Genomic DNA, 113,774 nt, shown 5'->3' with positions numbered 1-113,774 from the left:
TAAAGGGTCCGGAAGAACGGCAGGGTGCGGTGCACCATCGGACCGATGAGCAGCGCCTCGGCGACGGTGCCGATGCCGACCATCCCGCCGAGGAGCCAGCCGACTGCCAGCACGGTGATCTCGACGCCCGCACGGCAGAGCCAGACCGGGGCGCCGGTGCGCTCGTGCAGGCCGGTCATCAGGCCGTCGCGCGGACCCGGGCCGAGGCCGGGAGCGATGTAGATCCCGGTCGCCGCGGCCAGCAGGAGCAGGCCGCCGGCGAAGAGCGCGACCTGTGCCACCAGGTCCGACGGCTGCGGGAGCAGCCAGAGGCCGATCTCCGCGGAGGTGCCGACGAGCAGGACGTTCAGCACGGTGCCGACGCCGGGCCGCTGTCGCAGCGGGATCCAGAGCAGCAGGACGACGAGCCCGATCAGGTTGGTCATCATCCCGAAGGAGATCCCGGTGATCTCGACGAGTCCCGATGCCAGCGTGTTCCAGGGCGCCAGGCCCAGCGAGCCCTGCACGAGCATGGCGAGTGCGATGCCGTAGAGGAAGAGTCCAGTTATCAACCAGGAGAGCGACTTCACAGAGAGATCCTTCACGATTGCAAAGCCAATCACGGGTCCAATCGAAGGTAAAGAAGCCAATCGCGGTAAGGTGGCCTCATGCCTCGCGGAAGAATCGGTGCCACCGCGCTCGCTGGCCTGCTCGGTCAGTGGCAAGGGGAAGGCCCGGCGTACGAGAACCTCGCCGAACGGATCCAGCTGCTGCTGATCGACGGACGGCTCTCCGCCGACGTACGTCTCCCCTCCGAGCGCGAGCTCTCCGAGCGGCTGATGCTGAGCCGCACCACGATCACGGCCGCCTACCGGCGCCTGCGGGAGCACGGCTACGCGCTGAGCGTCCAGGGATCGGGTACGACGACGAAGCTGCCACCCACCGCGCCCGACTCGTTCACCGAGGGCGGCGAGATCGACCTGGTCAGGGCCACCCTGCCGGCCACCCGGCGGCTCCCGGAGGCCGCGGTCGAGGCGACCCGCCGGCTGGCCGACCACATGACCGGCCCCGGCTACACGCTGTGGGGCATCGAGGAGCTTCGCGCGGAGATCGCGGCGCGCTACACCGATCGCGGGCTGCCGACCGATCCCGACCAGATCATGGTGACCACCGGTGGCCAGAGCGCGATCGCCCTGCTCGCCCGCACCGTGATCAGCCGCGGCGACCGGGCCTACGCGGAGAGCCCGTCCTACCCCAACGCGTACGACGCCCTGAGCCTCGCCGGAGCCCGGATCATCACGAGTCCAGTGACCACCGACGCCGGCTGGGACATGCCCGCGATGGAGGCGGCCATCGCCCGGACCACCCCCGTGATGGCGTACGTCATGCCCGACTTCCACAACCCGACGTCTCGCTCGATGTCGACCGAGGACCGGCTCCGCCTGCTGTACGCCGCGGCGAAGGTCGACACCCTCCTCGTGGCCGACGACACCACCGCCGAGCTGAACATCGACCGCCCCCACACGTTCCCGCCGCTGGCCGCGATGGCCGGCGAGCACCAGGCCCGCGTCGTCCACATCGGCTCGGCGAGCAAGATGCTGTGGGGCGGGCTACGGGTCGGCTGGATCCGCGCCGACCCGGTGCTGCTGACCCAGATCGCCAGCGGACGCTCCGCCACCGACCTCGGCACCCCGATCTGGGAGCAGCTGGTCACCACCATCCTGTTCCGGCATCTGCCCGAGATCCTCGAGGAGCGCGCCGCGCAGCTCGCCGCCGGCCGTGCCGCGCTCTACCACGCGATGCGCGAGCACCTTCCCGACTGGGAGCTGCCGCCGCGTATCGACGGCGGCCTCTCCGCCTGGGTCGGCCTGCCCGCGCCGGTCAGCTCCCAGCTCACCCTCGCCGCCCGTCCCCATGGACTGCTCGTCACCGCCGGGCCGCGGTTCGGCGTCGATGGCGCCTACGAGCGTCACCTGCGGCTGGCGATCACGCCCCGCCCCGAGCTCGTCCGGCGCGGGGTCGAGATCCTCGCCGAGGTCTGGCCGCGTGCCGCCTCCACACCCGCCCTGGCCCTCACCACGACCGAGGCCGTCGTCTGACCGGACTTCAACCCCGCGCGAGGGCTTCCAAGGCCCACAGCCCGAGCCCGTCGAAGCGTGCCGTCTCGTAGCTGGGTACGTCCCCGCTGGTCGCCTCCAGGAGCCGGCGAGTGGTGATGTGCGAGGCCCCTCGGGCAAGGCTCGCGTTCGCGATGTCGGCAGCGGTCACGGTTCGCGACGGGATCTCGCGACGTTCCCGCGCCCGTCGCCGCTCGTAGTCGAGCTCGTCGACGGTAGTGATGCCGCGGATGATCGTCTCGGCGCTCCCCAGGGATCGGGTGTTGATCAGCGCCTCTGCGAGCGGGAAGTCGTAGGTCACGACGGCATCGAGGCGCCACACGGTCGCGCTCGCCTCGCTCACCGGGACGGGGGTCTGTCCTCGTCTCATCTCCACAGCGCCCCGAAGGCCGCGCGCGGCTGCCGCGGCCAGCGTCGTCGCCTCGGTGGGATGCCAGCCGAGCGAGTCGCCGACCCGGTCCACATCCGCGGTCCCCAGCGTTCCCACCTGGGTCCCACCGAGCCCGCCGAGGATGGCGATCACCTGCTCGGCGGGGAGCTCCCCGTCCACGCCGGGGCCGACGACGGCGAGCCGCACCGGCAGGCCGCTGCGCAACGCCGCAGCAAGCGTGAGCGAATCGGCCAACGGGCTCAGCAGGCCGGGCTCGTCTCCCCGGGCGACCACGTCGCCACCGACGTCGACGACCGTGAGCGAATCGGCGCCGAGCGCCCGAGCGAGATGCTGGAGCTGCTCGGCGAGTCCGACCGCACCGTCCGCGAGGTCGTGCAGGAAGAGGCGCGCGTCGACGTCGCCGGCAAGCCGCGGCAGCACGGACCGGCCCGGAGGAAGAGTGTCCGTCGTGGTCGATATCTCCGCCCGGACGCCATCGACCAGGCGGAGCCCGATGAAGTCGCCACGCGAGCGAGGGCCAGGCACCGGGTCGATGCGGAGCCGTTCCCAGGCGCAGGTCGACACGAACACATCGCCGTCGTCCATCTCGGGCTCGAGGACCCGGCGCGCCAGGAGCACGCCGAGCGCATCACCCCCACCACCGGCCGCGACGAAGAGAGTGCTCACGCAGACGATTCTGACCGCTGGGCATCCGGCGCGCCACAGGTCGGCCGCATCGCCTGGCAAGAAGTTCGCGGGAACTCGTTGTGACGCGCGCCACGTTGGGTCACGATGTGCAGCATGCAAGGACTGATCCAGGACGCACCGCTGACCATCGACACGATCATCCGGCGCGCCGAGCGCGTCTTCCCGACGCGGGAGATCGTCACCAAGACCGCCACAGGTCTGGAGCGCAACACGTTCAAGGACCTGGCCGTGGAGGTACGCAAGCAGGCCACCGTCCTCGACCGGCTCGGCATCTCCGAAGACGGCCGGGTGGCGAGCTTCGCGTGGAACACCCTGCGCCACCTCGCGCTCTACTACTCCGTCCCCTGCACCGGCCGGGTGCTGCACACCGGCAACATCCGCTACTTCCCCGAGCAGCTCGTCTACACCTTCAACCACGCCGAGGACGAGGCCGTCTTCGTTGACCGGTCGCTGCTCGGTCTGCTGGCTCCGCTTCTCCCCCAGCTGACCACGCTCAAGCACGTCGTCGTGATGGATGACGGGGCGCCGACCCCGCTCCCCGACGACCCGCGGGTCGTCTCCTACGAGGAACTGATGGCCGACGCCGAGGAGGCGGTGATCGAGGGCCGGGTCACCGACGAGCGCACCGCTGCCGGGATCTGCTACACCTCCGGCACCACCGGCAACCCGAAGGGCGTCGTCTACACCCATCGCTCGCAGTACCTGCACGCCCTGGCCTCTCTGGCCGGCACCCTCTTCGGCACCAACGACCGCGACCGCGTGCTTCCGGTGGTGCCCTTCTTCCACGCCAACGGCTGGGGCTTCGCCCACTCCTCCCTGCTGGCCGGCGCCAACCTGATCCTGCCCGGTCCCGACCTCTCGCCCGCCGGCATCATCAAGCTCCTCGAGGCCGAGAAGGTGACGATCGCGGCCGGCGTACCGACGATCTGGATGGGCATGGTCCCGCTGCTCAAGGACGCGGACCTCTCTTCGCTGCGGGTGGTCATCTGCGGCGGGTCCGCGGTGCCGAAGTCGCTCTCCGAGGCCTGGCGCGAAGCGATCGGCCTGCCGATCACCCAGGCCTGGGGCATGACCGAGATGTCCCCGCTCGGCAGCGTGTACAACGAGCGCGCCGAGATCACGGACCTCTCCGAGGAGGAGAAGGCCGACTACCGTACGTCCCCTGGCATCCCGGCTGTCGGCGTCGAGCTCCGCATCGTGGAGCCCGGGACCACCGACGAGCTCCCCTGGGACGGCGAGACGACCGGCGAGCTCGAGTGCCGCGGCCCGTGGATCGCGTCGGGCTACTACAAGGTCGACGCACCGACGTCGTTCTCGCCCGACGGCTGGCTGCGCACCGGTGACATCGCCGCGATCGACCCGCTGGGCTACGTACGCATCGTCGACCGCACCAAGGACCTGGTGAAGTCGGGTGGCGAGTGGATCTCGACCGTCGCGATCGAGAACCTCATCATGGGCCACCCGAGCATCGCCGAGGCGGCGGTCGTGGCGGTGGCGCATCCGAAGTGGGGCGAGCGGCCGCTGGCGTTCGCGGTGGTCAAGGAGGGCGAGTCGGTGACCAAGGAGGAGCTGCTCGGCTACCTCGCCGACAACCTGGGCAAGTGGCAGGTGCCCGATGACGTGGTCTTCATCGACGAGGTGCCCAAGACCTCGGTCGGGAAGTTCTCCAAGAAGACCCTGCGCGAGGAGTACGCCGACTACCAGCTGCCCACCGCGTAGCCGGAGCAGTCAGCCCAGCTGCGCGAGGATCGAGGCGGACTCGACCCTCGCGCAGCGGGCGTCCTCGTCCTTGCCGAGGGCGGCGCGGGCGTCGGCCAGGTGGCCGAGGGCGTCGGCCAAGCCCGGCAGGTCACCGGCGGCACGGAGCTTGGTCACGGCCTCCTCGAAGTGGCCGGCCGCCTCGTCGACGGAGCCGAGCTGCTGGTGGATCCAGCCGATGGTGGCGATGACGTTGCCCTCGCTGCGGTAGCCGGGCGCCACCCGGCGCAGCTCCGCGAGCGCCGCCTCGCAGTGACGGAGCCCGGCCTCGTACGCACCGTCGAGGGCCTCGTAGAGCCCCAGCCGCCCGGTCGTCCAGGCCGCCCGGATCGGGTCGCCCGCGCGAGCGAAGACCTCCGCCGACCGAGCCGCGTACGCAGCAGCCCCGGCATGATCGCCAGAAGCAGTGGCCACGGTGGCCAGCCGGTGCAGGGTCTTTCCCTCGCCCACCAGGTCGGCGGACTCCATCGCCAGATCGAGGGCCCGGCCGAGGTGGTCGAGGGCGTCCTTGACGCGCCCCAGCCGCCCGCAGGCCGCCCCGGCGGCGCGGTGCATGACGCCGAGCCCGGCGGGGTCGCCGCCCTGCGAGACGCTGCGGCGCACGCCCGGGAGCGCGGCCTCGGCCAGCGCGGCCAGCTCGATCCAGCGTCCCTGGAGGTCGAGCAGACGCTCGAGGGCACCGACGAGCAGCACGATCCGGTCGGGTGCGATTCCCCGGGCGACGGCGACGTCGATCACTCGGGAGATCACCGGCAGCTGGGTGCCGATCCAGGCCAGCGCCTCGACGCTGTCGCCGACGACATCGGGGCTTACCCCGTCGCGCATCGGCTCCAGCGCATCGAGGTGGCGCTGGTGCGGGTCGTAGGCGCTGTGCACCGCCCGAGCGCTGAAGACGTAGTGGTCGATCATCCGCAGCTCGGCCGCCTCGCGGACCTCAGCGGGCTCGCCTGTGGCGAGGTCGGCGGCGTACTCCCGGAGCAGGTCGTGCAGCACGAACCGTCCGGGCGCCACCTCGGTCAGCAGGTTGGCTTCGGTGAGCTCGTCGAGCAGGCGGCGGGCTCGCACGCGGGAGATCCCGGCCAGGCTGGCCGCGGCCAGGACGGTGAGCGTCGGCCCGGGATGCAGGCCGATCAGCCGGAACAGCCGGGCCGCGGCATCGGACAGGTGCTGGACCGACCACGAGAAGGTCGCCCGGAGGTCGCCACGCCCGCCGCCGAACCCGTCCAGGCGGGACTCGCCGAGCTCCTCGGCCAGGTCGGCAAGGGCGTACGCCGGCCGGATCGCCGCCCGGGCGGCCACGACCGAGAGCGTCAGCGGCAACGAGGCGCACAGCTCGATGATCCGCTCCACGGCCTCGGGCTCGGCCAGGAGACGGTCCTCACCCAGTCGCCCGGCCAGCAACTCATAGGCCTCGGCGTCGTTGAGCAGGCCCAGCTCCATCGGACTCGCACCGGCCTCCGCGACCAGGCCGGAGAGCCTGTTTCGGCTGGTCACCAGGGTCACACACCCCGGGCTGCCGGGGATCAGACTGCGTACCTGCTCGCTGTCGCGGGCGTTGTCGAGCACGAGCAGCACCCGCTTGCCGGCGAGCTTGCTGCGCAGCAGCCCCGCCCGGCCGTCGATGTCCTGGGGCTGGCGGGATCGCTCGACCCCGAACGCCTCGAGCAACACCCCGAGCGCGTCCAACGGGTCGAGCGCGTCGCACGGGTCGAAGCCGCGCAGGTTCACGAACACCTGGCCGTCCGGGAAGCTGGGAGCGGTCCGGTGCGCCCAGTAGAGCGCCAGCGTCGTCTTGCCGATCCCCGCCGTGCCCGCGATCGCCGAGATCACCACGGCCCGTCCGCTCTCGTCGACGCTGGCCGTCGCCACCAGCTCGTCGAGCATCGTCAGATGGTCCTCGCGACCGGCGAAGGCGGCGACGACCGGCGGCAGCTGGCGCGGCACGATCTCCTCGTACGTCCGTGCCGGCGCGGGCTCGGGATCGTCTCCCTCGATGATCCGCAGCTGCAGGTCGCGTACGTCCTTGGACGGTTCGACCCCGAGCTCGTCGCGGAGGACGCGGAAGAGACGCTGGTAGGCGTCCAGGGCCTCCGCCGTGCGGCCGGAATGCCACAGCGCCGTCATCAGCAACAGCCACAGGCCCTCCCGGAGGGGGTTGGCCCGGACGACCGGTCCCAGGTCGGCCACGACCGCGGCCTGCCGACCGAGCGCCAGGTCAGCGGCGGCCCGGGACTCGACGGCGACGAGCCGCAGCTCCTCGAGCCGAGCTGCCTCGGTCGCGATCATCGGCGACTCACCGACCGCGCCGTACGCACCCCCGGTCCACAGCCCCAGGGCAGCGTCCAAGAGCATGCTGGCCCGCTCGTGGTCTCCGGTCTCGGCCGAGGCACGGCCCTGCTCGACCAGGTCCTCGAAGCGGGCCTGGTCGAGGTCCGCACCGACCAGCGCGTAGCCGTTCGCCCGGCTCTGCAGACGGCGGCGATCCTCGCCGAGCGCCCGGCGCAGGTCACGGACGCGCTGGTGAAGCAGGTTCACCCCCGTTGCCGGGGGTGAACCTCTCCACAGCTCGTCGACCAGGAGGTCCGAGGAGACCGGCGCTCCGCGCGCGGCCGCCAGCAGGGCAAGCAGAGTCCGCCGCGTACGCGACAGATTCTGCACCGTGCCGTCGTCACACACCAGCTCGACGGCACCTAGGACCCGGACCCGCACCAAACCTCCTGTTGACCACGCAGCATTACGTCCGAGAAGACACATCGTCTCATCACCACAGAGATGGTGACGCGTAATGCCGCCAGAAGGTTGCTTGAGGTTGGTGCTGAATCCAGATTTAGGGGTTCTGGTTTACGGAACCCGCCACAGGCCGCTCTCGCCGCCCTTGTCGATCTGGAACCCGACCTGCTTGATGTTCACCCCGACCGGTACGACGAACGGCACCAGGGCCGTCCGCTGGTCACGCGGCTGCAGACCGAACGGGTTCGGGAACACCTCGCCGCCGTCGACCCTCACCGTGCTGGGCAGGCTCTTGTACTTCTTGCCCGAGGCATCGATGACCGTCGTGCCGGTGGCCGGGGTGTCGTTGAAGACCCTCGACCCGGCGTTGACGACCTGGATCTCGACGGCCATCACCCGCGACCCCGGCGGGGTCTCGGTGCCGTCCGTGAAGGACGTCTCGAAGACGTCCTGCACGATCACCCTCAACAGGATTCCGGGTGCTTCGCCCTTGATGGTTCCCTCAGTCGTCAACCCGAGCTGCTGGTTCTGCTCGATCCTCTCGGTGCTGTCGACGGTGATCACCTTCTTCTCCATCGCGGGGTTCTCGCCATGGTTGTTGCTGTAGAACCCGTAGTCGATGGAACTGTCCGAACCGCAGCCAACCCCGGCCGCCGCGACGGCTCCCCCGAGGATCAGCATGGCCACACGACGCACACGCACTCCTTATGAAATTTGTTGCACTGGAAAGGAAATTGTTCCCCCTGATTTACCATGGCAACATGCCGGAGTCCAAGCATTCGGCCTAGGGTCTAAGGTCCCAATCCTGGCTGCAACTCTTCGCAGTCATCTCCACATCACGAGGTAGCAGACGAGCACCGGAATCACGGGCGCCACGAGAAACCAGGGCGTGACCAGCGGAAGCTTGTTGATCAGGCGTACGTCGGCCACTGCCCCCGCTCCCAGCGGCACCGAGATCATGAAAAGGCCCTAGCGCGCGCCACCTTCGTCGGCGCCGGTCGCGCCGAACGCGGCCTCGCCAGTGAGTGCAGCATCACGCTCGATATGCACGAGCGGACCCTACTCCGTCGTCATGGCCGGACGCTCGACGAGGGCGGCCAGCTTGGCCGGAGCCTGGATGCAGTAGGAGTCGGTCAGGAGCTCGGCGACCTCGTCCCAGTCGGTGTCGTCGTCGAGGATCATCCCGACCACGTTGCCGCCCCAGCCGGCCTTGAAATACGGGTGGCCGAGGTGCTCGAAGGCCACCACCTCGTCGGGCTCGCCCCGGAACATAATCCGGAAGAGCTGGTCCTCGCCGCCGAAGACGTGCGCGATCGTCGCCTGGCCGACCCGCCAGCGCACCCCCACCCAGGCGTCGTCCTCCAGGCATTTCGGGAACGCGCCGAGGATCCCCCTCAGCCGCACCACCATCGCCTCGGGGACCTCAGGACGCTCAGCCATGCATCCGATCCTGCCAGGCACCACCGACACCGTTAATTGCTATACATGTTTATGATCAACATGTACCGTTTCTGCTATGAAGAAGCAGACGATCGGATACGTCGTGTGGCGCCTCGCCATGCGTCTACGAGTGTCGATGGACAGAGCGCTCGCGCCCCTGGGGCTCACCCACGCGCAGTACTCGCTCATCGCCTCCCTCCACGGCCTCCACGCCTCGGAGGCCCCGACCCAGAAGCAGCTGGCCGACCTCACCGGCCTCGAGCCGATGTACGTCTCCAAGCTCGCCCGCCAGCTCGAGACCAGGGGCTGGATCGAACGCGTCCGCGACACCAGGGACACCCGAGCCGTACGCCTCGTCATCACGCCCGAGGGCACCGAGGTGACCCGCGAGGCGATCGCGGTGACCGGTCGACTGCTCGACCAGCTCACCGCACCGCTCGGCGGCCGCAACAGCCGCCGTGCCGCCGAGGCGCAAGCAGCGCTCGAGGCGATGCTCGCCGCCCCCATCGACACCGACCCCACACCTGGAGACTGATCATGACCGTTGCCACTCCTCCCCTCACCGGCGCCAACCTGGGCGTCGCCTACTTCGCCGTGCGCAAGAACCTTCTCAACGTGCTCGACGACTACGACCTGACCTTCGAGCAGTCGCTCCTGCTCAACTATCTGCGCCAGGGCGATGCCACGCGTGCCGATCTGGTCGCGTCGACTGCCGACAACATCAAGGTCTCCCCGGCCGAGGTCGAGTCGCATCTCGACGCCGCGATCGCCCGCGGCCTGATCGCCGACGGCCTCACCCTGACCGAGGAGGGTGACCGTCTCCAGCAGCAGATCACCGAGCGCACCCAGCCGCTGACCAGGACGTTCTTCGCCGACATCCCGGCCGAGGACCTGGCCGTGACCGCGCGGGTCCTGGCCACCCTCACCGAACGGGCCAACGCCGCTCTGGCCACCTCCTAGTATCGGGGCCATGGCACAGGAGAAGTACGACGTAGTGGTAGCCGGCGGCGGACACAACGGCCTCACCGCCGCGGCCTATCTCAGCCGTGAGGGCCTCTCGGTCCTGGTGCTCGAGCGGCTCGACCACGTCGGGGGTGCGGCGATCTCGGCGCAGGCGTTCGACGGCTTCCCGACCCGGCTCTCGCGCTACTCCTACCTGGTCTCGCTGCTTCCCGAGCAGATTCGCACCGACCTCGGGCTCGACATCGAGCTCGCGTCACGGCAGACCGCGTCGTACTCCCCCTACCTCGACGGCTCGCGGGCCACCGGCCTCCTCGTGGAGACGCCCGAGGGCGAGGCCACCGCGGCGAGCTTCCGCGCGGTGACCGGGTCGGACGAGGAGTACGCCGCGTGGCAGTCGTTCTACGACGAGGTCTCCGACCTCGCCCGCGTCGTCGCGCCCACCCTCACCTCCCCGCTTCCCACGGGTGCCGCGATCCGCTCGGAGGTGGGTGTGCCGATCTGGCGCGACATCGTCGAGCGGCCGCTCGGAGAGGCGATCGAGCGCCGCTTCGCCAACGACCTGGTCCGCGGCGTGGTCGCCACCGACGCCCTGATCGGCACCTTCGCCGGCCTGGGCGAGGCGAGCCTGATCCAGAACCGCTGCTTCCTCTACCACCTGATCGGCAACGGGACCGGCGAGTGGCGGGTCCCGATCGGCGGCATGGGCGCGGTCACCGGGGCGATCGCCAAGGCGGCGTACGCAGGCGGGGCGCAGGTCCTCACCGGCGCGACCGTCACCTCGATCCGCGGCGGTGCCGTCGGCGAGGGCGCCGAGGTCACCTGGACCGACGCCTCCGGATCCCACACGGTGGCGGCCGACTACGTGCTCTCCGGCCTGGCTCCGTACGTCCTCGACGGCCTCCTCGGCCGCACCCCTGCCCCGTCGGCCAAGCCGGTGGGTGCCCAGCTCAAGATCAACATGCTCCTCGAGCGCCTCCCCCGGCTGCGTTCCGGCGAGGACCCGAAGGCCGCCTTCGCCGGCACTCTCCACCTCGGCGAGTCCTACTCCGAGCTCGAGAAGGCGTACGTCGAGGCTGCCGCCGGCTCAGTGCCGACCGAGATACCCGGCGAGGTCTACTGCCACTCGCTGACCGACCCCTCCATCCTCGGCGACGTACCGCCCGGCACCCAGACCCTCACCTACTTCGGCCTGCACGCCCCCGCGACCCTCTTCGAGGACCCGGCCACGCGTGAGGAGCGCAAGGCCCAGGCGGTCGAGCGCGCCATCGCCTCCCTCGACCGCCACCTGCTCGACCCGATCTCCTCCGTCGTCGCGCGGACCGTGGATGGCGAGCCGTGCATCGAGGCCAAGATCCCCCAGGAGATCGAGGCAGACCTGGCCATGCCGGGCGGCCACATCTTCCACGGCGACCTCGCCTGGCCCTGGGCCCCCGACTCCGACGACCTCTCCACTCCCGCCGCCCGCTGGGGCGTTGCCACAGACGTCGGCAGCATCCTGCTCTGCGGCTCCGGCGCCCGCCGCGGCGGCGCCGTCTCCGGCCTCGGCGGCCACAACGCCGCCCAAGCCGTCCTGGAGCTCCGCTGACCACGCCGTTGATCCGGCGCAGCCTCGATTTGGGGCGAATCCGAGCCCGCTGCTAATGTTCTTCTCGTCGCCGAGCGCGCAAGCAGCTCGAAGGACATGCGCCATTAGCTCAATTGGTAGAGCAGCTGACTCTTAATCAGCGGGTTGTAGGTTCAAGTCCTACATGGCGTACATCTAAACCGGCCCTCACCTGCACGTTCAGGTGAGGGCCGGTTCTTTTTCTACCCAGCCCGGACACACAATTGGGCACACAAAGCACGGCTGGCCGCCTTCTGGTCGGGATTGTCGCGCGGCTTGCGGAACGACTCGCGGCAGCCGGCTACATGAGCCGACTGCTTGACTCGAACGTACGTTCGATACGATGAGGTGTGTCGGCCAACCCTCCCAAGAACGACGCCTGGCCCGAGCCCAGGCACTGGCTGCACGTCTGGGTGCATCGCCAACGCAGGAACTACCCGCCGCCCATGCCTGGCCTCGTGCTCAAGTGGGAGCTGCACAAGGGCAGGTGGCGCGCCTGGGTGATCTGGGTCGACACCACGTACGCCGCCCCGGAGATCCGGCATGCCTGGCTGCCTGTGAGGGAGATTCGCCCAGCGAAGAGCGACATCAACGTATGGAACGACCGGAGGCGGTAGACCAGGCGTTCCACACAGGTGCGGGCAGATTCCCGCCATGGCGGGAATCTGCAGGGATCTGCGGCCAGATATGGCCGCACTTCCCCACCATGGCGGGAAACTGCCCGCCGGCGCGTCGCAGCCGAGTCTCACAGGGCGCCGACGGCGCGGAGGACGAACTCCTCGATCCGGTCAGCGGGGAGGTTGCGGGTGCCGAGGACGGCGTGGACGAGGGCGAGGGTGGCGTCGACGTCGGTGACGGCGAAGACGCCTTGCTCGGCGCCCTGCTCGAGGATCTCGGCGAGGACCTGCTCGACGGCGACGACGTGCTCGCGGATCTCCTGGCGGGCCTCTTCGGGGAGCCCGCCGTAGACCTGGGGGCCGAAGCCCATGTGGAACTTCTCGCCGAGGGTGAGGTGGTTGCGTACGTAGATCCGCAGCCGTTCGGTCGGCTGCTCGCTCGCGGCGAGCTGGGCCTGGAGGGAGGTGACGTACTCCGAGGTCTCGTGGGTCGCGAACGCGACCATCACCGCGTCGCGGTCCTTGAAGTGGTGGTAGATCGCGGTGCGTCCGATCTCGGCGCGCTGCGCCAGCTTCGACATGCTGACCGCGTCGTAGCTGCCCTCAGCCATCAGCTCCGCGAACGCCGCGAAGATCCGTTCGCGCACCAGTCTGCGGTGCTCGGGAACGTTCTCGGCGGCGATACGGGGCACGAGAGCGAACCTTAGTTCACCTGCGATAAGCGTCGAGGCGGCCGCCGAGCTCCTCGAAGAGAGCCTGGTTGAGGCCGAAGGCGACCTGGACCTCCTCGACGATGCGGATCTTCTCCGCGGGGTCGAGCGGCAGGGCGTCGAGGCGGGCACGGTAGCCGTCCTTGTAGGGCTTCGGCTTGGGGATCTCGGCGAACTCGTAGAACGCCACCCCCTCGCCGTCGAGCTCGAAGAACCGGTCGAGCAGCCGGCCGATCGCCTGGCCACCGGAGAGATCACCCAGGTAGCGGGTGTAGTGGTGGGCGGCGTAGAGACCGCCCCAGGCGCGGGTGGCCTCGATCCGAGCGACGTACGCATCGGCGGCATCCGACTCCACGGCGTCGCCGTCGACACCGGGCGCCCACACAGCCAGGTCGGCATCAATCGCGGCCAGGCGCTCCAGGGCGACGTCATGGACGGCTTCGGCGACAGCATCCGTGGCGGCCAGGTCGCGGCCGACCGTCTCGAGCGCGACGTAGACCTTGCGCAGGCGCAGCAGATAGTCGGCGTACCCCTGCTCGTTGACCCGGCCGGCCAGCAGCTCCTCCATGAAGGAGGAGCTCTCGGCTGCGGTGTGCTGGGTCCGGGACCCCTCGCGCATCAGCGCGGAGAGTGGAGCGTCGTGCATCTCGTCGGCGAGGAGGGCGGACATGTGTGCTCCAGTCAGGGGTCGGGCGGCAGCGATCGGCTGTCCGGCAAAGATACTGACACACTGTCAGAAAGTCGGCAAGGCTATAGTTAGGTCACCCTAACAAAACCACCCGAAGGCGGTGAGCAATCGCGCAACGGACCGGATGTGGAGATGGATACATAACATTGTTCACGAGTCCGGGAGCGCAACGTGTAGACCACAACTTGCCCAGGCATCTCAGACGTCCGAGTTTCGATCGCGACGTAGATCCACAAGGGGTCCGATCAGGTGCTCGAGGACGAGGTGTTGCCGCGAAAGTTACGGCCGATTTCGCGGGTCATCCGGGCCCTGCGTACGCCTATGCACCCGCGATCCGACGTGGCTAGACTCCCCGCTTCGTCACGGCGAGTCACAGCAACCGGGGGGCTGCAGAGGCTGACTTCTACTCGTCGTGCCCTGTCATCGACAGTTATCAACACCATTGGAGAAGTCACTTGCGCTCCCCACTCTCGGTCCGCGGAGCCGCCCTTGCTGCGGCGACCGCGATGATCGGTCTTTCCGTGACCGCGGCCCCGGCGACTGCGGCGGAGAAGCCCCAGGCCAAGGCCTCGTCGGTCGCTCTGACCGTCAACGTGTCTGACAAGGTCAAGGTCGACACCGGTCGCTACACCGCCACCTACAACGGCAAGAAGACCGTCAACTCCGGCACCAACAAGCCGGCCCTCCCGATCCTCAAGGGCGACCAGCAGCTGCTCTCGGTCGGCGTCTTCGCCCAGGATGCGGCCGCCGCCCTCCAGAACGGCACCGCCTACTCCGGCGCCTGCTCGGCCCTGGCCGGCAAGGGCGCGACCCTGGTCGCCATCGGCGACGGCTCCAGCTGCGTCAAGCCGGGCGAGGCCGTCACCGTGAACCTCGCCGAGCTCAACCTCGAGAAGCTGGGCGCCACCACCGACTACGTGCTCAACGACCAGAGCAAGTCGGTCCACGTCAAGCTCGGCCCGGTCAACGACCTGGTCCAGACCGTCGTCTCCGGCGTGCTCACCAAGGTCGGCGGTCTCTCGGTCGGTGTCGACCTCGACGCCGCGGAGAGCACCTGCATGGCGCAGGGCTCCGACTTCAAGGGCAAGACCCAGCTCAAGAACGCCGCCGTCACCGTCAACGTCCCCGGCAAGGGCGACATCAAGGTCGCCGACCTGCCGACCAACCCGAAGAAGAACACGACGGTCGTCCCCGACCTCTCCCCGGTGACCGACGCCGTCCTCGGCCGCGTCGACACGCTGCTCCAGTCGGGCCTGAAGAGCAAGATCGCGCCGGGCGTCCTGGACGTCTCGATCCGCGTCGACCTGATCGAGCACATCAAGGAGCAGCTCGCCGTGCTGCTCAAGGGCCTCGAGACCGACCTGGTCAAGCTCACCCTGAACAAGCAGGACAAGACCGCCAAGTCGCTCGAGGTGTCCGCCCTGGACATCAACGTCCTCGACGCCGTGAAGAAGGTCGGCGCCCCGACCGCTGCCAAGGTCGCCATCGGCACCAGCACCTGCGGCACCAACGGCCTCACCTCCTCCGAGGAGAAGGCTGCGGCCAGCGGTGACAAGAAGAACGTCGACGTCGTCGTCTCCGGCGACAAGTCCGACCCGGACACGAGCGTCCAGGTGAAGCCGGACAACGCCCCGGCCAACGCCGAGCTCAACCTGCTCTCGTCCCCGGCCGCCAAGGGCGGGTTCGCCGCCGGCGCGCTCGTGCTGCTCGTCGCCGCTGCTGCCGCCACCCGGTGGTTCCTGCTGCGCCGCTCGCACGCCTGATCCGCTGATCAGGAATCCCTTGTAGGACCGTTGTAGAACCTGCAACACCCGCATCCCGGGCCAAGGCTCCAGCCTCGGCCCGGGATGCGCTCGTTTTGTCGGAAGATGGCAGTTTCTGGGCGGCGCGCCTGCGTGCCGTCTGCCGTGGGATCCGACAAAGTTGGGCCGCCCCCGATGCTCCCCAGAGCTCTTCCCCCATCTCTCTGGAGTCACCCCATGCTGCGCCCGTTGGCGACCCTGCTCGCCGTCGTACTCCTCTGCTCCGGCTGCGCCGAGGTCTCCCAGCCCGACACCGCCGTCCAAGCCGGATACGGCGCCGACAGCGGCGAGGAGGTCAGCCTTCCGCTGAACGAGGCCATCGCGAAGCTCCCCGTCGCCAAGGAGGTCACCTCCGGCTACGAGCGCGAGAAGTTCAACCACTGGGTCGACGCCGACGGCGACTGCCAGGACGCCCGTACCGAGGTGCTCCTCGAGGAGTCGAAGAAGAAGGCGCGCGGCAGGTGCGACGTCACCAGGGGCGCATGGCTCTCCACGTACGACGGGGTCACCGTCAAGCGCCCGGGCGGCCTCGACATCGACCACATGGTCGCGCTCAAGGAGGGCTGGGAGTCCGGCGCCAACGCGTGGACGGACGAGCAGCGGGAGGCGTACGCGAACGACCTCGGTGACCCGCGCGCCCTCATCGCGGTCACCGCCGCGACAAACCGCAGCAAGGGCGACCAGGACCCGGCCGACTGGATGCCCGACGCCACGAGCTACCACTGCACGTACGTCGCCGACTGGGTCGCCGTGAAGATCCGCTGGAGCCTCTTCGCCGACCGAGCGGAGAAGGCCGCGCTCGAGGACATCGCCGTCGGATGCGACAACCCCGAGATCACCGTGCGGCTGGCCCAGGCCGGTCCAGCCCCAGACGACCCGGACCAGAGCGACGCTCCCGAGGGCGGCTCGGGGGACGACCCCCGCTTCGACACCTGCGCCAAGGCGACCGCGAAGGGCTACGGGCCGTACCGGAAGGGCCGCGACGCCGAGTACGCCTGGTACCGCGACGGCGACAAGGACGGCACGGTCTGCGACAGCTGATCGACGCCAGGATTCCGCAGGTCAGAAGCGATACCCCAGCCCGTAACGTACGGGGTTCCTCCTCCGTTGAGTGTGACGAACGTCAAAGGGAGGGAAGTTCACGTGCGCACAACACTCATCGCGCGGGGAGCCGCGGTGGCGGCCGCGGCCGCCATGGTTGCCTTGTCAGCCGCACCTGCGAGCGCCGCCACGGTGTCGCAGGCGTCCGCCACCGCGCTGAGCCTCGAGCTCGCCGGCACCGGGGCCACCGACTCAGGCACCTATGCCGTCACCAACGACGGCTCGACCGAGTCGGCCGAAGGCACCAACGAGCCGATCATCACCGCGCTCGGCGGCCAGGACGCGATCCACGCCGGCACGCTGGCCCAGGACGCCGTGGCCAAGAGCAACGCCACCTCGGCGGCCTGCTCGGGTCTCGCCGGCGACGGCGCGACCCTGGTCGCGGCCGGATCCGGCGACTGCCTCAGCGGAGGCAACAACATCAAGCTCGACGCGGCCAGCCTCGACTTCAGCGAACTGCAGGTGATCCAGTCCGACCTGTTCCAGGGCATGGATGCCGAGGTCCAGAAAGCGCTGAAGCCGTTCCAGACCCAGATCACCGGCGCACTCGACCAGCTCCTCGCCCCCGTGGTCGACGGATTGGACGGCGCAGGTCTCTACGTGGACCTCGGCGCCGTACAGAGCCACTGCACTGCCAACGACGACACCGCGCGAGGCGACAGCACCATCGCCAGCTCGTCCGTCTACGTGGTCCTGCCCGGCGGCAAACGGGAGACCGTCGTCGAGCTGCCGGTCGACCCCGCAGTGAACCAGAAGGTCGTCACCGACCTCTCCGGCGTGGTCGACGTCGTCATCAAGGGCCTGCGCACCCAGCTGGCCAACGGCCTCGGCGGTGCGCTCCAGCCGATCGATCCCGTCGTCGTCGAGCTGCAGAAGCAGGTGCTCAACACGCTGCTGACCTCGATCGAGGGCCAGCTCGCGCCGTTGGAGGACAACCTCCTCGACATCACCCTGAACGCCCAGGAGACCTCTCCTGGCGCGATCACCGTGACCGCACTCGACGCGAAGATCCTGCCCGCGGCCGAGCCGTTCGTCGGTGGCCCGCTGACTCACCTGACCATCGGCACCAGCAGCTGTGGCCCGAACAGCCCGGCCCCGAAGACGGTCGTCAACAACCCGCCCAAGGCAGCCGACCCGCCGGCTTCGGTCCCGACCGTGGTGACCGCCGGCATGGAGAGCTACGACGACGGCAGCGCCGGACGCATCGCCCTCGTCACCCTGCTGCTCCTCGCGGCCGCGGGCGCCGGCGTGGCGACGTACGTCCGCATGTTGCGGCGTGGCTGACACCTCTGCTGACTCGCCGCCGCGGCTTGCCGCGGCGGCGGGCGGCCTCTGGACCGCGCTGGTCGTGCTCGCTGTCGCGATGGTGCTGGCCGGGATGTTGTGGCCCAGCGGCAGCGCCGCGGTGGAGGTGCCGCCCGGCGCCCCGCAGCGCCTCGAGCTGCCCGGGCTGAACACGAAGGCGAGGGTCGTCCCGATCCGCCTCGAGGGCGAGGTGCTCGACCCGCCGCGCAACCCGCGCGAGATCGGCTGGTGGGTCGGCAGCGCCAAGCCGGGCTCGGCGCAGGGTCAGACCGTCGTCACCGGCCACACCGTGCACACCGGTGGCGGCAGCCTCAACAAGCTCGACCACATCGAGAAGGGGCAGGAGGTCGACATCGTCACCAAGGACGGGACCTTCCAGCACCAGGTCGACTCCGTCGAGGTTCTCAGCCGCAAGGAGCTGGCCGAGCAGGCTCAGCGGCTCTTCGGGCAGGACCACGGCGACGGCCGGCTGGTGATCATCACCTGCACCGACTGGAACGGCTCGAGCTACGACAGCAACGTCGTCGTGCTGGCGCACCGGTTCAACGCGCTGCCCAAGGCTCAGAAGACGAGCTAGAGGTAGAGGCCCGTCGAGTCGTCGGCGATCCGCTCGGCCGCGACCGCATGCACGTCGCGCTCACGCATCAGGATGTAGACCTCTCCGGCGACCTCGACCTCCGGCTTGTCGTCGGCGTCGAAGAGCACCCGGTCACCGATCTCGACGGCTCGCGCGTGCGGGCCGACCGCGACCACCCGTGACCAGGTGAGCCGCCGGGCCGCGCCCATGGCGGCCGTCGCCGGGATGACGATGCCGCCCGAGGAACGACGCTCACCGGCGTCGGACCCGACCTCGACCAGCACCCGGTCGTGGAGCATCTTGATGGGGGTCTTGTCGGTCACGTCCGTGTTGCCTTGCCGGTGGGGAGTGGTCAGTTGGCCTTGGTGATCTTACGCAGCGTCGCCATGAGCACGACGGTGCCCACCACCCCGCCGACGGTCTTCGCGATGTTGCCCATCTTCGGCTCGCCGGAGACCGGGTCGACGTAGACCGCCTTGAAGGCCGCCACCTGGCGCTGCACGATCGTCTTCGGCCTGCCCCGATAGATCAGCTCGTCGATGGTGCCTGCGAGCCGCTCGCGGATCTCTTCGATCTCGGACTCGAGCGAGGAAGTCTGGTCCTTGGACATGCGCAGACCTTAGCAACCGGCGTACGTCCACTGCGTGCTCCACCGCTGCGGTTCGTCTGGGAATGTTCGCTAGGTTGGCTCCATGACGCGTCTCGAGCCGGGCGATGTGGCCCCCGACTTCACTCTTCCCGACGACACCGGTGCGGAGGTCTCGCTCAGCAGCCTCCGCGGCCGCAAGGTGATCGTCTACTTCTACCCCGCCGCGATGACCCCCGGCTGCACCAAGCAGGCCTGCGACTTCACCGACTCGATCGACTCGCTGAAGGCCGCCGGCTACGAGGTCATCGGCGTATCCAAGGACAAGCCCGCCAAGCTCGCGAAGTTCCGCGAGCGTGACGGGCTCACCATCACCCTGGCCTCCGACGAGGACCTCTCGGTGCACAAGGCGTACGACGCCTACGGCGAGAAGAAGCTCTACGGCAAGGTCGTCGAGGGCGTCATCCGCTCGACGTTCGTGGTCGACGAGGAGGGCAAGATCGAGGTCGCGCAGTACAACGTCAAGGCGACCGGTCACGTCGCCAAGCTCCGCCGCGACCTCGGCCTCGCCTCGTAGGTCTTACTGCTGGTCGTCGGGCTTCTTGAAGTCGGGCGGAGGAGGTACGTCCTCTCCCGGGATCTCCTTGGGCGGCTCGACGACCACGGGGCCGGTGTCTGCGCTCCACTTGGCACCGGTCTCCATCAGCCACTCGCCCGCCTGGGCGGCGACGTCGGTGGCGGCCGCGCCGACCTGGAGCAGACCCGACAGGGCCTGGTTGCGCGGCGTGTCCGCGTCAGGTGCGGACGCCATCTCGGCCCTCTTGGCCTCGATCTGAGCCTTGAACTCGCCAGCCTTCTCGACGGTCTTCTCGCCGCCGGTGACAAGGTGAGGTGCTGACTTCACCTTGGCGTCCGCAACAGCAGGCTTGGCGCCTTCGACGCCCTTGTGGACGCCATTCTGGACGCCATCGCGCCAGTTGGACGCGTTGTCCTTGAACGACATGACTTCATCCCTCTTCCTGGATGGGGTGTTGTTCTTCCATCCTTGAGGGTCAAGGGTCTGTTGTCCATCAGGATCGACCCTGGGACTCCCCGGGTCGGACCCGGACTCTGTGTGCCGAAGGCGGGACTTGAACCCGCACGCCCTGGAGCACAGGAACCTAAATCCTGCGTGTCTGCCAATTCCACCACTTCGGCCGAGCGGCGATCAGTCTAGAGACTGATCGCCGTTCGTGGTTAGCCGCCGGTCAGGCGACGTTGTACTTGTCGCCCTCGGCCTTCTCGGGCAGCGCCCAGAAGACGATCAGCGCGATCCAGCCGATGCACGGGAGGAGCCAGAGCAGCTGCCACCAGCCGGAGCGGCCGGTGTCGTGCAGACGTCGGGCGCCGACCGCGAGGGACGGGACCAGGATGGCGAGCGCGAAGATGCCGCCGATGATGGAACCGGCGGTCGAGTCGGCGCCGAGGAGCAGGTTGATCGCCATGTTGACGACCACAGCGGCACCCCAGGGCCACCAGAACTCGGACCGGCTGGCGCGGCCCTCGAAGGAGGCGTACTTCTTGAAGAAGCGCACGATGGCGTCGCGGGGCGACGCGCCGCGGAGCGGCTGGCTCAGCGTAACTTCGCCCACGGGGCCAGCACCGTACGGCTGCTGGGGCGGGGGCGGCGGGTAATCCGTCACTTCGGATTTCTCCTCGTTGAGATGGGTTGGATGTGCGAAACCTAGTCGGGACGGACTCCGGGGTAAAGCACCACTGCCCCTAGGGTTGAGCCATGACCACGCTGGTCCTTGCCTCCAAGTCCCCCGCCCGGCTGCAGACGCTGCGCAGCGCAGGTGTCGAACCTGTGGTGATCGTCTCCGGTGTCGACGAGAGCAAGCTCGATGGACTACCGCCGACAGAGCTGGCGCTCGGGCTCGCAGAGCTCAAGCGCGACGCCGTCGCCGGCCGTCCCGAGGTGCCCGAGGGGGCGCTCGTACTGGGCTGCGACAGCGTCCTCGAGCTGGACGGGAAGCCCCTGGGGAAGCCGCACGATCCGGAGGAGGCGACCCAGCGCTGGCGGGAGATGCGGGGGCGCAGCGGCGTACTCGTCTCCGGGCATGCGCTGGTCGACACCGCGACCGGTCAGCAGGTGTCACAGACCGCTGTCACGACGGTGCACTTCGCCGATGTGAGCGACGAGGAGATCGCTGCGTACGTCGCCACCGGTGAGCCGCTGCACGTCGCCGGTGCGTTCACGATCGACGGGCTCGGCGGGGCGTTCGTGACCGGGATCGAGGGCGACCACCACAACGTGGTCGGATTGAGCCTGCCGCTGCTACGCGACCTGCTCAGCCGGCTCGGTCACGCGTGGCCGGCTCTGTGGAACCGCTGACCGGCTCGCGGCGCTCCGGCCGCATCAGGATCGTCTTGTCGTCGGTGAAGCCGAGCGCAGCGGCCTCCTCCTCGACGCTGCCGTAGACCTGCGTGTAGCGGATCGGGCGGCCGAAGACGAACTTCCGGAAGAGGAAGAACCGGGCGATCTGGCCCAGCAGCACGCCGACCACGTTGGCCGAGACGTTGTCGGCGATCGCGCTGTCCCAGCCGATCACGCTGCGGGTGACGTACAGGCACGCCACCGGCAGCAGCATCGTGACCGCGTTGATCACGACGTAGGCCGTGAACCCGCCGTCGGCATGCTCGGAGACACGGTGACGGAACGTCCAACGACGGCTCAGGTCGTAGCTGATCAGCATGCCGACGGTGTTGGCGATGATGTAGGCCGGGATCGGCTGACCGTTCATCGGCCCGGCGCCCATGAAGAAGCCGTGGACCAGTCCGTTGAACAGCACGAAAGCGACTGCTGTCGCGATTCCGCCGACCATCATGAAGCGGACCGCCTCTCCGAAGAGGCGGGTGCGACGCAGCCGTCCTAGCAGCTGTCCCCCGAACACCATGTGGCCACAGTAAACGGTCAATGGTGAGATGGCTCTTGATTACTTCGCGGGTTTCGTTCAGCGTGCCGTAAGATTCGCGCCTACTCGACGGGGAGGCCGAGACCTCTGGCGAGCAGCATGCGCTGCACCTCGGAGGTGCCCTCGCCGATCTCCAGGATCTTCGCGTCGCGGTAGAACCGAGCCACCGGATACTCCTCCATGAATCCGTAGCCGCCGAAGACCTGGGTGGCGATGCGGGTCGCGGTGACGGCCGACTCGGTGGCGTACAGCTTGGCGGCGGCAGCCGCCTGCTTGAACTCCTTCATCGTCACGGCGCCCGAGTCGAGCCCGGACTTCATCGCCGCGGCCTCGTACGTCAGCAGGCGCGAGGCCCGGAGCATGACCTCGAGGTCGGCGATCTGGAAGGCGACGCCCTGCTTGCGGCCGATCGGGCCACCGAAGGTCTGCCGCTCCCCCGCGTACTCGAGCGCCATGTCGAGGCAGGCCTGGATGCAGCCGACGGCGAGCGCGGCGATCGCGACGCGGCCGTCGTCGAGGGTGGCCAGGAACTGGGCGTAGCCGCGGCCGCGCTCACCGAGGAGGTGGTCGGCCGGAACCCGGGCGCCGTCGAAGGAGAGCGGGTGGGTGTCGGAGGCGTGCCAGCCGAGCTTGTCGTACGCCTTCTCGGCGGTGAACCCGGGCGTGCCCGAGGGGATCATGATGGTGCTGATCTCGGGCTTGCCGTTGTCGCGGGTCCCGGTGCGGGCGGTGACGGTGACGACCGAGGTGATCGAGGAGCCGGAGTTGGTGATGAACTGCTTGGCGCCGTCGACGACCCACTCCTCGCCGTCGAGGACGGCCTTGGTGGCGGTCGCGCCGGCGTCGGAGCCGGCACCCGGCTCGGTCAGCCCGAACCCGGCCAGCTTCTTGCCCGCGACGAGGTCGGGGAGCCAGCGCTCCTTCTGCTCGTCGGTGCCGTAGGTGAGGATCGGGTTGATGCCCAGACCGACGGCGGCCTCGAGCGTGATCCCGATCGACTGGTCGACGCGGCCGAGCTCCTCGATCGCGACGCAGAGCGCGACGAGGTCACCCTCGCCCCCGCCGTACGCCTCGGGGGCGGTCAGGCCGAACAGGCCCAGCTCACCCATCTTGTGGACCACGTCGACGGGGAAGTGATGGTCGCGGTCCCACTGCGAGGCATGGGGCGCGATCTCCTTCTGGGCGAAGTCACGGACGACAGCACGCAACTCTTCGTGCTCGGGCTGGAGAAAGGAGGTCACGCGCCCCAGGTTAGCGCTTATTAACCTGGGGCGCGAGACCCGCATCACATCTGGGTCAGATCGGGCTCAGCGGAACGTGCCCGTCGAGACCGTCCCAGCGATCCTCCGCTGGAAGATCAGGTAGACGACCAGCACCGGAAGCACAGTCAGCACCACCCCGGCGAAGAGCGCACCGAAGTCGACGTTGTAACCCGCCTGGGAGGAGAACGACGCCATGCCCTGGGTGAGCACGTAGTTGTCCCGGTCGGTGTTGAGCGCCACCGGGAGCAGGAACTGGTTCCACAGCCCGAGGAAGTTGAAGATCGCCACCCCGGCCATCCCGGGTGCGGCCATCGGCAGCATGATCTGGAAGAACGTGCGCCACTCGCCCGCACCGTCCATCATCGCGGCCTCGTAGACGTCGTCGGGCAGCGTCTTGAAGAAGGCGTAGAGGAAGAAGACGGTGAACGGCAGCGCGTAGGCGACGTACGTCAGGGTCAGCCCGGGCAGCGTGTTGAGCAGTCCGATGCCCTGGAGCACGAAGAACAGCGGCACGATGACCAGGAAGACCGGGAAGGTCAGCCCAGCCAGCATCGAGTAGTAGATGACCCTGCGGCCGAAGAACTCGAACCGCGCCAGCACATAGGCGCACATCGCCCCCAGCAGCATCACCAGCACCAGAGCGGTGCCGACGACGATGACGGTGTTGAAGAAGTACGTCCCGATGCCGGCCTTGGTCCAGGCGCTGGCGTAGTTGTCGAAGTTCCATTCCGCGGGCAGGGAGAACGGCGAGGACAGGATCTCCTTCGACGTCTTGAACGAGGAGAGCACCACCCAGCAGAAGGGCACGATGACGATGACCGACCAGATGATCAGCATCGTGTGCGAGGTGCCCGCGACCAGTGCGTCGCCGGGCGTACGTCGCCCGCCTTCGGATCGGGTAGCGACAGGCTTGTCCAGAGTGACGGCGCTCATCAGCGTACGTCTCCCTTCTTGTCCCGTCCGCCAGCGAAGTGGAAGACGACGAAGACCAGGGCGGCGAAGAGCAGCGTGACCAGGGCGAGCACCACGCCCATCGAGGTGGCGTAGCCGAACTGGCTCTTCTTGAAGGCGGTGTTCATCAGGTGCTGGCTCATCGTCAGCGTGCTGTTGGCAGGGCCGCCGCCAGGGGCGAGCGCCGCCATGAAGACGTACGCATCGAGGGTGAGGATCCCCAGATAGATGTAGGCCGTCTGCACGTTGTCACGGATCGAGGGGAGCGTGATCGAGATGGCGGTGCGGAAGCGGCCGGCACCGTCGATGCGGGCCGCCTCGTAGATCTCCGCGGGTACGCCCTTGATGGCGGCCACGAAGAGCACGGTGTAGAAGCCGATGCTGGCCCAGATGATCACGAACATCGAAGCAGGCATCGCCGCACGCACCTCCCCGAGCCAGGCGTAGTCCTGGAACCCGTCGAGGCCGATGCCGGTGAGCACGCCGTTGAGCAGTCCGGCGGCCGGGTCGTAGACCTGAGCCCAGAGGAGACCGATGACGACGGCCGGGACGGCGTACGGGAAGAACGAGACGACCCGGTAGAAGCCGGACCCGTTCAAACCGCGGACCTGACCGGTGCTGGGACCGGCGGTGGTCACGACCACCGCGATCGCCAGCGCCGCGACCAGAGTCACGAACGGCACCACGATCGTGAGCAGTACGTTGTTGCGCAGCGCCTTGAGGAAGGTCTCGTCGTCGAGCAGCTTGGCGTAGTTGTCCAGGCCGACGAAGTTCATGACCGGAGAGAAGCCGGTCCAGTCGGTGAGCGAGTAGAAGAGGGCCTGCCCGATCGGGACCACGACGAAGATGACGAAGACCGCGACCGGTAGGCCGAGGAAGACCGTCATGAACAGTGCCCGGTCGAGGGTGAGCTTGCGGCGGCGCCGGCCGGGGGCGGCCCCCCAAGGATTCTCCTCGGAGGGGCCGCCGACCGTCTGGGCCATCGTGGTTGATGGGTCCGGCATGGTGTCAGGAAACCTTGAGCTTCTCGATCGATGAGTCGTCGGCAACCTTGTCGAAGATGCCCTGGACTGCGGTGGTCAGGCCCTTGACGTCGAGGTCACCGGAGAGGAACGAGTTCCACACGACGAGCTCGTCGGCGTTGGTGCCGTAGTAGTCGTAGAACTGGAAGTTGAAGGTGTTCTCACCAGCGGCGTCGAGCATCGCGCTCTGCGACTTCAGCGCCGCGGAGCCGAACCCGTCGGCGGGGATGGTGTCCTTGACGATGGTCGGCGCGAGCTTCGTCTTGGCGAAGTTGGTCGCGGCCTCCTTCGACAGCATGGCGCGGAGGATCTCCTTGCCGCCGGCCGGGTTCTTCGCCTTGCTCGGCACGATGAACGCCTCACCGGCCGCGGCACGAACTGCCTCGTACGGCAGCGACGGACTGTCGCTGAGGACGAACTCCGGGATGCCGGTCATCTCGAAGCCTTCCTTGGTGGCGTCCTTCATCTCGTTCTCGATCCAGCCACCGCTCGGGTAGAGGAGCGCCTGCTGGTCGTTGGACCACTTGGCCTGCGCGGCGGTGAACTGGGTGCCGGCACCGCCGGGGACGAACATGTCCTGGCTCACCATCTCGCCGAGCTTCTCCAGGATGCCCTGGATGACCGGGTGGGACCAGGCGCCCTTCTCGAGGTTCTCCAGCGCGAGGCGTACCTCGTCGCCGCCCTCCTTGGCCGCCGAGTCGATCACCAGGGTGCGGTAGTAGGTCGCCGCCTCCTTGCCCCAGACCCAGAGGTACTTCTTCTTGGCCTTGGCCTTGGCACCGAGGTCGAGCGCCTCGTCCCAGGTCTTCGGCGCGGTCCAGCCGTTCTCCTGGAAGAGCGAGTTGGAGTACCACACGCCGTAGAGGGTCATGACGTAGTTGATCGCCACGAACCGGTCGCTGTAGGTGCCGGGGTTCTTCACGTTCGGGTAGAGGGTCTCCTCGATCTTGACACCCTCGTAGCTCTCGGCCTCGAAGACGTCGTCGAGCTCCTCGAGCTGGGCGGCGATCGAGCTGAAGCCGATCAGGTCCGCACCCGAGTTGTCGATGAGGTCCGGGGGCGTTCCGCCGACGAAGCGCGGCTGCAGCTCCGTGGCGATCTTGGTGGTCGCGCTGACCTTGAGGTCGGCGTCCGCGAACTCCTTGGCGACCACACCTGCGGCGAACTCGACGTAGTCGTAGCCGTAGCCACCGTCGAAGATCACCGCGTCGACGGTGCCGTCCTCGGGCATACCGAACGGGTTGGACGCGGACTTGGTGCCACCGCCGGAGTTGTCGGAGTCGCTACCGGGCGCGCCACACGCGGCGAGCGCTCCAGAGAACGACACGAGCGCCGCGCCGGCGAGGGTGCCGCGCAGAAGAGTCCGGCGATCGAGCCGGTGAAGCTGCTGGGACATCGTGCTGCCTTCTTTCGGGTGGATTCCTCGTTACTTCTTCTTTTACGGGTGTTTCAGGCCATGCTTCCGATGCGTTCGCCGTAGCGAGCCTTCAACGCATCGTTGTGCTCATCGCCACCCGGGATGTTGGCGGAGAGGTAGAGGGGCGGGGTCTCGCCTGTCTCCTCGATCCTCGCGGCGGTGGCGAGGGTCAGGAGCTGGGCGATGTAGGCCGCCGTGATGGAGGAGACGGCACCGGCCATGACGCCGGAACCCTCAGGGGCGTCGGCGCCGGAGGCGCTAACGGGCACCGTGGCGTCGCCGAACGGAGCCAGGTTGTCGATCACCACGTCGGCGATCTCGGCCAGGCGCTTGCCGCTGGGGTGCTTGGGGGTGACCGCGTTGGTGTGCTCGAGGCTGGTCACCGCGATCACCGTGTGGCCCTCCTCCTTCGCGCGCAGCGCGATGCCGACGATGGAGCCGTTGACACCGGAGTTGGACGCGATCAGGAAGACGTCCTCGGGGTGGAACTCGTGGAGCTCCCAGAGCTCGTTGGCGATGTTGGTGTCACGTTCGAGGAGACCGCCCTCGAGGTCGCTCGCCGGCCGGTCACCTTTGAGGACCGTGTCGCGCAGAGCGATGGCGTGGGTGGGGATCAGACCACCGGCCCGCCCGGCGATCTCCATCGCGAACGCCTGCGAGTGGCCGGTGCCGAACGCCTGCAGCACACCGCCGTTGCGGATGCTGCCGACCATCGCCTCGACCGCCTCGTCGAGGCCACCGGATTGCGCCATCGACTGCAGCTCGGACAGGCGTGTGCGAACCTGCTCATCGAAGGCTCCGAACACGTCTCTGGTCAATTAGTCCACCCACCTAGCAAACTCCGGCCGCGACCGTATGTCGAGGCCTGCGCTCGAAAACTATTTGGAGAGAGTACGCCTGGCAATGGTTTTCTGTTACGAAACGGTGTCAATGAATGACAACTATCTGGGACTCGACGCGGGAGGCACCAGCACTCGCGCCGTCGTCGTCTCCTCCGACGGACATTGCGGGGGCATCGGAAAGGCCGGCAGCGGCAACCCGACCTCCGCCGGAATCGACGCTGCCACGACGGCGATCAGGGACGCGGTCACCCAGGCCGTGACCTCCGCAAATGCCGGTCGGCTCGCCGGCGCGGCCCTCGCGGTGGCAGGGGCGGGCGGCGCCGGCCACCGCGCCGCGATCGTCGCTGCTCTCTCCGACCTGGTGGCGGTCGAGCCGGTCTTCGACTTCGATGTGCTGGCTGCGTACTTCTCGGGGACGGCGGCGCCAGACGGCTATGTGCTGCTCTCTGGCACGGGGGCGTCGGCGGTGCGGGTCGAGGACGGACGGCTCGCCGGGATCTCGGACGGACTGGGCTGGCTGCTCGGGGACGTCGGCTCGGGCTTCTGGCTGGGCAGGGAGGTCGTACGTGCCGGGCTGGCGCCCTTGGACGGGCGCGGCGCAGCGACGCTGCTGACCGGGCTGCTGCTGGACCGACTCGGCATCACCCGGGACGAACGGCCACAAGGAGGACGGACCGGGACGCTCGTCGCGGCGACGGCGGCGCTCTACGCGATGCCGCCGCTCCGGCTGGCCGACTTCGCCTCGCTCGTCTTCACCGCGGCGGGTGCCGGCGACGAGGTCGCCGCGGGCATCCTCGACCAGGCGGCTGCGGGACTGAGGGAGACGCTGGCGGCGGTGCGTACGCCTGATGTCGAGGGACCGTTGGTCGCGGCCGGGAGCGTCCTGGCCCGGCAGCCCGAGTTCGCCGCCCGGGTCGCTCCCGGGGCTGTCGTCGCCACCGACGGCCTGGCCGGAGCGGCCGTGCTGGCTCTGCGGCATGCGGGCGTGCTCGTCGACGACGCCGTGTACCGCCGAGTAACCTCTTCGCTCGCTCAGCTCACCGAGGTGTGACAATCGTTACGACGGGCGGCCGGATTCTGGGCGAGATGGCCTCCCCTAGCATGTCCATGCATTCACGATGGAGGAGTTCTCGTTGAGCAAGCCACTGACAAAGGTCCTGATCGCCAACCGTGGTGAGATCGCTGTTCGAGTGATCCGTGCGTGCAAGGACGCCGGGATCGGCTCGGTCGCGATCTATGCGGACCCCGACCGTGACGCGCTGTTCGTGCGGCTGGCTGATGAGTCCTACTCGTTGGGTGGCGCGACCCCGGCGGAGTCGTACCTCTCCATCGAGAAGATCCTCGAGGTCGCCGCGAAGTCGGGGGCGGACTCGGTCCACCCCGGCTACGGGTTCCTGGCCGAGAACGCCGACTTCGCCACCGCGGTGATCGAGGCCGGGCTGACCTGGATCGGACCCTCGCCCGAGGCGATCGACGCACTCGGGGACAAGGCCAAGGCCAAGCAGATCGCGTTGAAGGCCGGTGCGCCGTTGGCGCCGGGTCTCAAGGACCCGGTCAAGGACGCCACCGAGATCGTCTCCTTCGCCCAGGAGTACGGCCTGCCGGTCGCGATCAAGGCCGTCTTCGGTGGCGGCGGCCGCGGCCTGAAGGTGGCCCGGACCCTGGAGGAGATCCCCGACCTCTACGAATCCGCCGTGCGTGAGGCCGTGGGTGCGTTCGGTCGGGGTGAGTGTCTGGTGGAGAAGTTCCTCGACAAGCCCCGCCACGTCGAGACCCAGTGCCTGGCCGACACCCACGGCAACGTCGTGGTCGTCTCCACCCGTGACTGCTCGCTGCAGCGCCGCCACCAGAAACTGGTCGAGGAAGCCCCCGCACCGTTCCTGTCCGAGGAGCAGAACAAACGCCTCTATGAGTCCTCCAAGGCCATCCTGCGTGAGGCCGGCTACGTCGGCGCCGGGACCTGTGAGTTCCTGGTCGCCGCCGATGGCACCATCTCCTTCCTCGAGGTCAACACCCGCCTCCAGGTCGAACACTGCGTCTCTGAGGAAGTCACCGGCATCGACCTGGTCCGGGAGATGTTCCGCATCGCCGCCGGCGAAGAGCTCGGCTATGACGACCCCGAGGTCCGCGGCCACTCCATCGAGTTCCGCATCAACGCCGAAGACGGCGGCAACAACTTCATGCCAGCCCCCGGCACCCTCACCCAATGGGCACCCCCGGCCGGGCCGGGTGTGCGTCTGGACGGGGGCTATGAGAAGGGCGAGACCATCCCCGGCGCCTTCGACTCGTTGATCGCCAAGCTGATCGTCTCCGGCCGCGACCGCACCCAGGCCCTCGAACGCTCACGGCGTGCGCTGGAGGAGTTCCAGGTCGACGGGATGCCGACCGTGATCCCGTTCCACCAGGCCGTGGTCACCGACCCCGCCTACACCGCTGAGAACGGGTCCTTCGAGGTCTACACCACCTGGATCGAGACCGACTTCGACAACCAGATCACCCCCTACACCGGCACCCACGGTGAACCCGCCGAGGACGGCGAGCGCCAGACCGTGGTCGTCGAGGTCGGCGGCAAACGCCTCTCGGTCACGCTGCCCGCCGGACTCGGCGGCCTCGCGGCCGGCGGCGGCACCGCGGCGAAGAAGCCCAAGCGGTCGGCGAAGAAGGCCGGCGCAGCCGCCTCCGGTGACTCGGTCACCTCCCCGATGCAGGGCACCATCGTCAAGATCGCCGTCGAAGAAGGCCAAGAAGTCACCGAAGGCGACGTCGTGGTCGTCATCGAGGCCATGAAGATGGAACAACCCCTCAAGGCCCACAAGACCGGCACCATCACCGGCCTCAACGCCACCGTCGGCGAGACCGTCGCCAACGGCGCCGTCATCGCCGAGATCAAGTAGCTGGTCGAGGGCTGGTTCCTTCATCAAGGTATGCAGCCGAAGGCGCACATCCCCAGCGGAGTTCCGCTGGGGATGTGTGCCTTTTCCTGCGCACCCTTCGACAGGCTCAGGACATCGCCTTGACGGAGGATCACAACCCGAGCTCGTCGGCCAGCGTGGCCAGGTGGAGCTCGAAAAGGGCGGCGGGGTCGCCGAAGCTGTCGGGGCCGAACTGGCCGAAGACCTCGAAGCTGACCCGACCGAAGAGGCTCGTCCAGACGAGTACGCCGCGGGTGAGGCAGGCGTCGGGCAGGTCGAGCCCGAGCTGGTCACGGATGCCCTGGAGGCCCGTTGCGAGAGCGGGTGAGATCTCCCCCGGCACCTCGGGCACGCTCAGCCGACCGGCCGCCATGGCGCCGGCGGCCAGTCGCAGCATCGCGGTCGGGACGCGGGTGCCGGGCACACTGGTCCGCTCGTCCGGCGCGGCGTAGCCGGGGACGGGCGACCCGAAGAGCAGAGCGTACGTCGCCGGCTCGGCGAGCGCCCAGGTCCTGACCGCGCGCCCGAGCGCCTGGAACTGGGCTCGGTAGTCGTCCGAGGGGGCCGAGGCGACGGCAGCGTCGGCGGCGTCGCCCAGCTCGTCGTACCCGGAGACGAGGAGCAGGGTCAGCAGCTCGTCGCGGTTCTTCACGTAGCGGTAGACCGCCGAGGAGACCACTCCGAGATCGCGGGCGACCGCGCGCAGCGAGAGCGCGGCGGCACCGTGGATCGCCAGGTGCTCGCGGCCGATCCGGACGATCTCGTCCATGGTCTGCGCCCGCGCCCGTTCGCGTGGGGTGCCGTCTCGTGAGGTGGCTGTCATGACGCCATCGTGACCCGACCCAGAGAGCGCTGTCAACAAAAGTGAGCACTGCTCTTGCTTTTGCCGAAGTCTCGCGTCAGACTCATTCCGAGAGCACTGCTCTCGAAACCTCACACTCAGGAGACAGCCATGAACAGCACCCACCTCGTCATCGGCGCCGGCCCCGTCGGCGCGACCATCGCCCAGCAGCTCGCCGCCCGCGGGGATCGCGTACGCCTCCTCACCCGCTCCGGCAGCGGCCCGGTGCACGCGAGCATCGAGCGGCTCCGCGGCGACGCAACGGATCTCGACACCGTCACCCAGGCGGCCGCCGGCGTGAGCGCCGTCCTCCACTGCATGCACGGCAGCGCCTACGCCGCCAACACCTGGCGCGCCGAGCTCCCGCGGGCAGAGAAGGTCGTGCTCGAGGCCGCCGGACGGGCCGGTGCCGTGGTCGTCTTCCCGGAGAGCCTCTACGCCTACGGCCACGTCACCGGGCCGATGACCGAGCAGACGCCGCGCAACGCCGACTTCGGCAAGCCCGCCGTGCGGGTCGAGCTGCTCCGTGCCCGCGACGCCTCGCCGACCCCGACGGTCAGCGTCGCGGCCTCGGACTTCTACGGTCCGCTGGTGCGCAACGCCCACGCCGGTGAGCGCATGGTGCCGACGGTCCTCGCCGGCCGAACCATGCGGGTCCTCGGCGACCCGGACGCACCGCACTCCTGGACGTACGTCCCCGACCTCGGTGCCGCGATGATCAAGGCCGCCGACGAGGAGAGCCTGTGGGACTCCTTCCTGCACGCGCCCACCGCGCCCGCCATCTCCCAGCGGGAACTCGTCCAGCTCTATGCCGACGTGGCCGGGGTCCCCGCACCTCGGGTCGGCCGCATCCCCACCTGGACGATGAAGGCGATCGGCACGGTGCACGCCGGCACCCTGGAGCTGGCCGAGATGGTCTACCAGTTCGACAAGCCGTTCGTGCTGGACTCCTCGGCCAGCGAGTCACTGCTCGGCCTGGCCCCCACCCCGCTCGAGACCGGGGCGAAGGCGACGGTGGACTGGTGGCGTACGCAGGCCTGAGCGCGGGAAGGCTGGGGCTACCGGGCGCTCCAGCCGCCGTCGATGGCCCACGAGGCGCCGGAGACCATCGAGGCGTCCGGGCCGGTGAGCCAGCCGACCAGGGAGCCGACCTCGTCCGGCTCGACCAGCCGCTTCACCGCCACGTCCTGCAGGAGCACCTGCTCGACGACCTCGGAGGCCAGGACACCGTGCACCGCGGCCTGGTCGGCGATCTGCTTCTCCACCAGCGGCGTACGCACATAGCCCGGGTTGATGCAGACGCTGGTCACCCCGTGCGGGCCGCCCTCGAGGGCAGTGACCTTCGAGAGTCCCTCCAGACCGTGCTTGGCCGAGACGTAGGCGCTCTTGAAGGGGGAGGCGACCAGGCCGTGCACGGAGGAGATGTTGATGATGCGGCCCCAGCGGTTGGCGTACATGTGCGGCAAGGCGGCCCTGACCAGCAGGAACGGAGCGACGAGCATGATCGAGTGGATCCTGCGGAAGTCGTCGGGGTCGAACTTCTCGATCGGGCTGACCCGCTGGATGCCGGCGTTGTTGACCAGGATGTCGACCTCCAGGGTGAGGTCGTCCAGCTCCTCGGTGGCGGTCAGGTCCACCACCCACACCTCGCCGCCGATCTCCTCGGCGAGGGCATGGGCGGCGTCGCCGGCCACGTCGGCGACGACGACCCTCGCGCCACGGGCGGCGAGCTCGCGTGCCACCGCCGCGCCGATCCCCGAGGCGCCGCCGGTGACCAGGGCGCGGCGGCCCCGCAGCGTACGTCCGGAATCGGCCGCCGCAGCCGGGGCCGTCGTCGCTGACGTCACGCCGGGCTCACCTCACGCTCGGTACGTTCGGCGTCAGCGCGGTCCAGGGCCCGCAGCGAGGCGCCCCGGGTCTCCTTGAGGGTGAGGACGACCAGGCCGGTGATGATGCCGGCCACGGCGAGGTAGATCGCGGTGTTGGTCCAGGTGCCGGTGTCCTTGAGCCAGGCGATGGCCAGCAGCGGCGCGAGCGAGCCGGCGAAGATCGAGGTGACCTGGTAGGAGATCGAGATGCCGGAGTAGCGCATCCGGGTCGGGAACATCTCGGCCATGATCGCGGGCTGCGTGGAGTACATCAGCGCGTGGATGGCCAGACCGGCGATCAGCGCCGCCACGATCGCAAAGTTGTTCTTGGTGTCGAGCATCGGGAACGCCCAGAAGCCCCAGGTCGCGCCGAGCACAGCACCCACGAGGTAGACCGGCTTGCGGCCCACGCCGTCGGCGATCCGGCCGACGGCGAGGATGAAGAAGAAGTGGCAGGCGTGCGCGACCGCGATCAGGCCGAGCAGCGCACCCTGGTCCATCTTCTGGTCCTCGACCAGGTAGACGATCGAGAAGGAGACCACCAGGTAGTACATGATGTTCTCCGCGAACCGCAGGCCCATGCCCTTGAGCACGCCCAGCGGGTAGCGGCGGAGCACCTCGAAGACGCCGTAACCGGCCGATGCGGACTCGGACTGCTCCGCCTTCGCCTCCTCGAAGATGGGCGAGTCGGTCACCGAGCGGCGGATGAAGTAGCCGACGACGACCACCACGGCCGAGAGCCAGAACGCGACCCGCCAGCCCCACGCCAGGAAGGCGGCGTCGGAGAGCGTGATGGTCATCAGGGTGAGCACCAGCGTGGCGAGCAGGTTGCCCACCGGCACCGCGGCCTGCGGCCAGGCGGCCCAGGTCGCCCGCCTGTCGTCGGGGGCGTGCTCGGCGACCAGCAGGACGGCGCCGCCCCACTCACCGCCCAGGGCGAGCCCCTGTACGAACCGCAGCACCACCAGCGCGATCGGCGCGGCGAGGCCGATCTGGTTGTACGTCGGCAGGCAGCCCATCAGCACGGTGGCGACACCGATCAGCATGATGGTCAGCTGCAGCGTGTACTTACGGCCGAGGCGGTCGCCGATGTGGCCGAAGACGACGCCGCCCAGCGGGCGGGCGACGAACCCGATGGCGTACGTCACGAAGGCGGCGATGATCGCGTCGTAGGCGTTGCCGGTGGCCGGCATGATCACCTTGGCGAAGACCAGCGCCGAGGCGGTGGCGTAGAGGAAGAAGTCGTACCACTCCACGACCGTGCCGGCCATGGAGGCCGCCACGGTCCTGCGGAGCAGGCTCTGCTCGTCGACTGGGGGGTCGTTGGGGGCGGCGGTGGCGCCCGGCTGTGTCGTGGACATGGCTCGGAGTGTGACAGCGATCATAATGTGCTTGCAACGCGCATGTTGGCACACGGTGTGAACGCAAATGCACATTCGTCGATAGGCTGGACCGATGGCCACCTCCCCCTCGACGCCGCCCTCCGCCGACCAGCTGCTGGTGCTGCTGGAGGTGGCGCGCAGCGGCCGCTTCACCACCGCGGCCCGCTCGCTGGGCCTGACGCACACGACGGTCAGCCGCAACATCTCCGCCCTCGAGCGCGCCCTCGGCGGCCGGGTCCTGGTGCGCGGCTCCGACGGCTGGGCGCTGACCGCTCTCGGTGAGCGCGCGGCGCGGGCCGCCGAGGGAGTCGCCGAGTCGCTGGCCCGGCTGGCTGCCGACGAGCCGGCCGACCCGGTGGCCGGCGTGGTCCGGATGTCGACGACCGACGGGTTCGCCGCGTACATCGCCTCGCCGGCGGTGGCGGTGCTGCGGCAGGACCATCCCGAGCTCTCGGTCGAGATCGTCACCGTGACCCGGCAGGCGGCCCAGCACCGCTCCGGCGTCGACATCGAGGTGGTGGTCGGCGAGCCGGCGGTGAACCGCGGCCGGGCGATGCACCTGGGCGAGTACGAGCTCGGCCTCTACGCCTCCCCCGGCTATCTGGAGCGCCACGGCGCTCCCGGCACGATCGAGGAGGCCGTACGCCACCGCCTGGTCTACTTCGTCGACTCGATGCTCCAGGTCGACGACCTCGACATCCCCCGGCGGCTGCTGCCCGGCATCCGCGACGCGGTCACCTCCACGAACGTGTTCGTGCACGTCGAGGCGACCCGGGCAGGCGCCGGTCTGGGCCTGCTGCCCTGCTTCATGGCCGACCGGCACCCCGACCTGGTCCGGATGCTCCACGAGGACATCCACCAGCGGCTGCCCTACTGGGCGGTCGTGCATCCCGAGTCCTGGCGTAGGCCGGCCGTGGCCGCCGTCGTGGGCGGTCTGCGGAAGCAGATGGACGAGCAGCGAGGTGCCCTGATCGGCCGATGACGCCCGCGGATCGACCATCAGCGACAATTCACGGGTGCCACATTCGACTCGGGCAGCCGCTACGCGCCTGGTGGCATTCTTCGTGGCCGGGATGCGACTGGCGACCCTCGCACAGATGGCGCCGTCGCTGCTGACGGCGATGCCCGCGCTCTCCCGCGTCGACCACCCCTGGCTGACGGGGGCGAGCTGGATCCTGGCCACCGTCATGCTCGTCGCGATCGCTGCGATCACCCTGGTCACCCGGCGGCCGCCGGGAGTGACGTACGCCGTGCTCGACGTCGCCGTGGCCGTGGCGCTGCTGATCGTGGGGCTGTGGACGGTGCCGGTGGAGCTGCGTACGGGCACCTGGGTGGGGTTCCAGCTCGGCTATGCGCTGTGCGTGTCCTGCGGGCTCTCGGCCGTACGCTCGCGGTGGCTGTGGATGTTCCTGCTCGGCTCGCTGGCGGTCGCCGAGGCGGTCTACATCGCGCCGACCGTGGACGGCTGGGCCGACCTCACCGGTGCGCTGAGCACCTGCCTGACGCTGCTGGTGCTCGGGCCGCTGGCCTGGTTCGGCTGTCAGACGATCGTGCGGATCGGGACGGAGGCCGATGAGGCCCGGCGCTATGCCGCCGAGGCCGCCAAGGCCGAGGAGGAGCGTCGTGCCCGGCTCGCGATCCACAACGGCACCGCGATGATGCGGCTGCTCGTGGAGACCGACACCGCCGACGGCAACGGCGCGCTGCGGTCGCAGGCCGAGGTCGAGCTCAACCGGATGCGCGCCTATCTGAGCGGTCAGACCCCGCCTCCGGTGAGCGAGGCGACCAACCTGGCCGCGGTGGTCACCGCCGTCGGCGCGGAGTTCGACGACCTCCCGATCACGGTGGTCGCCGACCTCGCCCAGGACGTCGCGCTCCCGCGCGCGCTCGCCGACGACCTGGCCGCCGCAATGCGCAGCCTGCTCCTCAACGTACGTCAGCACGCGCGGGCGGGGCGGGTCGTCCTGCACGCCGCCGAGGACGAGGACGGCATCGGCTGGGAGGTCACCCTGCACGACGACGGCATCGGCTTCGACACCTCCGCGACCGACTACGGGGTCGGGCTGCGGGAGGTGGTCGTCGCGCAGCTCGCGCGCTCCGGCGTCGACGTCCAGATCAACAGCATCCGCGACCTCGGCACCACTGTCACGCTCGCGCAGACGACCGTCGCGGAGGTCTCGTGATGTCTGACGTGACCCCCGGACCGCGCTTCAGCCACGTGGACGACGCGACGGCGATGCGCGCCTCACTGAGTCTGCTCCTGCCCGATCTGAACTTCGTGTCCAGTCACGAGAACGTCGAGGACCTGCTCACCGCGCGGCCGGAGGCCGACGTGGTGATCCTCGACCTCCACCTCGCCAACACCGGCCAGCCCGACGCCTCACAGGGCACCACGGCCATCCGGCGCATCGTCGAGGCCGGCTACCGGGTCTGCGTCTACTCCCAGGAGGAGCGCCGGTTCGTGCTCGCGGCCTGCCTCGCCGCCGGGGCGACCGGCGTGGTCTCGAAGGCGGCCTCGCTGGCCGAAGCGGAGGCGGCGTTCCGCGCGGTGGCCGCCGATGAGCCGGTGATCCCCCCGGGTATCACCGGACTCATCGAGGTCCTCGTGCGCCGCCGCAGCATCACCGTGCTCACCCCGCGCCAGCGCGAGGTCCTCGCCCATCGCGCCCGCGGGCTGACGTACGCCGAGATGAGCCGGTCGATGTATCTGTCCGAGTCGACCTTGCGCGGCTACTGGATGGAGCTGGCCCAGCTGGTCTCGGAGTATCTGCGCGAGACCTCGCCCGGCGACATCGAGCACGCCCTCGGGCTGCGCCCGGGGGACCTGCTCGACCTCTGGCCAGGGTGAGCGCTAGCTGCTGATCCCGCTCCACTTCCACGAACCGTCGGTGCCGACCCGGGTGGAGGCGGAGAACGTCGTGCTGTGCCCGATCCCGCTGCTCTGGCGGATGCGCACGGCCTTGCCGGTCGTGGGGTTGATCAGCACGATGTCCTTGGCCGCGACCGCACCGTCGGCGTCGTAGCAGTTGTGCACCGACATGTACCGCCATCCGGTGCCGAGGCTGCGGACGACATACTTCTTCGCCTCCGCCGGGCGGTCGGGACGTACGACGATCTGCTCGAGCTTGTTGGTGCTCGGGTTGATCGAGTAGAGCAGGTTGTACATCACCCCGTTGTGGCTCGTCCACACGCCTGCGACGGTCGTCGTGCTCGGCAGGGTGACCGGCAGGTTCGTGACCGTGCCGAGGCGGGTGCCCGCGCTGGAGTACGAGAGCGCCGTCTGCTGCACGACGCCGGACGTCGTGACGCTGTAGACCGCCGTCGTCGGGCCGTTCACGACCTTCTTGGGGTTCCAGCCGGTCACCGCGGTGCCGTTGGAGCGGTAGAGCTGCGCGGCCTTTGTCTCGGACAGCACGGACTGCCCGTTGGTCCCGCCGATGGTCACGGTGCGGCCGGTGCCGTCGGTGCCGGGCACGATGTAGCTGGTCTTCCAGGTGGTCTCGTCACCGGCTCCGCCGATCTCGATCCACGCCCGCGGCGACCAGGTGACGGTGCCGGCGCTGCGGTAGTTGCTGGTCACCGTGCTGTTCTTGATGCCGCGCTTGCGGATGTAGCCACCGGCCTTGCCGTTGATCGAGCCGGAGCAGTTCACCGTGCCGGCCGCGGCGGCGGGCGAGCTCGCCGCTCCGAGCGCGGTGAGCGATCCGGCCAGCAGGGCCGTGCCAGCGATGGCGACCAGAGCTGAACGACGCTGTCGAGTCTTGATCTTCATGCCGCCGAGGGTATGGCCCGCGACCCGTTCAGCGGTCCCAACGAATCCGCACAGTTAGCGACTTCTTGACGTCCACTAACTGGGCGAAATCGTCCCATAACCTGGACGACGCACTTCGGATGGGTAGCGTGGCCGCCATGTTCACGAAGGTGTTGGTTGCCAACCGCGGCGAGATCGCGATCCGAGCTTTCCGCGCAGGCTTTGAACTCGGGGCCAAGACGGTCGCCGTCTTTCCCTACGAGGACCGGGGCTCAGAGCACCGGCTGAAGGCCGACGAGGCCTACCAGATCGGAGAGCTCGGTCACCCGATCCGGGCCTATCTCGATCCAGACGCGATCGTCGAGGTCGCCAAGCAGAGCGGCGCGGACGCCATCTACCCCGGCTACGGGTTCCTCTCCGAGAACCCGGCGCTGGCCGAGGCCTGCGCCCGGGCGGGGATCACGTTCATCGGACCGTCGGCGGAGGTCCTCACGCTCACCGGCAACAAGGCCACCGCGATCGCGGCGGCCAAGGCTGCCGGCGTACCGACCCTGCAGTCGGTCGAGCCGTCCACCGACGTCGACGCGCTCGTCTCCGCCGCTTCGGCCCTTCCCTACCCGCTGTTCGTGAAGGCGGTCGCGGGTGGCGGTGGTCGCGGGATGCGACGGGTCGACTCCCCCGACAAGCTGCGCGAGGCGGTCGAGACCTGCATGCGCGAGGGCGAGGCGGCCTTCGGTGACCCGACCGTCTTCATCGAGCAGGCCGTGGTCGAGCCGCGTCACATCGAGGTGCAGATCCTCGCCGACAGCACCGGTGAGGTGATCCACCTCTTCGAGCGTGACTGCTCGGTGCAGCGCCGCCACCAGAAGGTCGTCGAGATCGCCCCCGCCCCCAATCTCGACCCTGAGCTGCGGGAACGCATGTGCGCGGACGCGGTGCGGTTCGCCAAGGAGATCGGCTACTCCTGCGCCGGCACCGTCGAGTTCCTGCTCGACCCCGCGGGCAACTACGTCTTCATCGAGATGAACCCGCGCATCCAGGTCGAGCACACCGTGACCGAGGAGGTCACCGACGTCGACCTGGTGCGTTCGCAGATGCGGATCGCGTCCGGCGAGACGCTGGCCGACCTCGGGCTCACCCAGGACTCGGTGCAGCTGCGCGGCGCCGCGATGCAGTGCCGGATCACCACCGAGGACCCCGCCAACAACTTCCGGCCCGACACGGGCATGATCACCACCTACCGCTCCCCCGGCGGTGCCGGGATCCGGGTCGACGGCGGCACGACGTACGCCGGAGCCGAGGTCTCGCCCCACTTCGACTCGATGCTCGCCAAGCTCACCTGTCGCGGGCGCACCTTCGAGGACGCCGTCACCCGGGCCCGGCGGGCCGTGGCGGAGTTCCGCATCCGCGGCGTGGCGACGAACATCCCGTTCCTGCAGGCGCTGCTCGACGACCCCGACTTCATCTCGGGCTCGATCACGACCTCGTTCATCGAGACCCACCCGCAGCTGCTGACCGCGCGGGCCTCCGGTGACCGCGGCACCAAGCTGCTCACCTACCTGGCCGACGTGACCGTCAACCAGCCGCACGGCGCTGCGCCGGTCTCGCTGCACCCGGTCGAGAAGCTGCCGAAGCTCGACCTGTCGGTGGCTCCGCCAGCGGGCTCGCGCGATCTGCTTCGCGAGCTCGGGCCGGAGGGCTTCGCCGCCGCGCTGCGCTCCCAGGAGTCGGTCGCGGTCACCGACACCACCTTCCGCGACGCCCACCAGTCGCTGCTGGCGACCCGGGTCCGCACCACCGACCTGCTCGGCGTGGCCGGCCATGTCGCCCGGCTGACGCCGCAGCTGTGGTCGATGGAGGCATGGGGTGGCGCGACGTACGACGTGGCTCTCCGCTTCCTCTCCGAGGACCCGTGGGAGCGGCTGGCGCACCTGCGTGAGGCGATCCCGAACATCAACCTGCAGATGCTCCTGCGCGGTCGCAACACGGTGGGCTACACGCCCTACCCGACCGAGGTCACCGACGCGTTCGTCTCGGAGGCCGCCGAGACCGGGATCGACGTGTTCCGGATCTTCGACGCGCTCAACGACGTGTCCCAGATGAGGCCCGCGATCGACGCGGTGCGGGCGACCGGGACGTCCGTCGCCGAGGTGGCGCTCTGCTACACCGGCGACCTCTCCTCGCCCGACGAGAAGCTCTACACGCTCGACTACTACCTGCGGCTGGCCGAGGAGATCGTCTCGGCTGGGGCACACGTACTGGCGATCAAGGACATGGCCGGGCTGCTGCGGGCGCCCGCCGCGCGCACCCTGGTGACCGCGCTCCGGGAGCGGTTCGACCTGCCGGTCCACCTGCACACCCACGACACCGCCGGTGGCCAGCTGGCCACGCTGACGGCCGCGATCGAGGCCGGTGTCGACGCCGTCGACGCCGCGACCGCGTCGATGGCCGGCACCACCTCCCAGCCGCCGCTCTCCTCGCTGGTGGCGGCGACCGACCACACCTCGCGTGCCACTGGCCTGTCGTTGGCGGCGGTCAACTCGCTCGAGCCCTACTGGGAGGCCGTACGCCGCGTCTACGCGCCGTTCGAGTCCGGACTGCCCGCGCCGACCGGCCGGGTCTACCGCCACGAGATCCCGGGCGGCCAGCTCTCCAACCTGCGCCAGCAGGCGATCGCGCTCGGACTGGGCGAGAAGTTCGAGCAGATCGAGGACATGTACGCCGCGGCCAACCAGATCCTCGGCCGCGTCCCCAAGGTCACGCCATCGTCCAAGGTCATCGGCGACCTGGCTCTGTCGTTGGTCGCGGCCGGTGCCGACCCGGCCGCGTTCGAGGCCGACCCGGCTGCGTACGACATCCCGGGCTCGGTCATCGGGTTCCTCAACGGGGAGCTCGGTGACCCGCCGGGCGGCTGGCCCGAGCCGTTCCGCAGCAAGGCGACCGCGGGACGCACCTGGAAGGCGGCGTCGCCGACGCTGTCGGCCGAGGACGCCGCCGGGCTCGCCTCCGACCGCCGTGGGACGCTCAACCGGCTGCTCTTCCCCGGACCGACGAAGGACTTCGCCGAGGCCCGCTCGAAGTGGGGCGACGTATCGGTGATCTCGACGCTCGACTACCTCTACGGTCTACGCGAGGGCGAGGAACACATCGTCGAGCTCTCCGAGGGCAAGACGGTCATCTTCGGGCTCACCGCCGTCTCCGAGCCCGACGAGCGCGGCATCCGCACCGTCATGGCGACGATCAACGGCCACCTGCGCCCGATCGGGGTACGTGACCGCTCCGTCGCCGCCGAGGTCGCCGCCGCCGAGAAGGCCGACCCCGCCGTTCCCGGCCAGGTCGCCGCGCCGTTCCAGGGCGTCGTCACCATCTCGGTCGCGGCCGGTGAGTCGGTCAAGGCCGGCGACACCGTCGCCACCATCGAGGCCATGAAGATGGAGGCCGCCATCACCGCCCCCGTCGACGGCACCGTCTCCCGCCTCGCCTTCTCCGCCACCCAGGCCGTCGACGGCGGCGACCTGGTGCTCGTCCTCGACTGAGCCGAGACGTCAGCCGCGTCGGCCGAGATGGCACCTAAGTGCCATCTCGGCCGATGCGCGCGCCTTCTCGGCAGGTCAGACCGCTGCGTACGCCTCGACCCAGTCCTCCGCACGCAGGTCCCGCGGCAGCACCGGGGCCTGAGATCGTCGGCGTCGCCGGGCGATCCGGCCGGCGAGCGCCGCGGGGACGCCGTTACGGCGCAGGATCTCGGCGGCCCCACGGCCTCGGCTGCTGAAGACCGTGGCCACCCACGACTGGAAGTCGCGGAGCTCCGACTCGGGCAGCAGCGGCTCACGACGACGGTCGATGAGCAGCAGCCCGCCGTCGACGTTCGGCCGCGGCCGGAAGGCGGTCGACGGGACGCGGCGGTCAAGGGTGAAGGTGAACCACGGCCACCACTGCGCGGTCAGCTGGGTCGTGCCGCCGACGCCCGCGCGCTTGCGGGCGACCTCCCACTGGGTGAGAAGCACGGCATGGCGCCACGTCGTCGAGGCGAGCAGGTGGCGCAGGATCGGCGTGGTCAGGTGGAACGGGACGTTGGAGACGACGACCGCGTCCTGCGGTGGCGCGTGACGCAGGATGTCGCCCTCGGCGATGCACACGTGAGGTCCGGTCCGTCGGCGCAGCTCGGCGGCTCGGCGGGAGTCGATCTCGACCCCCTCCAGCGGACGGTCCAGCTCGGCCAGCGCCAGGGTGACGGCACCGTTGCCGGTGCCCCACTCCACCAGCGGACCCTGCCGCTGCGAGACGAGATGGACGATGCGGTCGAGTACCGACCTGTCGGTGAGAAAGTTCTGGCCGAGCTCGTGCCGGCCAGGGCGTACGTCGGGCATGGATGCTCCTCGAGACAGAAGGAGCCGGGCGGCATGCGGGTAGCACTCGGAGCCGCCCGGCAGGGTTGCCAGGTGGCGGCGCGAATGCGACGAGTGCTTCGGTGGGATCCGCGCCGTCAGCGGCGGCGGATCCGAACGATCATCGTCATGCAGCAGTTACCCATGGCGCTCACGCTAGCGAAGCCGTGGCGCTGCTCGCACACCGTTTTCGAGTGCCATCTCGGCCGACGCAAGTGACGTCTCGGCCGACGTACGCGACTACTCGACGTGGTGGAGGCGGCGGGCGACCTCGGCGGTGGAGCCGGAGATCGAGGGGTAGACGGTGAAGGTGTTGGCGATCTGGTCGACGGTGAGGCCGGTGGAGACGGCGAGCGCGATCGGGTGGATGAGCTCCGACGCGCGCGGGCCGACCACGACGCCGCCGATGACGACGCCGGTGCCGGGGCGGGAGATGAGCTTGACGAAGCCGTCGGCGATGCCTTGCATCTTGGCCCGCGGGTTGCCCTTGAGGTCGAGGCGCAGGGTGTCGGCGACGACCTCGCCCGAGTCGACCTGCGCCTGCGAGTAGCCGACCGTGGCGATCTCCGGCGAGGTGAAGACGTTGGCCGCGACCTCCTTGAGGTCCATCGGGATGACCGCGTCGCCGAGGAAGTGGCGCATCGCGATCCGCCCGGCCATGGCGGCCGTCGAGGCGAGCATGAAGCCACCGGTGCAGTCGCCGGCTGCGTACACGCCGTAGGCGGAGGTACGCGACACCTTGTCGGTGCGGATGAACCCGCCCTTGTCGAGCTCGATGCCGGCCTCCTCGAGGCCGAGGCCCTCGGTGTTGGGGATCGAGCCGAGCGCGAGGACGCAGTGGCTGCCGGTGACCTCGCGGCCGTCGGTCAGCTTGACGGTGACGACGTCGCCGGAGCGGGTCACCGACTCCATCCGCGACTTGCTGAGGATGTTCATCCCCTGCCGCTCGAGTACGTCCTGGAGGACCGTCGCCGCATCGGCGTCCTCGCCAGGGAGAACACGGTCGCGCGAGGAGACCAGGGTGACCTGGGAGCCTAGGTTGAGGTAGGCGTTGGCGAACTCCACACCCGTGACACCCGAGCCCACGACGATCATGTGCGAGGGCAGGTCGTCGAGGTCGTAGACCTGCTCCCAGGTCAGGATCCGCTCGCCGTCGGGCTGGGCAGTGGGCAGCACCCGCGGCCGGGCACCGGTGGCGATCAGGACCGCGTCGTTCTCGATCGCCTCCTCGGTGCCGTCCTGGGCCCGGGTCGCGATCACCTGACGCTTGTCGGCGTCGATGCGCCCGGTGCCCTTGACGATGCGGATCCCGCGGCGGGTCAGCCGGTTCTCGATGTCGCTCGACTGCGCGAGCGCGAGCGACTTGACGCGCTTGTTGACCAGCTCGAGGTCGGCGTAGAGCTCGGTGGCGGGGTCGCCGTGGTGGTCGCGGAAGTTGATGCCCAGGTCGCGGGCGAGCGTCATGTCCGACATCAGCTCGGAGGTGGCGATCAGGGTCTTGCTCGGCACGCAGTCGGTGAGCACCGCGCTGCCGCCGAGGCCGTCACGGTCGACGACCGTGACCTCCGCCCCGAGCTGCTGCGCGACCAGCGCCGCCTCGTATCCGCCTGGACCCCCACCAATGATCGTCACCCGCGCCATGGGCCGCATTCTTCCACGCGCCCCGGAGCGGCAGACTCAGCCCATCGTCTTCTGACCGTCGATGGTCTCCCGGATGATGTCGGCGTGGCCGGCGTGCTGGGCGGTCTCGGCCAGGATGTGGGCGAGGGCGCGGCGGTTGGACCAACGCGCGCCGGCCTCGAACCACGGGGCCTCGGGAAGGGCGTGGTCCGCGTCGAGGTCGACGGTCCGGATCAGCTCGTCGGTGGCGGCGGCCACGTCCTCGTACGCCTTGAGCACGCCCTCCAGCGTCTCGTGCTCGGCGAGCACGAAGTCGGCGGCGAACTCGGCGTACTTCTCCGGGGTGAGCTCCTGCGCCACGGCGCCACGGACGATGAAGTCGGCCCAGCCCCGCTCGCCGGCCGTCACGTGCTTGACCAGACCGCCGAGGCTGAGCACGGAGGCGGTCGGGGTGAGCCTGGCCTGCTCGTCGGTCAGGTTGCGGACGGCGTAGCGCAGGAAGCCGCGGTGCTTGGCCAGGGTCTCGAGCAGGTCGGTGCGCTCACGGGACAGGGTGGCGGTGGCGCTGGTCTTCATGGCGCTGGCGGCGGTTGCGGTCATGACATGGACTCCTTGGTGGTGTTTCCCTCTGACACCGACAACGCTATGAGCCGTTCAGGTCAGTTTCTGTCCGCATTGGACCGGGGGCTGGAAAAGACTCGCCGGCGATTACCCTGCTGGGATGACCAGCCCTGCCAACCCGACCCGGAGCGACGCGGTCCGCAACCGTGACCTCCTGGTCACCGCCGCCCGCGAGGTGCTCGCCGAGCAGGGTCTGGACGCGCCGATGTCGGCGGTCGCCAAGCGCGCCGGCGTCGGCCAGGGCACCCTCTACCGGCACTTCCCCGACCGGCTCACCCTGGCCACCGCGGTGCTGGAGGAGAACGTACGCGACATCGAGCAGGTCGCCGCCCGCCCCGATGCGACGCTGGCCGATGTGCTCGGCGTCGTCACCTGGCAGATGATCCACTCGACCGCGTTCGTCGGCATCATCCGGCTCAGCGACGAGGAGAGCTCCCGCTTCCTGGCCGATCGGGTACGCACCGCCATCGACGGGCTCCCCCGGGAGACCTACGACACCGACGACCTCATGCTCGCCGTCGCGATGGTCTCCGGCGGGGTGCACGGGCCGACCCCGGAGACGCGCGAGACCGCCGCCCGCCGGGCGTGGGGCCTGCTCGGGATCGAGATCGGTCCGGTCACGCCGGGCGTCTGAGGTCCCGGGCTCTAGGCGGCCGACCAGCCGCCGTCGGAGGCGACCACGGCTCCGTTGATGTTCACCGAGTCGCGCGAGAGCAGGAACGTGATCGACGCGGCGAGCTCGTCGGCGGTGGCGATCCCCGGGATCGCGACGCGCATCCCGGCCGTCCGGGACGAGCCGTAGGGCGCGCCCTCGGGTACGTGGATCCCGGTCGCGACCGCACCGGGAGCGAGCGCGTTGATGCGTACGCCGGTCCCCGCGTACTGGAACGCCGCCGACTTCGTCAGACCGACGAGGGCGTGCTTCGAGGTCGTGTACGCAGCACCGGCGGCCGAGCCGCGGAGCCCGGCCTCGGAGACGACGTTGACGATCCTGCCCTCACCCGCGGCGAGCATCCCGGGCAGCACCGCGCGCATCAGCCGCATCGGCCCGTCGACGTTGACCGACATGCAGCGGGCCCAGATCGTGTCGTCGATCTCGTGCGGGGCGGCGTCGTCGTCCATCACACCGGCGACGTTGGCCAGCGCGTCGATGCGCTCGCCGGCGGCGGCCACGACGGCGGCTGCGGTCTCCGGCGCGGTGATGTCCGCGGCCAGCGCGAGGAACCTCTCGCCCAGCTCGCTCGCGGTCGTGGACAGCTTCTCGGCCGAGACGTCGATGCCAACCACCCGTCCGCCCTCGCCGACGATGCGGGCCGCGACGGCCTTCCCGATCCCGCCCGCGGCCCCGGTCACCACCACGGTCTGGCCGGCGAACCGGCCGCCGGTGAGCACCTCGGTCCAGGGCTGGGGCGAGCCGATCTCGATGCCCAGGTCGGCCGCGGGCTCGGCGGGCGCGCTCGCCGGAGCGGCGTCGACGGTCGGCACGCCGTCGGGGATCACGCCGGTCTCGGCGACACCGACCAGCAGCCCGACGACCTCGGCCGGGAACCTGCCGCCGGACATCTCGACGAGCTTGTCCAGCGGCAGCCCGAGCGCGGGCGCGAGCGCCTCCTCGGTGCCGCCGCCGGCCGCGATGATGCCGCGCAGGACCTTGCCTGCCACCGGATGGGCCAGGAAGCTGCGTACGGGCGAGGAGGGGGTGAGGGTCGACATGGCGGCGGCCTTTCGTCGGAGGCGATCCGGACACGCTTGTCCGTTTCGGCTATCGTAACCGCGAATGCCGCTCGGGGCACTTCGCGACCCTCGTCGGCGCACCGGGCAGACCCCACCCCACGAGAGGAGCCGCGCCATGACCCTGCCGCGCTGCGAGAACCCGGTCACCCCCGAGCGCGCTGCCCAGATCAAGGCAACGCAGATCAGGGAGCGCTACACCGCCGAGCGCGAGCGCCGCGTGCGTCCCGACGGATCCGCGCAGTATCGGCCCACCGAGGCCGAGTTCGGCTACTTCGCCGAGGACCCCTACACCGAGCGCGCCGAGCGCGAGCCGGTCCGCGACGTCGTCGACGTGGCGGTCGTCGGCGGTGGCTTCGGCGGCATCCTCGCAGGCGCGCGGCTGCGCCAGCAGGACATCGGGTCGGTGCGCATCGTCGAGAAGGGCGGCGACTTCGGCGGCACCTGGTACTGGAACCGCTACCCCGGCATCCACTGCGACATCGACGCGGCGGTCTACCTGCCGCTGCTCGAGGAGACCGGCTACATCCCACGCTGGAAGTACGCCCCGGGCGAGGAGATCCGGCAGCACGCCGTACGCATCGCCGAGAAGTTCGACCTCTACGAGAACGCGCTCTTCTCGACCGCCGTGACCTCGCTGACCTGGGACGACGCCGACCAGCGCTGGCTGGTGACCACCGACCGCGGCGACGAGTTCCGGGCGACGTACGTCATCACCGCGACCGGCACCCTGACCGAGCCGAAGCTGCCCGGCATCCCCGGGATCGAGTCGTTCGCGGGGCACACCTTCCACACCTCGCGCTGGGACTACGGCTACACCGGCGGCACCGCCGAGGGCGGCATGACCGGCCTGGCCGGCCGGAAAGTCGGCATCGTCGGCACCGGCGCGACCGGCATCCAGGCGGTGCCGATGCTCGCCGAGGACGCCGAGCACCTCTACGTCTTCCAGCGCACCCCCTCCACCGTCGGCGTACGCGGCCAGCGCCCGCTCACCGCCGCCGACCTCGGCGCGGACCGCCCCGGCTGGGCCACCGAGCGCCGCGAGAACTTCCTGCGGCTCGTCTCCGGCGAGGCCGTCCCGGGCGTCGACGAGGACCTCGTGGACGACGCCTGGACCGAGTCGGCGGCGCTGCTCGAGAAGCTGCTGCCGAGTTTCCGCCGCGACGGGGCCGGCCAGGGCAACGAGGAGTTCGAGGCCGCGTACGAGGCCCTCGACCACGCCACCATGGAGCGGATCCGCGCCCGGGTCACCGAGATCGTCGAGGACCCGGCGACCGCGTCGGCGCTTCAGCCCTGGTATCGCTACGCCTGCAAGCGGCCGACGTTCTCCGACAGGTATCTGCCCGCGTTCAACCGCGACAACGTCACCCTCGTCGACACCGCCGACTCCCACGGCATCGAGCGGATGACCGAGCGTGGTGTGGTCGTGGACGGCGTCGAGTACGAGGTCGACGCGCTGGTCTTCGCGACCGGGTTCTCCGTCGGTGTCTCGGGGATCACCTCGGGGAGGCTGCCGGTGACGGGTCGCGACGGCCTACAGCTCCTCCATGCCTGGGCGCAGGAGGGCCCGCGGTCGCTGCACGGCTTCGCGTCCAGCGGGTTCCCCAACCTGCTCAAGATGGGCTCGCTCCACAACGCCAGCAGCGTGAACTTCAGCCACATCCTCGACGAGCAGGCCGTCCACGCCGCCGCGCTGGTGGTCGCCGCCGAGACCCGCGGCGCTCTCGTCGAGCCGTCCCGCGAGGCCGAGGACGCCTGGGCGCGCCGGATCGCCGAAGGTGCGCCTCGGCATGCCTGGTTCCACGCCGAGTGCACGCCGGGCTACTACAACGCCGAGGGCGCCGGCCGGCCCGACGTCCCCACCGGCTACCCAGGCTCCGCCGTCGCCTTCCACGAGGAGCTCCGCGCCTGGCGCGAGACCTCCATCGACGAAGCGCTCACCGTGCCCCGGACGTGAAGAGGCCCGGGGATGCGATACGTACGCGTCCCCGGGCCTCTCTCAGCCGGTCAGAGGTTGATCATGTGACCCGCGATGCCCTCGATGGCTTCCTTCATCGCCTCCGACAGCGTCGGGTGGGCGAAGACGTTGCGGGCGACCTCGTCGGCGGTCAGGTCCCACTGCTGGGCGAGCGTCAGCGCGGGCAGCAGCTCGGTGACCTCGGGGCCGATCATGTGGGCGCCGAGGATCTCGTTGTGCTCGGCGTCGGCGACGATCTTCACGAAGCCGACGCCCTCGGCCATGCCGCGGGCCTTGCCGTTGGCGGAGAACGGGAAGGACGAGGTCTTGACGTCGTAGCCCTTCTCCTTGGCCTGCGCCTCGGAGTAGCCGAACGAGGCGATCTGCGGCTGGCAGAACGTCGCGCGCGGGATCATGTCGAAGTTGATCTCCATGGTCTCGGCGTCGGCGATGGTCTCGGCGGCGACGACACCCATCGCCTCAGCGGTGTGGGCGAGCATCAGCTTGCCGGTGCAGTCACCGATGGCGTAGATGCCCTCGACGTTGGTGCGGCCACGGGCGTCGACTGCGATCGCGCCCCGGTCGGTGAGCTCGACGCCGGCGTTCTCGAGGCCGAAGCCCTCGACCCGCGGCGCGAACCCGAAGGCGGCCAAGAACTTGTCGGCCTCGAGGACCTGCTCCTCGCCGCCGGCAGCCGGAGCCACCCTGACCTTCACGCCCGAGCCGGTGTCCTCGGCGCCCTTGACGGCGGTCGAGAGCAGCACGTTGACGCCGAGCTTCTTGTACTGGCGCAGCAGCTCCTTGGACACGTCGGCGTCCTCGGTCGGCACCATCCGGTCGAGGAACTCCACGATCGTGACGTCCACGCCGAAGTTCTTCAGCACGTAGGCGAACTCGACGCCGATCGCGCCCGAGCCGCCGATGATGATCGAGCTCGGCAGCTGCTCGGTGAGGATCTGCTCCTCGTACGTCACGATGTTCTGCCCGTTGGGCACGACACCCGGGACCGAGCGGACGGTCGCGCCGGTGCCGATGATCAGGTTGTCGAAGGTGTAGTCGGTCGAGGCGCCGTCCTTGCCCTTGACGGCGATCGACTTCGGCCCGGAGATGGTGCCCCAGCCGTCGATCTCGGTGATCTTGTTCTTCTTCATCAGGTAGTGCACGCCCTTGGCGCTCGCGTCCGCGACGCCGCGGCTGCGCTTCCAGGTCGCGCCGAAGTCCATGGTCGCGTCACCCGAGATCCCGAAGGTCTTCTTCTCGTGGGTGATGATGTGCGCGATCTCTGCGTTGCGCAGCAACGCCTTGGACGGGATGCACCCGACGTTGAGGCAGACACCGCCCCAGTACTTGTCTTCGACGACGGCGACGGACTTGCCGAGCTGAGCGGCACGGATGGCGGCGACGTAGCCACCGGGGCCAGCGCCGAGGACGAGAACATCAAAGTGGGTCACGTACCCAAGGGTAGACCGCCAATAACAGATAGATCCCAAGCGGGTGAGGACTGGGCGGTAACCTCGTGACCCGTGACTCTCTATGCGGCCTATGGCGTCAATCTCGACCCGGCGCGGATGAGTGAGCGGTGCCCGCATTCGCCGTTGCGTACGACCGGGTGGCTGGGCGGTTGGCGACTCACCTTCGGGGGCGAGGACAACGTGCTCGGCGACGGACCGACGGCCACGATCGTCCAGGACCCGTTCGAGCAGGTCTTCGTCGCGGTCTACGACGTCGTGGACCAGGACATGGAAGCCCTGGAGAAGTGGGAGCTGGCCGACATCGGCCTCTACTTCAAGACCAAGGTGCGGATCTCCGCGCTCGCCGAGGACCTGCTCTGCGAGACCTATGTCCTGGACACGTACGAAGGTGGCATCCCGGACGCCCGCCACCTGGGCGCGCTGGCCGATGCCGCCGAGGCGGCCGGGGCACCGGCCGACTACGTGCACGCGCTGCGTACGCGGCCGTGCCGGTCCAACGACTGAGCCGGTCCGGGCAGGTCTAAACTCAGCGAGTGACCACGCCTTACGAACTCGCCAAGGAAGCCGCCTCCGCGCTCGCGGAGAAGACCGGCATCGAGAAGCACGACATCGCGCTGGTGCTGGGCTCGGGCTGGCTGCCCGCCGCCGACGCGCTCGGCGAGGACTACACCGAGATCGCCACCACAGACCTGCCGGGCTTCAGCGCCGCCGCGGTCCAGGGCCACAGCGGCAAGATCCGCTCGATCCGCTCGGCGAGCGGTCGCAACCTGCTGGTCTTCCTCAGCCGCACCCACTACTACGAGGGCAAGGGCGTCGGCGCGGTCGTGCACCCCGTACGCACCGCCGCGGCCGCAGGCTGCTCGACGATGGTGCTCACCAACGGCTGCGGCGGACTCAACCCGTCCTGGTCTCCCGGCACCCCGGTGCTGATCAAGGACCACATCAACCTCACCGCCACCTCTCCGCTGGTCGGCGCCAACTTCGTCGATCTCACCGACCTCTACTCCTCGCGCCTGCGAGGGCTGGCGAAGCAGGTCGACTCCTCGCTCGACGAGGGTGTGTACGTCCAATTCCCCGGGCCCCACTACGAGACCCCGGCCGAGGTGAAGATGGCCGGCATCATCGGTGGTGACCTCGTCGGCATGTCGACCACCCTCGAGGCGATCGCGGCCCGCGAGGCGGGGATGGAGATCCTCGGGATCTCGCTGGTCACCAACCTGGCTGCCGGCATCTCCGACCAGCCGCTCGATCACGCCGAGGTCCTCGAGGCCGGCCGCAGCGCCGCGACTCGGATGGGCGCGCTTCTGGGCGATCTGTTGCCCAAGATCTGAGTGGTCCGCGGGGTTGGGCTGGGCCGCCGACCCTTTCTTCGAGGGTCTTCTCGACCTGCCCCGGAGTAAAGGACGGCCTGCGGCCGCCGGGTGTGGCCACGGCACACTCACCCACGGCAGGTGACCGCTCCACACCTACAGCAGACATGGGGTCTCCGCGTGAAAGAAAAGTTTCTTTCACCCCACCAACCCCACCCCGGTCGAGGCAGCATCTTGAGACGAACGAATTTTCGTTCGCCCAAGATCCCGACCCCCGTCCTTTACTCCGGGATCCGTTGAGAACACCCTCCCCGAAAGGGTCGGCGGCAAACCCCAACCACAAAACACAGAAGCCCTTCGGTCTTCCGGCACGAGATGACCTAGGGTCAGATCCATGGTCCCCACAGATCAATCTGCGCTCGTCGTCCAAGCCCGGGAATGGCTTGCCGATGACCCAGACGCACAGACCCGAGCAGAGCTCGAGAGCCTCCTGACCTCCACCGCCCCGGGGGCCGCGGCCGAGCTGGCCGACAGGTTCTCGGGCATGCTGCAGTTCGGCACCGCCGGGCTGCGGGGCGCGCTCGGGGCCGGGCCCAACCGGATGAACCGGGTGGTCGTGATCAAGGCCGCCGCGGGGCTGGCCCGCTACCTGCTCGCGACCGGCGCGCAGGGGCCGGTGGTGATCGGCTACGACGCCCGGCACAACTCCGACGTCTTCGCCCAGGACACTGCCGAGGTGATGACCGGAGCGGGCCTCCCGGCGCTGGTGATGCCGCGCTCGCTGCCGACGCCGGTGCTGGCGTACGCCGTCAAGGCACTGGGTGCAAGCGCGGGGGTGATGGTGACGGCCAGTCACAACCCGCCGCAGGACAACGGCTACAAGGTCTACCTCGGTGATGGTTCGCAGATCGTGCCGCCGGCCGACATCGAGATCGCGAAGCGGATCGCGGCGGTCGACAAGGTGAGCTCGGTCCCGCAGGGCCCGGCCGGCCAGGTGATCAGCGAGGACCTGGTCGACAGCTATCTCGACACGGTCGTCGGGCTCCTTGCCGAGGGCGGCCCGCGTGACCTCAATACGGTCTACACGCCGCTGCACGGTGTCGGCGGCGACCTGGTGAACCTGGCGATGAAGTTCGCCGGCTTCCCCGAGCCGTTGGTGGTCAAGGAGCAGGAGCGGCCCGACCCCGACTTCCCGACCGTCGCCTTCCCCAACCCCGAGGAGCCCGGGGCGATGGACCGGGCGATGGCGCTGGCGAGCAAGAAGGGCGTCGACCTGGTCATCGCAAACGACCCCGACGCCGACCGCTGCGCCGCAGCCATCCCCGTCGGCAAGAAGTGGCGGATGCTGACCGGTGACGAGGTCGGCGCGCTGCTGGCGACCCACCTGATCCGCAAGGGCGTGACCGGGACGTACGCAGCCTCGATCGTCTCCTCCTCGCTGCTCGGCAAGCTCGCCGCAGCCGCGGGGCAGGCCTATGCCGAGACGCTCACCGGCTTCAAGTGGATCTCGCGCGCGCCCGGGCTCGCGTTCGGTTACGAGGAGGCGCTGGGCTACTGCGTCGACCCCGAGCACGTACGCGACAAGGACGGCATCTCGGCGCTGCTGCTCCTGTGCGAGCTGGCGGCGTCGCTGAAGGCGGAGGGTCGCGACCTGGCCGACCTGCTCGACGAACTGGCGGTCGAGCACGGCCTGCACGCCACCACCCAGCTCTCCGTACGGCTCGAGGACCCGGCCCAGATCGCGGGCGCGATGCAGCGCCTCCGCGACCGGCCGGTGACCGCCCTGGCCGGAGCCGCCGTGCAGCAGCTCGACGACCTCACCACCGGGGTCGGCGGCCTGCCGCCGACCGACGGGATCCGCTACCAGCTGGCCGGCGGGTCACGAGTGATCGTGCGGCCCAGCGGCACCGAGCCCAAGATCAAGTGCTACCTCGAGGTCGTCGAGCCGGTCGACTCACCGGAGGCGCTGGCACAGGCCCGTACGGACGCCGAGATCGCCCTCGGGGCGCTCAAGGTCGACATCCGCGCCGCCCTCGGCGTCTAGAGGGCTAGACCACGAGCAGGACCACGAAGACGACGGCCGCGACGCCGGTGGCGGCGATCAGCGGCCAGTCCCAGCTGCGGCGTACGTCCTCGGCGAGGGCGAACTGCTCGTCGGAGTCGCGCTTGATCCGGCGCCGGTCGCGGGCGTCCTGGGCCAGCCCGTTGAGCCGGTCCTCGATGAAGTCGGCGTGGTTGCTCAGCGGGTTGTGGTCGCGCTTGACGCCCTTGATCGCCTCCCGCATCGGACGCCCGACGGCACCGCTGACGTAGGTGCGTCCGCCGGCGTAGGCGCCGAGGGTGCGGCCGACCGAGACGCTCTCCAGGGCGGCGATCGGGAAGCGCACCGTCGAGTAGAGGTGGTGGAGCACGAAGTCGCCCTCGCTGACCCCGACCCTGGTGCGGACGAACGCGGCGTACGCGACCAGCGCGAACAGCAGCCCGCCGGCCGTCGTCTCGGGGTGCCAGCCGGTGACGGCGTCGATCACGATGACCGCGACCGCGGCTCCTGCCGCGAGGAGTCCCCAGGTGGTGCTGCTGGAGTTGCGGAACCACTCCTCGGGCTGATCTTCATTCACGGCGCAAACCTTAGCCTTCGCGGGGTAGATGCATATGCTGAGCCCGTGCCTACCCCCGCAGACATCGCGAAGCTGATCGACCACACCCTCCTCAAGCCCGAGGCGACCCACGCCGACGTAGAGGCGCTGATCGCGGAGGCCGCCGAGCTCGGCACCTACTCGGTGTGCGTCTCGCCTTCGATGCTCCCGCTCACGGTGCCGGACGGTCTGAAGGTGGCCGTCGTCTGCGGCTTCCCGAGCGGCAAGCACCTCTCCTCGATCAAGGCCGCCGAGGCCAGTGCCGCGGTCGACGCCGGCGCGGACGAGGTCGACATGGTCATCGACGTCGGCGCCGCGAAGGAGAAGCGGTACCCCGACGTGGAGGCCGACATCGCCGCCGTCCGTGCGGCCGTTCCCGCCCCCACCGTGCTGAAGGTGATCATCGAGTCCGCGGCGCTCGATGACGACGAGATCGTCGGCGTGTGCCAGGCGGCCGTCCGCGCCGGCGCGGACTTCGTGAAGACCTCCACCGGCTTCCACCCCGCCGGCGGCGCCAGCGTCCACGCCGTGGAGCTGATGCGCCAGACCGTCGGCCCCGACCTCGGCGTCAAGGCCTCGGGCGGCGTACGGACCATGGAGCAGGCCGAGCAGATGATCGCCGCGGGAGCGACCAGGCTCGGGGTCTCGGGCTCGCGCGCGCTGCTGTCGGGGTCGGCCCCCGGCGCCGGCTACTGACTTCGGCCCGGCACAGGCGAGAATGCTCCGGTGCGCGCTCAGGTCATCGTCCTCGCCGGCCCCTCGGGCGCCGGCAAGTCCCGCCTGGCCGAGCGGCTCGGCCTGCCGGTCCTGAGGCTGGACGACTTCTACAAGGACGGCTCCGACCCCTCGCTCCCCCGGATCACCGAGGGTCCCAACGCAGGCCTGGTCGACTGGGACCACCCCGACTCCTGGCTCCCCGCTGACGCGGTGAAGACGATCGCGGCCCTCTGCGAGGCGGGCGCTGCCGACGTACCCGTCTACGACATCGCCCACGACGGCCGCACCGGCTGGCAGTCGCTGACCCTCGGGGACGAGCCGTACTTCGTCGCCGAGGGGATCTTCGCCCAGGACATCGTCGCCGAGTGCCGCGACGCGGGGCTGCTGGCCGCCGCGTACTGCGTCACCCAGTCACCGACGGTGACCTTCTGGCGTCGGCTCACCCGCGATCTCCGCGAGCGTCGCAAACCACCGTTCGTGCTGGTCAAGCGGGGTCTGGCGCTGATGCGCGCGCAGCCGCAGGTCGTCGCGAACGCGGTCGACAAGGGCTGCACCGCCGTCTACCCGAAGCACGGCTACGTCGCCATCGAACGACTCACAGGGCCGCGTACGCGTCCTTGATCTCGTGGATCAGGTCGACCCGCTCGTCGTAGGGGATGAACGCGGACTTCATCGCGTTGGTCGTCAATCGTTGGAGCTCGGGCAGTCCCCAGCCGAAGGCCTCCACGATGCCGGCCATCTCCGCCGACATCGAGGTGCGTGACATCAGCCGGTTGTCGGTGTTGATGGTGACCCGGAACCCGAGGTCGTAGAGCAGCCCGATCGGGTGCTCGGCGATCGACTTCGCCGCCCCGGTCTGCACGTTGGAGCGCGGGCAGAGCTCGAGCGGGATCCGCCGGTCCCGGACGTACGCGGCGAGCCGGCCGAGTCGCGGTGCCTCGCCCTCCTCGAGGGTGATGTCGTCGACGATGCGTACGCCGTGACCGAGCCGGTCGCAGCCGCAGGGGTGCACCGCCTCCCAGATCGAGGGCAGCCCGAAACCTTCGCCGGCGTGGATCGTGAAGCGCATGTTGTCGGCGGCGAGCTGCTCGAACGCCGCCAGGAACCGGCTCGGCGGGAAGCCCTTCTCCGGCCCGGCGATGTCGAAGCCGGCGACCCCGCGGTCCCGCCAGGTCACCGCGAGCTCGGCGATCTCGGCGGCGCGGGCGGCCTGCCGCATGGCGGTGAGCAGCTGGCGTACGACGATCTTCCGACCGGTGGTCGCGACGGCAGCCATGCCCTCGTCGAACCCGGTCTGGACGGCCGCGACGACCTCGTCCAGCTCGAGACCGTTGGCCAGATGGAGCTCCGGCGCCCAGCGGACCTCGGCGTAGACGACGCCGTCCTCGGCCAGGTCCTCGACGCACTCCCGAGCCACCCGCGTCAGCGCGGGCAGCGTCTGCATGACCGCCAGCGTGTGCGCGAAGGTGTCGAGGTAGCGCTCCAGCGACCCCGAGTCCGCGCTGGTCACGAACCACTCCTCCAGCGCGACCGGATCGTCCTGGGTCCCCTCCGGCAGCCGGTGACCCACCTGAGCGGCGAGCTCGACGAGGGTCGAGGGACGTACGCCACCGTCGAGGTGGTCGTGGAGCAGCACCTTCGGGGCGGCCTTGATCTGCATGTCGGACGGTTCCATGGGCCCATCATTCCGTATGCCGCTAGATTCCGGGGGTGCGCACTTTCACCACTCTCCAAGAAGTCTCCGACGCCGCAGGCACCGAGATCGGCACCGGCGAATGGCTCCAGGTCGACCAGGACCGCGTCAACGCCTTCGCTGACGCCACCGGCGACCACCAGTGGATCCACGTCGACGAGGAGCGGGCCAAGGAGGGTCCCTTCGGGGGCACCATCGCCCACGGCTACCTGACGCTATCGCTGATCCCCTACCTCGGCGTCAGCGTCTACTCGCTGGAGACCCCCGGCGCGAAGCTCAACTACGGCCTCAACAAGGTCCGGTTCCCCATGCCGGTCCTGGTCGGCTCCCGCATTCGCCCGATCATCACCTTCGGCGAGGTCACCGAGCTCCCCACCGGCCTCCAGCTCGTGGTGAAGACGACGATCGAGATCGAGGGCTCCGCCAAGCCCGCATGCGTCGCGGAGTCGGTCGTCCTGCTCCTGGCTGACTGAGGCCGGATCGGCCGAGCGCGACGGCCGCGGACCGGCACCGAAGGCATCGGTGCAGAGCTGCACCAGATGCCGTACGCCGGGCAGCCCGAGCGCCCAGCCGGCCATCGCCCAGCGGAGGTCGATGTGGTTCAGGGCCCGCGCCACCGCGGCGACGCCGCTGACCCTGACGCCCGCAGACTCGTAGGTCACCCGGTAGAGCACCTCCGGGTGCTCGGCGGCCGGCCTGATCGCGAGCCCGCGCGGCTCGTGTCGTAGGAACCAGCGGCCGACCTCCGAGCAGATCCCGCAGTCGGTAGCCACCCACAGGCTCGCGCTGTCGATCACCGCCGGGCGCCATCGGGGAACCCACGACGGCACCTCGGTCCGGTAGGCCACCCAGCGGTCCCCGAAGGCCGTCCGCAGCTGGGCGCCCTCGTGCCAGGCGGCCAGCCCGACCGAGTACGCCGCGGCCGCGACGGCCGCGACCAGCAGCCACGCGTCGCCGAACGTGAGCGCCAGGGCGACGAAGACCAGCACCATGCTGATCTGCATCGGATTGCGGACGTAGGCGTACGGGCCGGAGGTGACGAGCCGGCTCGGCGGATCGTAGGGCAACGGGGTGCCCCGGCCGACGATCGCCAGCTCGCGCATCGCGGCGACGCTCGGCAGCGCACAGACCACGGCGACCTGGACGCCCGCCGAGGTGATCACGTCCGGCCAGCGCGGCTCCGGCGCGAGCACGGCAAGCGGCCCTCCGACGATGAGGCCACCGGCGCAGAGCGCCTGCGCCCAGCCGCGGGCGACGACATGGCGGTCGAGCAGCGTCCAACGGGCCAGGAACATGGCCGGGACCAGCACAAATGCGACCGCGACCAGCTCGCCGACGAGCCAGGTCTCGCCGAGGCGTACGGCCGGAAGGGCCAGCGGCATCGCGCCCAGGTCGACCCAGACCAGCCCCGCCGCGATCCCGACGGCCGGCCATCCCGATCGCAGCAACAACGCTGGCAGCGCGCCCCACAGCAAGGCCCACGCCAGCCACAGGTCGACCGCGATGCCCTGCCACACGGCGCCGTCGACGTCGTAGGCCCACCATCCCAGCCGCTGGGCGACCAGGTTCACCGGGAGCAGCACGAGCAGCGACCAGGCGGAGGCGACGATCATCGCCGCCAGCTCGCGCTGGTTCGGCGGGCGCCGGACGCACAAGATGGCGACCGCGACGACCGGCAGCGCGAGCCCCAGGCTGCGTACGACGGCGGGGTCGGTACTCATCGCCGCACTCAGCTGCCGGCCGCGGCGGCGGCGAACGTGTCGGCGAGGTAGCCGGCCGCAAGACCGGTGGTGTGCTGCTGGAGCGGTCCGAAGTACCACGACGGGTCGTAGGTGCGTGCCCAGTCGAGGGTCCAGGTCGTCTCGGTCCGGTCGCCGACCCGGTGCCATACGACGGTCGCCGACTGCAGCTCCATCCACCGCGACAGCGTGCTGTCGGCGGTGACCTCGAAGACGACGCGCCCGGCGTCGGTGTCGATGTCGGACTCCGCGACGCGCAGCGTCATCGACCGCGGCGTCGGCTCCGCGCCGAGACCGAGCGACTTCCGGTCGTTGAACCTGACCAGCCGCCGATCGCCGACCTCGAGCCCGGATCCGGTCGCCGAGACCGGATGCGGGAACGGCACGGTCTTCAGCAGGACGGCGTCGAAGGGGCCGTACGCCGGCGGCGCGGCGAGCGCCGCTGCGTACGCCTCCGGCGACGCGTCGACCATGACCGTCGCGGAGGCGGCCGACTCGCGCGGCAGGTAGCTCACCCCGGCGACGCCCTCGATGAGGGCCGCCGCGAGCAATGGGACGGCGACCAGCGCATGGTGATGCTTCCATGCCGGCCTGGTCAGCGCGGACACAATCCAGGCGATCAGGGCGGCCACGCCGTAGATAAGCGGAGCGGCCATGATCAGGCAGACGACTCCCTCGTCCAGGAGCGGCCCGGCGAGGGCGAGCCCGATCGTGGTGACGGCGAGCGTGAGTCCGACGGCGCTCCGCGGCCGGGCGGTGAGCACCACGGTCACCGCGATCAGCGCCGGGATGCCGACGTAGAACATCGCGGTCTGCTCCAGGCCTCCGCTCGCGAGGGCCTTGGCGAACAGCATCGCTCCGAAGACGGCGAGCAGGAGGGCGGCGAGGACCAGGCGCTCGCGGCTCGGTCTCTTCTCCGCACGGGGATCGTCAGTCATGGTCCGGCTCCTTGATCGCTAGGTTTAATCACCTGATTAAAGCGTACGATAAGCACATGCCGCCACGGAAGCGAACAGCCGGGACCGAGAAAACCAGCGAGGAGACCCGCCGACGCCTGCTCGACGCCGCCGACGAGGTGCTGCGCGAGAAGGGCTACGCCGGCGCCTCGGCGCGCAACATCGCCACCGCCGCCGGGGTCACCTCGGCGCTGGTCTTCTACCACTTCGGCGGCGTCGACCAGCTCCTGCTGGCGGCGATGGACCGTGACACCGCCACGCGGATGGAGGCGCACCGCGCGACGATGGCGGAGGTGCGTACGGTCGAGGAGTTCACCGCCGCCGCGGTCACGATCTACCGCACCGACCTGGAGCGCGGGTCACTGGCGAAGTTCAGCGAGATGATCGCCGCCGCGGTCACCAACGAGGACCTCCGCAAGGAGATCACCGAGCGCGCCGAGCCGTGGCTCGACTTCGTCGCCGAGCACTGGGACCGCGTCACCCGCGGCACGCCGCTGGGCAAGCTGCTGCCCGCGCGCGACGTGGCCAACGCGGCGATCACCTTCTACCTCGGCGTCAACCTGTTCTCCGTGATCGACCCCGACCGCCGGCGCACCGAGGACGTCTTCGCCCTCGCCCAGCGGCTGGCGCCACGGGCGAAGCTGCTCACCATGAAGCTCCCCGGCCGCAGGTAGACCTCAGGAGTAGTCGGCCCACAGACGCTGGGTCGTGCTGTCGACGGTCATCTCGCCGCCGTAGGGCACGATCCACTGCGGCCGGGTGTGCCCGAACGGTGGGCCGACGACGACCACCGCGTCGGGGTTGTAGCGGGCGACGGTCTCGATCGCCGCGTCGCGCTGTTCGGCGCGCTTGGCGGCACGCTCCTCGGCGCTTGGCCGGCGTTCGAAGTCGGAGGTCGGCGGCCGGGCGACGATCACCGCGTCGATCGCCTCGAGCAGCCCGCGCTCACCCAGCGAGCGCGCGATCCAGCCGAACTCCTGCGCCGGGATGAGCTCCTCGGAGGTCTCCAGGAGGAGTACGCCGCCTTCCAGCACCCCCGGGTCGGCCGGGAAGCGTCCGGCGGTCAGTGCCCACTGGAGGATCTCGATGCAGCCGCCCCAGGTGCGTCCGGTGACCTCGCGGGCCGGGCCGGCCCAGGTCCACGGCTCGGTCGCGTCACGCTCGCCGTACTCGGTCAGCGCGCGTGGGTCGTTCCAGTCGCGGCCGATGTCCTCGGACTCCCCCGGCTCGGTGATCTCGAGGGTCTCGCCGGTGAGGAGCGCAGCCTTGAGCGAGGCCTCGTGAACGGGGTCGAGCGCTGGTCCCGGCCCCAGGTGGACCTGCGTCGAACCGCCGTGGAACGCGGCGACGCCGTTGGTCCACAGCCAGTTGAGGAGATTGGTGTTGTCGCTGTAGCCGAGGAACGGCTTCGGGTCGGCCCGCACCAGGTCGGCATCGAGGTGAGAGATCACGGTGATCTGGTCCTCGCCCCCGATGGTCGCCAGCACCGCCCGGATCTCCGGATCGCAGAAGGCGGCGTTCAGGTCGGCCGCCCGCTCCTGCGGCGTCGCACCGACCTTCCGCGTCGTCGGATACTCCACCGGCACCAGCCCGGTCACCTCGGTCAACCGCGTCAGCGCCTGCTCGTGGATCGCGGGTGCCACCCCGGGTGCGGCGAACGAGGGTGACAGCACGGCGACCTTGTCGCCCGGAACGGCCTTGGGTGGCTTGACGATCTTCATGGATGAAGTCTGGCCTCCGGCAGTGGCCCGAAGCGACCGGTTATCTCTGTCCCTCGGCTCGAGACCAGCGGTGAATCAGCCGATGCGGTCGAGGATCAGCGGCGTCGGCTCGTACGCAGCCCCGTCCTCGATCTCGTAGCCACCCTCCAGCGCGGCCAGCGCACGATCGAAGCGCTCAGGGGTGTCGGTGTGGAGGGTGAACATCGGCGTACCAGCAGCGACGGAGTCGCCCGGGCGAGCGTGCCAGGTGACCCCGGCCCCGGCCTGGACGGCGTCCTCCTTCCGCTCCCGCCCGGCGCCGAGGCGCCAGGCAGCGAGCCCGACGGCCATCGCGTCGAGCCGGGTGAGGACACCGGACGTCGGCGCGGTGACCACGTGGGTCTCGCGGGCGACCGGCAGCGGCGCCGACGGATCGCCGCCCTGGGCCGAGATCATCGCCCGCCAGGCGTCCATGGCCTTGCCGGAGGCGAGTACGTCGGCGGGGTCCGGGCCGGACACACCCGCAGCGGCCAGCATCTCCCGGGCCAACGCGACGGTGAGCTCGACGACGTCGGCGGGTCCGCCGCCGGCCAGGACCTCGACGGACTCGGTGACCTCGATCGCGTTGCCGGCGGTCAGGCCGAGCGGGGTGGCCATGTCGGTCACGAGCGCGACCGTGTTGACGCCCGCGTCGGTGCCGAGATCGACCATGGTGCGCGCCAGCTCCTGCGCGGAGGCGAGCGTCTTCATGAACGCCCCGGCGCCGACCTTGACGTCGAGGACCAGCGCCCCGGTGCCCTCGGCGATCTTCTTGGACATGATCGAGGAGGCGATCAGCGGGATCGACTCGACGGTGCCAGTGACGTCGCGCAGCGCGTACAGCTTGCGATCGGCCGGGGCCAGCCCCTCACCTGCCGCGCAGATCACCGCGCCGACCGACCCGAGCTGAGCCAGCATCTCCTCGTTGGACAGCGACGCGCGCCAGCCGGGGATCGACTCGAGCTTGTCGAGCGTGCCGCCGGTGTGGCCGAGCCCGCGCCCGGACAGCTGCGGCACCGCCACGCCGCACGCGGCGACCAGCGGCGCCAGCGGCAGCGTGATCTTGTCGCCCACGCCTCCGGTGGAGTGCTTGTCGGCGGTCGGCCTGTCCAGGGAGGAGAACGACATCCGCTCGCCCGACGCGATCATCGCCGCCGTCCACCGCGCGATCTCGCGCCGCGACATCCCGTTGAGCAGGATCGCCATGTTGAGTGCCGACATCTGCTCCTCAGCCACGACCCCGGCCGTGTAGGCCGCGATCATCCAGTCGATCTGGGAGTCGCTCAGCTCGCCACCATCGCGCTTGGCGAGGATCACCTCGACCGCATCATGTTCCGCCATGCGGACAGCGTAAGGCGCGACTGCCGCAGGTCCGCTACCGGACGACGCCCCTCACCCACGACCGCCCGGAGAAGTGGTCACTTTGGGCCTCCTCGAGCCCACGGAGACAGCCCAAATTGACCACTTCTCGTCGGAGCTTCAGGTCCGTAGCGCCTCGACGACGTCGGCTCCGAGCTCTTCCAGTCCCTCGATCTCGACACCGGATCGGAGGATGGTCACCTGCACGTACGAACTGCCCCCGATGTGCTCCACCCTGTTGTGAACGGTGCCCGCCCCGGCCTCGGCCTCGGCATTGTCGTTCTCACCGGCCCGGACCTCGGTGGCCGCACACCACTTGTCGGGCACCTCGTCGTAGCTTCCCTCCGGGATACCAGGGCCCTGAGGCATCATCGCGAAACCTTTCAGCGCACCGCAGCGAAGCGACACGAAGCGCTCCGGGTCCTCCTCCATCCGCGCGGCGGGTCCGGTCTCGCCGATCGTCGTGAGGCTGACGAGAACCGAGGTGTCCCCTGCGGGGGTGGCGCCTCGGAACGAGCACAGCACGACGCCGTCGACCGAGTCCGTACGTCGTACGTCGCCGACCTGGCTGAGCTCCGGCGGCAGCACGTCAGACACCTTCGAACAGACGTCGGGAGGAGGAGTCCCGGCCTCGCTCTCGTCCGGTCCGAGCAGCGCGACCGCGCCACCGACCACACCAGCGACCACAGCGATGGCGACCGCTGCTCCACCGATCAGCGGAAGCACGACCCGTGACATCGCAGAGCTTCCCGACGTCATGACAGCTCGCTCTCTGCGGCGTCGAGGATCTCGACCAGGCGTACGTCGAGTCGTGGATGCTCACTCCCGTCGGGCCTCACCGTGAGACTGAGCGAGTCCGTGAGCATCCGGCCGGCCCACCCGATCCTGCTCCTGGACGCCGTCACGACGCAGGTGTCATCGTCTTGCTCACCCGGCAGAATCACAACGCCCGCCGCTCGCTGGCCGTCATGACAGTCGCGCACCCAGTCGATGAGGGGATGGAGGTTCCGCAGCTCGATCTCGAAGCTCGCCTCGGGCCTGTGCCCGAACTCCTCCGAGGCGGGGTTCGCTTCCGTGAGGGTGCAGGTGCCGCCGTAGTCCAGACCGAAGGCGTCGCCCGACAGGTCGTCGCCGACGTAGTCCATGCCGAGCTTCTCGGCGATCCGGTAGCAGTAGTTCTCACCGACCAGCGCCTCGATGTTCGGCCGCTCGTCATCGCTACCACCGCTCGCCGCGCGCGCGAGCACGAAGATCCCTGCTCCGATCAGACCGACGACCAGGCCACCGGCGATGCCGACGACGAACCAGACCCACCGGGTCGTTCCGGGCGGCTGCTGCGGAGTCGGTGGATGGGCGGGCGTTGCGTACGTCATGGTGACCTCCGAGAATGTGGCCGTTCAACCTGGCAGCACGCAGTTCGGTTACGCGAGGTTCTCCGGGCCGAAGGCGTCGGGAAGGACCTCGGACATCGGCCTCACGCCCGAGACGGTCATCAGCAGCAGCTCCGGGCCACCGTTCTCCCAGAGCAGCTGACGGCAGCGGCCGCAGGGCATGATGACCTCGCCGGAGCCGTTGACGCAGACGACGTGGGTGAGGCGGCCACCGCCAGTCATGTGCAGCGAGGAGACGAGCCCGCACTCGGCACACAGCGTCACGCCGTAGGCGGCGTTCTCCACGTTGCAGCCCTTGAGCAGGCGTCCGTCGTCTGCGTATCCGGCCACTCCGACGGGGTAGTTGGAGTAGGGCGCGTACGCATGTTTTGCGGCCTCCACCGCTTGCGCACGCAGGCCTTCCCAGTCAAAGCCCTCTGCGGCGTACGTCTGCTTCTCGGTCATGGTTCGACCTTAAAGCCTGTCCGGACAACCAAGCACAAGCTACGAGGCTTAGGCTTCGTCGAGATCAAAAGTTGGTAACCGTTCGCGTAATCCCTGGCAATGCTCGGTCTTTGGGGAGAACGTTCGGACATGAATGTCCTTTGCGCCGCGCTTCGCGGAGCAACGACCTGGAGGCACCAGTGAAGAACAACATGAAGAAGGCCGCCGCCGGCGGCTTCGCCGCGGTCCTGACCGCTGCCGCGCTCGCCGCGTGCGGAGAGGCGCCGGCCGAGCGCGCTGGGGAGGGAAACAGCGACTACCTTCCCTGCATCGTCTCCGATGAGGGCGGGTTCGACGACAAGTCGTTCAACCAGCTCAGCTACGAGGGCGTGAAGGAAGCCGCCGACGAGCTCGGCGCGAAGTTCAAGGACGTCGAGTCCAACAGCCCCAACGACTACACCTCCAACCTGGAGGGCCTGGTGGGGCAGAGCTGCGACACCATCGTCACCGTCGGCTTCGCGCTCTCGGCCGCGACGATCGAGTCCGCCAAGGCCAACCCCGAGACCGAGTACGTCCTGATCGACGACGCGGCCGACGCCGACTTCGACGGCAAGACGGACGCGGAGAACATCAAGCCGATCCTCTACGACACCGCCCAGGCCGCGTTCCTGGCCGGCTATGTCGCCGCCGACTACACCAAGACCGGCGTCGTCGGCACCTACGGCGGCCAGCCGTTCCCGACCGTGACGATCTTCATGGATGGGTTCAAGCAGGGCGTCGAGTACTACGCGAAGACCAAGAACAAGGACGTCAAGGTCGTCGGCTACGAGGGCGGCGAGAAGGGCTCCTTCACCGGCGAGTTCGTCGCCAACGAGAAGGCCACCAACACCGCCCGCCAGATCATCGACCAGAACGCCGACGTGATCCTGCCGGTCGGCGGCCCGATCTACCAGGGTGCGCTCACCGCGATCGCCGACTCCGGCAAGGAGGTCGCCCTGATCGGTGTCGACGCCGACTTCTACGAGACCGACCCGAACACCCAGGACGTCGTGCTCACCTCCATCCTGAAGAACATGAAGACCTCCACCACGGATGTCATCCTCGCCGCGGGTGAGGACAAGTTCGACGCGACGCCGTACGTCGGCACGCTCGAGAACGACGGGGTCGGCCTGGCGCCGTTCCACAACTTCGAGTCGAAGGTCTCGGAGACCCTCCCCGACGAGATCGAGGAAGTCACCGCCGGCATCAAGGACGGCTCGATCAAGGTCAACTCCTACCTGGCGGAGTGACCCACCCGGTGGTCCCGCTCGCCGGGACCACCACGACGAGGGGGCCGGATGCACCCGGCCCCCTCGCCACGTACTTCCGGAATTTCTCCACCCCTGCAAGGAATGATCCGTGCCATGAGACTCGCGCTTCGCGACATCACCAAGCGCTTCGGCTCCCTGGTCGCAAACGACCACATCTCCCTGACCGTCGAGCCGGGCGAGATCCACTGCCTGCTCGGTGAGAACGGTGCGGGCAAGTCCACGCTGATGAACGTGCTCTACGGCCTCTACCAGGCCGACGAGGGCGAGATCGTCATCGACGACGAGCCGCAGCGCTTCAAGGGTCCCGGCGACGCGATGGCCGCCGGCATCGGCATGGTGCACCAGCACTTCATGCTCATCCCCGTCTTCACCGTCGCCGAGAACGTCATGCTCGGCCACGAGGCCACCGGGTTCGCCGGCAGCCTCGACCTCGACGCCGCCCGCAAGCGGGTCCGGGAGATCTCCGACCGCTTCGGCTTCCAGGTGAACCCCGACGCACTCGTCGAGGACCTCCCCGTCGGCGTGCAGCAGCGGGTCGAGATCATCAAGGCGCTCTCGCGCGACGCCGAGGTGCTCGTCTTCGACGAGCCGACCGCCGTGCTGACGCCGCAGGAGACGGATGAGCTGATGGCGATCATGCGCCAGCTCAAGGAGTCCGGCACGGGCATCGTCTTCATCACCCACAAGCTTCGCGAGGTGCGCGAGGTGGCCGACCGGATCACGGTCATCCGCCGCGGCACCGTCGTCGGCGAGGCCTCCCCGGACGCCTCCAACGCCGAGCTCGCGGCCCTGATGGTCGGACGCCCGGTCGAGCTCAAGGTGCACAAGGACCCGGCGCAGCCGGGCGAGCGCGCACTCGTCGTCTCCGACCTCACGGTGGCCGACGAGACCGGCCACCTCCATGTCGACGGGATCAGCTTCCACATCGACGCGGGCGAGATCCTGGCGGTCGCCGGGGTCCAGGGCAACGGCCAGACCGAGCTCACCGAGGCCATGGTCGGCCTGGCTCCGCACGTCGAGGGCTCGATCAAGCTCGACGGCCGCGAGATCGTGGGCCGCTCGGTGCGCAAGGCACTCGAGGCGGGGATCGGGTTCATCCCCGAGGACCGCCAGGTCGACGGCCTGGTCAGCAACTTCACCATCGCCGAGAACCTCATGCTCAACCGCAGCTATGACGAGCCCTTCGTCTCGCGCGGCTCGCTGAACCTGAAGAAGCTCGACACCTTCGCCAAGGAGAAGCTGGCCGAGTACGACGTACGCGCCCCCGGGGTCTCGACCCTGGCCGGGCAGCTGTCGGGCGGCAACCAGCAGAAGGTCGTCGTCGCCCGAGAACTCTCCCGTGACCTGCGACTTCTCGTTGCGGCACAGCCGACGCGCGGCGTCGATGTCGGGTCGATCGAGTTCATCCACCAGCAGATCGTGGCCGCGCGCGACACCGGTGTCCCGGTGCTCGTGGTCTCCACCGAGCTCGACGAGATCGCCGCCCTCGCCGACCGGATCATGGTCCTCTACCGCGGGCGGGTCGTGGGCATCGTGCCCGCCGACACCTCTCGCGACACCCTCGGCCTGATGATGGCCGGCGAATCTCCTGAAGGGATCGAGTCGTGAGTGAGAAGGGGCCGGAGAACGAGCCGGCCGAGACGACAGAGCCAACCGAGGCAACCGAGCCGACTGAGTCGGCCGAGGCGGTGAAGGCGTCCTCCGACGCCGACCAGGTGCCCGAGGCGAGCCGTTGGCACGTGGCAATGCGCGAGATCACCACGGGCAACGCGCTGGTCGCGGTGCTCTCGGTGGTGCTCGCGATGTTCTTCGGGTCGCTGATGATCCTCTTCACCGACGAGGACGTCCGCTACGGGCTCTCCTACTTCTTCGCCCGCCCCTCCGACACGTTCTTCTACGCGTGGGAGGCCATCTCGGGGGCGTACGTCTCGCTGTGGCGGGGTGCGGTCTACAACGACCTGGGCGGCACGTTCGCCCAGCAGATCAAACCGATCACCGAGACGATGAAGTTCGCCGCGCCGCTGACGCTGGCCGGGCTCGGCATCGGCCTGACCTTCCGCGCCGGGCTCTTCAACATCGGCGGCCGTGGTCAGATGCTGCTCGGTGGCGCCGCGGCTGCCTTCGTGGCGGTCAGGCTCGACCTGCCGATGATCGTGCACCTGCCGCTGGCGATCCTCGTCGGAGCGCTGGCCGCCGCCCTGTGGGGCGGGATCGCCGGCCTCCTCAAGGCACTCACCGGTGCCCACGAGGTGATCGTGACGATCATGCTCAACTACATCGGCTACTACCTCGTCTTCTACGCCCTGACCCGCAAGTCGCTGCTCCAGGCGCCGGGGTCGGGCAACCCGAAGTCCTCGCCGATGCCGGAGTCGGCGATCCTGCCGGACCTGCTCGGGCAGCAGTTCAACCTGCATGCCGGTTTCCTGCTCGCCGTGCTGGCGACGTTCCTGGTCTGGTGGATCCTCAACCGGTCCTCGCTCGGCTACCGGTTCCGCGCGGTCGGCGAGAACCCCGCCGCCGCGAGGGCTTCCGGCATCAACGTCGGGGTCGCCTACCTGAGCGCTTTCCTGATCTCCGGCGCCCTGGTCGGCCTGGCCGGTGTCAACCAGGTGCTCGGCTCGGTGACCGACGGCGCGACCAGCGGTCTCGACGCCGGGATCGGCTTCGACGCGATCACCGTCGCGCTGCTCGGACGGTCCCGTCCGTTCGGCATCCTGGCCGCCGGGATCCTGTTCGGCGCGTTCAAGTCCGGCGGCTTCTTCATGCAGGCCTCCGAAGGCATCCCGGTCGACATCGTGCTGGTCATCCAGTCCCTGATCGTGCTGTTCCTCGCCGCGCCACCTCTGGTGAAGGCGATCTTCCGACTCCCCACGAAGGAGGCCTGAGCACCGTGTCCAGTGTCGATCTTCCGGTCAACTCCGACGCACCAGTCGTCGCCGAGCGCATCCCGGGCCTGTGGAAGACACCCATCGTCATGGCTGTGTTCACCGTGCTGGTGGCGTTGCTGGTCATCCTGGCTCCTCGCACCGGCGACTCCACCTTCAGGTGGAGTCGCGACGGTGACTGGTTCGCCATCCCCGACATCACGCTGCCCGCCAACGGCATCGTGTGGACGGCCGTGGTGCTGTGCCTGCTGTGCACGGCGTACGCCGCCTGGAACGCTCGCGCCGGCCGCAAGACTCCCCTGGTGCTGGTCGCGGCGTTCGCCGTGATCGCGGTGTCCGGGTTCCTGGCCTGGGCGGTCGCGGGCAAGACGCTTCCCGTGGTAGGCCTGCTCGCCGGCTCGCTGGCGCTGGCGGTGCCGCTCGTGTTCGGTGCGCTCGGCGGCGTGGTCGGTGAGCGGTCGGGCGTCGTCAACATCGCCATCGACGGCCAGCTGCTCTTCGGCGCCTTCGGCGCGGCGATCGTCGCCTCCCTCACCGGCAGCCCGTGGGCGGGCCTGGTGGCCGCGATGGTCGCGGGGATGCTGGTCGCACTGCTCCTGGGCCTCTTCGCGATCACCTACTGGGTCGAGCAGGTCATCGTCGGCGTCGTCCTCAACGTGCTCGTGATCGGCTTCACCAGCTTCATGTTCTCCCAGGTCCTCTCGGAGAACGCCGCGGCGCTGAACAACCCGCCCCACTTCCCGCGCTTGGAGATCCCGCTGCTGTCCGGCATCCCGGTGGTCGGCCCGATCTTCTTCCGCCAGACGGTGCTGGTCTACATCATGTACGTCGCCGTCTTCCTCGTCGCCTGGGCCCTCTACCGCTCCAAGTGGGGCCTGCGCGTGCGCGCGGTCGGCGAGCACCCGAAGGCGGCCGACACCGTCGGCATCAACGTGATCGCCACCCGCTACCGCACCGTGCTGCTGGCCGGCGCGATCGCGGGCATCGGCGGGGCGACGTACACGCTCGTCTCGGTGCCGTCCTTCGGCCGTGAGATGACCGGCGGCGCGGGCTACATCGCGCTCGCGGCGGTGATCTTCGGCAAGTGGGATCCGATCAAGGCGACCCTGGCGGCGCTGCTCTTCGGTTTCGCCTCCAACGTCGAGTCCGTGCTCTCGGTGATCGGCTCTCCGGTGCCGTCGCAGTTCATGCTGATGCTGCCGTACGTGGTGACGATCTTCGCCGTCGCCGGTCTCGTCGGGCACTCGCGCGCACCCGCCGCCGACGGCATCCCATACCGAAAGGGCTAGCCCCGAGTCAGACCAGCGCGCGGTGGGCGGCGGCGGCCAGAACCTTGGCGCCGACGCCCACCGCGCGTTCGTCGATGCGCAGGTCGCCCTGGTGGAGGTCGTAGGTGGGGCCGCCGGGGGTGCGTACGCCGAGCCGGAACATCGAGCCGGCGACCTGCTCCTGGTACCAGCCGAAGTCCTCGCCGCCGAGACTCTGCGCGGAGACGACAGCACCCCGCTCCCCCAGGACCTCGCGGACGCTCTCGACGAGGATCTGGTGAGACTCCTCGTCGTTGCTCACCGGCGGGACACCGCGGGTGTAGTCGACGGCGGCCGTGACGCCGTAGGGCGCGATGATCTCGGCGACGACCTCGCGTACGACGTGCTCGACCTCGCTCCAGGCGTCGCTGTCGAGGATCCGCACGGTGCCTCCGACGGAGCCGTGGGCGGGGATCACGTTGTGGATCTGGCCGGCGGTGACCTTGCCCCAGACCACGCTCACGCCGGCCCGGGGGTCCATCCGCCGGCTCAGGATCACCGGTAGCTCGGTGGTCACCTTGGCCAGCGCGAAGACCAGGTCGCCGGTCAGGTGCGGGCGCGAGGTGTGACCGCCGGTGCCACTGAGGTGTACGTCGATCAGGTCGGCCGCGCTGGTCAGCGCGCCGGAGCGGATCCCGACGCGGCCGACGTCGACGGTCGGGTCGCAGTGCAGCGCGAAGATCCGCTCCACGTCGTCGAGCGCGCCCAGGCTCATCAGGTGCAGCGCCCCGCCCGGCATGACCTCCTCGGCGGGCTGGAACAGCAGGCGTACGCCGCCGGGCAGCGGTGACTCGCGATGCAGGTCGGCCAGCGCGAGGCCGGCACCGAGCAAGGCCGTGGTGTGTACGTCGTGGCCGCAGGCGTGCGCGACCCCGGGAACGGTGCTCGTCCAGATGTCGGTGGTGACGTCATCGACCGGCAGCGCGTCCAGGTCGCCGCGCAGCGCGACGACCCTCGACCCCTTCCCGTCCCCGCCCAGATCGGCGATCAGACCGGTCGCGGACGGCCGGTCGACCTGCCAGCCCGCCTTCTCCAGTCGCTCGGCGATCAGCTCGGTGGTGCGATGCTCCTGCCAGGAGAGCTCAGGATGCGCGTGGATGTCCCGGCGCAGGTCGGTCAGCTCGGCGTCGTAGGTATCGACTCGCTCGGCGAGGAAGGCAGCAGGCTCCAGCATGGTCCCGTCAGACTAATCCTTGTCGTAGGCCGCGAGGATCCTGTCCGCGGCGACGGTCGCCGGAAGCTCGCCGGAGAGCACCTCGGCACGCACCTCGTCGCGGATCGCCTTGACGCCCGCGGAGTGCTTGAGCCGCTGGTCGAGCTCGTCGCGGACGAGGGCCCAGGTGAAGTCGAGCTGCTGCTCGGCGCGCTTGGTGCGCAGCCCGTCCTTGCCGAGATGGGTGCGGTGCGCCATCACCTGCTCCCAGACGGAGTCGACCCCGTCGTCGTGGAGCGCCGAGGCGGTGACCACCGGCGGCGCCCACTCCTCGCGGGAGCGCACCAGCCGGAGCGCGCCGGCGAGCTCGCGCGCGGCCGCGCGCGCCTCCTGGGCGCGGTGGGGGTCGTTGGGGTCGGCCTTGTTGACCGCAATCACGTCGGAGATCTCCAGGATGCCCTTCTTGATCCCCTGCAGCTGGTCACCGGTGCGCGCGATGGTGAGGAACAGGAACGTGTCCACCATCCCCGCCACGGTCACCTCGGACTGCCCGACGCCGACCGTCTCGACCAGCACCACGTCGTAGCCGGCCGCCTCCAGCACCGCCATCGCCTGCACGGTCGCCCGGGCGACGCCGCCGAGCGTCCCTGCCGATGGGGAGGGCCGGATGAAGGCGTTGGGGTCGACCGAGAGCCGCTGCATGCGTGTCTTGTCGCCCAGGACGGAGCCGCCGGTGCGTACCGACGACGGGTCGACGGCCAGCACCCCGACCTTGAGGCCGTTGGCGGTGAGCCGGCTGCCGAGCGCCTCGATGAAGGTCGACTTGCCGACCCCCGGCACCCCGGAGATCCCGACCCGCACGGTGTCGCCCGCCGGGAGCTTGGTGAGCAGCTCGCGGGCGATGTCGCGGTGCTGGGGCTTGGTCGACTCCACCAAGGTGATCGCTCGTGACACCGCCGCCCGCTTGCCGTCGCTGATGCCGTCGAGAAGGTCTTGTACGTCGGGCCCTGGCATGGCCAGCACCTTAGCCAATCGCGAACCGGGTCAGCGAGCGCGCCGCAGGACGTCGCGCACGACGCCGGGCAGCTGACCCGAACGTACGTCGTCCAGCGGCACCCACGAGACACCCATCTGCGCCGCGTACCAGCCGACGGCGGCGGCGATGATCGCCAGGCCGACGACGGCGACGACCCAGCGCTGTGACGGCGAGGAGGCGGCCCGGGCGACCGGTCCGACCGTGTCACGGACCCGTTGCGAGGCGAGCCAGGCCGCGGACATGAAGACCATCGCGGCGACGTAGAGCACCACGGTCAGCGGCAGCTCGAGCGCCAGGCAGCCGACCGCGACAGCGGCCGCGATGACCCCCGTCAGAGCGGTCAGCGCCGCCGTGCCGGGGATGGCGCGCACCAGGTCCCACGGCGAGCGGACGAGCGCCCACAGGCCGTCGTACCATTTCCGTCCGCGCGCCTCGCGACGCTTCGACAGATGGTCGGCGGCCAGCGAGACCGCCCGCAGCAGCCAGACGCCGAGGCCGAGCAGCGTGGCGCCCAAGAACGGGTACGCAGCCACCACCCCGGCGAGGATCGCGGCGAGCGCGACCAGGATCAGGAAGTGCATCGGCCCCGGCCAGCGCTTGAGGTTGGCGTGCTTGCTGGGTGGGCTCCAGCCGGGCTCGGGCGACGGAGCCGGTGGCGGTGCCTGCGGGTCGAACCGGCGCACCACCACGGGCTCGGCCGGCGCGTCGGCGACGGTCACCGCTGTCGGCGGCACCTCCTCCACCTCCGTCACGGCATCGCCGGCGGCGTCCGGGTCCACCAGCGTCGGCTTGAGCTCGGCGTCCGCCGGCGCGGCGGCCAGTGGCATCGTCACAGGCAGCACCTTGGTGACCGTCGAATCGGCCCCGGACCACGGCACCTCGGGCTCCATCAGCCACTCCCTCAGCTCCTCCAGGCCCGGGCGGTCCGCAGGATCCGTCGCCAGCGCCGCCGTCAGGACCTCCCGCATCGAACCCTCGATGCCGTCGAGGTCGTGCTGGCCGCGGCGTACCCGATCCAGGACGGCCATCGACGGACCGGTCCCGAACGGAGGTCGGCCCAGCAGCGCAAAGGCCGTGGTGGCCGCCCAGGAGTGCACGTCGCTGGCCGGCGAGGAGGGCGTCCCCTCCAGGATCTCCGGCGCCAGGTAGCCCGGCGTGCCGACCAGCCATCCGGTGAGGGTGATCTTGGGGTCGTCGGCGACCCGGGCGAGCCCGAAGTCGATGAGCACCGGCGTACGTCCCTCCATCACCACGTTGGAAGGCTTCACGTCGCGGTGCAGCACGCCGGCGTCGTGGCAGGCGGCGACACCGCCGGCCAGGCAGCGCGCCAGCCAGAACCGGTCCTCGCCGACGACGGGTCCGTCGTCCTTGATCCGGTCGTGCAGCGTCGGCCCCGGCACGTAGCGGGTCGCGACGAAGGGGAGGTCGGCGTACGGGTCGGCGTCGACGATCTCGGCGATCCACGGGCTGCGCACCTGCCGCAGCGACCGCACCTCGCGCTCCAGGCGGGCGCGGGTCTCCTCGTCCCCCACGACATGCGTACGCAGCACCTTCAGCGCCACCCGCTCGCCGGTCTCCTCGTGGCGAGCCAGGTGGACGACGCCCATGCCGCCCTCACCGAGCTTGCTGAGGATCTCGTAGGCGCCGACCCTCATCAGCTCGTCCCCGGATGCCCGCCCGGGGCGTAGGTCCGTCACAGCTCTGAGGCTAGACGAGCCCGACGCCCCCGGCGAGGACATACTCAGGACGGTCAGTGATCGAGCTGCTCCCGCAGACGACCGAGCAGGTCGATGGCGGAGTCGGCGATGACGGTGCCGGGCAGGAAGACCGCGGCGGCGCCCATCTGCTCGAGCGTGGCGACGTCGTCGGGAGGGATGACCCCGCCGATGACGATCATGATGTCCGGGCGCCCCTGCTCCTCCAGCGCCGCCTTCAGCGCGGGGAGCAGCGTGAGGTGACCGGCAGCCAGCGACGAGACCCCGACGATGTGTACGTCGGCGTCGACCGCCTGCTGCGCGACCTCCTCGGGCGTGGAGAACAGCGGGCCTACGTCCACGTCGAAGCCGAGGTCCGCGAAGGCCGAGACCACGACCTTCTGGCCACGGTCGTGGCCGTCCTGACCCATCTTCGCCACCAGGATCCGCGGGCGGCGGCCCTCGGCCTCCTCGAACTCCTTGGTCGCCTTCAGCACCTCGGTGACCTTCGAGTCACCCGACGTCGTCGCCTCGTCCCGATACACACCGGAGATGGTACGGATGACGGCCTGGTGGCGTCCCCAGGCCTTCTCCATCGCGTCGGAGATCTCCCCGACGGTCGCCTTCGCACGGGCCGCGTCGACGGCCAGCTTGAGCAGGTTGCCATCCAGGTTGCCGGTGCCGCTGGGCTTGCTCGTCGAACCGGCCGCATTGGTGATGGCCTCCAGGGCCCGGCGTACGTCCTCGTCGTCACGCTCCGCGCGCAGCCGCTCGAGCTTGGCGAGCTGCTGCTTGTAGACCTGGTCGTTGTCGACCTTGAGCACGTCGAGCGGGTCCTCGGAGGGGAGCCGGAAGGTGTTGACGCCGATCAACTTCTGGGCACCGGAGTCGAGGCGCGCCTGGGTGCGGGCGGCCGCCTCCTCGATGCGCATCTTCGGGATGCCCTGCTCGATCGCCTTGGCCATCCCACCGGCCGCCTCGGCCTCCTGAATGTGTGCCCAGGCGCGCTCGGCGAGATCGTGCGTCAAACGCTCGACGTAGTAGGAGCCGCCCCACGGGTCGATGATCTCGGTGGTGCCGGACTCCTGCTGCAGCAGCAGCTGGGTGTTGCGGGCGATGCGGGCCGAAAAGTCGGTCGGCAGCGCGATCGCCTCGTCCAGAGCGTTCGTGTGCAGCGACTGGGTGTGGCCCTGGGTCGCGGCCATCGCCTCGATCGCGGTGCGGCCGACGTTGTTGAAGACGTCCTGGGCGGTCAGCGACCAGCCGGAGGTCTGCGAGTGGGTCCGCAGTGACAGCGACTTCGGGTTGGACGGGTCGAACTGCGAGACCAGACGCGACCACAGCGCGCGGGCCGCGCGCATCTTGGCGACCTCCATGAAGAAGTTCATCCCGATCGCCCAGAAGAAGCTGAGCCGCGGCGCGAACGCGTCGACGTCGAGGCCCGCGGCCAGACCGGTGCGCAGGTATTCGACGCCGTCGGCCAGCGTGTAGGCGAGCTCGAGATCGGCCGTCGCCCCGGCCTCCTGCATGTGGTAGCCGGAGATCGAGATCGAGTTGAACCGGGGCATCTTCGCGGCGGTGTAGGAGAAGATGTCGCCGATGATCCTCATCGACGCCGCCGGCGGGTAGATGTAGGTGTTGCGGACCATGAACTCCTTGAGGATGTCGTTCTGGATGGTCCCGGCCAGCTTCTCCGGAGGCACCCCCTGCTCCTCGGCCGCGACGATGTAGAGCGCCAGCACCGGCAGCACCGCACCGTTCATGGTCATCGAGACCGACATCTGGTCCAGCGGGATGCCGTCGAACAGCGTCCTGGTGTCGTAGATGGAGTCGATCGCGACGCCCGCCATGCCGACATCGCCGCGCACGCGCGGGTGGTCGGAGTCGTAGCCACGGTGGGTGGCCAGGTCGAAGGCGACGCTCAGGCCCTTCTGGCCGGCGGCGAGGTTGCGGCGGTAGAACGCGTTGGACTCCTCAGCGGTCGAGAACCCGGCGTACTGCCGGATCGTCCACGGCTGGGTCGTGTACATCGTCGGGTAGGGCCCGCGCAGGAACGGGCTCAGACCGGGGAAGGTGTCGAGCGCGTCGAGACCCTCGAGATCCGCAGGCCCGTACGCCGGCTGGATCTCGATGCCCTCGGGGCTCAGCCACGGCGCTCCGTCGGTTGAGCCGCCGGAGCCGCTAGGCGAAGGCGTGTCGAAACCAACAGAGTCACCGTTCAGCGGGATCCCTTTGAACGAGCCGGGAATCGTCATGCGAGCTTCTCCCTCGTAGCGGTCAGGAAGGCGAGCGCGTCGACACCCATCGAGGCGGCGTCGTCCACCTCGGCGTCGACGGCGTCGGGCTTCCCGGCGATGATCACGTGCGTGGCGCCTGCCTCGCGGAGGGCCGCGATCGCGGCCGCACCCCACTCGGCGTACGTCTTGTCCGAGCCTGCCAGGCAGACGACCGGGGGCGCGCCGGTCGCACGGTACTTCCCGGCGAGGTCATCGGCGTCGGCGGTCGCGCCAGCGACCTCGACGCCGATGCCACCGGCGGCGAGGAGGTTGGTCGCGAACGTCGCCCGGGCGGTGTGCTGGGCGACCGTGCCGATGGTGGCGAGGAAGACCTTGGTGGTGGCGGGAATGTCACGCAGGGCCTCGAAGGAGGCTCCGTAGCGCACCACCCGCTCGTTCAGCGGGTCGACCGGACGCTCGGGGAGCGTCTCGGCGAGGTTGGGGAACTCGGTGAGCCCGGTGATCGGGCGCCTGCGCCGAGCGATCGCCTTCTCCCGCTCGGCGGAGACCGCGGCGATCCGGTCGCGGAAGGGCGAGAAGTCGTGGCCTCCGACGGCGTTCGCCCCGGTCCACTCCTCCTCGAGCTCGATGAACGCCTCCCAGCCGGCCGCGGCCATGTCGGCGGTCAGCTGCTCGACGGCGAAGGAACCACCGGCGGGGTCGGCGACGGCCGCGACGTGGGACTCGTCGATCAGCAGGTGGGACACGTTGCGAGCGATCCGTCGCCCGAACCCGTCCGGCACGCCGTTGGCGGAGTCGAAGGGCAGCACGGTCACCGCGTCCGCGCCGCCGACACCGGCGGCGAAGGCGGCGACGGTGCCGCGCAGCATGTTCACGTAAGGGTCGTACTTCGACAGCATCGGCCGCGAGCTCACCGCGTGGATGCGCATCTCCACGCCCTCGGCCCCGGAGAGCTCGAGGACTCGTGTCCACAGCTGACGAGCGGCCCGCAGCTTGGCGATCGTCGGGAACTGCTCGTCGGTGGCCGCGAACCGGAACTCGATGAGGTTCGCCGCGACGGCGGGTGAGAAGCCAGCCTCGGTCAGGGCGCGCAGGTAGGCGACGCCGACCGCGACCGACCAGCCGAGCTCCTGCACGTCGGACGCGCCCAGATCATGCGCAGCCGTGGCATCGACAACGATCGCCCGGACCCCGATCCCCTGCGCCAGACGAGCGAGATCGACCAGCTCGGCGAACGCCTCGTCGGGCGCCAGCGGCAGGTCGCGCAGCAGCGCGCCCATCGGGTCGGCACCCAGGTTGGTCGCGGCGTGCAGCCCGGCACCGCGCTCGGCGATCAGCGCGAGCAGGTTCTGGGCGACCTTGACCGCACCGAGCGGCGCGTCGAGCACGATCGGCGCCAGGTCGAGGAGCACCTTGTCGAGGAGCACAGCGAGGTCGGTGGTCTCGTCGGCGGCCACCCACAGCGAGGACACCCCGCCGTCCAGGTCGACCAGCGCGGCCTCGTTGGCCGCCTTGGCGTCCACCCCGGAGAGACCGGAGACGAGCGAGCGGATGTCCCAGGCGCCGGCGCGCGTGGGACGCGCCGCGTCGGCGAAGGACGTGTCCGGCAGGCCGAGCGGGGCGATCCGGAGTCCATCGAGGGAGGTGCGCGTCAGCTTGTCCCAGACGAGCGAGTCGGCGTCGTCAGCGGTCAGCCGACCGCTCTTGCGGAGGACGGCAGCGGTCGCCGCCTCCCACTCTGCCTGGGAATGGGCATCCGCCGGCTGGGCAAGGCGCAACGAGTCGTCGCGAGCGGCGTCGTTCATGGGTCGAACCTTAGGCCGATGAAGTGGCGGTGACCACAAAGTGTGAGGTTTACAACCGCTAACTGAGACGCGCCGCTAGGTTGACCGCCGTGAAGGTACGCACTCCAGGCGGACAGGTCTATCGGATCACCCGACGATGGGTCCCGTGGCAGCGGAAGTCGCGCCGTCTGAGTCTCGACGGACTAGAGGTCCCTCTCGGCGCGCCTTCCGGCGACGATCCGATCAGCGCGATCCTCATGGTGCTCTGGCTCATCATCGCGCTGCCGATCCTCGTCGTAGTCGTCGCGGTCATGCTGCTCACCGGCATCGAGCTCCTCCTCCTGCTCGCGATCCTCCCCTTCGCCGTCGGCGCCCGGGTCGTCTTCGGCCGTCACTGGACCGTCGAGGTCCGCCGCAGCTTCCACCCCATCTACGAGGAGCGCGCGGGCGATTGGCGAGCCAGTGGCGTACGCATCACCGAGCTGGCGCGGGAGATCGAGGCGGGCAACGTCCCCGCCGACACCCTCGCCAAGCAGTCCTAGTCCCGCCACAGACGCAGCAGCGGCAGGCCGGTGTAGACCAGCACCCACACGGGCCAGAAGAACCCCTTCCCGGTGAGGTGCCAGACCAGGACGGCGATCACGCCGCAGATCAGGAACACCAGAAGATCGCGTACGAGACGGTGGTTCGCCGCACCAGGCGGAGCCGGATCCTCGCCCAGGTCGTCGACCACCGCGACGAGGTCGGCGGACCGGGCCGCACCCCACACCGCCTCGGCACGCGACTCCAGCTCGGGCGCGTCGATCCTCCCCGCGGCGTACGCCTCGACGAGCCGCGCCCGCGCGGCCTCGCGCTCCAGGTCACCGACCCTCGTCACAGCGTCTCCAGATCGAGCGCCCAGCCAGAGGCGTACAGGTCCTTCGGGCAGGTCGAGGCGGCGCAGTCCCGGTAGCGGTCGGCGAGCCTCGCGAGCGCCTTCACGGTCTCCGCGACCGCCGGGTCGGCGGCGAGGTTGTGCTGCTCATAGGGGTCCGAGGAGCGGTCGTAGACCTCGACCTGGCCGGTGTGCAGGCGGGCGTAGGTCCAGGAGCCGACCCGGACGCCGGACCACAGCTGCCTGCTCCCGTCGGTCACCCGCCAGCCGCTGATCGGGATGGCGCGGACCTGCTCGGGCGCGCTCAGCCACGGCATGATGTCGATCCCGTCCGGCGCTCGAGGTGGCCGAGCCCCCGCCGCCGCCAGCAGGGTGGCGGCGAGATCCGGGTTGGTGACCGGGGTCCGCACCGTGCGGCCACGCGGCACCCCGGGACCGCTCATCAGCACCGGGATCCGCAGCGACTCGTCGTAGTGCCACAGCTTGCCGTTGAGGTTGTGATAGCCGTTCGAGAAGCCGTTGTCGGAGGTGAACACGACCAGCGTCCGCTTCAGCTCACCGCTGCGCTTGAGCGAGGCGATCAGCGAGGCGATGTTGCGATCCAGGCTGCGGATGGCCTCGAGTCGGCGCTGGTAGGCGATCCGGAGGGCGTCCTTCTTCCGCGGGTTGAACTTCCTGCGCCCGGGCGAGCCCTTCGCGTAGCCGGAAGTGTCCTCGGGAAAGAGGTTGGGCCGCGCCGGGATCTGCGCATTGTCGTAGAACCCGCGGTCCTGGGTGTCGGGCACGGTGACCGACAGGGCGGCGTCGGTGCCCCGGTAGATCTTCTTCGGATCGTCCGGCCCGGACGGCCCGCCGTGGTGCGGCGCCACATAGTTGACCCAGGCGAACCAGGGCTTCCCGCTGGCGCGTTCGGCCGCGATCCCGGCCTTCGCCTGCTCGGTGATGACGGTCGAGGAGTAGCCCTTGGACTTGATGATCTCGCCGTTGACGCTGAACTTCGGCGACCGGAAGTTGTAGGTCGACGGGTCGACGGTCGCGCGCCACTGATCCCACCCGGGCGGCACGTCGCCGCGGGTCGCGCCCTCGCCGTAGCCGTTGAGGTACTTCCCCGCCAGGATCGTCGAGTAGCCCGCATCCTGCAGCGAGGTGGCGACCGTCGCGGAGTCATCGAAGGCCTGATACCCGCCGTACGGCCCCTCGATCGTGCGCGCACCGTGGTTGTGGGCGTACTGCCCGGTCAGCAGCGAGGCCCGCGCGGGCACGCAGATCGGCGTCGGCGCGATCCCCTCGGAGAAGGAGACCCCGGTCCGCTCGACCAGCTTCCGCACCCGCGGCAGGTAGTCCATGTCGAGGGAGGAGAGGTCGTCGACCGTGACCATCAGCAGGTTCGGCCTCTCCGCGGGCCGCTCCAGGGCAGGCGTACGCGTCGGGCCCGCGGCCACGGCGGCCGGCTCGTGCACCAGGCCGGTCACCGCGAGGGCGCTCATCGCCACCGTCGCCACAGCGGCGCGCTTGCGACGCGTGAACATGTTGCCGACCGGCATGACCAAACACTCCCAAAGTAATAAGAGTTATTTAGTCTACTTTAACCCGTTACAGCCCCGCCAGATCAAGCGGGCGGTCGGCGGCGTACATCTTCTTGGGACAGCCGTCGCCGGCGCAGTCGCGGTACTTGTCAGTCAGATCGGCCAGCCGGGAGACCGTCTTGGCGTGGGCCGGGTCGTCGGCGAGGTTCGTCATCTCGTACGGATCGTTGGTGCGGTCGTAGAGCTCGGCCTCACCGGTCGTCAGCTCGACGTAGGTCCACCGCCCCACGCGCACCCCGGACCAGAGCCGCGAGGTGCCGTCGGAGGTCGGCCACGCCTCGATCGGGACGACACGGGTCTGTTCGGGCGCACGCAGCCACGGCAGGATGTCAATGCCGTCGGGCTCGTGCGGGTCGTCGGCGCCGGCCGCCGCGAGCAGCGTCGTGGCGATGTCCGGATTGGTCAGCGTGGTCCCGACCTCGCGCCCCTTCGGTACGCCGGGACCGCTCATCAGCACCGGGATCCGCAGCGACTCCTCGTAGTACCAGAGCTTGCCGTTGAAGTTGTGGTAGCCGCTCGAGAACCCGTTGTCGGAGGTGAACACGACCAGCGTGCGCGCCAGGTCGCCGCTCTTCTTCAGCCCACCGAGCAGGGAGGCGATGTTGCGGTCCAGGCTGCGCGCCGACTCGATCCGCCGCTGATAGGAGAGCCGGTAGGCGTCCTTCTCGATCTGCGAGGGGTTCTTCCGCGACGGGGACCCCTTCGGGAACTTCTTGCGCGCCTCCGGGAACAGGTTGGGCTGCTGCGGGATCGGCTCGTCGGCGTACTTGTCCCGGTCCTGCTTGTCCGGCACCGGCACGCCGATCGCGCCCTTGGTGCCCGGGAAGCGCTGCTTGGGGTCACCCTTCTCCGTCGGCCCGCCGATGTGCGGTGCCACGTAGTTGACCCACTGGAACCACGGCTTCTCCTCGGCCCCGGGCTTCTTCCTCGCGTCCGTCAGCGCCGCCTTCGCCTGCTGAGTGATGACGGTGGTCGAGTAGCCCTTCGGCTTGACCAGGCGGCCGTTGACGTTGAACTTCGCGCCCAGATAGTTGTACGTCGACGGGTCGACGGTCGCGCGCCACTCGTCCCAGCCTGGGGGCAGGTCGCGCTCGGTCCCCGCGTCGCCGTACTCGTTGAGGTACTTCCCGGTGAACACCGTCGAGTAGCCCGCCTCCTGCAACGAGGTGGCCAGGGTCGCGGAGTCGTCGAAGGAGGGATAGCCACCCTCGGGGCCGTGGATTGTGTGGGCGCCGTGGTTGTGGGCGTACTGCCCCGAGAGCAGCGAGGCGCGGGCCGGCACGCAGATCGGCGTCGGCGCGACCGCGTCGGTGAAGGTGACGCCGCTGTCGCCCACGAGCTTCTGCACGCTCGGCAGGTAGTCCATGTCGAGGGCGGAGAGGTCGTCGACCGTGATCATCAGCAGGTTGGGCTTCTCGACCGGCATCTCGAAGGCCGGGGTGGCGGTCGAGGGCTGTTCAGAGACGCGCGCGCCCGACGGCTGCTGGGTCGGCGCCTGACCACAGCCCGCCAGCCCCACGACTCCGCCGACGACCCCAGCCACCGCGAGTGCTGCTGCCGAAAGCGTCCAGACCCGCCTGGGTACCGCCACTGATTGTCCTCATCATGCTGGTCGTCTACTGGCCGTGCCGATGGTTCATCCCAGGTCAACGCGCACGTCGCGCTCTCGCCATCCCCGGGCAGGACGCTGGTCCTATGAAGATGGCGCTGGTCACCGAGAGCTTCTTTCCTACCATCGATGGTGTCACAACCACGGTGAAGGCCATCGCCGACCGCATGATCGAGTCGGGCCACGAGGTGCGGTTCATCGCGCCCGGCCCCGGACTCTCGGTCTACCGCAACAGCCGGGTCGTCCGCGTCTCGCCGATCGCCAAGACCGGCCGTCAGGTACGCAGCGCCCTGGAGTCCTTCGAGCCGGACGTCGTGGTCACCTTCGACCCGGGTCGCCTGGGCCGCAAGGCGCTCTCGTCGCCGACAGCAGCCGCTGCGACGACGCTGGTCGTCCAGCAGTCCCCTCTCTCGCCCAAGGCGGCGCTCACCTGGAGCACCTCGATCGCCGCGTACGCCGATGAGATCTTTGTCACAAGCGAGTATCTGCGCCGCACGCTCGCGGCGATCGACGTCGCCGCCGAGGTGTGGGAGCCGGGGGTCGACACGGCCGCCTTCTCGCCCAGTCTGCGCGACGACTGGCTCCACCGCCGCTGGTCCAAGGCGAAGTCCCGGCCCACACCGCTGGTCGTGGTCGGCTACGCGGGCAACCTCGCCAAGAGCCATGGCGTACGCCGCCTCGCCGAGCTCACCGTGGTGCCCGGGATCCGCCTCGTCATCATCGGCGACGGGCCCCAGCGCGGCTGGCTCAAGCAGCGGGTCCCGCAGGCGAAGCTGACCGGTCCGCTGGGCACCGGCGACCTGGCCGTCGCACTGGCCTCGCTCGACGTTCTCGTCCACCCCGGGGAGGAGGAGGGCTGTGGCCACATCCTGCGTGAGGCCGCGGCCAGCGCCCTCCCGGTGGTCGCCCCGCGCGCCGGCGCGGCGGCTGAGATCGTCCAGCACATGGAGACCGGATTGCTCTACAACCCGGCCCGCGCCCGGGAGCTCGCGGATGCGGTCGCCTCGGTCGTCTCCGACCCCCGGCGGCACCTGCTCGGCGACCGCGGTCGGGAGCTGGTCGCGACGCGGCCTTGGACCGATGCGGTCGACGAGCTGCTGGCCCGTCTGGTCGCACTGACCGAGTACCGGTCCTCACAATCTCACACCATCGCCGGGGAGAATGCGCACCCTGCTGTTAGGCTTGCCTAACCCGTTCCCAAGATACTCGTCAGTAACCCCACCCGCCCGCGCAGCGCCGAAAATGTCACATACTCCCTGCGTACAAGTTCGGGTATGAGGGGTAGTAGCGTGCGTGCCGTGGCAACCACGACTCTGATCAAAGGCGCGCGGTCGACGCGCTCAACGATCGCCCTGAAGCTCCTTATGGCGGCCAGCGGCATCGTCTTCATCCTGTTTGTGCTGGTGCACATGTACGGCAACCTCAAAGCCTTCAGCGGCGAGATGGCCTACAACGAGTACGCCGAGCACCTGCGTACGTTCGGGGAGCCGTACCTTCCGTACGGCGGCCTCCTCTGGATCCTCCGGGTGGTGCTCCTGGGCTCGCTGGTCGCGCACGTCGGCGCCGCGGTGGCGCTCTCCATGCGTGCGCACGCCCAGCGGCCCGTCAAGTACGCGGTGAAGAAGAACAAGGCTTCGTCGCTCTCCTCGCGCACCATGCGCTGGGGCGGCGTGACCCTGCTCGTCTTCATCATCTGGCACCTGCTCCACTTCACCATCGCGAAGATCAACGTGGGCACGGGCGGGCAGGCCCCGGAGATCACCGAGAACCCTTACCGGCTCCTGGTGAACTCCTTCCTGCCGGAGCAGTGGTGGATGGTCGCCATCTACCTGTTCGCGATGCTCGCGCTCGCGTTCCACCTGCACCACGGCACCTTCAGCGCCATCCAGACGCTCGGGTTCACCAACACCGCTGAGTCGCGTGCCAGGGCCCGCGTCGCCGGCTGGGTCGTCGCGATCGTGATCGCCGGCGGCTTCTCGCTGGTCCCCCTGTTCACCGTCTTCGGCGTCATCTCGTAAGGACATCTGACACATGGCTGCTGGAACCCACTACCTGCCCGGCCTCACCCCGACCAACGAGGCACCGGTCCAGAAATCCGACGACGCCGCGGGCTACTACGTGCTCGGCGACAAGCTCGTCGACCCTAAGGCTCCGACCGGTCCGATCGAGGAGCGCTGGACGACCCGCAAGTTCGAGAACCGCCTGGTCAACCCGGCCAACCGCCGCAAGCTGTCGATCATCATCGTCGGCACCGGCCTGGCCGGCGGCGCCGCTGCCGCCACGCTCGGCGAGGCCGGCTACAACGTGAAGTCGTTCTGCTACCAGGACTCCCCGCGTCGCGCCCACTCGATCGCCGCCCAGGGCGGCATCAACGCCGCCAAGAACTACAAGGGCGACGGCGACTCGGCCTACCGGCTCTTCTACGACACGGTCAAGGGCGGCGACTACCGCGCCCGCGAGTCCAACGTCTACCGCCTCGCCGAGGAGTCGGTGAACATCATCGACCAGTGCGTGGCCCAGGGCGTGCCCTTCGCCCGCGAGTACGGCGGTCTGCTCGACAACCGATCCTTCGGTGGCGTGCAGGTGTCGCGTACGTTCTACGCCCGCGGCCAGACGGGGCAGCAGCTCCTCATCGGCGCCTACCAGGCCATGGAGCGCCAGGTCGCCGCCGGCACCGTGGAGCAGTTCACGCGCCACGAGATGCTCGAGCTGATCGTCGCCGACGGCAAGGCCCGCGGCATCATCGCCCGCGACATGGTCACCGGCGAGATCGAGACCCACCTGGCCGACGTGGTCGTTCTCGCGACCGGCGGCTACGGCAACGTCTTCTACCTCTCGACCAACGCGATGGGGTCCAACGTCACCGCCACGTGGCGTGCGCACCGCAAGGGCGCCTACATGGCCAACCCCTGCTACACGCAGATCCACCCGACCTGCATCCCGGTGACCGGCGCCCACCAGTCGAAGCTGACCCTGATGTCGGAGTCGCTGCGTAACGACGGCCGCATCTGGGTGCCCAAGAACGCCGAGGACTGCGCCAAGGACCCGCGTGAGATCCCCGAGGAGGACCGCGACTACTTCCTGGAGCGGATCTACCCCTCCTTCGGAAACCTGGTCCCCCGCGACATCGCCTCGCGCGCCGCGAAGTACATGTGCGACGAGGGCCGCGGTGTCGGTCCGGAGGTCGACGAGACCCAGCCCGACGGCACGGTCAAGAAGTTCCGCCGCGGCGTCTACCTCGACCTGGGTGCCGCGATCGAGCGCCTCGGCAAGGCCGCGATCGAGGAGAAGTACGACAACCTCCTCGACATGTACGAGCGGATCACGGGTGAGAACCCCTACGAGCTGCCGATGCGCATCTACCCCGCCGTCCACTACGTCATGGGCGGCCTGTGGGTCGACTACGAGCTCTCGACCAACATCGAGGGTCTCTACTGCACCGGTGAGGCCAACTTCTCCGACCACGGCGCGAACCGCCTCGGCGCCTCGGCGCTGATGCAGGGTCTGGCCGACGGCTACTTCGTGCTCCCGAACACCATCCGCGAGTACCTCGCCGACGGGCCGTTCGAGCCCATCTCCGAGGAGCACCCGGCGGTCGTCGAGGCGAAGCAGTCGGTCCAGGAGCGGATCGACAAGTTCATGTCGATCAACGGCACCCGCTCGGTCGAGTCGATCCACAAGGAGCTCGGCCTGATCATGTGGGAGTACTGCGGCATGGAGCGGACCGAGGAGGGCCTCAAGAAGGCCATCGGCCTGATCCGCGAGCTCAAGAAGGAGTTCTGGACCAACGTCAAGGTCCTCGGCTCAGCCGACTCCCTCAACCAGGACCTCGAGAAGGCCGGCCGTGTCGCCGACTTCATCGAGCTCGGTGAGCTCATGTGCATCGACGCGCTCAACCGGCGCGAGTCCTGCGGCGGCCACTTCCGAGGCGAGTCGCAGACCGAGGACGGCGAGGCGATGCGTCACGACGACGAGTTCGCCTACGTCGCGGCCTGGGAGTTCGGTGGCGAGGACGGCGCCCCTGTCCTCCACAAGGAAGATCTGATCTACACCGCCATCGAGATGAAGCAGAGGTCCTACAAGTGAAGCTCACCCTCAAGATCTGGCGGCAGGCCGACGCGTCCGAGAAGGGTGCGCTCAAGACGTACGAGCTGGACGGGGTGTCCTCGGACATGTCGTTCCTCGAGATGCTCGACCTGCTCAACGAGCAGCTCCTGCACAACGACGAGGAGCCGGTCGCGTTCGACTCCGACTGTCGCGAGGGCATCTGCGGCATGTGTTCGCTGATGATCAACGGCGAGGCACACGGCCCGGAGGTCACCACGACCTGCCAGCTCCACATGCGCTCCTTCAACGACGGTGACACCATCACCATCGAGCCGTGGCGCGCCTCGTCGTTCCCGATCGTCAAGGACCTGATCGTCGACCGCTCCGCGTTCGACCGGATCATCCAGAACGGCGGCTACATCTCGGCCAACACCGGCTCGGCCCCCGAGGCCAACTCGGTGCCGGCCCCGCGCGACAAGGCCATGCGGGCGTTCAACACGGCCACCTGCATCGGCTGCGGCGCCTGCGTCGCCGCCTGCCCCAACGGCTCCGCCTCGCTGTTCCTCGGCGCGAAGATCACCCACCTCGGTGAGCTGCCGCAGGGCCAGCCGGAGCGCTACTCCCGCGTGCAGTCCATGGTCGGCCAGCACGACGCCGAGGGCTTCGGTGGCTGCACCAACATCGGTGAATGCGCCTCCGCCTGCCCCAAGGAGATCCCGCTCGACGTGATCTCGCAGCTGAACAAGGACCTGCGCAAGTCGCTCATCCTCGGCTGACGTCTGGTTCCAACCGAAGGGCCGCCCTCCCGTGTGGAGGCGGCCCTTCGGCCGTTTCCCGGTACGACGGGACGTTCTTGTCGGTTACCGACGGGTAGTGCGACCAGAACGTCCCGTCGTATCTGCACCAGCTCAGCCTCAGGCGGCTCGGTGTCTCAGGAAGCGCTCGCGGTCGGCGGCCGTCAGTGAGCGGCGCTGCTCGACCGTGACCGTGGGCGTCCACCACGCCGGTTGATCGACCGTCCATCGACGCTCCGGTCCGAGGCGCAGCACTCGTTCCCGCGCTTCCTTCGTACGTCGCAGGAACTGAGTGGGGTCACGCCGGTCGATCGAGGTCATGGTGACGTACTCCAGGCCGGCTCTACGGAAGAGGCTCTCCCGCTGGATGTCGCTGGCACGGCGCTCGCCGGCGAGGTGTAGGCCGCCGTCGTACTCACCGACGACCCCGGCCTCGACGTCGAGCAGATCTGGAGTGCCGATGTGGTTTCCGGCGAGGTCGAAGATCGGGTGGTTGCACAGTGGACGCGGCAGCCCGAGATCGAGCTCCCAGTGCAGGCGCATCTCGGGTTCCATCGGCGACCAGCTGTTCTCGTCGGCGAGTCCGATGGCCTGGCGGAACTGTTCGACTCCGTACCAACCGTTGAGCGTGCCGGCGTGCTCGACCAGCTCGGCGATCGATATGCGGTCGGTCTGCAGCGCCATGTCGAGCACGACCACCGCTCGCCGAAGCGACGAGGCACGGCGCGCCTCGTAAGCCGCCGAACGGAGCGGATGGGTTCCGCTGACTCCATCGAGGACGTACCACTGACTCAGCGGCAACCGCTCCGCCGTGAGCAGGATGCCCGGCCGGCTTCGGTAACGATGGTTGGTGATGACGATCGGTACGGGCCTCGCATTGCCGTTCCCGTCGAGCCCGTCGAACCAGCGCGCTCCGGCCCAGGCGAAGGCCGCCCAGCCGGTGACGTGGCCTCCAGGAATCTCCGTCGCTGCCTCCAGCACCCGCTGCTGAGGTCGGTCGGAGTCGACGGAGGCGGGGACGTACAAACCAGGTCCGGTCCGACGCCAGGCGCTCCCCCGCACCTGCCTGGGCGTCGGCCCCCTCTTCCCCGTCGGATCCACGCGCACCGGCGCGACGAGCCCAAGCCCCCGGTCACCATGAGGTGCCGGGCGAAAGTGAGCCGTCCGAGAAGTCATAGAGGGATGGTGAGCCAGATGCGATCGACACGCACCCGCAATCCGAACCCCTGTGGATAACTCGCCCAGCAACAGATACGACGGGACGTTCTTGTCGGCCTACCAGTCGGTAATGGACAAGTACGTCCCGTCGTATCGCTATCGGGGAACCTCAGACGACCGCGAGCTTGACCTCGATGTTGCCGCGAGTGGCGTTGGAGTAGGGGCAGACCTGGTGGGCCTGCTCGGCGAGCTGCTGGGCGGTCGCGGCGTCGGCGCCGGGGATGGTCACCTCGAGCTGTACGGCGAGGCCGAAGCCGCCCTGGCCGTTCTCACCGATGCTCACGTCGGCGACGACCTCGGAGTCGGTCATGTCGACCTTGGCCTTGCCGGCGACGAGCTTGAGGGCCGAGTGGAAGCAGGCGGCGTAGCCGGCGGCGAAGAGCTGCTCGGGGTTCGTGGCACCGCCGGCACCACCCATCTCCTTGGGGATGCGGACGTCGGCGTCGATGAGACCGTCGGAGGACTGGACGTGGCCGTTGCGGGCGTCGCCGGTGCTGACTGCGGTGGCTGTGTAGATCGGTGTCATGCGCACAACTATATTGCGCACAACTTAATAGCGCAAGGGGGTAGACTGGTCGATGTGTCCGGACGTACCTATCCGCAACTCTCGCTCGACCTTCAGCTCTGCTTCCCGCTGTACGCAGCGACCAGAGCCGTCACGAAGCGCTATGCGACCCTGCTCAAGGACACCGGGCTGACCTATCCGCAGTATCTGGTGATGCTGGTGCTCTGGGAGAGCGAGGAGCCGCTCTCGGTGACCTCCCTCGGCCAGCGGCTGCGGCTCGACTCCGGCACGCTGACGCCGCTGCTCAAGCGGCTCGAGACCGCCGGGCTGGTGCGGCGCGACCGCGACCCCGGCGACGAGCGCCGGGTGCTGGTCAGCCTGACCGAGGACGGCCGGGACCTGGAGGAACAGGTCTCCAGCGTGCCGCAGGAGCTCGGCGCATCGATGGGGATCACCCGTGACGAGGCGCTCGCGCTGCGCGACCAGCTCACCGAACTGGTCGACCACCTCGACACGGCCGAGTCCTCCTGAGGGCTATCCCCTGGTCAGCAGCCGCTGAACACCGAGCTTGATCAGCAGGCCGCCGAGGAGAACATCGACGACCACGAGCACCGCATGGGCGATGTAGTAGGGCTTCGGACGGGTCTGCTCCGGGTCCTTGGCGGTCTTGACGAGGTTGCGGCCGAAGTTGGTCCAGATCGCGATCGTCCAGACCCCGATGACCAGAAGGAGCGCGCCGTCAGTCTTCTCGAGCTTCATGGGTACGACTCTCTCATCCGCCGGCCAAGCCTCGCCGGCCAGCAGCCCGTAAAGCGGGCGATCACGTCGATGCAGCCTCGGAGCTGGGTTCGGCCGGGGTCGCCCCCACGTGTGCGAAGCACGCGGCGTACAGGATCACCATCGAGGTGTAGTGGATCCAGACGACCAGGATGAGGGCGATGCCGAAGGCCTGGAAGGCGGGCTGTCCCTGGGTGGCCGTGAGCAGCAGGGCCGAGGCCTGCTTGAGGATCTCGAAGCCGATCGCGCCGAGCACTGCTCCGGCCCACAGGGGGCGCTTCGGGTTGTCGTTCTGGGGAGCCAGGTGGAACATCGCGAAGAAGAGCACCGTGTTGGCCGCGAGGCCGAGCACCAGGGTGAGGAGGACGATCAGCCAGCCGAAGCCTTCGTCGAGGCCGATCCAGTCCAGGACGTTGACCGAGAAGGTGCGTACGAGGCCGGTGAACGCCACCGCGACCAGCAGGATCAGGCCGAGCCCGATCAGTGCGACCAGGTCACGGGCCTTGGCCGCCAGGAAGCCCGGCTGCTCCTCGTCGGGCACCAGGAACACTGCCTCGAGGGCCTTGCGAAGTCCGTCGATGAAGCCGAGACCGGCGTAGAGCAGACCGATGACACCGATGATCCCGACCGCGCCGGCCGCACTCTCGATGTCGGCGATCTTCAGCTGTCCGGGACCGTCGCCGACCAGCCCGGGCAGGACATGGTCGATCGCCTCGACGAGGTCGCTCTCGGCTCCGGAGTAGACCTGGGCGATCTGGCCCACGGCGAAGAACGCGAGCGCGAGGATCGGGAAGGTCGACAGGAAACCGAAGTAGGTGATCGCGCCGGCCTGCTGGGCGGCGCCCACCTCGCCGTAGTGCTCCTGGGTGCGCACCAGCCGATCCAGCGCCGGGAAGCGCGCGCGCAGCTCGGCGATCTTTGCCTTGACCTTGTCCTTCATCCCGAGATCCCCCATCCGTCGTTCGTGGGCGGACCCGAGCCCGCCTCAACCGGTCAGTGCTGCTCTCAGCGCGAACTCCCGCGTCGGGCGCCAGCCATCCGTGTCGTCGTGGACATAGAGGTGGAACTCCTCGACCGACCACTCGCACTCGAAGTCGGCCAGCTCACCGAAAGCCTTGTCGAGGCTAGCGTCGGGAAGGTCGTGAGCGATCGTGACATGCGGGTGATAGGGAAACGTGAGCTTCTGGTCGAGCGGCCCCTGCCGGACCGCGTTGGCCAGCTGTTCGCAGCCCGAGATGCCCTGCACCACTGCCACGAACACCACCGGCGAGACCGGCCGGAAGGTGCCGGTGCCACGCAGGTGCACGCTGAACGGGGCGACCCGCGAGGCTGCGGACTCGAGATGGCTCTCGACGTCCGGCAGCAGGTCGTCGTGGATCTCCGTCGGGGGCACAAGAGTGATGTGCGTCGGGATCATGGTCGCCGTCGCGTCCCCGAGAGACGTCCGGTAGTCCTGGAGCTGACTTGCCCATGGCTCCGGGATAGCAATGGCAACACCGATGGTGCGCATGCGCCGACCTTACTAGCCGAGCGGCGACGCGGGGGCCACAAAGCCAACCCGCTCGTAGACGTCGGCCAGAGTCTTGCGGGCGACCACGCCTGCCTTCTCCGCACCCTGCTGCAGGATGCCGTCGAGGTACGCCCGGTCCTCGAGAACCTCGAAGGTCTTCTCCCGGAACGGGGTGACGTAGTCGACGACGACCTCGGCGAGATCCTTCTTCAGATCGCCGTAGCCCTTGCCGGCGTACTTGCCGACCAGGGTCTCGATCTCGGAGCCGGTCAGCGCGGAGTAGATCCGGAGCAGGTTGGAGACGCCCGGCTTGGCCTCCTCGTCGAAGCGGATCTCCATCTCCGAGTCGGTGACCGCGGAGCGGATCTTCTTCGCCGAGACCTTCGGGTCGTCGAGCATGTCGATCAGGCCGGTCGGGCTCGAGGCCGACTTGGACATCTTGATCGCCGGGTCCTGGAGGTCGTAGATCTTCGCGACCTCCTTGAGGATGTAGGGCTCGGGCAGCCGGAACGTCTTCTTGTAACGGCTGTTGAACCGCTGCGCGAGGTCGCGGGTCAGCTCGAGGTGCTGTCGCTGGTCCTCGCCGACCGGGACGTACGCCGGGCGGTAGAGCAGGATGTCGGCGGCCATCAGCATCGGGTAGGAGAAGAGGCCGACGGAGGCCGCGCCCTCACCGCCCTTGGCGGACTTGTCCTTGAACTGGGTCATCCGCCGGGCCTCACCGAACGAGGTGATGCACTGCATCACCCAGCCGAGCTGAGCGTGCTCGGGCAGGTGGGACTGGACGAAGATCGCGGACCGCTCCGGGTCGACACCGGCGGCCAGCAGCTGAGCGGCGGCCCGCCGCGTACGCTCGCGGAGCACCTTCGGGTCCTGCTCGACCGTGATCGCGTGCAGGTCGGCGATGAAGAAGAACGGCTCGTGCTCCTCCTGCAGGTTCACCCACTGCCGGACCGCGCCGAGATAGTTGCCGAGGTGGTAGGAGTCCGCCGTCGGCTGGATGCCGGAAAGGACCCTGGGCCTAGTCGTAGGAGCAGTGCTGCCGGTCATGTGCGCATTCTGTCAGCCACCCGCCGAAAGGCTCGAAATGGTGGGAGGAAGAGGATCGAGAACCGATCCGTACGAGCTGTGGACCCTGCCCGCGGCACCGACCTGCGTGCCGGCCATGGGCCTCGGCGCCCCCCGTGATCAACGTCGAGGACCGTGGTCGCCCGCGGTCTTCTCGAAGGCCGCGGGCAGGATCCGCATGCCCCCTCAACGACAGATTCTCGATGGAGTTATCGAACAGGTGCATCCAATTTCTTACGAGTTTGTGGACCTCCTGAGAGGCTCTACTCAGAGGGGATTCGATGGCCCGTCAAATGCCCTTTTCCCGCCCGACACATGCCCCTGTTAGCCTGTTTGGTCGACCCGCGGATCCTCCAAGGGGTCCGCAGCCTCGGGCCAGCTGCCGAATCGGCCTCGAGGCCAGGCGACCCTCGAGGAGACTTGTGAACGACACGTCCGCTGCCAACGCACGCATGCTGCTTGCGACCGATCTGGACGGAACCTTCCTAGCCGGCGACCCCGAGGCGAAGGTCAAGCTGTACCAGACGCTGAGCCGCCGCGAGGACGTACTGCTGTCCTTCGTCACCGGTCGTGGGCTGGAGTCGGTGCTGCCGCTGCTCGCCGACCCGACCATCCCGACGCCCGACTTCATCATCTGCGACGTCGGCGCCACCATCGTGACCGGACACGACCTGCTCGCCGTCGAGCCCATCCAGCAGGAGATCGCCGCCAAGTGGCCGGGCGAGCTCACCGTGCTCGAGAAGATCGGCGACCGCCCCGGACTGGTCCGGCAGAACGTGCCCCAGGACCGCCGGGTCTCCTACTTCTGCGACCCCGAGGCGGTCACCGACGACCTCGCCCCGCTGGTCGCACAGATCGGCTGCGACCTGCTCTACTCCGCCAGCCACTACCTCGACGTGCTGCCCGGCGGGATCAACAAGGGCCACACCGTGACGAAGCTCGTCGAGCACCTCGGCATCCCCAAGGACCGCGTGCTGGTGGCCGGCGACACCCTCAACGACCTGTCGATGTACGACATCGGGTTCCCGGGTGTCTGCGTCGGCGAGGCCGAGGACCTGCTGCTGGACGCGACCCGCGACAAGGAACGTACGTTCCACGCCACCGCCCCTGGCACCGGCGGGATCCTGCAGGCGATCAGTCACTTCAACCTGCTCGACGACGAGCACATCTACGACCCGGAGAACGACGCCGACGACCCGGGGAAGTCCGACCTCGTCATGGTCTACCACCGCCTCCCCTATGACGAGGTCATCGAGGACGGCGAGGTCAAGCGCCGGCGACCGAAGTCGCCCAACGGCATCATCCCGACGCTGCTCTCCTTCTTCACCGAGCGCACCGGATCCTGGGTCGCCTGGTCCATCGACGACCCCAAGCGCGGCAAGTTCGCCACCCACACGGTCGTCGATCCCAAGCTCTACCCGGGCCTTGTGGCCTCCCGGCTGCCGCTGTCGAAGAAGGAGGTCGACGTCTTCTACAAGCGCTTCTCCAAGGAAGCGTTCTGGCCGCTGCTGCACACCTTCTGGGAACGCGCGAAGTTCAAGGAGGAGGACTGGAAGGTCTATTGCCGGGTCAACCGGGCCTTCGCCGAGCAGGCTGCGGCCGAGGTGGCGTACGGAGGCATCGTCTGGATCCACGACTACAACCTGTGGATGGTGCCGGCCTACCTGCGGGAGATGCGGCCGGACGTGAAGATCGCGTTCCTGCACCACACCCACTTCCCCGGCGCTGACGTGTTCAACGTGGTGCCGTGGCGCCGCGAGATCATCGGCTCGCTGCTGCAGTGCGACTACATCTCGTTCCACATCCCCCGCCAGGTCGAGAACTTCGTCGACGTGGCCCGCGGCGTGGCGCCGGTCGAGGTGATCGAGACGGAGGACTCGGCGCCGCGGTTCCGGACGTACGGCTTCGCTCTCGGTCTGGACACCATGCCCTCGGTGATCGACGTCGGTGGACGCCGGGTGCACCTGGGCGCCAACCCGGTCAGTGTCGACACGAAGCGGATCGAGCAGACCCTGGCCTCCCCCGCGGTGCAGAGCTCGATCGCTCGGGTGAAGGACGAGTTCGAGGGCCAGCGGATCGCGCTGGCCGTATCGCGGCTCGACTACACCAAGGGCGTGCTGCAGCAGCTCGAGGCCTTCGAGCGGGCGCTGCTCGAGGACCCGTCGCTGATGGGCGAGCTGTCACTGGTGCTGGTATGCGTGCCCGCGGCCGGCGAGATGACCGTCTACAAGACGCTGCAGAACCAGATCGAGCAGGCGGTCGGGCGGATCAACGGCCGGTTCTCGCGGATGGGCTGGATGCCGGTCCACTTCTACTTCCGGCCGATCCCGTTCGAGGAGCTGCTGGCCTACTACGCCAACGCCGACGTCATGTGGATCACCCCGCTGCGCGACGGCCTCAACCTGGTCGCGAAGGAGTACGCCGCGGTCCACGGTCTCCTCGGCACGAGCGGCACCCTGGTGCTCTCTGAGTTCGCCGGGGCTGCCGCCGAACTGCGCGGCGCGGTGCTGACCAACCCCCACGACGTCTCCGACATGGTCCGGGTCTTCCTGCAGGCCGTCGATATGGACGAGGCCGAGGCCAAGGACCGGATGCGCGGGCTGTGGGACACCATCCGCCACCACGACTCCAAGGCCTGGGCCGACGGGTTCCTCGCGGCGGTCGAGGCGGCCACCGCCACGGATGGCAACGAGGAGGCCCTCTAGGCCCTACGCCGGTGGATGCTGGTGCTCCACAGCAGCACCAGCATCCCGGCGGCGGCCAGGCCGGCGCCGACCAACGGCGCCTCGCGGACGCTCCAGACGTCGAGGGCCATGCCACCGGCGAAGGCGCCGAGGGCGTTGGCGATGTTGAGGCTCGCGTGGTTCATCGCCGCACCGAGGGTCACCGCGTCATCGGCGACGTCCATCAGGCGCACCTGCAGGTTGATCACCAGCACCGACGCCACGGCGGTGGTCAGGAAGGCGACCGGCGCGAGCCACCACCCGGCCGGGGCGACCAGCCAGAAGAGCGTCAGCACCGCCACCATGCCCAGGCTGCTCGCGAGCAGTGAGCCCATGACCGACCAGCGGGCCAGCTCCCCCGCGACCCAGGTGCCGACGACCATCCCGGTGCCGAACGCGAAGACGAACCAGGGCACCGCTCCCTCGGCCAGGCCGGCGGTGTCGGTGACGATCGGGGAGATGTAGGAGTAAGCCGCGAACATGCCGCCGAACCCGATCGCGCCCGCGAGCATCGTCAGCCAGACCTGCTTGTTGGTGAAGAACCGGCCGGCCTCGCTGCGACCGGTCGCGTTCGGGTCGCCCGGGAAGTGGGGCACCGAGAGCTGCACCAGGACCACGGTCAGCAGGGCGAGGCCTGCGGCAGCTGCGTACGGTGCCCGCCAGCCGGCGGTCTGACCGAGCCAGGTCGCGAACGGGACGCCGATCACGTTGGCGACCGAGAGCCCGAGCATCACCAGGGCCACCGCTCGCCCGCGGTGCTTCGGTGCGGCCATCGACGTCGCGACGATGGTCGCGACGCCGAAGTAGGCGCCGTGCGGGAGCCCGTCGAGGAACCTCGCGACCAGCAGCATCTTGTAGTCGACGGCGACGGCGCTGAGCAGGTTGAACAGCGCGTACGCCGCCATCAGCGACAGCAGCAGTCCCTTGCGCGGAAGATGGGCGACGAAGAACGAGAGGATCGGTACGCCGACCACCACCCCGACCGCATACGCGCTGATCAGGTGGCCCGCCGTGGAGGTGCCGACGCCGACGCCCTCGGCGATCTCGGGCAGCACGCCCATGGTGACGAACTCGGTCGTACCGATCGCGAACCCGCCCGTCGCGAGGGCGAGCATGGCGATCACGAACTGGACGGTGGTGACCGGTCTGACGGCGGTCTCGGGGCTGGCGGTGTCGGTCACTACTGCCTAACCTTCGGCGATTTGTGGGCTATTCCGTGAATCGGTGTGACACGGGTCCCGACGCCCGCGGTTTCGTCAACTCTGGTTGACACGACGTTGGTGTCAACCTATATTGACACCATGACGGATGCGAAGGACCTTGCCGAGTCGGCCGCGAGTGCCGACCCGAGCACCGGGTTGCGAGCCGCGCTCGCACTGCGCCGCCTCGCCGACTCGCTGGAGCGGCTGCAGGTGGCGAACGCCCGCCGACAGGGATGGGCCTGGCAGGAGATCGCCGACGCGCTGGAGGTCAGCCGACAGGCGGTCCACAAGAAGTACGCGAAGGAGATGTGATGTTCGAGAGGTTCACCAGGCCGGCCCGCGATGCGGTGACCGCTGCCCAGACGTACGCCGCCGAGCTCGGTCACGAGCGCATCGGCGACGACCACCTGCTGCTGGCGATCGACTCCAGTGCAGGCTCTTCCGCCGCCCAGGCGCTCGCCGAGGCCGGGGTCGATGCAGCTGGGCTGCGGGCGGAGATCGAGCGTGCCCACGGGCGCCTCGGCAACGACGACGCCGACGCGCTGTCCACGCTCGGGATCGACCTGGACGCGGTGCGCTCCAAGGTGGAGGAGGTGTTCGGTGCCGGCGCCCTGGACAGCGGGAAGCCACGCCGCCGGCTCGGCGGGCACATCCCTTTCACCAAGGACGCGAGGAAGGTCCTCGAGCTCTCGCTGCGCGAGGCGATCCGACTCAAGGACCGCTCGATCGGCACCGAGCACATCCTGCTCGGCATCCTTCGCGCGGAGGGGGAAGGACATGTTGCCCTACAGGCCCTCGGCGTGGATGCTGCTGCGCTGCGCCACACGCTCGAGCACGGCGAGGCCGCCTGAGGTCTCACCCCCGCCTCCCGAGGAGGCGGGGGTCAGCCGGCCAGGTGGGACCAGGCCGGAGCCAGCTCGGTCCACGGACCCACAGCCGCGATCTCGCCGTCGACCATGACGACGACCCGGTCGGCCTGAGCGAGAGCGGCTCGCTTCGAGGTGGCGCCGATGACCGTCGTGTGCCGGTCACGCAGCGCCCGCCAGAGCTCGATCTCGGTGGCCGCGTCGAGCGCACTGGAGACGTCGTCGGCCAGGAGCAGCTCGGTGTCGGCGGCCAGCGCTCGCGCCAGGGCGAGGCGCTGGACCTGTCCCCCGGAGAGGCGTACGCCACGGTGACCGACGATCGCGTCCGCGCCGCCCGCCTCCTTGACGTCGAGCTCGAGCCGCGCGTCGGCGACCGGGCTGTCGAACGGCCGGTCGTGGCCCAGGCGGATGTTGTCGGCGAACGTGCCGGAGAGCACCCGCGGCACCTGGGCGACGTACGCCACCTGCCCGGGCCTCAGGAAGGACTGCGTGTCCTGGACCAGCTCGTCGTTCCACCGGATCGTGCCGGTGTGCTCGATCAGGCCGGCCAGCGACGCCAGCAGGGACGACTTGCCGGAGCCGACCTGCCCCACGAGGAGGACCAGCTCGCCGCGCGAGATCGTGAGCGAGACGTCGGAGACACCGATCGTGCCGTCGTCGTGAACCGCCGACAGGGCCGAGAGCTCGAGGGACTCGAGCGGCACCTGCTCGACCGGGCCCGGGTCCGGCGCGTCGCCGGAGACCAGGTCGACGCCCGGCGGCAGATCCATCAGGTCACGACCACCGGCGAACCGGCTGGTCTCCTTCTGCCACGCACGCGTGCCCGGAGCCTCGGTGACGACCATGCCGGCCACCCGGCCGAACCAGTCGAAGCCCGAGACCGCGTTGGCGACCAGCAGCGCGGTGGCCAGACCCCAGCCGCCGCCGAAGTAGATCCCCCAGGCAGCCACGACTCCGCACTGCACCATGAGCGCGGGAACCCCGTCGAGGAACGCCTGCACCCGGTGTTCCTTCACCGCTGCCTCGACCCGGCCCGAGTCGACGTGCTGCAGGTGGGCGTGGACCTGCGGGGTGGCCGCGGCCAGCTTCACGGTGCGTACGGACTCCAGCGCGGAGACCACCGCGCGGCCGAACCGCGCGCGAGCAGCGGAGGAGGCCGCGGCCGAGCGCCCGGCGATCGGCCGACCGACCGCGGAGGCCAGCGCCGAGGCGATCATGACGACCAGGAGCACGGCGCCCGCGAGCGCGGTGCCGGCAAGCAGGGCGGTGATCGTCGCGATGACGAGACCGTTGACGAAGTCGACCCAACGGTCGGCGTAGCGGGCGTAACGGTCCGCATCCATCGAGCGGGCGACGACCTCGCCCGGCGGCGTACGCGTCAGGCGGTGCTGGCTGGTCTGACCGTAGAGCACGGCCATCCGAGCACGCAGCATGACCTCGATCCACCAGCGCGGGTAGCGGTAGAAGGCGTCGGCGAGCATCAGCGGCGCGGCCAGCAGGCTGACCACGAGCAGCACCGACATCACGGTCGGCCTGCCGCCGTCCTGCAGCGACTCGACGATCCGGCCCCACAGGAGCCCGGTGAAGGCACCCTGCGCACCGGTCATCGAGGCGAACAGGAACAGCAGCGCACCCGCGACGCCCCACTCGGGGCGCAGGAACAGTACGTGCAGCATCCCGCGGGCGAGCGACGGCCCGGTGCCGACCTCTGGGACGTCCGGCGGAGCGCCCGAGCGGCGCTTGCCGCCCACGTTGCCCGCCGCGACGTGGTCGAGGGTGGAGTGGTCGACAGGCTTGGCAGCCGGCGAGGGCGAGTCGTGGTGATCGGTGCGGCTGGCCTCGAGCAGGTCGTGGAACGGCCCCGGCGCGGTCGCCAGCGAGGCCCGCAGGCCGTGCTGGATCACCCGGCCGTGGTCGAGCACGGCCACGTGCGGCGCCCGCTCGATGGTGGAGAGCCGGTGGGCGATCAGGATGCCCGTACGCCCCGTCAGCAGCCGGTCGGCGGCCGCGACCACCCGGCGCTCGGTGAGCGGGTCCATCCGCGCGGTCGCCTCGTCGAGGACGACCACCCGTACGTCACGCACCAGCAGCCGCGCGAAGGCGACCAGCTGCTCCTCCCCCGCTGACAGCGAGGTGCCGCCGGGGCCGAGCAGGGTGTCGAGCCCGTCGGGCAGGCCGGCGACCCACTCCGAGAGCCCCAGCCGGGCGACCGCCCGCTCGATGTCCTCGCGCGGACGCAAGTCGTCGAAGAGCGCGATGTTCTCCGCGAGCGTGCCGGCCAGGATCTCGGTGCGCTGAGTGACCACGCCCACGGAGGCGCGCAGCTGCTGCAGGTCGAGGTCGCGTACGTCCACGCCACCCAGGAACACCGAGCCGCGCGGCGGCTCGACAGCCCGGGAGAGCAGCGAGGCGAGCGTCGACTTGCCGGAGCCGGTGCGGCCGACAAGGGCGATGGTGTCGCCGGCCGGGACCGTGAGCGAGATGCCTTGGAGGGCGAAGGTGCCCTCGGCGTAGGAGAAGGTCAGGTCGCGCAGGTCGACCTCGAGCGCTCCCCCGTCGGGGACGGGCGCGCCACCTTCGGGCTCCGGCTCGGAGCCCATCATCTGGCGCAGTCGGATGACCGCGCCCAGGCCCGCCTGGATGTCGGGCAGGTGGTTGGCGAGCATCGCGATCTGGCCCACGAACGTGCTCGTGACCAGGAACAACGTCACCAGCGCGCTGATCCCGAGGCGGTCGTTCGCGGCGAGCGCAACGCCGGCCAGACCGATGCCGGCCAGCAGGGAGTGCAGGAGCAGGCCGGCACGGCGGCCGACCTTCGCCTCGACCGTGACGACCGCACGGAACCTCTCGTGGACCGTCGCCGACAGCCGCGCCACCCGGGCGACCACATGGGCCTGGCCCAGGCTCGTACGCAGATCGTCACGCCCCGCGATGCCCTCCTCGAGCACCGCGGCATGGTCGGTCCACGAGGCCTCCTCGATGACCTTGAGCTCGGAGATCTTGCTCAGCAGCCGGCGGATGACGAACCAGGTCACCGCGGCGAGCAGCGGGAACAGGATCGCCGCCGGCCACCAGGTGAAGCTGGCCACGATCCACATCGGCAGCGCCGCGAAGATCGAGCGGAACAGCATCCACAGCTGCCAGCGCAGCAGGTTGCCGACCTCGTGGGAGTCGTCGTCGACCCGGTCGAGGATCTCGCCGACGGCCTGCTCGCTCAGCTCGGAGAGCGGCTGTCGCATGGCAGCCTGGAGCACGTCCTCGCGCAGCTTGCCCTCGGCCCGGTCGGAGACCCCGACCCAGGCGATCTTGGCGGTCGAGTCGATCAGCGAGGCGCCGATCACGCACAGCGCCAACCAGCCGACCAGGCTCGCGGTCGGGTTCTCCGCCAGCCGTCCGGCCACGACGGTGCCGATCGACTGGGCCACCATGGCCACCGCCAGCGCGATCAGCGCGGCGCCCGTCACCGGCCCCTTCAGGCGTCGCCAGTCGACCTGCCGGCTCGGGTCGGCAGGGTCGGTGGGGACTCCAAGAGCCTTGCCTGAGGTGGGCACGGGCGGAGTCGAGAGCGTCGCAGTCATCAGAAGATCACGGTAAGTGCGACCACCGACACTCACCTAAAGGTTTTCCGCCCTCACCCGCCAGAAAACACCACGCTGACCTGCACCTATAGGAATCAGAAGAAAGATCTGGAGAGCAAAGTCACGTACGCCCGGAAGGTGTCCCGAAATGGGACGACGGCTCGGCACGGAGTCCGTGCCGAGCCGTCGTGAGGTGGACTAGAGAGAGTCGATCGCCTCGTTGAGCGTCGCGGAGGGACGCATCACGGCGGTGACCTTCTCGGGGTCGGGCAGGTAGTAGCCGCCGATGTCGGCGGGCTTGCCCTGGACCGCGAGGAGCTCCTCGACGATCTTGGCCTCGTTGGCGGCGAGGGTCTCGGCGAGGCCCTTGAACGCGGCGGCGAGCTCGGCGTCCTCGGTCTGCGCGGCGAGCTCCTGGGCCCAGTAGAGACCCAGGTAGAAGTGCGAGCCGCGGTTGTCGGTGGTGCCGAGCTTGCGACCCGGGGAGCGGTCGTTCTCGAGGAAGGTCGCGGTCGCGCGGTCGAGCGCACCGGCGAGCACCTTCGCGGCCGGGGCGGCAGCCTGCTCGGCGTACTTCTCGAACGAGGGCACCAGCGCGAAGAACTCACCGAGCGAGTCCCAGCGGAGGTAGTCCTGCTCGACCAGCTGCTGCACGTGCTTCGGCGCCGAGCCGCCCGCACCGGTCTCGAACAGACCGCCACCGGCGATCAGCGGGACGATGGAGAGCATCTTCGCCGACGTACCGACCTCGAGGATCGGGAACAGGTCGGTGTTGTAGTCACGCAGCACGTTGCCGGTGACCGAGATGGTGTCCTCACCGTTGCGCAGGCGCTCGAGGGAGTACGCCGTGGCGAGCTCGGGCGAGAGGATCTTGATCTCGAGACCCTCCGTGTCGTGCTCCGTCAGGTAGGTCGCGACCTTCTTGATCAGCTCGGCGTCGTGGGCGCGCGACTCGTCGAGCCAGAAGATGGCCGGGGTCTTGGAGTCGCGGGCGCGGCTGACGGCGAGCTTGACCCAGTCGCGGACCGGGATGTCCTTGGTCTGGCAGGCGCGCCAGATGTCACCGGCCTCGACGTCGTGCTCGATCAGCACGTCGCCGGCCTTGTTCAGCACCCGGACGGTGCCGGCGGCCTCGATCTGGAAGGTCTTGTCGTGGGAGCCGTACTCCTCGGCCTTCTGCGCCATCAGACCGACGTTGGGGACGGTGCCGATCGCGGCCGGGTCGAGCGGGCCGTTCTTCTTCACGTCGTCGATGACGGTCTGGTAGACGCCGGCGTAGGAGGAGTCCGGGATCACCGCGAGGGTGTCGTCCTCGCCGCCGTCGACTCCCCAGAGCTTGCCGCCGTTGCGGACCAGGGCCGGGATCGAGGCGTCGATGATGACGTCGGAGGGGACGTGCAGGTTGGTGATGCCCTTGTCGGAGTTGACGTAGGACAGGCGCGGGCCGGCCTCGATCGCGGCCTTGAAGGCGGCCTCGATCTCGGCGCCCTTCTCCAGGCCGGAGAGGCCGGACAGGATCGCGCCCAGGCCGTCGTTGGCGGACAGGCCGGCGGCCTCGAGGTCGGCGCCGTACTTCTCGAAGACGTCGGTGAAGTAGGCCTTCACGACGTGGCCGAAGATGATCGGGTCGGAGACCTTCATCATCGTGGCCTTCAGGTGCAGCGAGAAGAGCACGTCGTCGGCCTTGGCCTTGGCGAGCGCGTTCTCGAGGAAGGCGTGCAGGTTGGCCACGGACATGTACGTCGCGTCGACGATCTCGCCCTCGAGCACCGGCAGCTCGGCGAGCAGCGTCACCGTCTCGCCGTCGGACTTCTCGAGCACGATGGAGAGCGTGTCGTCGGCCGGCAGGGTCACGGACTTCTCGTTGGACTTGAAGTCGTGCGAACCCATCGTGGCGACGGTCGTCTTGGAGTCGTCGGAGAAGGGCTTGTTGGTGTGCGGGTGAGCCTTGGCGTACGCCTTGACCGAGCCCGGCGCACGACGGTCGGAGTTGCCCTCACGCAGGACCGGGTTCACCGCGGAGCCCTTGACCTTGTCGTACTTGGCCCGGATCTCCTCCTCCTCGGGCGTGCTGGGCGCCTCGGGGTAGTCGGGGATCTGGTAGCCCTGCGTCTGCAGCTCCTTGATCGCGGCCTTCAGCTGCGGGATGGAGGCGGAGATGTTGGGCAGCTTGACGATGTTGGCTTCCGGCGTCTTCGCCAGGTCACCGAGCTCGCCGAGCGCATCGTCGGCCAGGCCGAACTGGGCCAGGATGCGCGAGGCCACGGAGATGTCACGCGTCTCGACCTCGACCCCCGCCTTGGCCGCGTAGGCCGAGACGATCGGAAGGAAGGAGTACGTCGCCAGCAGCGGCGCCTCGTCGGTGTGGGTGTAGATGATTCGTGCGGCCATTGCTGTGGCTACTCCTGACAAGTTGCGATCTGCTTATGACTGAGGCCGGGGACCCGGACGAAGGAAAGTGTCTTGACATCAAGATAACAGAAAGGGTGATGAGACACCGCCCCGCCCCACCTAAGCACCACGATGCGCCGTCGCAAAAGAGTTACTGTGTGTCAACACCTCATGTTGTTCAGGTGACTGCTGATACCTGAGTGCTTCTCGGGTGTCGATGGGTCTGACCGACGTCAACAGACATTGAAGGGTTAAGGGGACATGACTGAGGAATCACTGTCGGCGGCTGAGCCGACCTTCATCCAGAAACTCGCAGCCGAGGTCATCGGGACATTCATTCTGGTGTTCATCGGGTGCGGCTCGGTCGTCGCAATCATCGCCGGCGCCACCCACGCTGGACCCGAGAACGCGATCTGGGGCCTCGAGGTCGCCGCTGTCGGCCTGGCGTTCGGTATCGCCGTCGTGATCGGCGCCTACACCTTCGGTCGCATCTCCGGCGGCCACTTCAACCCGGCGGTGACGCTCGGCGTGGCCACCGCCGGCCGGATCAGCTGGAAGGACGCCGGCGCCTACATCGGCGCGCAGTTCGTCGGCGCGACCATCGGTGCGATCGTGCTGTTCCTCGTCGCGCTCGCCTCGGACTACAACTCGTGGAACGACGGCGGCCTCGGCGCCAACCGCTTCGGCGACGGAGCCGGCACCGGCCTCATCGGCGCGATCCTGGTCGAGCTGGTCCTCACCTTCATCTTCGTCTTCATCATTCTCGGCGTCACCGATGTTCGAGCCGGGACCAACGCCACCGCTGCGCCGCTCGCCATCGGCCTTTCGCTGGCCGCGATCCACTTCGTCGGCATCCCGCTGACCGGCACCTCGGTCAACCCCGCCCGTTCGTTCGGCCCCGCTCTCTTCTCCGGCACCGACGCACTGGCCAACCTCCCGGTCTTCCTGATCGTCCCGGCTCTGGGCGGTGCCGTCGCCGGTTTCGTCTACCCGCTGATCTTCAACAAGGACGGCTCCGAGATCGCGGGTGCCGGCCTCGCCTTCGGCGGTGACAGCATGACTCCGGCCCATAACGTGCCGGCCTGGGACTCCCAGGCCGTCGCTCCCGCGGCCCCGGCCGCGACTCCGGCCGCTGCTCCCGCGGCACCGGCTGCACCGGCGGCTCCTGCCGCGCCGGCCGCGCCCGCTACCCCCGAGACGAGCGACCGCACCATCGTCTCCGGCGGCTCCGGCACCGGTGGCCAGCAGTCCTGGCAGCAGCCGACCCCGGCCGCCGAGGGCGACCTTCCGGTCTACGAGCAGGACGGCTGGCGTTGGGACTACGCCAAGCAGGAATGGGTCCCGATCGAGCAGTAGTCTCGAGAAGCACGAAGGCCGCCCCTCGGGGCGGCCTTCGTCCTATTTGTACGTCTTCATTCTCCTGGAACGGTCACCGCGAGGATCCACAGCGCGCCCGCGGTCAGCGCCAGCAGGGCCACGTCGAACCAGCGGTTGCGCACCGCCAGCATCCCGGCATCCTTCGTACGCAGCACCGCACGCCCCAGCGACGCGGCGCCCACCCCGGCGGCGAGGACGATGATCCCCACCCGCCAGTGGCCGAAGCCGACCAGCCCGAGACCGACGATCGCCGCCGTCAGCACCCCGAGGTAGACGAACCCACCGATGGTCGAGGGGAAGCCGCGTACGTCCTGGGGGTCCGTCTTCTCGTGCTCAGGTGTCGCCACCGCCGGTGCGGGAGCCTCCGGCGTGGGGCTTAGCGGGGGGTGGACGGACACCATTTCAGAGCCTTTCGAGAGCCTTCTCGGCGCTGAGGACGATATTGGAGAGCAGCATGGCGCGTGTCATCGGACCCACCCCACCGGGGTTCGGCGACACCCAGCCAGCCACGTCCCATACGTCCTCGGCCAGGTCTCCTGCGATCTTACCTTCGACTCGGGAGACGCCGACGTCCAGCAGGGCCGCGCCGGGCTTGACCATGTCCTTGGTGATGATCCCAGGCACGCCCGCGGCAGCCACCACGATGTCGGCGTTGCGGGTGTGGGCGGCCAGGTCGCGGGTGCCGGTGTGGCACAGCGTGACCGTCGCGTTCTCGCTACGGCGGGTGAGCAGCAGGCCCAGCGGACGCCCGACGGTCAGCCCACGGCCGACCACGACGACCTCGGCGCCCTTGATCTCGACCCCGTGACGCCGCAGCAGCTCGATGCAGCCCACCGGGGTGCACGGCAGCGGCCCGTCCTCACCGAGGACCAGCTTGCCGAGGTTGTAGGGGTGCAGCCCGTCGACGTCCTTCTCCGGAGCGACCCGGGAGAGCAGCGCGAACTCGTCCAGACCGGTCGGCTGCTGCACCAGGAAGCCGGTGCACGCCGAGTCGGCGTTGAGGCGGTCGATCTCCGCCTCGACCTCTTCCTGGGTCGACGTCCCCGGCAGGTCCACCCGGATCGACTCGATGCCGATCTCGGCGCAGTCCTTGTGCTTGGCGTTGACGTACCACCGGCTTCCCGGGTCATCGCCCACCAGCACGGTGCCGAGGCCCGGGGTGATGCCCTGGGCCTTCAGCTTCTCGACCCGCTCGGCGAGCTCTGCCTTGATCGCCTTCAGCGTCGCGGTGCCGTCCAGCTTCTGTGCTGTCACGATGTCAATCCTGTCACTCGAGTCTCTGTATTCCTTGTACGCGACGCCGACCCGGCGCATCTTGACCAGATCAAGACCCGAGTCGGCGCGTTCTGACACGATCTCCCGCCGAGTCGGCTCGTCTTGACGAGCCGACTCGGCGGGGTTTTCTGGATCAGTGCGCGAAGTGGCGCGTGCCGGTGAAGTACATCGTCACGCCCGCAGCCTCGCAGGCCTTGATGGTGAGCTCGTCGCGGATCGAGCCGCCGGGCTGGACGATCGCCTTGACGCCGGCGTCGATGAGGATCTGCGGGCCGTCCTCGAAGGGGAAGAAGGCGTCGGAGGCGGCGACGGCGCCGCGGGCGCGCTCGGAGCCCTCGGCGAGGGTGTTGGCGCGCTCGACGGCGAGCTTGCAGGAGTCGACGCGGTTGACCTGGCCCATGCCGATGCCGACCGAGGCACCGTCGGAGGCCAGCAGGATCGCGTTGGACTTGGCCGAGCGGCAGGCCTTCCAGGCGAAGGCCAGGTCGGCGAGGGTGGCCTCGTCGGCGGCCTCACCTGTGGCCAACGTCCACGAAGCCGGGTCGTCGCCCTCGGCGTCGACGTGGTCGACCTGCTGCATCAGCAGGCCACCGGAGATCGGGCGGGTCTCGACCGCGGCACGCTCATCGGCGGCGGCGACCAGGATCCGGATGTTCTTCTTGCCCTGCAGGATCTCGACGGCGCCGTCCTCGTAGCCCGGCGCCACGATGACCTCGGTGAACACCTCGGCGACCTGCTTGGCCATCTCGACCGAGACCGGCCGGTTGGAGGCGATGACGCCACCGAAGGCGGAGACCGGGTCGCAGGCGTGCGCCCGGCGGTGCGCCTCGGCGATGTCGGCACCGACGGCCAGTCCGCACGGGTTGGCGTGCTTGATGATCGCGACCGCCGGCTCGGCGAAGTCGTTGGCGGCGCGGCGCGCGGCGTCGGTGTCGGTGTAGTTGTTGTAGGACATCTCCTTGCCGTGCAGCTGCTCGGCGCGAGCGAGCCCGGCGGGTCCGAACCCGTTGAGGTAGAGCGCCGCCTTCTGGTGCGGGTTCTCGCCGTAGCGCAGGACGTTCGCCTTCTCGTACGTCCCGCCGACCCACGCCGGGAAGCCGGTGCCCTCGGAGGTGTCGGTGAGCACGGAGCCCATCCAGGAGGCGACGGCCACGTCGTACGTCGCGGTGTGGACGAACGCGGCCGCGGCGAGGGCCTTGCGCTGGTCGTAGGTGAACCCACCGGCAGCGACGGCAGCGAGGGTGTCGGCGTACTGCTCCGGGGAGGTCACGATCGCGACGGAGGGGTGGTTCTTGGCGGCGGCGCGGACCATCGAGGGGCCGCCGATGTCGATCTGCTCGACGACCTCGTCCGGCCCAGCGCCGGAGGCGACGGTCTGCACGAACGGGTAGAGGTTGGAGACGACGAGGTCGAACGGCTCCACCTCCAGCTCCTTGAGCTGCTCGACGTGGGACTCGAGGCGGCGGTCGGCGAGGATGCCGGCGTGGACGCGCGGGTGCAGGGTCTTCACGCGGCCGTCGAGGCACTCGGGGAAGCCCGTCAGGTCCTCGACCTTGGTCACCGGCAGGCCGAGCTTCTCGATCAGTGCCGCCGAGCCGCCGGTCGAGACGAGCTCGACGCCGGCGTCATGAAGCCCGCGGACCAGGTCCTCGAGACCGGTCTTGTCGTAGACGGACACCAGGGCCCGCTTGATGGTGATCTGATCGAGCACAGCAATCTCCTCATCGGTCAACGATTTCGATGAGGGCACCCAGGCGGTCGATGCCGTCTCTTCACACTCCCCGGTGGTCCCCCACCTGCGCCAGTCGTGTGCTCGTCACTCTAACCGCTCAGGCAGGCCCGAATCGAACTCGCCTGCCGTCGACGGTGTAGCCCTCGCGGGCGATCCGCCCGACCGTCTCGACGAGCATCGAACGCTCGACGACCTTGATCCGCTCATGGAGCGTCTCCTCGGTGTCGTCATCCTCCACCGGCACCGTCACCTGGGCCATGATCATCCCGGTGTCGACCCCGGCGTCGACGATGAACAGCGTCGCCCCGGTGACCTTGACGCCGTAGTCCAGCGCATCCCGCGCCCCGTGCATCCCCGGGAAGGACGGCAGCAGCGCCGGATGGGTGTTGAGCGTCTTCCCCCCGAACCGGTCGAGGAAGGCCTCCCCCACCAGCTTCATGAAGCCCGCAGAGACCACGAGATCGGGCTCGTACGCAGCCACCGACTCGGCCAGGGCCGCGTCCCACTCCTCGCGCGAGCCGAAGTCCTTGACCCGGTGCACGAACGTCGGGATCCCGGCGTCGGTCGCCCGGGTCAGCCCCTGGATCCCGTCGCGGTCAGCCCCGACCGCGACGACCTCCGCCCCGAACTCCGGGGACGCGCAGGCGTCCAGCAGGGCCTGGAGATTGGTGCCCGAGCCGGACACGAGGACGACGAGACGCAGCGACATGCTGCGAACTCTAGGCGGCCGGGTCGGTCGGGAGGGAACGCCGGTGCCACCAGGTCATGGTGAGCCCGGCGAGCAGACCGGCGAGCCCGAAGAAGGCGATGGCGTTGACGAGCACCTGCCCGGCGTACGGCCCGACGTCGAGCATCCGGCCGGGGCCGACGGCGCCGCCGGCGATGCCGGAGGCGATGGCGACGAGGAGGCCGGCGACGACACCGGCGCTGACGCCACGGAGCGCGCCCTCCGACCAGCGCAGGGTCGGCCGGACCCGGCTGACTCGGCAGACGGCCCAGAAGGCGGTCAGCGGGCCGAGCGCCATGACCGCCGCGACCCAGGCGGGCGGGGCACCGTTGTCGGGCAGCGCGGCGAGCATCGGGAACATCGGCAGCGGCCCGAGGGTCACTGCCGTCGGGGTGACAGTCGTCCCGACACCGACCGAGAACCCCGGGCCCAGGGCGTACGCACTGGAGAAGAGCACGGCGTTTGGCAGCACGAGGACGGCGAGCAGGGAGTAGAGGATGATCCCGCCGAGGTCGAGGTGGAGCTGGGAGACGACGTTGATCGAGGTGGTGAAGTCGGCGAAGAGGGCCGCGAAGAACACCAGCGTGCTGACCGCGAACCACCAGAGCAGGATCGACCTGACCATCACCAGTACGTCCACGGCGGCGCGTGGCAGCAGGGTGATCCACAGCGCCGCGCGGCCGGAGCCGACCGCGATCGCGGGCAGGGCCACGACCACGCAGAGTCCGACCGACCAGGAGAAGACGCCGAGGATGCTCGGCGCGGTTGCCGGGGTGCCGGCGATGATGGCGGTGGTCAGCGCGGTTCCGGTATAGCCGAGCGTGAAGAGGCCGGCGACGACCGGGACGGTCAGGTCACGCTCGCCGTCGGCGAGGGCGTTGACGTCCGGGCCGTGCAGCGAGACCGAGTCACCGACCCGGACCGCGACCTGCCACATCGCCCAGGCGAGGACCAGGGTCAGGCCGAGCGGGACGACGGTGACCGCGATGCCGGAGACGAGGACGCCCGAACCGTGGCCGAGCAGCCAACCCAGCGCGGCGACACGCAGGGCGTCCGACGGCTCGCCATGGGCGCCCATGTCGCTGAGGAACCAGCCGAGGATGCCGATCGCCAGGCACACGACCAGCGTGGCGGCGGCCGTGCCGATGCCGCCCAGCAGGGCGACCGCGACCAGCGGGCGGCGGTGGCGGAGATCGTGGAGATCATCCGCGACTCGCCCGCGGTCAGGGGTGCGTGGAGGCAGCAGCGAGGACATCGCGTCTCATCCTCGCAACCCGCGTGGTCTCGATCTCGGCGACGCGCCGCCTGAGGCGGTCACCGGGTTGGTCACAGCGGTTGATACCCGCCTGTGCATCTGCGGCTATTGCCGTTCATTCGACCGAATCACCTACAGTTGACCGCTGACATGGGCATGACCACGGCAGACCACGAGACCTTCGAGGCGTTCTATCAGGACGTCCGTGGACGCCTCCTTCTCCAAACCTGGTCGCTGACCGGGGATCTGGAGGCCGCCAAGGCCGCCGTGCGCGGCGCGCTGGTCATCACCTGGCACCACTGGCGCAAGGTGAAGCCGATGGACGACTTCGAGCGCGAGGACTGGGTCCGCCCGATCGCCTGGTCCAAGGCGATCCGCAACCACTCGGTGCCGCTGCTCCACCGCGACCAGACGATCGCGCCGGAGGCCCGCCACACCCTCTCCGCGCTGCGCAGCCTGCCGCTCCACGACCGCAAGGTCTTCCTGCTCGGCCACCTCACCAGCGTCGACCTGGCCCAGCTGGCCCGCGAGGTCGGCACCCCGATCAGCCGCACCGAGACCGACCTGCAGGGCGCCAACGCCGCCATCTGCGCCGAGCTCGGGATCGCTCCGGAGCAGCTGCAGTCCATCTTCGACCCGCTCGTCGACGTGCTCACTGAGCAACCTTGGCCGAAGACCTCGACGATCACCACCGCCGGCGCCGTACGCCGCCGGGTGCACACCACCATCGGCGCGGTCGCGGCCATCGCCGCCCTGGTCGGCACCGGCTTCTTCGTCACCCAGGATGCCGAGACCGAGCCACGGCTCAACACCCTCTCGATGCAGTCTGCGGCCGAGGAGTTCGAGGTCGAGCCGAGCCAGATCCCCGGCAAGAAGCTCACCGCCAAGGACCTGATGACCGAGGAGGAGGTCGCGAAGATCTACGGCGGCTCCTGGGCCGTCGACATCTCCTCCGACAACCTCGAGGGCACCGGCCTCACCATCCCCTGCCAGGCCGACACCTCGGCCGACAAGCGGCCGGCCGCGAGCCTGGCGCGCACCTTCATCGCCAAGGCGAAGGCGACCACCGCCGGCACCACGATCGAGTCGTCAGTCGACGCGAAGGCGGCGGCTGCGGCGTACAAGAAGATGCAGGGGTGGTACGCAGCGTGCGCCGAGCCCCGTTACCAGCTGATCTTCACCGAGTCGGTCGACGGCATCGGCGACCAGGCGACTCTCTTCACCTACCGCGACTGGGAGAACAACCGAGCGGTCACCTACGGCGTCGCGCGCACCGGCAGGCACACCGCCGCGGTCACCGTGAAGACCGAGGGCAAGTCCAGCACGACCGCGGCCAAGACCTCCACCATGCTCGGCACCGCCGTCCACAATCTCTGCTCGATGCCGGGCGCGGGCGCGTGCGTGGAGACCAAGCGACCGCGTACGACGGTGGTCCCGATCGCCACCGGCAAGGCGCCCGGGCTGATCAACGAGACCGATCTGCCCCCGGTCAGCACGATCGGTGACCCGTGGGAGGGCACCGAGGCGAAGCCGGCCAAGACCAACCCCGCTCAGACCCGCTGCGACAACACCGAGTTCAACGCCAAGGGCATGACCGGCGCCCAGACGCGCTCCTTCGTGATCCCCGAGACGAAGAAGAAGCTCGCCCCGATCTTCGGGCTCACCGAGACGGTCGGCAAGTTCGGCTCCGCCAAGGAGGCGCAGGCCTTCAACGTCGCGATCAAGGGCCGGCTGGACAAGTGCAGCGACAAGCAGCTCGGCAGCCACGTCACCCAGCTCGCCACCGAGTCCATCAAGGACGGCGCGATCACGGTATGGGACATCCGGGTGGAGCTCGAGAACTCGTCGATCTACTACCGGATGGCCGCGATCCGGCGCGGCGCCAACGTCGCCCAGATGAGCTTCGTGCCCGACGGCGACGCTGACATCAGCAACTCCGACTTCGTTGCGCTCACCAAACGCGCCGCCTACCGGCTCGACTATCTCTGAGCCCAGAATCTGAGCCCAGAAATCTGGGCCCAGATTCCTCCCGGATGCAACCGGACCCGCCTCCCATGCATCTGACCCTCTGAGGCTGGCGCAGGGCCAGATCAGGGTCCGGCCAGTCTGGGGAGGCAAGCGATGGACGAGGACGAGTTCGACGCGTTCTACAACGCGTCCTTTCGTCGCGTGTGCGCTCAGGTGTACGCCATGATCGGCGACTCCGACGAGGCCGCCGAATGCGTCCAGGAGGCCTTCGCCCGCGCCTGGGCGCACCGGCGAAAGATGTCCTCGGTCGACTACCCCGAAGCCTGGGTCCGCACCACCGCCTACCGCCTCGCGGTGGGCCGCTGGCGAAGAAAGAAGTACGCAGGCCGCGTCACCGACAGGGCCGTCGGCATCCGTACGGAGATGCCCGCCGTCGACGAGACCCATGTCGCCCTCGTCGCCGCGCTCAAGAAGCTCCCCGAGGCCCAGCGCCAAGCCATCGTCCTGCACCACATCGCCGACCTGCCGGTCCACCAGGTGGCCGCCGAGGTCGGCGTGCCGACCGGAACCATCAAGGCCCGCCTCTCCCGCGGGCGCACTGCGCTGGCAGCTCTGCTGGCCGACGAAGCGCCCGGCACGGCACTGGAAGGAGGCGTGCGATGAGTGACCCGATCTCCCGCCTGGACCAGTTCCGCGCGAATACCCCTGGAGCACCGATGAAGTCCGCAGCCGAGGTACGCCGCCGGGGTGACCAGATCCGCCGCCGTCAGCGCGCCCTCGTCACCGCCGGAGCCGTGGCCCTCACCGCGGTCGTCGCCGGACCGATCATCTTCCTCTCCGCCGGTTTCGGCGACAAAGCCATCGAACCGCAGCCCGCACCGGCGCCGAGCCAGACGCCGAGCACGGTGGCACCGAGCCCGTCAGCCTCGGCCCCCGCTTCGGACCTCACCCGCGCCAACCTCCCGTCGGAGGACGACCTGGTCGCCGAAGACCCCTATCCGCAGTGGGTCCTGGAGCAGACCTACGACGGCGAGGGGCGGGGCGACCACAACGAGTGCCTGGCGACGTTGGCCGACTCGGGCGCGTTGGCGACCTTCCGCCGCGACTTCATCGCCGAGGCCGGGCAGGAGTACGCGGACTCGGCCGGCACGCTGAAGGCGGTCGTCGCCGAGTTCGGCTCGGCCGACGAGGCCGAGAAGGCGCGCGCGGAGTTCTCCGACGCCGCGAGCTCCTGCACTGCCGTCGACGGCACGGAGGTCGCCGGCTCGCTCCCGGTCGAGGGCGGCGTCGTCACCGGTGGCGACATCAACGTGGTGACGTACTTGTCGGAGGATCCGAACACGAACGCGGGCTGGGAGGTGGCGACCGCTGTCGTCGCCGCCGAGGACCGGCTGGTGGTGTTGACGCGGCGGCGCGGCGTACAGGACTACGTCTCGCCGACGACCCTGCAGACCTCCGCCGTCAACGCCGCTTACCGGCTGGTCGGTTCATCGCCGCCACCCGCGACGGCGTCGAGCTCAGCGTCCTCGAGCTCGTCCTCATCGGCATCCGCGCCCGCGGCGATCCTCAGCGACGCACATCTCGTTGTGGCCGGGTCGCTGCCAGGACTGCCGATGGAAGGTGAGTCGTCCGCGATCTGGCAGCAGGTCGCGCCGCAGCCGACCCCGACGCTCTACTGCCAGGGCGCCTGGCTCTCGTCGCTGAAGGCCGCCGAGTCGGTCAGCCGGGAGTTCCGCCTCGAGAACGGCGGCAGCCAGATCGGCAAGGTCAACGTGACGGTGCTGGAGTTCGCCGAGAAGGAGAACGCCGACGCCGCCTTCGACACGGTCCGCGGCTGGCTCGACGCCTGTCCGGCATCGTTGGACGACGCGAAGCTCTTCACCGCCCGGCCGGTCGAGGCCATCGCGATCGGCACCACGCCCGAGATCGACCGAGCCGCGCAGACGCTCGCCGAGTACGCCGCCGACTGCGGTGGCGAGGGCTGCGACGCCACCTGGTACGACCACCAGACCGTCGCCCAGCTCGGGACCCGACTCGTGCTGGTCACCCATGCCGAGGCCGGTGGCCCCTGCCCGCCGACCAGAGCCTGCCCGCCGGAGGAGGCCTCGGACTACACCGAATGGGACAACCGGGTCGCCCAGACGGTCGAGGCCACCGTGGACCGAGCCTTCCAGGACCTGCCCTGATGAGGACCCAGTGCAATTGACCTTTACGCTCGCACATGCCACCGCTGACACTGGCGCTCGGGCAAGAGTCATGGAAAGCCAGCCGGGGAGGCGAACGATGGACGAGGACGAGTTCGACGCGCTGTACAACGCGTCGTACCGCCGCTTGTGTGCTCAGCTGTACGCCATGATCGGCGACTTCGACGAGGCTGCGGAGTGCGTCCAGGAGGCGTTCGCCCGTGCCTGGGCGCACCGGCGGAAGATGTCCTCGGTCGACTACCCCGAAGCCTGGGTCCGCACCACCGCCTACCGTCTCGCGGTGGGCCGCTGGCGCCGGAAGAAGTACGCCGGGAGGGCCGCCGACAGAGCCGTCGGCGCCCGCACGGAGATGCCGGCGGTCGACGAGTCCCACGTGGCTCTCGTCGCAGCGCTGAGGCAGCTCCCGGAGGCGCAGCGCCAGGCCATCGTCCTGCACCACATCGCCGACCTGCCCGTTCATCAGGTGGCCGCCGAGGTCGGTGCGCCCACCGGCACCATCAAAGCCCGCTTGGCTCGAGGACGAGCCGCCCTCGCGGAGCTGCTCGCCGAGGACAATCCCGGCGCCGTCTGGAAGGAGGCCTGAGATGAATGACCCGATCTCGCGTCTGGACCAGTTCCGCGCCGATGCCCCCGGAGCGCCGATGAGCTCCGCAGCCGATGCACGGGGCCGAGGTGACCAAATCCGGCGCCGCCGTCGTGCCGTCGTGACCGCAGGCACGGCGGCCCTGGCCGCCGTCGTCGCCGGGCCGATCATCTTCCTCTCCACCGGACTCGGCGACAAGGGCATCGACCCCGCACCGGCACCGAGCGACAGCGCGGCTGCGCCCAGCGCGTCCGCCTCTGCGCCGGCGTCCGACTTCAGCCGGGCCAACCTGCCGACCGAGGACGATCTGGTCGCCGACGACCCCTATCCGGCATGGGTCCAGGAGCAGACCTACGACGGCGAGGGCACCGACACCTACAACGACTGCCTCACCGAATCGCTGGGCGACTCGGGCGCGCTGACGACGTACCGCCGCGACTTCGTCGCGGAGCCCGGGGAGGAGATGGCAGACGCGGCAGGCACGCTGAACG

General features: G+C 69.4%; 104 protein-coding genes, 2 tRNA genes, 1 pseudogene and 1 riboswitch (2 of these 108 running past the window's edge). Of the genes and pseudogenes, 48 read left to right on the top strand and 59 right to left on the bottom strand.

What is annotated here, in order from left to right; all coding sequences use genetic code 11:
* On the bottom strand, positions 1-569 hold the 5' portion of the coding sequence (locus tag OG801_RS20070) for a YitT family protein (protein WP_406030825.1). It extends 55 nt beyond the left edge of the window; the window shows 569 of its 624 coding nt (coding positions 1-569); it begins with the start codon at positions 567-569; the stop codon falls past the left edge of the window.
* A 78-nt stretch (positions 570-647) separates the two neighbouring features.
* Between OG801_RS20070 and OG801_RS20065 the strand changes: the two genes are divergently transcribed.
* Complete coding sequence (locus OG801_RS20065) at positions 648-2,078, top strand: PLP-dependent aminotransferase family protein (protein WP_406030823.1); 1,431 nt, start codon at positions 648-650, stop codon at positions 2,076-2,078.
* 7 nt (positions 2,079-2,085) lie between these two features.
* On the opposite strand, the gene OG801_RS20060 is transcribed toward OG801_RS20065, so the two are convergent.
* The gene (locus OG801_RS20060) at positions 2,086-3,153 is read right to left on the bottom strand and encodes a DUF1152 domain-containing protein (protein WP_406030821.1); all 1,068 of its coding nucleotides are present in this window, start codon (positions 3,151-3,153) and stop codon (positions 2,086-2,088) included.
* A gap of 114 nt (positions 3,154-3,267) precedes the next feature.
* Between OG801_RS20060 and OG801_RS20055 the strand changes: the two genes are divergently transcribed.
* Positions 3,268-4,893, top strand: coding sequence for a long-chain fatty acid--CoA ligase (locus OG801_RS20055; protein WP_355021087.1), 1,626 nt, complete (start codon positions 3,268-3,270; stop codon positions 4,891-4,893).
* 9 nt (positions 4,894-4,902) lie between these two features.
* Here the strand turns inward: OG801_RS20055 and OG801_RS20050 are convergent, their stop codons facing one another.
* The 4 genes from OG801_RS20050 to OG801_RS20035 all read right to left on the bottom strand — a co-directional run bounded on the left by OG801_RS20050 (position 4,903) and on the right by OG801_RS20035 (position 9,102).
* Entirely contained in the window at positions 4,903-7,641 is a 2,739-nt protein-coding gene (locus OG801_RS20050) for a BTAD domain-containing putative transcriptional regulator (protein WP_406030819.1), read from the bottom strand.
* Positions 7,642-7,773: 132 nt separating this feature from the next.
* Positions 7,774-8,358 carry a hypothetical protein gene (locus OG801_RS20045; protein WP_355021089.1) on the bottom strand — a complete coding sequence of 195 codons (585 nt, stop codon included), beginning with the start codon at positions 8,356-8,358 and terminating at the stop codon, positions 7,774-7,776.
* Between the two features lie 129 nt (positions 8,359-8,487).
* Positions 8,488-8,622, bottom strand: coding sequence for a hypothetical protein (locus OG801_RS20040; RefSeq protein ID WP_406030817.1), 135 nt, complete (start codon positions 8,620-8,622; stop codon positions 8,488-8,490).
* Between the two features lie 99 nt (positions 8,623-8,721).
* A complete protein-coding gene (locus tag OG801_RS20035; protein WP_406030815.1) occupies positions 8,722-9,102 on the bottom strand; it encodes an MmcQ/YjbR family DNA-binding protein in 381 nt (126 codons plus the stop codon).
* A 76-nt stretch (positions 9,103-9,178) separates the two neighbouring features.
* Here OG801_RS20035 and OG801_RS20030 point away from each other — a divergent pair, with 76 nt between their 5' ends.
* The 5 genes from OG801_RS20030 (at position 9,179) to OG801_RS20010 (ending at position 12,285) form a co-directional block, all read left to right on the top strand.
* A complete protein-coding gene (locus OG801_RS20030; RefSeq protein ID WP_406030813.1) occupies positions 9,179-9,637 on the top strand; it encodes a MarR family winged helix-turn-helix transcriptional regulator in 459 nt (152 codons plus the stop codon).
* Positions 9,638-9,639: 2 nt separating this feature from the next.
* Positions 9,640-10,062 carry a MarR family winged helix-turn-helix transcriptional regulator gene (locus OG801_RS20025; RefSeq protein ID WP_406030811.1) on the top strand — a complete coding sequence of 141 codons (423 nt, stop codon included), beginning with the start codon at positions 9,640-9,642 and terminating at the stop codon, positions 10,060-10,062.
* Between the two features lie 10 nt (positions 10,063-10,072).
* Positions 10,073-11,650 carry a phytoene desaturase family protein gene (locus tag OG801_RS20020; protein WP_406030809.1) on the top strand — a complete coding sequence of 526 codons (1,578 nt, stop codon included), beginning with the start codon at positions 10,073-10,075 and terminating at the stop codon, positions 11,648-11,650.
* A 98-nt stretch (positions 11,651-11,748) separates the two neighbouring features.
* A tRNA-Lys gene (locus OG801_RS20015) sits at positions 11,749-11,821 on the top strand.
* 293 nt (positions 11,822-12,114) lie between these two features.
* Positions 12,115-12,285: a hypothetical protein gene (locus OG801_RS20010; RefSeq protein WP_355021097.1), complete on the top strand. Its 171-nt coding sequence runs from the start codon at positions 12,115-12,117 to the stop codon at positions 12,283-12,285.
* Between the two features lie 128 nt (positions 12,286-12,413).
* Here OG801_RS20010 and OG801_RS20005 read toward each other — a convergent pair whose 3' ends face one another.
* Both OG801_RS20005 and OG801_RS20000 read right to left on the bottom strand, forming a co-directional pair.
* Positions 12,414-12,977, bottom strand: a complete 564-nt coding sequence (locus OG801_RS20005; protein WP_406030807.1) for a TetR/AcrR family transcriptional regulator — start codon at positions 12,975-12,977, stop codon at positions 12,414-12,416.
* Positions 12,978-12,993: 16 nt separating this feature from the next.
* Positions 12,994-13,665, bottom strand: coding sequence for a biliverdin-producing heme oxygenase (locus tag OG801_RS20000; protein ID WP_355021099.1), 672 nt, complete (start codon positions 13,663-13,665; stop codon positions 12,994-12,996).
* 473 nt (positions 13,666-14,138) lie between these two features.
* On the opposite strand from OG801_RS20000, the gene OG801_RS19995 reads away from it, so the two are divergent.
* The 4 genes from OG801_RS19995 to OG801_RS19980 all read left to right on the top strand — a co-directional run bounded on the left by OG801_RS19995 (position 14,139) and on the right by OG801_RS19980 (position 18,468).
* Positions 14,139-15,446, top strand: a complete 1,308-nt coding sequence (locus OG801_RS19995) for a hypothetical protein (RefSeq protein ID WP_406030805.1) — start codon at positions 14,139-14,141, stop codon at positions 15,444-15,446.
* A 216-nt stretch (positions 15,447-15,662) separates the two neighbouring features.
* A complete protein-coding gene (locus OG801_RS19990) occupies positions 15,663-16,526 on the top strand; it encodes a DUF1524 domain-containing protein (RefSeq protein WP_406030803.1) in 864 nt (287 codons plus the stop codon).
* A gap of 102 nt (positions 16,527-16,628) precedes the next feature.
* Entirely contained in the window at positions 16,629-17,870 is a 1,242-nt protein-coding gene (locus tag OG801_RS19985; protein WP_406030801.1) for a hypothetical protein, read from the top strand.
* Positions 17,863-18,468, top strand: a complete 606-nt coding sequence (locus OG801_RS19980; RefSeq protein ID WP_355021103.1) for a class F sortase — start codon at positions 17,863-17,865, stop codon at positions 18,466-18,468. Before OG801_RS19985 ends, OG801_RS19980 begins: the two co-directional genes overlap by 8 nt.
* On the opposite strand, the gene OG801_RS19975 is transcribed toward OG801_RS19980, so the two are convergent.
* Positions 18,465-18,767, bottom strand: coding sequence for a co-chaperone GroES (locus OG801_RS19975; protein WP_355021116.1), 303 nt, complete (start codon positions 18,765-18,767; stop codon positions 18,465-18,467). The genes OG801_RS19980 and OG801_RS19975 overlap by 4 nt on opposite strands.
* Positions 18,768-18,820: 53 nt before the next feature.
* Positions 18,821-19,078, bottom strand: a complete 258-nt coding sequence (locus OG801_RS19970; RefSeq protein WP_355021104.1) for a DUF3618 domain-containing protein — start codon at positions 19,076-19,078, stop codon at positions 18,821-18,823.
* A gap of 82 nt (positions 19,079-19,160) precedes the next feature.
* Here OG801_RS19970 and bcp point away from each other — a divergent pair, with 82 nt between their 5' ends.
* Positions 19,161-19,631: a thioredoxin-dependent thiol peroxidase gene (bcp, locus tag OG801_RS19965; protein WP_292651693.1), complete on the top strand. Its 471-nt coding sequence runs from the start codon at positions 19,161-19,163 to the stop codon at positions 19,629-19,631.
* Between the two features lie 3 nt (positions 19,632-19,634).
* Here bcp and OG801_RS19960 read toward each other — a convergent pair whose 3' ends face one another.
* The 3 genes from OG801_RS19960 to OG801_RS19950 form a co-directional block, all read right to left on the bottom strand.
* On the bottom strand, positions 19,635-20,057 hold the full coding sequence (locus OG801_RS19960; RefSeq protein WP_355021105.1) for a hypothetical protein: 423 nt from the start codon (positions 20,055-20,057) through the stop codon (positions 19,635-19,637).
* Positions 20,058-20,169: 112 nt separating this feature from the next.
* A tRNA-Leu gene (locus tag OG801_RS19955) sits at positions 20,170-20,251 on the bottom strand.
* A gap of 50 nt (positions 20,252-20,301) precedes the next feature.
* Positions 20,302-20,685: a DUF805 domain-containing protein gene (locus OG801_RS19950; protein WP_355021106.1), complete on the bottom strand. Its 384-nt coding sequence runs from the start codon at positions 20,683-20,685 to the stop codon at positions 20,302-20,304.
* A 143-nt stretch (positions 20,686-20,828) separates the two neighbouring features.
* Here OG801_RS19950 and OG801_RS19945 point away from each other — a divergent pair, with 143 nt between their 5' ends.
* Positions 20,829-21,428: a nucleoside triphosphate pyrophosphatase gene (locus OG801_RS19945; protein ID WP_355021107.1), complete on the top strand. Its 600-nt coding sequence runs from the start codon at positions 20,829-20,831 to the stop codon at positions 21,426-21,428.
* Here OG801_RS19945 and OG801_RS19940 read toward each other — a convergent pair.
* The 6 genes from OG801_RS19940 to OG801_RS19915 form a co-directional block, all read right to left on the bottom strand.
* Complete coding sequence (locus OG801_RS19940; RefSeq protein WP_355021108.1) at positions 21,385-21,990, bottom strand: GtrA family protein; 606 nt, start codon at positions 21,988-21,990, stop codon at positions 21,385-21,387. The genes OG801_RS19945 and OG801_RS19940 overlap by 44 nt on opposite strands.
* 80 nt (positions 21,991-22,070) lie before the next feature.
* Positions 22,071-23,249 (bottom strand): acyl-CoA dehydrogenase family protein, encoded by a 1,179-nt coding sequence (locus OG801_RS19935; RefSeq protein WP_355021109.1) that lies wholly within the window; start codon positions 23,247-23,249, stop codon positions 22,071-22,073.
* A gap of 66 nt (positions 23,250-23,315) precedes the next feature.
* Positions 23,316-24,203 carry a carbohydrate ABC transporter permease gene (locus OG801_RS19930; protein WP_406030797.1) on the bottom strand — a complete coding sequence of 296 codons (888 nt, stop codon included), beginning with the start codon at positions 24,201-24,203 and terminating at the stop codon, positions 23,316-23,318.
* Positions 24,203-25,225 carry a sugar ABC transporter permease gene (locus OG801_RS19925; RefSeq protein WP_355021111.1) on the bottom strand — a complete coding sequence of 341 codons (1,023 nt, stop codon included), beginning with the start codon at positions 25,223-25,225 and terminating at the stop codon, positions 24,203-24,205. Before OG801_RS19925 ends, OG801_RS19930 begins: the two co-directional genes overlap by 1 nt.
* Positions 25,226-25,229: 4 nt before the next feature.
* Positions 25,230-26,639: an N-acetylglucosamine/diacetylchitobiose ABC transporter substrate-binding protein gene (gene ngcE / locus OG801_RS19920; RefSeq protein ID WP_355021112.1), complete on the bottom strand. Its 1,410-nt coding sequence runs from the start codon at positions 26,637-26,639 to the stop codon at positions 25,230-25,232.
* A 53-nt stretch (positions 26,640-26,692) separates the two neighbouring features.
* Positions 26,693-27,478 (bottom strand): SIS domain-containing protein, encoded by a 786-nt coding sequence (locus OG801_RS19915; RefSeq protein ID WP_355021113.1) that lies wholly within the window; start codon positions 27,476-27,478, stop codon positions 26,693-26,695.
* Between the two features lie 112 nt (positions 27,479-27,590).
* Here OG801_RS19915 and OG801_RS19910 point away from each other — a divergent pair, with 112 nt between their 5' ends.
* Together OG801_RS19910 and OG801_RS19905 are read left to right on the top strand one after the other, a co-directional pair.
* Complete coding sequence (locus OG801_RS19910; RefSeq protein WP_406030794.1) at positions 27,591-28,553, top strand: N-acetylglucosamine kinase; 963 nt, start codon at positions 27,591-27,593, stop codon at positions 28,551-28,553.
* A 94-nt stretch (positions 28,554-28,647) separates the two neighbouring features.
* Positions 28,648-30,396: an acetyl/propionyl/methylcrotonyl-CoA carboxylase subunit alpha gene (locus OG801_RS19905; RefSeq protein ID WP_406036289.1), complete on the top strand. Its 1,749-nt coding sequence runs from the start codon at positions 28,648-28,650 to the stop codon at positions 30,394-30,396.
* A 130-nt stretch (positions 30,397-30,526) separates the two neighbouring features.
* On the opposite strand, the gene OG801_RS19900 is transcribed toward OG801_RS19905, so the two are convergent.
* On the bottom strand, positions 30,527-31,237 hold the full coding sequence (locus OG801_RS19900; RefSeq protein ID WP_406030792.1) for a TetR/AcrR family transcriptional regulator: 711 nt from the start codon (positions 31,235-31,237) through the stop codon (positions 30,527-30,529).
* A 129-nt stretch (positions 31,238-31,366) separates the two neighbouring features.
* On the opposite strand from OG801_RS19900, the gene OG801_RS19895 reads away from it, so the two are divergent.
* Positions 31,367-32,296: an NAD-dependent epimerase/dehydratase family protein gene (locus OG801_RS19895; RefSeq protein ID WP_406030790.1), complete on the top strand. Its 930-nt coding sequence runs from the start codon at positions 31,367-31,369 to the stop codon at positions 32,294-32,296.
* A gap of 17 nt (positions 32,297-32,313) precedes the next feature.
* Here the strand turns inward: OG801_RS19895 and OG801_RS19890 are convergent, their stop codons facing one another.
* A complete protein-coding gene (locus OG801_RS19890) occupies positions 32,314-33,102 on the bottom strand; it encodes a 3-hydroxybutyrate dehydrogenase (RefSeq protein ID WP_406030788.1) in 789 nt (262 codons plus the stop codon).
* The gene (locus tag OG801_RS19885) at positions 33,099-34,484 is read right to left on the bottom strand and encodes an MFS transporter (RefSeq protein WP_406030786.1); all 1,386 of its coding nucleotides are present in this window, start codon (positions 34,482-34,484) and stop codon (positions 33,099-33,101) included. The genes OG801_RS19890 and OG801_RS19885 overlap by 4 nt, the downstream gene beginning before the upstream one ends.
* Positions 34,485-34,578: 94 nt before the next feature.
* Between OG801_RS19885 and OG801_RS19880 the strand changes: the two genes are divergently transcribed.
* From OG801_RS19880 to OG801_RS19870, 3 genes are read left to right on the top strand one after another with little or no spacing between them, the layout of a single operon-like run.
* Positions 34,579-35,487, top strand: a complete 909-nt coding sequence (locus OG801_RS19880) for a LysR family transcriptional regulator (protein ID WP_406030784.1) — start codon at positions 34,579-34,581, stop codon at positions 35,485-35,487.
* A 34-nt stretch (positions 35,488-35,521) separates the two neighbouring features.
* Positions 35,522-36,688 carry a hypothetical protein gene (locus OG801_RS19875; protein WP_406030782.1) on the top strand — a complete coding sequence of 389 codons (1,167 nt, stop codon included), beginning with the start codon at positions 35,522-35,524 and terminating at the stop codon, positions 36,686-36,688.
* Positions 36,688-37,353 carry a hypothetical protein gene (locus OG801_RS19870; protein WP_406030780.1) on the top strand — a complete coding sequence of 222 codons (666 nt, stop codon included), beginning with the start codon at positions 36,688-36,690 and terminating at the stop codon, positions 37,351-37,353. The genes OG801_RS19875 and OG801_RS19870 overlap by 1 nt, the downstream gene beginning before the upstream one ends.
* A 3-nt stretch (positions 37,354-37,356) precedes the next feature.
* On the opposite strand, the gene OG801_RS19865 is transcribed toward OG801_RS19870, so the two are convergent.
* Positions 37,357-38,277: a hypothetical protein gene (locus OG801_RS19865; RefSeq protein WP_355019748.1), complete on the bottom strand. Its 921-nt coding sequence runs from the start codon at positions 38,275-38,277 to the stop codon at positions 37,357-37,359.
* Positions 38,278-38,414: 137 nt separating this feature from the next.
* Between OG801_RS19865 and OG801_RS19860 the strand changes: the two genes are divergently transcribed.
* Entirely contained in the window at positions 38,415-41,792 is a 3,378-nt protein-coding gene (locus OG801_RS19860; RefSeq protein WP_406030778.1) for a pyruvate carboxylase, read from the top strand.
* A 75-nt stretch (positions 41,793-41,867) separates the two neighbouring features.
* Here OG801_RS19860 and erm read toward each other — a convergent pair whose 3' ends face one another.
* The 3 genes from erm to OG801_RS19845 form a co-directional block, all read right to left on the bottom strand.
* Positions 41,868-42,626 (bottom strand): 23S ribosomal RNA methyltransferase Erm, encoded by a 759-nt coding sequence (gene erm, locus OG801_RS19855; protein WP_406030776.1) that lies wholly within the window; start codon positions 42,624-42,626, stop codon positions 41,868-41,870.
* A 258-nt stretch (positions 42,627-42,884) separates the two neighbouring features.
* Positions 42,885-44,285 (bottom strand): NAD(P)H-quinone dehydrogenase, encoded by a 1,401-nt coding sequence (locus tag OG801_RS19850; RefSeq protein ID WP_406030774.1) that lies wholly within the window; start codon positions 44,283-44,285, stop codon positions 42,885-42,887.
* A 36-nt stretch (positions 44,286-44,321) separates the two neighbouring features.
* Positions 44,322-44,864, bottom strand: coding sequence for a DinB family protein (locus OG801_RS19845; protein WP_355019744.1), 543 nt, complete (start codon positions 44,862-44,864; stop codon positions 44,322-44,324).
* A 121-nt stretch (positions 44,865-44,985) separates the two neighbouring features.
* Here OG801_RS19845 and OG801_RS19840 point away from each other — a divergent pair, with 121 nt between their 5' ends.
* Entirely contained in the window at positions 44,986-45,519 is a 534-nt protein-coding gene (locus OG801_RS19840) for a TetR/AcrR family transcriptional regulator (protein WP_406030772.1), read from the top strand.
* 11 nt (positions 45,520-45,530) lie between these two features.
* Here the strand turns inward: OG801_RS19840 and OG801_RS19835 are convergent, their stop codons facing one another.
* Positions 45,531-46,598, bottom strand: a complete 1,068-nt coding sequence (locus OG801_RS19835) for an SDR family NAD(P)-dependent oxidoreductase (protein ID WP_406030770.1) — start codon at positions 46,596-46,598, stop codon at positions 45,531-45,533.
* Positions 46,599-46,734: 136 nt separating this feature from the next.
* Here OG801_RS19835 and OG801_RS19830 point away from each other — a divergent pair, with 136 nt between their 5' ends.
* Positions 46,735-48,573 carry a flavin-containing monooxygenase gene (locus tag OG801_RS19830; protein ID WP_406030768.1) on the top strand — a complete coding sequence of 613 codons (1,839 nt, stop codon included), beginning with the start codon at positions 46,735-46,737 and terminating at the stop codon, positions 48,571-48,573.
* A 50-nt stretch (positions 48,574-48,623) separates the two neighbouring features.
* Here OG801_RS19830 and lpdA read toward each other — a convergent pair whose 3' ends face one another.
* Entirely contained in the window at positions 48,624-50,024 is a 1,401-nt protein-coding gene (lpdA, locus tag OG801_RS19825) for a dihydrolipoyl dehydrogenase (protein WP_406030766.1), read from the bottom strand.
* 72 nt (positions 50,025-50,096) lie between these two features.
* Between lpdA and OG801_RS19820 the strand changes: the two genes are divergently transcribed.
* The 3 genes from OG801_RS19820 (at position 50,097) to OG801_RS19810 (ending at position 53,399) form a co-directional block, all read left to right on the top strand.
* Positions 50,097-50,549 carry a gamma-glutamylcyclotransferase family protein gene (locus OG801_RS19820; RefSeq protein WP_355019727.1) on the top strand — a complete coding sequence of 151 codons (453 nt, stop codon included), beginning with the start codon at positions 50,097-50,099 and terminating at the stop codon, positions 50,547-50,549.
* Between the two features lie 29 nt (positions 50,550-50,578).
* Complete coding sequence (locus OG801_RS19815) at positions 50,579-51,376, top strand: purine-nucleoside phosphorylase (RefSeq protein ID WP_355019726.1); 798 nt, start codon at positions 50,579-50,581, stop codon at positions 51,374-51,376.
* A gap of 373 nt (positions 51,377-51,749) precedes the next feature.
* On the top strand, positions 51,750-53,399 hold the full coding sequence (locus tag OG801_RS19810; protein ID WP_355019725.1) for a phospho-sugar mutase: 1,650 nt from the start codon (positions 51,750-51,752) through the stop codon (positions 53,397-53,399).
* A gap of 4 nt (positions 53,400-53,403) precedes the next feature.
* Here the strand turns inward: OG801_RS19810 and OG801_RS19805 are convergent, their stop codons facing one another.
* On the bottom strand, positions 53,404-53,973 hold the full coding sequence (locus tag OG801_RS19805) for a hypothetical protein (protein ID WP_406030763.1): 570 nt from the start codon (positions 53,971-53,973) through the stop codon (positions 53,404-53,406).
* A gap of 45 nt (positions 53,974-54,018) precedes the next feature.
* Here OG801_RS19805 and deoC point away from each other — a divergent pair, with 45 nt between their 5' ends.
* Positions 54,019-54,687, top strand: a complete 669-nt coding sequence (gene deoC / locus OG801_RS19800; RefSeq protein WP_406030761.1) for a deoxyribose-phosphate aldolase — start codon at positions 54,019-54,021, stop codon at positions 54,685-54,687.
* Positions 54,688-54,717: 30 nt separating this feature from the next.
* Positions 54,718-55,329 carry a uridine kinase gene (locus tag OG801_RS19795; protein ID WP_406030759.1) on the top strand — a complete coding sequence of 204 codons (612 nt, stop codon included), beginning with the start codon at positions 54,718-54,720 and terminating at the stop codon, positions 55,327-55,329.
* Here the strand turns inward: OG801_RS19795 and OG801_RS19790 are convergent.
* The gene (locus tag OG801_RS19790) at positions 55,304-56,383 is read right to left on the bottom strand and encodes an adenosine deaminase (protein ID WP_355019721.1); all 1,080 of its coding nucleotides are present in this window, start codon (positions 56,381-56,383) and stop codon (positions 55,304-55,306) included. The genes OG801_RS19795 and OG801_RS19790 overlap by 26 nt on opposite strands.
* A gap of 35 nt (positions 56,384-56,418) precedes the next feature.
* Between OG801_RS19790 and OG801_RS19785 the strand changes: the two are divergent.
* Positions 56,419-56,709, top strand: a pseudogene (locus tag OG801_RS19785) (MaoC family dehydratase); the annotation flags it as partial.
* On the opposite strand, the gene OG801_RS19780 reads toward OG801_RS19785, so the two are convergent.
* Both OG801_RS19780 and OG801_RS19775 read right to left on the bottom strand, forming a co-directional pair.
* Positions 56,617-57,504 (bottom strand): methyltransferase family protein, encoded by an 888-nt coding sequence (locus OG801_RS19780; protein WP_406036288.1) that lies wholly within the window; start codon positions 57,502-57,504, stop codon positions 56,617-56,619. The pseudogene OG801_RS19785 and the gene OG801_RS19780 sit on opposite strands and share 93 nt — an antisense overlap.
* A 626-nt stretch (positions 57,505-58,130) precedes the next feature.
* Complete coding sequence (locus tag OG801_RS19775; RefSeq protein WP_406030757.1) at positions 58,131-59,078, bottom strand: hypothetical protein; 948 nt, start codon at positions 59,076-59,078, stop codon at positions 58,131-58,133.
* A 56-nt stretch (positions 59,079-59,134) separates the two neighbouring features.
* Here OG801_RS19775 and OG801_RS19770 point away from each other — a divergent pair, with 56 nt between their 5' ends.
* A complete protein-coding gene (locus OG801_RS19770) occupies positions 59,135-59,770 on the top strand; it encodes a TetR/AcrR family transcriptional regulator (protein WP_406030755.1) in 636 nt (211 codons plus the stop codon).
* Between the two features lie 3 nt (positions 59,771-59,773).
* Here the strand turns inward: OG801_RS19770 and OG801_RS19765 are convergent, their stop codons facing one another.
* From OG801_RS19765 to OG801_RS19745, 5 genes are all read right to left on the bottom strand, one after another.
* Entirely contained in the window at positions 59,774-60,817 is a 1,044-nt protein-coding gene (locus tag OG801_RS19765; RefSeq protein WP_406030753.1) for a S66 peptidase family protein, read from the bottom strand.
* A gap of 75 nt (positions 60,818-60,892) precedes the next feature.
* Positions 60,893-62,176 (bottom strand): thymidine phosphorylase, encoded by a 1,284-nt coding sequence (locus tag OG801_RS19760; RefSeq protein WP_406030751.1) that lies wholly within the window; start codon positions 62,174-62,176, stop codon positions 60,893-60,895.
* A 138-nt stretch (positions 62,177-62,314) separates the two neighbouring features.
* A complete protein-coding gene (locus OG801_RS19755; protein WP_406030749.1) occupies positions 62,315-62,932 on the bottom strand; it encodes a hypothetical protein in 618 nt (205 codons plus the stop codon).
* A 17-nt stretch (positions 62,933-62,949) separates the two neighbouring features.
* Positions 62,950-63,567 carry a hypothetical protein gene (locus tag OG801_RS19750; protein ID WP_406030747.1) on the bottom strand — a complete coding sequence of 206 codons (618 nt, stop codon included), beginning with the start codon at positions 63,565-63,567 and terminating at the stop codon, positions 62,950-62,952.
* Positions 63,568-63,615: 48 nt separating this feature from the next.
* A complete protein-coding gene (locus OG801_RS19745; RefSeq protein WP_355019714.1) occupies positions 63,616-64,029 on the bottom strand; it encodes a cytidine deaminase in 414 nt (137 codons plus the stop codon).
* Between the two features lie 179 nt (positions 64,030-64,208).
* Between OG801_RS19745 and OG801_RS19740 the strand changes: the two genes are divergently transcribed.
* From OG801_RS19740 to OG801_RS19725, 4 genes are all read left to right on the top strand, one after another.
* Positions 64,209-65,297, top strand: a complete 1,089-nt coding sequence (locus OG801_RS19740) for a BMP family ABC transporter substrate-binding protein (RefSeq protein ID WP_355019713.1) — start codon at positions 64,209-64,211, stop codon at positions 65,295-65,297.
* 114 nt (positions 65,298-65,411) lie between these two features.
* Complete coding sequence (locus OG801_RS19735) at positions 65,412-66,926, top strand: ABC transporter ATP-binding protein (RefSeq protein ID WP_355019712.1); 1,515 nt, start codon at positions 65,412-65,414, stop codon at positions 66,924-66,926.
* The gene (locus tag OG801_RS19730) at positions 66,923-68,203 is read left to right on the top strand and encodes an ABC transporter permease (RefSeq protein WP_406030745.1); all 1,281 of its coding nucleotides are present in this window, start codon (positions 66,923-66,925) and stop codon (positions 68,201-68,203) included. Before OG801_RS19735 ends, OG801_RS19730 begins: the two co-directional genes overlap by 4 nt.
* A gap of 5 nt (positions 68,204-68,208) precedes the next feature.
* Complete coding sequence (locus tag OG801_RS19725) at positions 68,209-69,492, top strand: ABC transporter permease (protein ID WP_355019710.1); 1,284 nt, start codon at positions 68,209-68,211, stop codon at positions 69,490-69,492.
* A gap of 7 nt (positions 69,493-69,499) precedes the next feature.
* On the opposite strand, the gene OG801_RS19720 is transcribed toward OG801_RS19725, so the two are convergent.
* From OG801_RS19720 to OG801_RS19700, 5 genes are read right to left on the bottom strand one after another with little or no spacing between them, the layout of a single operon-like run.
* Positions 69,500-70,684, bottom strand: a complete 1,185-nt coding sequence (locus OG801_RS19720; RefSeq protein ID WP_355019709.1) for an amidohydrolase — start codon at positions 70,682-70,684, stop codon at positions 69,500-69,502.
* 12 nt (positions 70,685-70,696) lie between these two features.
* Positions 70,697-71,695: a methylmalonyl Co-A mutase-associated GTPase MeaB gene (gene meaB, locus OG801_RS19715; protein ID WP_400460498.1), complete on the bottom strand. Its 999-nt coding sequence runs from the start codon at positions 71,693-71,695 to the stop codon at positions 70,697-70,699.
* A gap of 12 nt (positions 71,696-71,707) precedes the next feature.
* A complete protein-coding gene (locus tag OG801_RS19710; RefSeq protein WP_406030743.1) occupies positions 71,708-73,396 on the bottom strand; it encodes a protein kinase domain-containing protein in 1,689 nt (562 codons plus the stop codon).
* A 53-nt stretch (positions 73,397-73,449) separates the two neighbouring features.
* Positions 73,450-75,648: a methylmalonyl-CoA mutase gene (gene scpA / locus OG801_RS19705; RefSeq protein WP_406030741.1), complete on the bottom strand. Its 2,199-nt coding sequence runs from the start codon at positions 75,646-75,648 to the stop codon at positions 73,450-73,452.
* Positions 75,645-77,435 (bottom strand): methylmalonyl-CoA mutase family protein, encoded by a 1,791-nt coding sequence (locus OG801_RS19700; protein ID WP_406030739.1) that lies wholly within the window; start codon positions 77,433-77,435, stop codon positions 75,645-75,647. The genes scpA and OG801_RS19700 overlap by 4 nt, the downstream gene beginning before the upstream one ends.
* Positions 77,436-77,524: 89 nt before the next feature.
* Between OG801_RS19700 and OG801_RS19695 the strand changes: the two genes are divergently transcribed.
* Complete coding sequence (locus OG801_RS19695) at positions 77,525-77,956, top strand: hypothetical protein (RefSeq protein WP_406030737.1); 432 nt, start codon at positions 77,525-77,527, stop codon at positions 77,954-77,956.
* Here OG801_RS19695 and OG801_RS19690 read toward each other — a convergent pair.
* From OG801_RS19690 to OG801_RS19680, 3 genes are read right to left on the bottom strand one after another with little or no spacing between them, the layout of a single operon-like run.
* Positions 77,953-78,291, bottom strand: a complete 339-nt coding sequence (locus tag OG801_RS19690; protein ID WP_406030735.1) for a DUF1707 domain-containing protein — start codon at positions 78,289-78,291, stop codon at positions 77,953-77,955. The genes OG801_RS19695 and OG801_RS19690 overlap by 4 nt on opposite strands.
* Positions 78,288-79,832 (bottom strand): sulfatase-like hydrolase/transferase, encoded by a 1,545-nt coding sequence (locus OG801_RS19685; RefSeq protein ID WP_406030733.1) that lies wholly within the window; start codon positions 79,830-79,832, stop codon positions 78,288-78,290. Before OG801_RS19685 ends, OG801_RS19690 begins: the two co-directional genes overlap by 4 nt.
* Positions 79,833-79,881: 49 nt before the next feature.
* A complete protein-coding gene (locus tag OG801_RS19680) occupies positions 79,882-81,465 on the bottom strand; it encodes a sulfatase-like hydrolase/transferase (RefSeq protein WP_406030732.1) in 1,584 nt (527 codons plus the stop codon).
* Between the two features lie 104 nt (positions 81,466-81,569).
* Between OG801_RS19680 and OG801_RS19675 the strand changes: the two genes are divergently transcribed.
* The 4 genes from OG801_RS19675 (at position 81,570) to OG801_RS19660 (ending at position 86,306) form a co-directional block, all read left to right on the top strand.
* Positions 81,570-82,673: a glycosyltransferase gene (locus tag OG801_RS19675; RefSeq protein ID WP_406030730.1), complete on the top strand. Its 1,104-nt coding sequence runs from the start codon at positions 81,570-81,572 to the stop codon at positions 82,671-82,673.
* Positions 82,674-82,847: 174 nt separating this feature from the next.
* Positions 82,848-83,501 carry a succinate dehydrogenase cytochrome b subunit gene (locus OG801_RS19670; RefSeq protein WP_406030729.1) on the top strand — a complete coding sequence of 218 codons (654 nt, stop codon included), beginning with the start codon at positions 82,848-82,850 and terminating at the stop codon, positions 83,499-83,501.
* A gap of 13 nt (positions 83,502-83,514) precedes the next feature.
* Positions 83,515-85,569: a fumarate reductase/succinate dehydrogenase flavoprotein subunit gene (locus OG801_RS19665; protein WP_406030727.1), complete on the top strand. Its 2,055-nt coding sequence runs from the start codon at positions 83,515-83,517 to the stop codon at positions 85,567-85,569.
* Positions 85,566-86,306, top strand: coding sequence for a succinate dehydrogenase/fumarate reductase iron-sulfur subunit (locus OG801_RS19660; protein ID WP_355019698.1), 741 nt, complete (start codon positions 85,566-85,568; stop codon positions 86,304-86,306). The genes OG801_RS19665 and OG801_RS19660 overlap by 4 nt, the downstream gene beginning before the upstream one ends.
* 138 nt (positions 86,307-86,444) lie before the next feature.
* On the opposite strand, the gene OG801_RS19655 is transcribed toward OG801_RS19660, so the two are convergent.
* Together OG801_RS19655 and OG801_RS19650 are read right to left on the bottom strand one after the other, a co-directional pair.
* On the bottom strand, positions 86,445-87,350 hold the full coding sequence (locus OG801_RS19655) for a hypothetical protein (protein WP_406030725.1): 906 nt from the start codon (positions 87,348-87,350) through the stop codon (positions 86,445-86,447).
* Between the two features lie 301 nt (positions 87,351-87,651).
* The gene (locus OG801_RS19650) at positions 87,652-88,068 is read right to left on the bottom strand and encodes an organic hydroperoxide resistance protein (protein ID WP_406030724.1); all 417 of its coding nucleotides are present in this window, start codon (positions 88,066-88,068) and stop codon (positions 87,652-87,654) included.
* Between the two features lie 54 nt (positions 88,069-88,122).
* On the opposite strand from OG801_RS19650, the gene OG801_RS19645 reads away from it, so the two are divergent.
* On the top strand, positions 88,123-88,578 hold the full coding sequence (locus OG801_RS19645; RefSeq protein ID WP_406030722.1) for a MarR family winged helix-turn-helix transcriptional regulator: 456 nt from the start codon (positions 88,123-88,125) through the stop codon (positions 88,576-88,578).
* 3 nt (positions 88,579-88,581) lie between these two features.
* On the opposite strand, the gene OG801_RS19640 is transcribed toward OG801_RS19645, so the two are convergent.
* The 4 genes from OG801_RS19640 to trpS form a co-directional block, all read right to left on the bottom strand.
* Positions 88,582-88,806: an SCO4848 family membrane protein gene (locus OG801_RS19640; protein WP_091052819.1), complete on the bottom strand. Its 225-nt coding sequence runs from the start codon at positions 88,804-88,806 to the stop codon at positions 88,582-88,584.
* A 61-nt stretch (positions 88,807-88,867) separates the two neighbouring features.
* The gene (locus tag OG801_RS19635; protein WP_355019693.1) at positions 88,868-89,764 is read right to left on the bottom strand and encodes a YihY/virulence factor BrkB family protein; all 897 of its coding nucleotides are present in this window, start codon (positions 89,762-89,764) and stop codon (positions 88,868-88,870) included.
* Positions 89,765-89,809: 45 nt separating this feature from the next.
* Positions 89,810-90,334: a 2'-5' RNA ligase family protein gene (locus OG801_RS19630; protein WP_350665729.1), complete on the bottom strand. Its 525-nt coding sequence runs from the start codon at positions 90,332-90,334 to the stop codon at positions 89,810-89,812.
* Positions 90,335-90,346: 12 nt separating this feature from the next.
* A complete protein-coding gene (trpS, locus tag OG801_RS19625; RefSeq protein ID WP_355019692.1) occupies positions 90,347-91,384 on the bottom strand; it encodes a tryptophan--tRNA ligase in 1,038 nt (345 codons plus the stop codon).
* A gap of 440 nt (positions 91,385-91,824) precedes the next feature.
* Between trpS and ggpS the strand changes: the two genes are divergently transcribed.
* On the top strand, positions 91,825-94,107 hold the full coding sequence (gene ggpS, locus OG801_RS19620; RefSeq protein ID WP_406030719.1) for a glucosylglycerol-phosphate synthase: 2,283 nt from the start codon (positions 91,825-91,827) through the stop codon (positions 94,105-94,107).
* Here ggpS and OG801_RS19615 read toward each other — a convergent pair.
* Positions 94,104-95,306: an MFS transporter gene (locus OG801_RS19615; RefSeq protein WP_406030717.1), complete on the bottom strand. Its 1,203-nt coding sequence runs from the start codon at positions 95,304-95,306 to the stop codon at positions 94,104-94,106. The two genes, ggpS and OG801_RS19615, sit on opposite strands and share 4 nt — an antisense overlap.
* 120 nt (positions 95,307-95,426) lie before the next feature.
* Between OG801_RS19615 and OG801_RS19610 the strand changes: the two genes are divergently transcribed.
* Both OG801_RS19610 and OG801_RS19605 read left to right on the top strand, forming a co-directional pair.
* Positions 95,427-95,639: a helix-turn-helix domain-containing protein gene (locus OG801_RS19610; RefSeq protein ID WP_141802873.1), complete on the top strand. Its 213-nt coding sequence runs from the start codon at positions 95,427-95,429 to the stop codon at positions 95,637-95,639.
* Positions 95,639-96,178 (top strand): Clp protease N-terminal domain-containing protein, encoded by a 540-nt coding sequence (locus OG801_RS19605; RefSeq protein ID WP_406030715.1) that lies wholly within the window; start codon positions 95,639-95,641, stop codon positions 96,176-96,178. Before OG801_RS19610 ends, OG801_RS19605 begins: the two co-directional genes overlap by 1 nt.
* A gap of 32 nt (positions 96,179-96,210) precedes the next feature.
* On the opposite strand, the gene OG801_RS19600 is transcribed toward OG801_RS19605, so the two are convergent.
* Both OG801_RS19600 and OG801_RS19595 read right to left on the bottom strand, forming a co-directional pair.
* The gene (locus OG801_RS19600; protein WP_406030713.1) at positions 96,211-99,771 is read right to left on the bottom strand and encodes an ATP-binding cassette domain-containing protein; all 3,561 of its coding nucleotides are present in this window, start codon (positions 99,769-99,771) and stop codon (positions 96,211-96,213) included.
* A 198-nt stretch (positions 99,772-99,969) separates the two neighbouring features.
* Positions 99,970-102,162 carry an NADP-dependent isocitrate dehydrogenase gene (locus OG801_RS19595; protein WP_406030711.1) on the bottom strand — a complete coding sequence of 731 codons (2,193 nt, stop codon included), beginning with the start codon at positions 102,160-102,162 and terminating at the stop codon, positions 99,970-99,972.
* Positions 102,163-102,423: 261 nt separating this feature from the next.
* On the opposite strand from OG801_RS19595, the gene OG801_RS19590 reads away from it, so the two are divergent.
* Positions 102,424-103,518 (top strand): MIP/aquaporin family protein, encoded by a 1,095-nt coding sequence (locus tag OG801_RS19590; protein ID WP_406030709.1) that lies wholly within the window; start codon positions 102,424-102,426, stop codon positions 103,516-103,518.
* A 56-nt stretch (positions 103,519-103,574) separates the two neighbouring features.
* On the opposite strand, the gene OG801_RS19585 is transcribed toward OG801_RS19590, so the two are convergent.
* The 5 genes from OG801_RS19585 to OG801_RS19565 all read right to left on the bottom strand — a co-directional run bounded on the left by OG801_RS19585 (position 103,575) and on the right by OG801_RS19565 (position 108,528).
* A complete protein-coding gene (locus tag OG801_RS19585; RefSeq protein ID WP_378684812.1) occupies positions 103,575-103,937 on the bottom strand; it encodes a DUF3017 domain-containing protein in 363 nt (120 codons plus the stop codon).
* Positions 103,938-103,941: 4 nt separating this feature from the next.
* Positions 103,942-104,793: a bifunctional methylenetetrahydrofolate dehydrogenase/methenyltetrahydrofolate cyclohydrolase gene (locus OG801_RS19580; RefSeq protein ID WP_406030707.1), complete on the bottom strand. Its 852-nt coding sequence runs from the start codon at positions 104,791-104,793 to the stop codon at positions 103,942-103,944.
* Between the two features lie 154 nt (positions 104,794-104,947).
* Positions 104,948-106,525 (bottom strand): bifunctional phosphoribosylaminoimidazolecarboxamide formyltransferase/IMP cyclohydrolase, encoded by a 1,578-nt coding sequence (gene purH / locus OG801_RS19575; RefSeq protein ID WP_406030706.1) that lies wholly within the window; start codon positions 106,523-106,525, stop codon positions 104,948-104,950.
* Between the two features lie 30 nt (positions 106,526-106,555).
* Positions 106,556-106,633, bottom strand: a riboswitch (ZMP/ZTP riboswitch).
* A gap of 10 nt (positions 106,634-106,643) precedes the next feature.
* A complete protein-coding gene (gene purN / locus OG801_RS19570; RefSeq protein WP_406030704.1) occupies positions 106,644-107,255 on the bottom strand; it encodes a phosphoribosylglycinamide formyltransferase in 612 nt (203 codons plus the stop codon).
* Positions 107,256-107,265: 10 nt separating this feature from the next.
* The gene (locus OG801_RS19565) at positions 107,266-108,528 is read right to left on the bottom strand and encodes a DUF6350 family protein (protein ID WP_406030702.1); all 1,263 of its coding nucleotides are present in this window, start codon (positions 108,526-108,528) and stop codon (positions 107,266-107,268) included.
* A gap of 156 nt (positions 108,529-108,684) precedes the next feature.
* Between OG801_RS19565 and OG801_RS19560 the strand changes: the two genes are divergently transcribed.
* The 5 genes from OG801_RS19560 to OG801_RS19540 all read left to right on the top strand — a co-directional run.
* Positions 108,685-110,517 (top strand): hypothetical protein, encoded by a 1,833-nt coding sequence (locus OG801_RS19560; protein WP_406030700.1) that lies wholly within the window; start codon positions 108,685-108,687, stop codon positions 110,515-110,517.
* Positions 110,518-110,649: 132 nt separating this feature from the next.
* The gene (locus tag OG801_RS19555) at positions 110,650-111,159 is read left to right on the top strand and encodes a SigE family RNA polymerase sigma factor (RefSeq protein ID WP_406030698.1); all 510 of its coding nucleotides are present in this window, start codon (positions 110,650-110,652) and stop codon (positions 111,157-111,159) included.
* A complete protein-coding gene (locus OG801_RS19550; RefSeq protein WP_406030696.1) occupies positions 111,156-112,682 on the top strand; it encodes a hypothetical protein in 1,527 nt (508 codons plus the stop codon). Before OG801_RS19555 ends, OG801_RS19550 begins: the two co-directional genes overlap by 4 nt.
* A 97-nt stretch (positions 112,683-112,779) precedes the next feature.
* Positions 112,780-113,283 (top strand): SigE family RNA polymerase sigma factor, encoded by a 504-nt coding sequence (locus OG801_RS19545; protein ID WP_378834404.1) that lies wholly within the window; start codon positions 112,780-112,782, stop codon positions 113,281-113,283.
* A 1-nt stretch (position 113,284) separates the two neighbouring features.
* A protein-coding gene (locus OG801_RS19540) for a hypothetical protein (protein ID WP_406030694.1) crosses the window boundary here: on the top strand, positions 113,285-113,774 show its 5' end (the start). It continues 1,013 nt past the right edge of the window; only the first 490 of its 1,503 coding nucleotides appear in the window; it begins with the start codon at positions 113,285-113,287; the stop codon falls past the right edge of the window.

It is taken from the genome of Nocardioides sp. NBC_00163, assembly GCF_045206295.1.
Lineage (GTDB): Bacteria > Actinomycetota > Actinomycetes > Propionibacteriales > Nocardioidaceae > Nocardioides.
This window is presented reverse-complemented; position numbering and strand designations above follow the sequence as displayed.

What these genes read in the sequence shown, in the direction of transcription:
- OG801_RS19700 (WP_406030739.1), bottom strand. Translation starts at nt 77,435, where the DNA reads ATGAACGACGCCGCTCGCGACGACTCGTTGCGCCTTGCCCAGCCGGCG.
- OG801_RS20035 (WP_406030815.1), bottom strand. Translation starts at nt 9,102, where the DNA reads ATGGCTGAGCGTCCTGAGGTCCCCGAGGCGATGGTGGTGCGGCTGAGG.
- OG801_RS19630 (WP_350665729.1), bottom strand. Translation starts at nt 90,334, where the DNA reads ATGCGCACCATCGGTGTTGCCATTGCTATCCCGGAGCCATGGGCAAGT.
- OG801_RS19765 (WP_406030753.1), bottom strand. Translation starts at nt 60,817, where the DNA reads ATGAAGATCGTCAAGCCACCCAAGGCCGTTCCGGGCGACAAGGTCGCC.
- OG801_RS19720 (WP_355019709.1), bottom strand. Translation starts at nt 70,684, where the DNA reads ATGCTGGAGCCTGCTGCCTTCCTCGCCGAGCGAGTCGATACCTACGAC.
- OG801_RS19560 (WP_406030700.1), top strand. Translation starts at nt 108,685, where the DNA reads ATGACCACGGCAGACCACGAGACCTTCGAGGCGTTCTATCAGGACGTC.
- OG801_RS19860 (WP_406030778.1), top strand. Translation starts at nt 38,415, where the DNA reads ATGTTCACGAAGGTGTTGGTTGCCAACCGCGGCGAGATCGCGATCCGA.
- scpA (WP_406030741.1), bottom strand. Translation starts at nt 75,648, where the DNA reads ATGACGATTCCCGGCTCGTTCAAAGGGATCCCGCTGAACGGTGACTCT.
- bcp (WP_292651693.1), top strand. Translation starts at nt 19,161, where the DNA reads ATGACGCGTCTCGAGCCGGGCGATGTGGCCCCCGACTTCACTCTTCCC.
- OG801_RS20010 (WP_355021097.1), top strand. Translation starts at nt 12,115, where the DNA reads ATGCCTGGCCTCGTGCTCAAGTGGGAGCTGCACAAGGGCAGGTGGCGC.
- OG801_RS19885 (WP_406030786.1), bottom strand. Translation starts at nt 34,484, where the DNA reads ATGTCCACGACACAGCCGGGCGCCACCGCCGCCCCCAACGACCCCCCA.
- OG801_RS19545 (WP_378834404.1), top strand. Translation starts at nt 112,780, where the DNA reads ATGGACGAGGACGAGTTCGACGCGCTGTACAACGCGTCGTACCGCCGC.
- OG801_RS19960 (WP_355021105.1), bottom strand. Translation starts at nt 20,057, where the DNA reads ATGTCGTTCAAGGACAACGCGTCCAACTGGCGCGATGGCGTCCAGAAT.
- OG801_RS20065 (WP_406030823.1), top strand. Translation starts at nt 648, where the DNA reads ATGCCTCGCGGAAGAATCGGTGCCACCGCGCTCGCTGGCCTGCTCGGT.
- OG801_RS19830 (WP_406030768.1), top strand. Translation starts at nt 46,735, where the DNA reads ATGACCCTGCCGCGCTGCGAGAACCCGGTCACCCCCGAGCGCGCTGCC.
- OG801_RS19845 (WP_355019744.1), bottom strand. Translation starts at nt 44,864, where the DNA reads ATGACCGCAACCGCCGCCAGCGCCATGAAGACCAGCGCCACCGCCACC.
- OG801_RS19735 (WP_355019712.1), top strand. Translation starts at nt 65,412, where the DNA reads ATGAGACTCGCGCTTCGCGACATCACCAAGCGCTTCGGCTCCCTGGTC.
- OG801_RS20000 (WP_355021099.1), bottom strand. Translation starts at nt 13,665, where the DNA reads ATGTCCGCCCTCCTCGCCGACGAGATGCACGACGCTCCACTCTCCGCG.
- OG801_RS19750 (WP_406030747.1), bottom strand. Translation starts at nt 63,567, where the DNA reads ATGACGTACGCAACGCCCGCCCATCCACCGACTCCGCAGCAGCCGCCC.
- OG801_RS19775 (WP_406030757.1), bottom strand. Translation starts at nt 59,078, where the DNA reads ATGACTGACGATCCCCGTGCGGAGAAGAGACCGAGCCGCGAGCGCCTG.
- ngcE (WP_355021112.1), bottom strand. Translation starts at nt 26,639, where the DNA reads ATGTCCCAGCAGCTTCACCGGCTCGATCGCCGGACTCTTCTGCGCGGC.
- OG801_RS19840 (WP_406030772.1), top strand. Translation starts at nt 44,986, where the DNA reads ATGACCAGCCCTGCCAACCCGACCCGGAGCGACGCGGTCCGCAACCGT.
- OG801_RS19895 (WP_406030790.1), top strand. Translation starts at nt 31,367, where the DNA reads ATGAACAGCACCCACCTCGTCATCGGCGCCGGCCCCGTCGGCGCGACC.
- purN (WP_406030704.1), bottom strand. Translation starts at nt 107,255, where the DNA reads ATGTCGCTGCGTCTCGTCGTCCTCGTGTCCGGCTCGGGCACCAATCTC.
- OG801_RS19790 (WP_355019721.1), bottom strand. Translation starts at nt 56,383, where the DNA reads ATGGAACCGTCCGACATGCAGATCAAGGCCGCCCCGAAGGTGCTGCTC.
- trpS (WP_355019692.1), bottom strand. Translation starts at nt 91,384, where the DNA reads ATGACCGGCAGCACTGCTCCTACGACTAGGCCCAGGGTCCTTTCCGGC.
- OG801_RS19745 (WP_355019714.1), bottom strand. Translation starts at nt 64,029, where the DNA reads ATGACCGAGAAGCAGACGTACGCCGCAGAGGGCTTTGACTGGGAAGGC.
- OG801_RS19600 (WP_406030713.1), bottom strand. Translation starts at nt 99,771, where the DNA reads ATGACTGCGACGCTCTCGACTCCGCCCGTGCCCACCTCAGGCAAGGCT.
- OG801_RS20025 (WP_406030811.1), top strand. Translation starts at nt 9,640, where the DNA reads ATGACCGTTGCCACTCCTCCCCTCACCGGCGCCAACCTGGGCGTCGCC.
- OG801_RS19870 (WP_406030780.1), top strand. Translation starts at nt 36,688, where the DNA reads ATGTCTGACGTGACCCCCGGACCGCGCTTCAGCCACGTGGACGACGCG.
- OG801_RS19780 (WP_406036288.1), bottom strand. Translation starts at nt 57,504, where the DNA reads ATGCGCGAGCTGGCGATCGTCGGCCGGGGCACCCCGTTGCCCTACGAT.
- OG801_RS19550 (WP_406030696.1), top strand. Translation starts at nt 111,156, where the DNA reads ATGAGTGACCCGATCTCCCGCCTGGACCAGTTCCGCGCGAATACCCCT.
- OG801_RS19910 (WP_406030794.1), top strand. Translation starts at nt 27,591, where the DNA reads ATGAATGACAACTATCTGGGACTCGACGCGGGAGGCACCAGCACTCGC.
- OG801_RS19605 (WP_406030715.1), top strand. Translation starts at nt 95,639, where the DNA reads ATGTTCGAGAGGTTCACCAGGCCGGCCCGCGATGCGGTGACCGCTGCC.
- OG801_RS19565 (WP_406030702.1), bottom strand. Translation starts at nt 108,528, where the DNA reads ATGTCCTCGCTGCTGCCTCCACGCACCCCTGACCGCGGGCGAGTCGCG.
- OG801_RS19990 (WP_406030803.1), top strand. Translation starts at nt 15,663, where the DNA reads ATGCTGCGCCCGTTGGCGACCCTGCTCGCCGTCGTACTCCTCTGCTCC.
- OG801_RS19755 (WP_406030749.1), bottom strand. Translation starts at nt 62,932, where the DNA reads ATGTCACGGGTCGTGCTTCCGCTGATCGGTGGAGCAGCGGTCGCCATC.
- OG801_RS20055 (WP_355021087.1), top strand. Translation starts at nt 3,268, where the DNA reads ATGCAAGGACTGATCCAGGACGCACCGCTGACCATCGACACGATCATC.
- OG801_RS19880 (WP_406030784.1), top strand. Translation starts at nt 34,579, where the DNA reads ATGGCCACCTCCCCCTCGACGCCGCCCTCCGCCGACCAGCTGCTGGTG.
- OG801_RS19635 (WP_355019693.1), bottom strand. Translation starts at nt 89,764, where the DNA reads ATGAAGGACAAGGTCAAGGCAAAGATCGCCGAGCTGCGCGCGCGCTTC.
- OG801_RS19675 (WP_406030730.1), top strand. Translation starts at nt 81,570, where the DNA reads ATGAAGATGGCGCTGGTCACCGAGAGCTTCTTTCCTACCATCGATGGT.
- OG801_RS19810 (WP_355019725.1), top strand. Translation starts at nt 51,750, where the DNA reads ATGGTCCCCACAGATCAATCTGCGCTCGTCGTCCAAGCCCGGGAATGG.
- OG801_RS19650 (WP_406030724.1), bottom strand. Translation starts at nt 88,068, where the DNA reads ATGACACCGATCTACACAGCCACCGCAGTCAGCACCGGCGACGCCCGC.
- OG801_RS19555 (WP_406030698.1), top strand. Translation starts at nt 110,650, where the DNA reads ATGGACGAGGACGAGTTCGACGCGTTCTACAACGCGTCCTTTCGTCGC.
- OG801_RS19590 (WP_406030709.1), top strand. Translation starts at nt 102,424, where the DNA reads ATGACTGAGGAATCACTGTCGGCGGCTGAGCCGACCTTCATCCAGAAA.
- OG801_RS19945 (WP_355021107.1), top strand. Translation starts at nt 20,829, where the DNA reads ATGACCACGCTGGTCCTTGCCTCCAAGTCCCCCGCCCGGCTGCAGACG.
- OG801_RS19610 (WP_141802873.1), top strand. Translation starts at nt 95,427, where the DNA reads ATGACGGATGCGAAGGACCTTGCCGAGTCGGCCGCGAGTGCCGACCCG.
- OG801_RS19970 (WP_355021104.1), bottom strand. Translation starts at nt 19,078, where the DNA reads ATGTCCAAGGACCAGACTTCCTCGCTCGAGTCCGAGATCGAAGAGATC.
- OG801_RS19760 (WP_406030751.1), bottom strand. Translation starts at nt 62,176, where the DNA reads ATGGCGGAACATGATGCGGTCGAGGTGATCCTCGCCAAGCGCGATGGT.
- OG801_RS19670 (WP_406030729.1), top strand. Translation starts at nt 82,848, where the DNA reads ATGGCGGCCAGCGGCATCGTCTTCATCCTGTTTGTGCTGGTGCACATG.
- OG801_RS19925 (WP_355021111.1), bottom strand. Translation starts at nt 25,225, where the DNA reads ATGCCGGACCCATCAACCACGATGGCCCAGACGGTCGGCGGCCCCTCC.
- OG801_RS19665 (WP_406030727.1), top strand. Translation starts at nt 83,515, where the DNA reads ATGGCTGCTGGAACCCACTACCTGCCCGGCCTCACCCCGACCAACGAG.
- OG801_RS19850 (WP_406030774.1), bottom strand. Translation starts at nt 44,285, where the DNA reads ATGGCGCGGGTGACGATCATTGGTGGGGGTCCAGGCGGATACGAGGCG.
- OG801_RS19835 (WP_406030770.1), bottom strand. Translation starts at nt 46,598, where the DNA reads ATGTCGACCCTCACCCCCTCCTCGCCCGTACGCAGCTTCCTGGCCCAT.
- OG801_RS19930 (WP_406030797.1), bottom strand. Translation starts at nt 24,203, where the DNA reads ATGAGCGCCGTCACTCTGGACAAGCCTGTCGCTACCCGATCCGAAGGC.
- OG801_RS19940 (WP_355021108.1), bottom strand. Translation starts at nt 21,990, where the DNA reads ATGGTGTTCGGGGGACAGCTGCTAGGACGGCTGCGTCGCACCCGCCTC.
- OG801_RS19640 (WP_091052819.1), bottom strand. Translation starts at nt 88,806, where the DNA reads ATGAAGCTCGAGAAGACTGACGGCGCGCTCCTTCTGGTCATCGGGGTC.
- OG801_RS19595 (WP_406030711.1), bottom strand. Translation starts at nt 102,162, where the DNA reads ATGGCCGCACGAATCATCTACACCCACACCGACGAGGCGCCGCTGCTG.
- OG801_RS19900 (WP_406030792.1), bottom strand. Translation starts at nt 31,237, where the DNA reads ATGACAGCCACCTCACGAGACGGCACCCCACGCGAACGGGCGCGGGCG.
- OG801_RS19865 (WP_355019748.1), bottom strand. Translation starts at nt 38,277, where the DNA reads ATGAAGATCAAGACTCGACAGCGTCGTTCAGCTCTGGTCGCCATCGCT.
- OG801_RS19685 (WP_406030733.1), bottom strand. Translation starts at nt 79,832, where the DNA reads ATGCCGGTCGGCAACATGTTCACGCGTCGCAAGCGCGCCGCTGTGGCG.
- OG801_RS20040 (WP_406030817.1), bottom strand. Translation starts at nt 8,622, where the DNA reads ATGATCTCGGTGCCGCTGGGAGCGGGGGCAGTGGCCGACGTACGCCTG.
- OG801_RS19975 (WP_355021116.1), bottom strand. Translation starts at nt 18,767, where the DNA reads ATGCTCCACGACCGGGTGCTGGTCGAGGTCGGGTCCGACGCCGGTGAG.
- OG801_RS20020 (WP_406030809.1), top strand. Translation starts at nt 10,073, where the DNA reads ATGGCACAGGAGAAGTACGACGTAGTGGTAGCCGGCGGCGGACACAAC.
- erm (WP_406030776.1), bottom strand. Translation starts at nt 42,626, where the DNA reads ATGCCCGACGTACGCCCTGGCCGGCACGAGCTCGGCCAGAACTTTCTC.
- OG801_RS19770 (WP_406030755.1), top strand. Translation starts at nt 59,135, where the DNA reads ATGCCGCCACGGAAGCGAACAGCCGGGACCGAGAAAACCAGCGAGGAG.
- OG801_RS20030 (WP_406030813.1), top strand. Translation starts at nt 9,179, where the DNA reads ATGAAGAAGCAGACGATCGGATACGTCGTGTGGCGCCTCGCCATGCGT.